The sequence below is a fragment of the Sphingopyxis sp. genome (genome assembly GCF_035944815.1).
Taxonomy (GTDB): Bacteria; Pseudomonadota; Alphaproteobacteria; order Sphingomonadales; family Sphingomonadaceae; genus Sphingopyxis.
This window is the reverse complement of record NZ_DASZAU010000002.1, coordinates 55,921-166,307: the sequence shown is the minus strand read 5'-3', so window position 1 is coordinate 166,307 and position 110,387 is coordinate 55,921. Positions and strand designations below refer to the sequence as shown.

The window sequence follows — 110,387 nt, the reverse complement described above, 5'->3', positions numbered from 1 at the left end:
CGCAGTTCCTTCATAGGGACCGGAAGCGAAACATTTTCGGCGCACCGCGCCACCGGAGACATGAAATGAGCGATCCCGCCACCCACGACCGCATTGCCAAGCTGGTCGCCGACAACCCCGTCCTCCTGTTCATGAAGGGCACGCCGCTGTTCCCGCAGTGCGGCTTTTCGTCGCGCGCGATCGCGATGCTCGACCGCCTCGGCATCGAATATGAGACGGTCGACGTGCTGCAGGACATGGAAGTCCGCCAGGGCATCAAGGAATTTTCGGACTGGCCGACGATCCCCCAACTCTATGTAAAGGGCGAGTTCATCGGCGGCAGCGACATCATGATGGAAATGTGGGAAGCGGGCGAGCTTCACACGCTGATGACCGGGATTCCCGCACGCGCCGAATAAGCCCGCGCATCGTCCGAGCAACAAGAACCCGCCGGCGCGTTGGCTCCGGCGGGTTTTTTGTTTGTCGGCTTTGGGGTGGTGAGCGGACTAAGGAAATCAGGCTACGACGATACCCTCGCCGACAAAACCGCCTTCCCATAGATAGAATTTGCCGGCTTCTCGGGCGGCGGTTGCACCGGCTTCGCCAAACACGAAATGGATGCCTATGCGACGACATTCACCGGGTGAAATGGGCTGATCGCGTAACAACAGAAAAGCATCCCAGCCCTCCAACGGTTGATCTTTCGAGATCATTACGGGGCAAACCCATCCGGGAAGCGCCGGCCCCTTGCGACCGCCCGCATCAGTTTCATACATTCGCACGTCCGCGATTAGGTGCGGATCAGCAGTGCGCTGAAATTCTATCCGAGCCGACATTCCCGCCTCTTCGCGCAATATTGAAACATCCGCAATCGGACGCTTTAGGCCGCTTCGGCATCCTCATATGCCTGTGCCTCGGCCGCGATCAGGATGTCGGCGAGCATCCAATAGGCCTCGCCCCATGCGGCGAGCACTTCGTCGGTCGCGACCTCGGCGCCCAGCACGTCGCGGATCGCGGGGAGCAGGGCATTGGCGACATAGGGATAATGTTCGGGCTTCACGCCCGTTTCGATATGCCGCGCGACCATGCGCGACACCGCGGTGCCGAGGTTCTGCAGCTTGTCGATATTTTTCGCATAAGCCAGGATCGCTGCGGCCAGCCGCTTCGGCTGTTCGCCGCTCGCCTGCGCAGCGCGGTCGAACATCGCCTCGATATCCTTGTTCTCGAAGAGGCGCGCATACATCGCCGTGGTGATCGCAAGGCCGTGCTTTTCGAGCGCGGGGGCGGTGGCTTTGACGATCGTCATCGCGTGGGCGGAAGCGGTGCGCATAAGATATCCTTTGGTGCGGAGGGGAAAGGGAAGCGTCAGGCCGCCCGGGGGCGAGGGTCGTCGAGACGGAAAAACAGCGCGAGTTGCAGGCTCTCGGCGATGCGCGCGGCCTTGGCCTGCAGCGCGTGCGCGGCGGCGGGCGCCAGCAGCTCGTTCGTGGTGTCGGCCCAGATCGCGAGCCAGCGGTCGAACATCGCGGGGGTGATCGCCTCGCGGTGCTTCAGATGCTCGGCGACAGGGCTGCCCTTGTAGCGCCCGCTCGTCAGCATCACCGACGACCAGAAGGCGACGAGCTTTTCGAGATGCTCCGGCCAGTCGTCCACCGCCGCGTTGAACAACGGGCCGATGTCGGCATCGGCGCGCACACGGGCATAAAAGGCCGGGATCAGGCGCTCGAGCGCGGCTTCATCGATCTGGTCGTCCCGTGTCACGACTCGCTCCAATCATGTATTTGATGCGCATGTATGCGTGAAGTTTGAAACATGCAACAAAAATGCATATTATGGCGTGACCGACATTTTCGAAGGACCAGGATGCGCCTGACGCGCTACACCGACTATGCGATGCGCGTGCTCCTTTATGTGGGGGCGCAGGATGTGGCGCGGCTGAGTCCGATCTCCGAAATCGCGCGCGCCTATGGCATTTCACAGAACCATCTGATGAAGGTCGTCAACGACCTTGTGAACGCCGGCTATCTCGAAAGCGTGCGCGGGCGCTTCGGCGGGATCCGGCTGGCGAAGCCCGCCGCCGTGATCAATGTCGGTGCGGTGGTGCGACACACCGAGGAAGGGTTCGACCTCGTCGACTGCGGCAGCTGCATCATCGCGCCCGCGTGCGGGCTGACCGGCGCGCTCGCCGAGGCGCTCGCGGCGTTCATGAAAGTGCTCGACGGTTATACGCTCGCCGACCTGCTCGCCAAACGTGCGAATTTCGCCGCGCTGTTCGGGATCGACGAACCCGCGCGCAGCTGAAGGCTCAGCGGCGCGCCCAACCCTCGTCGCGTGCCTGCTGTTCGGCGGCGGCGTCGAGCGGATCGCCCGTCATCATCGCGGCCGCAGCGGCCGCGAGTTCGCCCGACGAGGCTTGCCGATAATCGGTGCCCGCCTGTCCCTGCATCGTTCGCTCGAGATTCCAGCGTCCGTTATCGCGGCACCCGATGCCGTCCAGCGATGCGCTTTCGAAACTGCGGCAATAACGCCCGTCCTTGTCCTGAAAGCTGAGCCCGATCCGCACCGCTGCGTCGGGCGGCTGGTTCGAGGCAAGTTGCGTATCGAGCGCCGCGGCCAGCGGACCTGCCGCGACCACCGTGCCATCCGCTTCGGCGACGCTCGCGGCGGGCATCCACGGCCGCAGCCCCAGCGTGAGCCCGAGGATGAGCGACGCCGCTATCGCGCCCCAATGCACCGGGGCGAAGCGCGCCCGTTTCGCTTCGCGCCGTGCTGCAAGACTGGCGTCGGCCGCTACGTCGGGGGTCAGCAGCGCGCGCAGCCGTTCGGGCACCGGTTCGTCGACCACGGGCGCATAATGCGCTGCGAGCCGCGCCTTGAGCGCGCGGTGGCGGGCAATCTCGGCGGCCAGCGCGGGATCGCTCTCCGCCTCGCGTTCGATGCGCCGCGCGGTCAGGTCGTCGAGTTCTTCGTCGACAAAGGCCGCGACGGTGGCGGGATCGAACCTCATGCGGCTTCTCCGAGCAAATGCACCAGCGTCTCGCGCCCTCGGGCAAGGCGCGAGGTCACGGTGCCGATCGGCACCTCCAACATGTCGGCGGCCTCGCGATACGCATAGCCTTCGACGAGGACGAGCATCACCACCTCGCGCTGTTCGTCGGGCAGGCGCGCCATCGCGCCGTCGACATCGCCGCGCAGCGTCCCGGCCTCGACCTCCGCCGCGCCGTCGCCTGCGATCTGCGTGACCGCGTCGTCGATCGGCGTATGGACGCCGCGCCGGCCCGCGGCGCGGCGCTCGTCGATCCAGAGATTGCGGGTGATGCGGTACATCCAGCTATCCAGTCTTGTTCCCTGTTGCCACTGATCCTGCGACTTCAACGCGCGCTCGATCGCCGCCTGGCACAAATCGTCGGCGTCGCTTGCGTGACGCGCCAGCCCGCGCGCAAAGCGGCGCAGACGGGGCAGCAATTCGACCAGTTCCTCTTCGAAGCGCATTGTCGCCTTTTCGGTAGTTCGAGGAAGAAACGTCGGCCTTCTATCGTTTCTTCCGCGACCTGCTAAATTTTTTCGGGAACCGGTTCCGACGCCGGCCCTTGTGAGACTGCGATGCGATACTGGGTGACCTCTCTGGCCTTGTTCGGCCTCCTGCTCGGCGGAGCGAGCGCGCATGTCGCCGCGCAGATCGCCCTGCCGTCGGTGCACCTGCCCGAGGTGGGGCGCGTCCTGCCGCCGCTGCCCGAGCTCGATGCCGGCCGGCTGGCAGACGTCGGCGACCGGCTCGTACGGGTACGGCTCGACCGGATCATCGGATTGGTCAGGACGAATCGCGACGCCATCGAACTCGACGAACGCGGCGAACCCGCGGTGCGCGGCGTGCTCGTCGCGAGCGGGGTCGATGCGGCAATGATCGCGCGGGCGGGCAAGGCGGGGTTCGCGCTGGTCGATCAAGAGCGCATCGACGGACTCGACCTCGACATCGCACGGTTTCGGGTTCCCGAGGGACGCGGCCTTGCGCGTGCCCGCAAACAGCTTGCGAAGCTGCTGCCGGAGGCGGAGGTCGATGCCGACAATCTCTATTTCGCCAGCGGACCGGGCGGCGCCCTGCCGCACGCCGCGCTGGCGTCTGCCGCGACGGGCGGGTTCGCCCGGATCGGCCTGATCGACGGCGGCGTTGCGGCGCATCCGTCGGTCGCGGGGCGGGTCGAGCAGCGCGGCTTCGCCAAAGGCGCCCCGTCGGCAAGCCGTCACGGAACGGCAGTGGCGTCGCTGCTGGTCGGGACCGGAACGGTACAGGGCGCCGCGCCCGGCCAGCGCCTGCTCGCCGCCGATGTCTATGGCAGCGATGCGGCGGGCGGCAATGCGAGTGCCATCGCCCGCGCGCTCGGCTGGCTGGCGCAAAGCGGAGTCGCGGTGACGACGATCAGCCTTGTCGGACCCGACAATAAATTGCTGTCGGCTGCGGTCAGCCGCGCGCAGCAACGCGGGATGCTTATCGTCGCGGCGGTCGGCAACGACGGACCTGCTGCGCCGCCGGTCTATCCGGCGTCCTATAAGGGGGTCTTCGCCGTGACCGGGGTCGATGCAAAGGACCGCGCCCTGCCGGAAGCGGGGCGCGCCCTGCATATCGACTTTGCGGCGCCGGGCGATGCGGTGCTTGCGGCGACCGGCGCGGCCAGCAGCGACCGGCTGCGCGGGACCTCTTTCGCCGCGCCGCTCGTCGCCGGACGGCTCGCGCTCCGCTATCCGGCGCCATCGATCGACAGGATCGCGCCGGCGGTCAGCGGGCTGGTGTTCGAGGCGCGCGATCTCGGCAGGAAAGGCCGCGACAAAATCTATGGTCATGGCCTGATTTGCGGCACTTGCGGCGGCCGCTAAGCCCGGCTTCGAACTTTTTCGGGAAGAAAACCGAAATCCCCGTCGTTCTCCCTGCAAGGCCCAACCCCTCCGGGCCGGATTCAGGAGCAGGACAATGGCAAAACATCTCTTCATCGCGGCGATCGCGGCATCCGCCATCGCGCTTTCGGCGCCGGCCTCGGCGCAGCTGCTTGGCGGCAGCGGCGGGCTTGGTGGAAATTTGGGTGGCAATCTCGGCGGCACGCTGGGCGGAACGCTCGGCAACCCGACCGGACCGATCGGCGGCACGCTCGGCAGCGCCGGCGAACTGAGCGGATCGGGACGCGGCGAGGCGCAGGTCGATCGCCGTTCGGGCCGCGTGCGCGGCAAGGGCAATGCCGATGCGAACGGCCGGGGTTCGGCGAATGGCGGCGGCGACCTGCTCGGCAACAGTCTCGGTGGCAACGCGAGTGGCGCCGGCAGCGCGTCGGGAAGCGGCAGCGTCGATGCGCAGGCGGTCGGCACCGATTTCGTCGGCAGCACGGCGCAGGGCGCGGTCGGCGCGGCAAGGGGCGCGGCTTCGACCGCAACGGGCACCGCGCGCGGAGCGGTCGGGACTGTCCGCGACCGGACGGGCCCAGCGCTGTCAGGCGTCTCGGGCAGCGCGAGTGGCGCCGGATCGGTCGCGGGCAGCTTCCAGGGCGGTCTCGGCCAGCTCGCCGCCGCGGGCAGCGGTGCTGCGAGCAGCGCCGGCATGTTTGCCGTCGAACCCGGCATGGCGGTCACCGACGCCCGCGGCAAGGTGATCGGCTATGTGCAGGATGTGCGCCAGACCGGCCGCGGCGTCGTACAGGCGGTGACGGTCGAGGTCGGCGACCGCGTCGCGACGCTTCCGGCGGCGAGCTTTGCCGGGTCGGGCGACGTCCTCGTCACCGGCATGACCAAAGGTCAGCTCAAGAAAGAGGCTGAGCAGCAAGACGCCGAATGATCGAAATGGGGTGGCCGCCGTCCGCGGCGGCCATATTGCTGGACGGGCCGCCGCCGCGGTCCGTCCTTTTTTTGTTCGGGTGAAAAGCGTCCGGGGGGCGGGGCCTTTCGGCCGCTCCGCCCCCCGTCTGCATCGGGGGCAAGTGGGGTTTTCCCGGGTGGGGGCAGGGGACATCAGGGACCAGACTGATGTCCCCCACCGCTCCATTGAGCGGAACACTCGGGAACATATGATATCATACAAGGGCCGTGCCAAATCTGCGCTCGTACGCTTTTCGGTGCGGGACGCTGGTTAGCAATTTCTTACCGTGCCGACCGAGTGTCAAAAATCCCGACAGTCTGGCGTTCAGCTTCGTTCAGCAAGCGTTCAGCCCTTTGACTACATTTGTAGTCGTGTCGTAGTCGACGACGCCAATGGGAGGGGTCCGCATGGCAGAACGAGCAAGCGAGTCGGAGATGCAGGTGCTGTCGGCGCTGTGGGAGGAAGCCCCGCAGACCGCCGCCGACCTGACCTCGCGCATCGGCAAGATCAACGGCTGGACGCAGGCGACGGTGAAGACCCTGCTCGCCCGGCTGGTCCAGAAGGGCGCGGTGACGGCCGAAGCCGATGGCCGGCGCTATCTTTATAGCCCCGCGGTCGAACGCGCCGATGCCGTCGGCGAGGAATCGCAGCGCTTCGTCGACCGCCTGTTCGGCGGGCGGGTCAGCCCGCTGATCGCGCATCTCGCCGATCGCGAGGCGCTCACCGATACCGATATCGCCGAGATCGAGGCGCTGTTGAGGAAGCTCAAGTCATGAACGCCGCAACGCTCATGCAGCTGTGGGGCGACACGATGCTCACCACCACGCTCCTCGTCCTTGCGGTGCTTCTCGTCCGCAAACCCTTTGCGCGGCATTTCGGCCCGCGACTTACCTATATGCTGTGGCTGATCCCCGCGCTGCGGCTGGTGCTGCCGCCGCTGCCCTTTGCCGAGCCGGTTCCGGTGGCAACAGGCGTTGTCGACGCCGGCGCGGTCGTGATGTTACCGGTCGATACCGCCGCCGCGGTGCAGCCTGCGGCATGGTCGCTGGTCGACGTGATGCCCTATGTCGTCCTGCTCTGGGCGGCGGGCATGGTCGTCGTACTCGCGATGGCGATGCTTTCGCACCACCGGTTTCGCGCCGCCGTGCTGGCCGAGGCGGTCGAGCTCGAACCGATCGGTTCGATCCGGCTGGTGATGACCGACGCGGTCGATGGGCCGGTGGCCTTTGGCTTGTGGCGCCGCTTCGTTGCCGTCCCGCATGACTTTTTTGCCCGCTATGTCGCCGAAGAACGCGCGCTCGCGATCGATCATGAACTGGCGCACCACCGCCATGGCGATCTGTGGGCGAATGCGGCCGCGCTCGTCCTGCTCGCGTCGCAATGGTTCAACCCCTTCGCCTGGCGGGCGATCCGCGCCTTTCGCTTCGATCAGGAAGCCGCGTGCGACGCGCGCGTGCTGACGATGGCCGACCAGGATGCGCGGGGCGCACGCACCGCCAGCTATGCGACCGCGATCGCCAAGGCGGCGGTGGGCTCGCGGCTGTCGCTCGCAGCGCCGATGGCGGTCCATGACAATCTGCAGGAGAGGCTGACGATGTTGTTGCAACAGGATATTTCGAAGAAGCGCAGCCTGACCGGCCGGCTGCTGATCGGTGGCGCGGCGCTTGCGGTGCTCGCGACGACCGCGACGCTCGTCCCCGCCGGCACGGCGCGGGCCAGCGCACAGGTCGCCGAGATTCCCGAACCGCCGGCTCCCCCGCCGCCCGTCGACGTGCCGCCGCCGCCCGAAGCGCCGCCGGCGCCCGACGCGATGGTCTTCACCTCGACCGGTGAGGATGTGACCGAAAGCGTCACGACGTCCGGCGATAGCAAAAGGCGCGAAATGCACCGGATCGTCATCCGCCGCGACGGCGAAGGCGACAAGGCGAAGACCGTGACGATCGCCCCGACCAACGGCAAGGCGCCCAAGGCCCGGCAGATCGAATTTCGGACCTTTGGCAGCCTGTCGCGCGACGATGTGCTCGCGACGCTGAAGGAACAGGGTATCGACGGCAAACAGGCCGAAGCCATCGCCGACAAGCTGGAGGCGAAGCGCAAGGAGCGCCTGCGCACCGCGCTCGCGCCCATGCCGCCGCTGCCGCCCCGGCCGCCGCTGCCGCCCAGGGCTCCCCGCCCGCCGGTTGCCTGGGCACCGGCCCAGGGACATGCGATGGCGGTAGCCCGCTGCGGGTCGGGTCAGGCCGCGCCGACCGTCGACCGCGAGGAAGTCGCCGGCAACAAGCGCAGCCGCTATGTGATGATCGCCTGCGCCGATGGTCCCGAGGCAAGGGCGCAGCGCCTCTCGGCGCTCAAGAAAGCGCGCGAACGCTTCCTCGAGAGCGACAGCAACCTGTCGGACAATATGCGTGCGAAGGTCGCGGCCGACCTCGACAAGGCGATCGCCGAAATGGAGAAATCGGACCATTAGGACCGAATAGCTTCGACGCCGGTCTTTGCTCCCCGGTGGGGCCGGCGGCTGGGGCGGGAGAGGGGGCGGCCCATGTCGCCCCCTTTTTCGCGTCATCCCTTTTTCGCGCCCGCTCCCTTTTCCTTTCGGGGATGCAGTGCCACATGGAGGCCATGAGCGAAGAAAAGCCCTGGCCCGATACGATCCGCGCCGGCGAGTGCGAACAGCATGAACCGCTGGTGCGCCGCGTCCTCGCGCCCAATCCGTCGCCCTATACCTTTACCGGCACCCAGACGTGGATCGTCGGCGCGGGCAGCGACGTCGCGGTGATCGATCCCGGACCGGTGGGGTCGGGGCTCAGCATCGGCGACCCCGCCGACATCAATGGCGCGGGGCACGTCGATGCCATCCTGCGCGCGGTGGAGGGGCAGCGCGTTGCCGCGATCCTGTGCACCCACACGCACCGCGACCACAGCCCTGCCGCTGCACCGCTGAAGGAGGCGACGGGCGCGCCGATCATCGGCTGTGCGCCGCTGGCGCTCCGCGACGACGGGCCGCGTGCGGACTCGGCGTTCGATACCGATTATGCGCCCGATCGCATCCTCACCGACGGCGACCGGATTTCGGGTGACGGCTGGACGATCGAGGCGGTCGCGACGCCCGGCCACACCTCGAACCACCTCTGCTTCGGCCTGGTGGAAACGCGCGCTCTCTTTACCGGTGATCATGTCATGGCCTGGTCGACCAGCGTCGTCAGCCCGCCCGACGGCGACATGGCGGCCTATATGGCGAGCCTGTCCAGACTCTATGACCGCGACGACCGCGTCTATTATCCCGCACACGGTCCCGCGGTGACGAAACCGCGGCAACTTGTGCGCGGTATGCTCGGTCACCGTAAGCAGCGCGAGCGGCAGATATTGCGCGAACTCGAGAAGGGGACCGCTGTGATCCCGGTCATGGTGCAGCATATGTACAAGGGCCTAGATCCCCGGCTGACCGGCGCCGCCGGCCGCTCGGTGCTCGCGCATCTCCTCGATCTCGAGGCGCGCGGCGTCGTGCGTGTGCACAATGACGAATGGGAACTCGCCTGAATGCTCCTGCCGCTCCTGATCGCCGCGGCGCAGCCCGTCGCTGCGCCCGCCAATGTCGTCGTCGAACTTGTCGTGGACGAGGACGGGCGGCGCTGCCTTCCCGACAAGAGCCTGTGTCTCGAACTGCCGGGAGAAGGGACGGACGAAGGCGGCCGCGAACTCCGGCTCTCGTCGCTTGCGGCGGGCGATGGCGGCGTAATTTCGCTGCCGCTGCCTTATGGTGCCGACGGCAAGGGCATCAGCCTGTGGCCGAACATCGTCCCCGTCCCCGCGGCGAATGAGGAGGGCGCAAAGCCCGCCGCCGAGTTTCTCGTCGGTGTTATCGAGGAGGAGCGCGCGATGTATTCGGGCGGCGGCGGTTCGGGCGGGCGGCTCCACCTGCTGCGTGTCGGCATGGCGCCGCATGCCGCCGGTCTGGTGGAGGTGCTCGACACCGTCTGGGACAGCTCGCTGATGATCCGTGCCTGTTTTTCGGAACAGGATATGAAGGACCGGCTCGGCGCGTGCCATGACGAATATAGCTTCACCGGCGCGCTCGGCGCCGCGGCCTCCGATGGCGGTGAATTGCCCGCGCTCACCCTTCGCACGACCGCGACCGCCTATCCGCAGACGTCGCGGCGCACCGAGGACAATAGCGGTACGAAGCTCAAGAAGAGCGATCTGGCGCATTGGAAGGATCTTGAGTGCAGCTACGCGCGTATATTGCATTATAACCCCGCGACGGGGCGATACGAAATGGATCGCCCGGCGCCCGACTGTTCGGTCTATACAACGCCATGACGATGCCCGCTTCCTCACCCGCACCGCGCCTGTTGCCGCGCCTGATCCTGCTTGCGGCGGCGGCGCTGATGCTCGTCGCCGTCTGGTGGGCGGTCACGGCCTGGCGCGACTGGCAAAAGGGCTATGATCCCGAGACCGTCGTCGCGGCAAGCCTGCAAGGCTTGCAGGAGCAGAATGTGCTTGTGCCCTTCACCGCGCGTTATGTCGCGGTCGTGACCTCGACGCAAAGCCGCCTTGGGCTCAGCGCGAAAAAGACTCTGATCATGCCCGGCACCGTCCGTTACGAGCTCGATCTCGGCAGGCTGAAACAGTCCGACCTCGCCTGGGACGGCGCGACCAATGCGCTGACGGTCACGCTGCCGCCGCTACGGATCGCGGGGCCCGAGATCGATATCGACGCGATTAGCGAATATCGCGACGGCGAAATCCTGCTCACGCTCACCGACGCCGAACGCACGCTCGACGCGGCGAACCGCAAGGGAGCGCAGGAGGAATTGATCAAGCAGGCGAAGGGGACGACCCCGATGCGTCTCGCGCAGGGCGCCGCGCGTACTGCGGTCGAACAGAGCTTTGCGATGCCGCTGAAGGCCGCGGGGATCGACGCGAAGGTCACGGCGCGCTTCGCCGACGGCCCGGCGCGCTAATTCCCGTCTTTCCGCGTTCGCGCGGCTTTGTTATCCTCCGTCCGGGTCGGGCAGGGGGATTGGCATGGCTACGGCTGCGGAGCGCGCCGCGCGCGCCGAACTATTCTGGCATCGCCTGGCGATCGGCCTTGCGGTCTTCATCGTCTTCGGTTTCGTCCAGTTCGCGCTCAGGGGTTTCGTCGATCCTGTCGCGGCGCCTTTCTGGGTGCATGTTCATGGCGTCGCGATGCTTGCCTGGCTCGCGCTGCTGATCGCGCAGCCGACACTCGTTTCGCGCGATAATCTCGCGTTGCATCGGCAACTCGGACGGATCGGCGGGCTGCTCGCGATTTTCATCACCCTGCTTGGCATCTTCACGGGCATCGCCTCGCTGATGCTGGGCCGCTTCCCGCCCTTTTTCACGCCGCCCTATTTCCTTGCGCTCACTGTCACCGAATCGCTGGTCTTCGGTGCGATGGTTGGCTGGGCGATCCGGCGGCGGCGCGCTTCCGACTGGCACCGGCGCCTGATGATCGGGGCGACGATCGTCATCCTCGAACCCGCGCTCGGCCGGCTGCTGCCCATTCCGCTGATGGGGCCGTGGGCCGAACCCGCGGTCGCGCTCTGCCAACTCGCGGTGGTCGCGATCGTCGCCGGCTATGACCGGCGCAGCCGCGGCGCGGTGCATCCTGCGACCTGGGCGGTCGCGGCGGTTGTCATTGCGACGCGGGTTGCCATATCGCTGCTGGCGATGACGCCTCCCGTCATCGCGCTTGCGGAGCGGCTGGCCGGCTGACGCGGTCAATTGCCCTGTCGCGGGTCGCGGTGTAGGGGGTGCGCCAAGGCTAAGCCATATAAGGAAATGCCATGACTGCTCCCATCCGCGAGAATCTCTCGGGCCTCGACCTGCGCGCCGAAATCGAACGCCTCCGCAAGGAACGCAACGCCGTCATCCTCGCGCATTATTATCAGAAGCCGGAAATTCAGGATTTGGCCGATTTCGTCGGCGACAGCCTCGAACTGTCGCGCAAGGCGGCGGACACCGACGCCGACGTCATCGCCTTCTGCGGGGTCAAGTTCATGGCCGAGACCGCGAAAATCCTCAGCCCCGAAAAGACGGTGATCCTGCCCGACATGGACGCAGGCTGCAGTCTCGAAGACAGCTGCCCGCCCGAACAGTTCAAACGCTTCCGCGAAGCGCACCCCGATCATATCGCGCTGACCTACATCAACTGCTCGGCAGCGGTGAAGGCGCTCAGCGACATCATCGTCACCTCGTCGAGTGCCGAGACGATCATCAGCCAGATCCCGCCCGAGCAGAAGATCATCTTCGGCCCCGACCGGCATCTTGGCGGCTATCTCAACCGCAAGTTCGGGCGCGACATGCTGCTGTGGCCGGGCGTGTGCATCGTGCACGAAGCGTTCAGCGAGACCGAGCTTCTGAAGCTCAAGGCGCAGCATCCGGATGCCCCCGTCGCGGCGCACCCCGAATGCCCGCCGCACATCGTCGATCATGCCGATTATGTCGGGTCGACCAGCGGCATCCTGCAATTCGCCAAGAACTTCCCCGGCGACACGCTGATCGTCGCGACCGAGCCGCACATCATCCACCAGATGGAACTCGCGTTGCCCGAAAAGAATTTCATCGGTGCGCCCGGCGCCGACGGCAACTGCAACTGCAATATCTGCCCCTATATGGCGCTCAACACGATGGAGAAGCTCTATCTCGCGCTGCGCGACCTGAAGCCGCAGATCGAGATGGAAGAGGGGCTTCGCCTCGCCGCGCGCAAGAGCCTCGACCGGATGCTCGAAATGGCGTCGGGGACGGTGGGCAAGGGCGACCTCGGCAAGCGCTAGCCGAAGCCGCGGCGCCTTTTTTTGCTTTTGCGGAAAATAATGTAAGTTCCGCCTCCTAAGGCGCGAGTCTCGCCCCCCGTGCGAGCGTCTGACGGCGAACCCTTGCGTCTGGCAGGAGGAAAATCGCATGGCAGAAGATTGGCTGGCGGATGTCAGGAAATATGTCGCGGACGCCGACGAGGCGGTGGTGTCGAAAATCGTCGCATATCTCGGCATCGCGCTTCGAAATCGCGATTCTTCACTCGTTTCCTTCAGCGACAAGAAGGAAACCGACCGCGTCCGCGAGAATTTCCTCAAGAAAAAGCTGGGGCTGACCGACGACGACACGACGCTCGACGCAGCGATCGCGGGTGTCGGCGAGCGGATGAAGGAAGACCGGACCAAGAACCGCGTCACCGTCTATTATCTCCTTGCGCAGCATTTCGGCCTGCTCACGCTCTTTGGTGGCACGGCAGGTGCCGCGGGCGCTGCCGGGGCGGCGGCCGCGCTGGCATCGGCTGGCGGTCCGGACGAGGATGCCGGAAAAGATGACGCCACGGCATCGGCCGCGCCACTGGCGGCTGCCGGCCTCGCGGGGGCCTCGGCCGCCGCGGCGGCGGAGCCGGCTGCTGCGCCAGCCGCGGCGGTGCCGCCAGTCGCCGCGCCCGAGGCTCCGGCACCCGCGGCCGCCAGTCCGCAGCGCGCCTATGGAAACGGCAATGTGGATTCGGGCGGGGGCGGCGATGTTGGTTCGAGCGAGGGCGGCGGCATGGGCTGGCTTGGCTGGCTCCTGCTCGCGCTCGTGCTCGCTGCGCTGATCTTCTTCGGGCTGCGTTATTGTTCGAAGCAGGAAGCGGCGGTTGCGCCGCCGGCCGATCAGGCAGCGGTCAGCGAAACGGTGCCGCCCGTCGATACCGCGACGCCGACCGCAGCGGCCATCCCCGAGGGGGCGGGCGTCGTGGCGGCCGATCGCGAGGGCAAGCCGATGCTGACGGTCTATTTCGACACCGGCAAATCGGAGGTGTCGAACGACCTGACCACGGCGGCGTCGGCAGTGAAGGCCTATCTCGACAGCAATCCCGCCGCGACACTTGCGGTATCGGGCTATAACGACCCGACGGGCAATGCCGCGGCCAATGCCGAACTGTCGAAGAATCGTGCGCAAAGCGTCAAGGCCGCGCTCGAGAAGCTCGGTTTCGCGGCCGACCGTGTCGTGCTCGAAAAACCGGCGGAGGCGACGACGACCGGAACCGACAATTCGGCGGCGCGCCGGGTCGAGGTGACCGTCAAGGGATGAGCCTTCCGATTCGGGCAAGGGCGGGATCTTCGTGTCCCGCCCTTTTTTATCGGGCGGCCGAGTCGCGACTCGCAACGTTTCGATTCGCGACCCCGGGCGATATGATTCGCGGCGCAGGATCGGCATCAAAATGCTGCAATGCTGTTACAAAAATGCTGCGGTGAATCCGCTTGTTGCTAATGCCGGACTTATCCACAAGCAGGAGTGATCCCGGGCCGCATTTCAATGATTTTCTGTTGGCGCCCCGAACGCTTCATGTCAGCTTCAAATCATCGGACGACAGAGACGACAGACCGCCGGGACATCAAGGGTAGTTGCAAGATTAGCCTGAAGAGAACGGACTGGATTGACGAGGAAATCGACCGGTAGCCTGGTCACGGAACGCAGCGATTCCCACGAGTTGATGCGAACCCGATCGGGTACAGGAAACGCAGTCCATCGCTTGGAGAGCGACCGCTTCGGCGGACGCAGGAAGAGATGATGAAGGGCTTTCCAGGTGCGGCCGGCCCCCGAAAGGGGGCCGACCAAACCGTCGCCGGATTGTTCCGGCGTGCGCCGCAACGCATCGTTTTGCGGGCCGCTGATCGAAAGAAAAGCGGACCGGGATGAAGTGAGGCGGAGTGCGTGGGGCAAAACCGGATAGTGGGGGTTGGCAGCGATGCCGGCCCCCATTTCGTTTGCGCAGCGGGGTTTTGGCGCCCCCCGGCGCAGCGGAGCGCCTCCCGCCGCGCCCGGCCAGCCTCGCATCTTTATTTTGCGGCCTGTGACATTCGTCACATTCCCGTCAAGCGCGCCTGCTTATCCCGATCCCGCGACCCGGAGACGTTCCCGAACCGGAACCGATCCCACTTTCCCGGCCGCGCTCGGCAGCGAGCCGGCCGGGAACCTTTCGCGCCCCATCCGCATTCTTTGACCATCGTTGAAACGATGTCCGGGCGCGACCGGACGTTCACAGCTTCGCCGGGCGTCGGCGTCTGCCCGGCCGGTTCAGGAAGGGACATATCATGGGTCTGATCATCACATTGATCGTCGGCGGGATCATCGGCTGGCTGGCGAGTATCGTCATGCGCACCGATGCGCAGCAGGGGATCATACTGAATGTCGTCGTCGGTATTGTCGGGGCTTTCCTCGGCAATTTCCTCGGCAGCTTCTTCGGCATGGGGGCGAGCCTCGACACGTTCAGCCCGGTCGGTCTGCTCTGGGCCTTCATCGGCGCGGTGGTCTTGCTGGGGCTCATCAACCTCGTGCGGCGCGGCAGCGTCCGCTGAGCGGCGTGGCGGCGGGGCTGATCGCGCCGTCGCCATTCTGCTAGGCGATTTCAGATATTTGCGTTACCACATAAGCGTCTGCGAAAGCAGGCGGCAGAAACGATCGTAGGGGGTCATCATATGACTTGGATTATCGCAATCATCATGGGCGGCGTTATCGGCTGGCTGGCCAGCATCGTGATGCGCACCGATGCCCAGCAGGGCATCTTCCTGAATATCATTGTCGGCTGTCTGGGGTCGATCCTCGGCCGCTTCCTGTTCGGCAGCTTCCTTGGCGGCGGACATTTGCGCGGCAATGCGTTCGATCCGATGACCCTGCTCACCGCCTTCATCGGCGCGGTGGTTCTGCTCGGGATCGTCAATCTCGTCCGGCGCGGCCGTCTGCGCTGATCGTCGGTCCAGCGGTTCGCCGGCTCCTCGGAACCGGCGCCGAAATCGGGGCGGCCGCCACCTGGCGAGCCGCCCTTTTTCATGTCCGTAACGACTGGAAATCGGGGCAGAACCTCTCTATGACCGCGCGGCCGGGGGGCAGAGGTTCGGGCAAAGTTTCGCCTCTTGCCAGTGGTGATTTAATTAGGTAATACACCTCGTTGAGGAAGGATCCTGTCGTGCGGGGTCGGGGGACGGGCGCGTTTGCGCCTGTCGCGGTTTGATGCCGTGCGAAGCAGGGAGGGTTTTCGGCGTGAACTACGAGCGGAAAGTGGATGTGATGGACAGCCTGGCGGGCACGCAAAGCTATTATGAAGAAGCCGGCAACCGGCGCAAGCGGACGCTGATGATCGTTGCGCTGGTGCTCATCGCGCTCGCGCTCGCGGCGGCCTATTATGCCTTCACCCACGGCAAGGGTGCGGCCGATGCCGCGGGGCAGGGCAATGCCACGATCCCGAACGTCACCGTCGTCATTCCCGGCCGCGTGTCGGTCGAGGCGGCGATCTCCGCCAACGGCACGATCGCGGCACGCCGCGAAATGCCCGTCGGTGTCGCGGGCGAAGGCGGGCAGGTCGTCCGCGTCCTTGTCGAGCCCGGCCAGTGGGTCGGCGCGGGACAGACGCTCGCCGTGATCGACCGGTCGGTGCAGACGCAGCAGGCCGCAAGCCTTGCCGCGTCGATCCGCGTCGCGCAGGCCGACGCCGATCTCGCGCAGGCCGAACTCGAACGCGCGCAGGCGCTCGTCGGGCGCGGCTTCATCTCGAAGGCGGACATGGACCGCAAGCGTGCGACCCGCGATGCGGCCAACGCGCGCGTCCGCGTCGCGCAGGCGCAATATTCCGAAGCGACCGCGCGCAACGCGCGGCTGAACATCGTCGCGCCCGCGGCAGGGCTGGTGCTGACGCGCCAGGTCGAACCCGGCCAGATCGTCGGCGCGGGCAGCGGCATCCTGTTCCGCATGGCGCGCGGCGGCGAGATGGAAATGCTGGCGCAGATGGCCGAAGCCGACCTCGCGCGCGTCAAGGTCGGCACGCGTGCGACCGTCACGCCGGTCGGCAGCGACGCGAGCATCGCCGGACAGGTGTGGCAGAAGTCGCCGGTCATCAACATGGACACGCGCCAGGGCACGGTGCGCATCGCGGTTCCCTACAGCGACGCGCTGCGCCCTGGCGGCTTTGCCGACGCGCGGCTGATCGCGGGCACCGCCGAAGCCCCGCTGCTCCCCGAAAGCGCGGTGCAGAGCGGTGTCGACGGCAATTTCGTGCTGGTCGTCGATGGCAATAATGTGATCAAGCGCGTGCCGGTGAAGGTCGGCACGGTGACCGACAGCGGCGTGTCGATCGCGTCGGGCCTGACGGGCACCGAAAAGGTCGTCGCGCTGGCGGGCGCTTTCCTCAATCCCGGCGACAAGGTGAAGCCGGTGGTCCAGAAATCGTCGCAATAACCGGGCCGGACGGCGGATAGATATTTCGTGCACAAGGGCGTTTGATCATGAGCTTTCGCAACATTTCCGCCTGGTGCATCCGCAATCCGGTGCCGCCGATCGTGCTGTTCATCCTGCTGCTGCTGGCGGGGGTGGTCAGTTTCAACCGGATGGACGTCAACGACAATCCCGACGTCGAATTCCCGATGGTGCAGGTCGTCGTCGTCCAGCCCGGCGCGGCGCCGTCCGAACTCGAAACGCAGGTCACCCAGCGCGTCGAAGCCGCGGTGCGCGCGGTCAGCGGGGTCGACGAACTTTCCTCCTATGTCGGTGAGGGCAACAGCCGCACGATGGTGCAGTTCGCGATCGGCACCCCGATCGACCGCGCCTATAACGACGTCAACCAGGCGGTGCAGCAGATCCGCAGCGACCTGCCCGACGGCATTCTCGAGCCGCAGGTCGTGCGCGTCGATGCCGCCGGCGGGCCGATCACCTATTTCGCGGTCGAAACGTCGGACATGACGCTCGAACAATTGAGCTGGTTCGTCGACAATACGGTGGCGAAGGACCTGCTTTCGATCCCCGGCATGGCAAAGGTCAGCCGCTCGGGCGGCGTCAATCGCGAAATCCGCGTCATCCTCGATCCCGCGCGCATGCAAAGCTATGGCCTGACCGCGAGCCAGGTGAACCAGCAGCTGCGGCAGGTGAACGTCAACGCCGCGGGCGGGCGCACCGAAATCGCCGGTTCCGAACAGGCGGTGCGCGTGCTCGGCAACGCCGAAAACGCCTTCCAGCTCGGCGAGACACGCATTTCGATCGGCAATGGCCGCACGATCCGCCTTGCCGACGTCGCGTCGGTGACCGACGGCTATGCCGAACAGCGGAACCTTGCAAAGATCGAGGGCAAGCAGGTGCTCTCCTTCTCGATCGAAAAGGCGAAGGGCGCATCGGACGTCACGATCCACGACGAGACGATGAAGAAGCTCGCCGAGATCAAGAAATCGAACCCGCAGGTCGAATTCAAAATCCTCTTCACGCGCACCGAATATACGAAGGAACAATATCGCAGCTCGATGCTCGCGATGATCGAGGGCGCGGTGCTCGCCGTCGTCGTCGTGTTCCTCTTCCTTCGCGACTGGCGCGCGACGTTGATCAGCGCGCTCGCGATCCCGCTGTCGGCGATCCCGACCTTCTGGTTCATGGACATGATGGGCTTTTCGCTGAACGGCCTGTCGCTGCTCGCCTTGAGCCTTGTTGCGGGCGTGCTCGTCGACGATGCGATCGTCGAGATCGAGAATATCGTCCGACACATGCGCATGGGCAAGACCGCCTATCAGGCGTCGATCGACGCGGCCGACGAAATCGGCCTTGCCGTCGTCGCGACGACGATGTCGATCGTCGCGGTCTTCCTGCCCGTTGCGTTGATGCCGGGCGTGTCGGGCCAGTTCTTCATCCAGTTCGGCCTGACCGTCGTGTTCGCGGTGCTCGTCAGCCTTGCGGTCGCACGCATGATCACGCCGATGATCGCTGCCTATTTCCTGTCGGCGCAGGGCGAACAGGATCACGCGTCGGGCCCGTGGGTCGATCGCTACGAACGCCTGCTGGCGTGGACGCTCGACAGTTCGAAGCAGAAGGCGATCAAGGCGCGTTATGAAGAGGTGCCGACGCGATGGAGCTTTGTGGCGGTTCCTTTGGTCGTCTGCGGTTTGTGGCTCGTCGGTCGTATATTGATGTTCTTTCAGCCGGTGACATCCGGCGACGCCCCAAATCCCGCGATGTATTTTTTGCTTTTGACGCCCGTTCAGCTTTTCGTGACGTACGTCGTCGCCACAGCCGCGGTCGCTTTTGTTGGAGGGCTGGCGTGGTTGGTCGGGCTACGGCAATATGCATTCACGAAATGGTCAAAATATGTTGCCCAACGCGCCTACGCGCGTCTGTTCGACCATCGCGTCTGGATCGTCGGCATCGGCTTCCTGTCGCTCGTCATGAGCGTCGTCCTGCTGATGGTCCTGCCGCAGCAGTTCCAGCCGACGATCAATAGCGACTACAGCCAGATCCGCTACGAGCTGCCGCCGGGATCGACGCTTGCGCAGAGCGAGCATATCTCGAACCAGATCAGCGCAATCCTGTCGAAGGACAAGAATGTCGAAAACGCCTTCTACGAGGTGAATGTCGGCGATGGCGGGGTCTATATCACGCTGAAGAAAAAGCGTGAGATCAGCAGCGTCGAATGGGAACGCAGCCTGCAGCCGAAAATGGCGGCGATCCCCGATGCGCGGGTTCATTTCCAGAGCCAGTCGGGCGGTTTCTCGGGCCGCGATATCACCTTCGTCGTCGGCGGCGACGATCCGGTCGCGCTCGAAAAGCACGCACGGTTGATCGTGTCGCAGATGGAGAAGCTGAAGGAACTGCGCGGCGCGCGGATCGAAGGCGATATTCCGCGTCCCGAGATCATCGTGACCCCGCGGCTCGACCTTGCCGCCGAACTCGGCGTGACGACCTCGGCACTCAGCCAGACGATCCGCATCGCGACGATCGGTGACATCGACCAGAACGCAGCGAAATTTTCGCTGTCCGATCGCCAGATCCCGATCCGCGTGCTCTTGTCCGAAGATTCGCGGCGTACGCTGGCAACGATCGAGAATCTGCCCGTCCCGACGGCGGGCGGGACGACGGTGCCGCTGAAGTCGGTGGCGACGATCGGCTTCGGCGCCGGGCCGACCGAATTGCGCCGCTATAACCAGACGCGGCGTATCGTGATCGGCGCCGACCTCGCGCCGGGTTTGGTGACGGGCGACGCGCAGAAAAAGATCGATGCGCTGCCCGCGGTCAAGACGATGCCGCAGGGAATCCGCAAGGTCATCCAGGGCGACGCCAAATGGCAGGCCGAACTGATCATGAATTTCTTGATCGCGGTTGTGTCGGGCTTGCTGCTCGTCTTTTCGACATTGGTGTTGCTCTATCGCCGCTTCGTATCGCCGCTGGTCAACATGTCGTCGTTGTTGCTCGCACCGCTGGGGGGCCTGCTCGGGCTATGGATTGCTGGCATGGAAATCTCGATGCCCGTCTATATCGGCTTGCTCATGCTGCTCGGCATCGTCGCGAAAAACTCGATCCTGCTCGTCGATTTCGCGATCGAGGAGATGGATCATGGCGTCGAAAAGCGCGCGGCGCTGCTCGACGCCGGACGCAAGCGCGCACAGCCGATCGTCATGACGACGGTCGCGATGGTCGCGGGCATGGTACCGACCGCGCTCTCGCTTTCGGGTGACGGGGCTTGGCGCGCGCCGATGGGCGTTGTCGTGATCGGCGGCCTCATCCTGTCGACCTTGCTGACGCTGGTCATCGTGCCCGCGGGCTTCAGCCTTGCCGACAGCATCGAAAAGCGTCTCGGCCGCTTCTTCTCGAGCAATTTGCTCACCTACCGGAAGGGCGACGATACCAAACCGCACGGCGCGCCGACGCCCGAACCGGCGGAGTAAGGGTGATCGGCCGGCGCGGTAAGCCACTGCGCCGGTTGCAACCTTTGCGGCAATTCGCCATTTGGTTTTTATGACCGACCGCATACTTCCCCGCCCGATTGGCGTCGCCATTCCGGCGAAAGGGTCGAATATCCGCGTCGTCGCGACGGGCCTGCTCGTCGTCATGGCGTTCGTCTTCATCGGCGCCAAATATTTTCAGGACGTCCATCCGGCGATTGGTTTCGTCCGCGCCTTTGCCGAAGCGGCGATGGTCGGCGGGCTTGCCGACTGGTTCGCGGTCACCGCGCTGTTCCGCCATCCGATGGGGCTGCCGATCCCGCACACCGCCATCGTCCCGCGCAACAAGAACCGCATCGGCGACACACTCGCGCGCTTCCTGCTCACCAATTTCCTGCTGCCGCGCCTGATTGCGCGCAAGATGCAGACGGTCGATGTCGCGGGCGCGGTCGGCAAATTCCTGTCCGAACCCGGCGAGGGCGGCGGGCGGTTGCGGCTCGGCGCGTCGCGCATCATCGCCGATGGTCTGGGTGCGCTCGATCAGCAGCGGCTCGGCGGCATGGTCAAATCGGCGATCGCCGACCGCTTGCGCGAACTCGACGTCGCGCCGCTGCTCGGACAGGCGCTACAGGCCGCGCTGGCCGAAGGACGCCATCAACCGCTCCTCGACGCGATGGTCAAATGGGGATCGAAGACGCTCGAACTCAACGAGCATCTGATCCACCAGATGGTCCACGACAATTCGAATGCGATCGTGCGCTTTACCGGGCTCGACGAAAGCATCTCGAACCGCATCGTCGCCGGTCTGTCGAAGCTGCTGAGCGAAATGGCGGTCGACGAGACGCACCCGCTGCGCATCCGCGTCGAGGAAGGGCTCGCGAAGATGGCGCTCGACCTGCAGCACGATCCCGAAGTGAAGGCGAAGGTCGCGAAGGTCCGCGACGAGCTGCTCGAGAACAAGGCGGTCAAGCGCTGGCTCGACGGCCTCTGGGAACAGGGGCGTAGCGCGCTGCTCAAGGCCGCGCGCAATCCCGACACGATGCTGGCGGGCCGCATCGGAGAGCTCGTTACGCAGTTCGGCGCGATGCTGGGCGAGGATGCGGGCATCAAGCGCACGCTCAATCGCTACGCGCGCCGCGCCGTCGTCGGCATGGTCGACAGCTATGGCGAGACCGCGCTCAAACTGGTGTCGGACACGATCCGCGGCTGGGATGCCAAGACGATCACCGACCGGCTCGAAAATGCCGTCGGCGACGACCTGCAATATATCCGCATCAACGGGACTTTGGTTGGCGGCCTCGTCGGCGTGCTGATCCACACGGTCGATGTTTTGATCTAGGCGCTCGCCGCCAGCCCTTCGCGAAAGCTCGGATAGCGCGGGCTCCAGCCGAGCAAGCGTTTCGCCTTGCCGTTCGCGACACGGCGGTTCTCCGAATAAAAGGCGCGCGCGGCGGATGAGAGGCCGGCTTCGTCGAGCGACTGGAGCGGCGGCAGCGGCGCGCCGAGCATCGCGCTGCCCCATTCGACCAGTCGGTTCTGGTGGCAGGGCTCGTCGTCGGCGAGATTGTAGACGCCCGCCGGCCCCCGCAGCGAGGCGATGACGCCGCCTGCGATATCGTCGATATGGATACGGCTGAAGACCTGACCCGGCAGGTTGATGCGGTGCGCGCGGCCTTCCACAATGCGCTCGAGGATCGAGCGGCCCGGACCATAGATGCCGGGCAGGCGAAAGACCCGGACATCGCTACGTAGCACTTGCCATGCTGCATCGGCAGCATTTCGGTCGAGGCGGCGGCCCTTGATCGACGCACTTTCGTCGACCCAGGCTCCGCCCGTGTCGCCATATACGCCGGTCGAGGACAGATACCCGACCCATGTCGCGGGGGTGAGCGCGACGGCCTCGCCATAACGCGCAAGCACGGGGTCTTCGCCATCGACCGGCGGAACCGAGGAGAGGATATGCGTCGCCGACCGCAGCGCCGTCAGCACCGCGCCGTGGTTGCCGAAAGCAAGGCTCCCATCGCGTCCGTCGCGCGTTGTTCCCGTCACCTCCCATCCGCGTGCGCGCAGGCGCCCGGCGAGATGGCTCGCCGCATAGCCCATTCCGAAAATCAGCATCTGTCCCATGGCGCGCCTTATTGCGCGTGCGCGCCGCGATGCCTAGATCGAACAGATGACCGACGCCTCCTCCACGCCCGCCATCCCCGTCACCATCCATCGCAGCGACTATCGCGCGCCGGACTGGTCGATCCCCGACATCGCGCTCGACTTTGCTCTGGGGATCGATGCGACGAAGGTCGGCGCCGCGCTGTCGGTGGTACGCGATGCCGCTGCGCCGGTGCCGCTGGTGCTGCGCGGCGATGGGCTGACCCCGGCGGCGGTGCGCGTCGACGGCGACGTGTGGAACGACTGGCGGATGGACGGCGGCGACCTGATCGTCGACCTCGGCGACCGGACGCGTGCGACGGTCCAGATCGATACGCTGATCGACCCGGCATCGAACACCCAGCTGTCGGGCCTCTATGCGTCGAACGGCATGCTCTGCACCCAGTGCGAGGCCGAAGGCTTCCGTCGCATCACCTTCCACCCCGACCGGCCCGATGTGCTCAGCCGCTACAAGGTGCGGATGACGGGCGACAAGGCGCAATTCCCGATCCTGCTGTCGAACGGCAATTGCGTCGAACAGGGCGAAGCGGGGAGCGATCATTGGGCGCTGTGGGAAGATCCCTGGCCGAAGCCCTCCTATCTCTTCGCGCTCGTCGCGGGCGACCTTGTCGTCAACAGCGACCGCTTCACGACGATGTCGGGGCGCGAGGTCGAACTCGGCATCTGGGTCCGCGGCGGCGATCAGGACCGGACCGGCCATGCGATGCAGGCGCTCAAGGACAGCATGAAATGGGACGAAGAGGTCTACGGCCGCGAATATGACCTCGACCTCTTCAACATCGTCGCGGTCAGCGATTTCAACATGGGGGCGATGGAGAACAAGGGGCTCAACATCTTCAACACCCGCTATATCCTCGCGGACCCCGACACCGCGACCGACCTCGACTATGACGGGATCGAAGGCGTCGTCGCGCACGAATATTTTCACAATTGGTCGGGCAACCGTGTCACCTGCCGCGACTGGTTCCAGCTGAGCCTTAAAGAGGGCTTCACCGTCTTTCGCGACCAGAATTTCTCCGCCGATATGGGGTCGCCGCCGGTCAAGCGGATCGAGGATGTCCGCCTGCTCCGCGCTGCGCAATTCCCCGAGGATGCGGGTCCGCTCGCGCACCCGATCCGCCCCGACAGCTTTCAGGAAATCTCGAACTTCTACACCGCGACCATTTACAACAAGGGCGCCGAGATCATCCGCATGATGGCGACGATGGTCGGCCCCGAACGCTTCCGCAAAGGCACTGACCTCTATTTCGACCGCCACGACGGCGAGGCGGCGACGTGCGAGGATTTCGTGCGCGCGATCGAAGAGGGTGCGGGGATCGACCTGACGCTGTTCCGCCGCTGGTACGAACAGGCGGGGACGCCGCGCATCGCCGCGCGGATCGATACCGATGCCGCCACGGGCGAGCGCACGCTGCACCTGTCGCAGACGGTTCCGCCGACGCCGGGGCAGCCCGACAAGGCGCCGATGCTGATCCCGCTGCGCATCAAGGCGTTCGACCTCGACGGCGGGCACGGCGACGAGACCGAACAGCTAGTGCTCCTCGATCGCGCCGAACTCGCGGTGCCGCTCGGCCAATATCGCAGCCGGCCGATGCTTTCGATCAACCGGGGCTTTTCGGCGCCGGTGATCGTCGATTTCGCACGCGAGGACGGCGAGCTGGCCTGGCTCGCGGCGCATGACGACGATCCGTTCGCGCGCTACGAGGCGTTGCAGCAGCTCATTCTCGACACGCTCGTCGCAGCGGTGTCGGGCGAGCGCGCCGACAATCGCGCGGTGGTCGAGGCGGTCGCGCAGACGCTGGCGGGCCGCGCCGGCGATCCGGCTTTTGTCGCCGAGGCGGTGCTGCTGCCGAGCGAAGCCTTCATCGGCGATCAGATGGTGACGGTCGATCCCGATGCCATCCGCCGCGAGCGGCTGGCCCTGCAGGCTGCGATCGGCAAGGCGCTCGAAAGCGAATGGCGCGATATCCTTGCAGGTGCCGCGCCGTCCGCCACCGACCTGTCGCGGGCGGCCAAGGGTGGCCGCCGCCTGCGCGGCGTTGCGCTGGCCTATCTGGCGGCGACCGACATGGCCGACATTCCGGCGCTGGCGTTCAGTATCTTCTCGAATACCGACGGCATGACCGAACGCCAGGCCGCGCTCGCGACGCTCGCGCATGGCGACAGCGACGAGCGCGTGGCGGCGCTCGATATCTTCTATCAGCGCTATCGCGACAATCCGCTCGTCCTCGACAAATGGTTCCAGGTGCAGGCCTGGTCGCTGCGCCCCGACACCGTCGATGCGGTGAAGGAGCTTGCGCAGCACGCCGACTTCACGCTCGCCAACCCCAATCGCGTGCGCTCGCTCTACGGCGCGCTGACGGGCAATCAGGCCGCCTTCCATCGCGCCGATGGCGCGGGGTACCGGCTGATTGCCGACCTCGTGATCGCGCTCGATCCCAAAAATCCGCAGACCGCGGCGAAGATGATCCCGCCGCTCGGCCGCTGGAAGCGTTTCGACGAGGGACGGCAGGCGCTGATGAAGGCCGAACTCGAACGCATTCTCGCGCAGCCCGGCCTGTCGCGCGACGTCACCGAGCAGGCGTCGAAGAGCCTGCTTGGATAAACTCAGGTCGACGAGAAGAGCTTGGTTCCGACGACGCCGATGACGATCAACGTCATGAAACCGATCTGGACGCCGTTCACCTTCTCGCCGAACCAGAATATGCCGCCGATGATCACGCCGACGGCGCCGAGTCCGGTCCAGATGGCATAGGCGGTTCCGGCAGAAATGCCGCGCATCGCAAAGGCGAGCAGCGCCATGTTGAGGAAGCTCAGCGACACGGGGACGATCGACGCCTGCCACGATCCGATCGTCGCGGCCCATTTCAGGCTGAGCGCCCAGATAATTTCAGTAAAAACGGCGATCGCGAGGATGATCCACGCCATAGGACGGTCCTTTCAAGTCTGCGGGCTCGAAAGGAAAGGGCGCAGCCGGAAACCCGGAAGAGGCTGTGCAGGCGGGTGCCATTAGGGCCGAGGATGCGGAATGGCAACCCGCGAGGGCGCTCAGGCTTTCGCGAGGAAGGCGAGGATATCCGCGTTGAGGCGTTCGACATGCGTCAGCGGCAGGCCGTGCGGGGCGCCTTCGTAGATGCTGAGCGTCGCACCGGGAAGCAGCGCCGCGGTGGCCCTCGCGGTGATCGCGAGCGGCGCGGAGGCATCGCGGTTGCCGTGCACGATCAGCGTCGGTACGCCGATCTTTCGCACGTCGGCGCGGAAATCGGTAACGAAATTGGCCTGGGCGAGCTGCGCTGCACCGAGCAGCGACGTCGACATCATCATATCCTGGCCCCATGCCACCATGGCGGCCGAGGTGTCGGGGGTGAAAAAGGGCTTCGTATTCGCCGCGATCCACGCCGGGAAATCGCGCGCGAGCAGGTCTGTGCCGGCGGCGAGCGTCACGGGGTCGATGCCGCCCGGATTGTCGGGGCGCTTGACCAGGCAGGGCGTGATCGTGCCGACGAGTATCACACGCGCGACGCCGCGCCCGCCGTGCCGGGCGAAATAGCGCGCCACTTCGGTGCCGCCCATCGAATGCGCGACGATGGTGACGCCATCCAGCGCCAGCCCGTCGATGATCGACGCCAGATCGTCGGCCAACGTGTCATGGTCGTAACCCTGACCCGGGTCGGCCGAACGGCCGTGCCCGCGGCGGTCATAGGCGATCGCGCGATAACCTTTCCGTGCCAGCCCAAGCATCTGATATCCCCAGAAATCGGATGGCAGCGCCCATCCGGCGAGGAAGAGCACGGGTTTGCCCGCGCCCCAGTCGCGGACGAATAGCGACGTCCCGTCCTTCGCAGCGACGAAGCTTTCGGCGGACCGCTTTGCTGCGGGCGCGGCGGCATGACTACGCAGCGGCGCGGCGAGCGCCCCCGCCGCGACGAGGCCTGCGAACGACATGATCTGGCGTCTGTTCATCTGTCTCTCCTGTCAAAACGATGGAGAGACGATAGGGAGGGCATCGACCCGAAGCGATTACCCGTCAGGTAATCGAAAACGCTACGGGCGAAGAAATGTTTTTACGTGCCCAGCCAGCCGGTCACCTCGCCCGCGACCTTGTTTGCGGCGCGCGTCAGCGCTTCGCCAACGGGTTTGGCCTCGACCTTGCCGCCGATCGCCTCGCGCGCCTCGAAGCGGCGCTGGGTGACAGTCTTGCCGCCCGCCGATACGAGCATCGCCTGGTAGACGACGACGACCTCGTTGGTCGCCGCATCGACACCGAATTCCATCAACTGGCCCGCGAGCTGTTCGCCGGGGGCGGTCAGATATTGGCCTTCGTCGAGCACGACGCGCGACGTCCGCGCGGACACGGTTTCGGACACGAGCCGCTGGAACAGGCGCGATGGCGCCTCGACCCATTGCGCGTCCTTGACATAGGTAACGCTCGCGCCGTCCTGCTGCACCGGGATGCGCGTGGTGCGCAGTTTTTGCGGCGCGGTGGGGATCAGGATCGTCAGCGTCGCGGCTTCGGACGCGGTGCGTGCGCCGCCCGCGGTCGGTGCCGCATCGGCATCGAGCGTCAGCAGGAAGGGTGGGGTCTTGCCGCCTAGGCCGATGCACGCCGAGAGCGAGACGGCGGCGACAGCGACGAGCAGCGGAGCGCGGAGGCGGCGGATCATGGTTTCGGTCCTCATTGCTTGTAATCGGGCAGCTTGCTGCCGCTGATGATCGCGCCGGCACCCTGCTGGTCGAGCTTGTCGGTCAAACTGGATAGCGACGCGGAAGTCCGGCGCAGGTCGCGGATCAGGGCATTGGCCTCGGGAATCGTCGTTTCACTGAAGGTCTTGAGCCCCGGCCGTGCGTCGGAGATTGCGGCCTCGAGCGTCGCCATAGACGCGTTGGCCGATTTCAGCGTGTCGCGCAGGTTCGCCATCGCCGGGTCGACGTTGCGATCGATCGTGCCCTGCGCCGATGCGGCGAGATTGCCGATCTGTTCGGCGGCGTTACCCGTCTGCTGGATCGCGATGCGCGTGTCGGCGAGCGCGCGTTCGATCGCCGGGCCGTTGCGCGCGAGGATCGCGGTCGAGGCTTCTACATTGTTCAGGATGCCGCGAAGGCTCGCCTGATTTTCATCGTCGGCGAGTTCGGCGAGCCGTTCGGTCAGCGTCGACAGGCGCTGGAGCAATTGCGGCGCGGTGTTGAGCAGTTCGCCGAGACCGCCGACGCGTGCGGGGATCACCGGTTTGCCCGCGGGCCCCTTGTCGGCGATCGGCGGCGCGCCCTTGACCGCGCCCGACAGCGAAATCTGCGACACGCCGGTGAAGCCCACGCCTTCCAGTGCCGCGGTCGTGCCTTGCAGGACGGGCACGCCCTCATTGACCTCGATGCGCACGCGGACGAACTGCGGATCGTCGGGCCACAGCGCGATTTCGCGCACCTGTCCCGACGGCACGCCGGAAAACTGGACCTGCGCGCCCTTGTTCAGTCCGTCGACCGACTGTTTGAAGAAGATATCATATTCGCGCTTTGCGCCGCCGCTGTCGTTGGCGAGCCAGACGACGAAAAAGGCGAGCGCCGCGGTGAAGAAGAGGACGAAAGCGCCGACGAGCACATTGTTCGACCGTGTTTCCATCAGCTTTTCCTATCCTGCCGCTCGGTGGCGATGTTGCAGCCTGCGGCTGCGCGCCCGCGGGGGCCATTGAAATAATCCTGTATCCACGGATGCTCGGTGGCAAGCAGTTCGGGGATCGTTCCGACCGCGATCACTTTCTTCTCTGCCAATACCGCAACCCGGTCGCAGGTTGCATAGAGCGAGTCGAGATCGTGGGTGATCAGAAAGACGGTAAGACCCATCGTGTCGGCGAGTTCGCGGATGAGTTCGTCGAACTTGGCGGCGCCGATCGGGTCGAGCCCCGCGGTCGGTTCGTCGAGGAACAGGAGCGCGGGGTCGAGCGCGAGCGCGCGCGCAAGGCCGGCGCGCTTGACCATGCCGCCCGACAGTTCGGCGGGATATTTCGGCCCCGCGTCGGGGGGCAGGCCGACCATCGCGACCTTGTAGGCGGCGATTTCGTCGAGCAATCGCTGGTCGAGCCGCGGATAATATTCGCGCAGGGGCACCTGGATGTTTTCGGCGACGCTGAGCGTCGAAAACAGCGCGCCGCCTTGGAACATCACCCCCCAGCGCCGCCGCAGGTCGCGCGATTCCTCTTCGTTGGCGATCGTGTCGAGGGTCTTGCCATAGACCTCGATCTCGCCCGCGGCCGGCGTCTGGAGTCCGATGATCGAACGCATCAGCACCGATTTGCCGGTGCCCGATCCGCCGACGACACCCAGAATCTCTCCTGAACGGACGTCGAGGTCCAGATTTTCGTGGATCACGGCGTCGCCGAACTGGTTCTTGAGCCCGCGGATGCAGATGGCCGTCTCGAATTTTTCGGGCCGCACCGCGTCGGCGGCGGCAAGCTCCTCCTTGATCTCCTGTTCGACCTCGCCGTTCATCAATTCCACCCCAGCGAAGAGAAGAAGACGGCAAACATCGCGTCGAGGACGATGACGAGGAAGATGGCGGCGACCACGGCCGAGGTTGTCCGCTGCCCGACCTCCTCGGCGTTCTGGCGAACCTGCATGCCTTCGTAGCAGCCGGTGACGCCGATCAATATGCCGAACACCGGGGCCTTGATCAGCATGATCCAGAAATCGGTCATCGGAATGATTTCGCGCAGCCGCTGGATGTAGGTGAGCGGCGGGATGTCGAGCCCGATCCAGACAAAGGCACCGCCGCCGGCAATCGCGCACAGGCTGGCATAGAAGCCGAGCAGCGGCATGGTGATCGTCGACGCCGCGACGCGCGGCAGTACGATCGCTTCCATCGGCGATACGCCGATCGTGCGCATCGCATCGACCTCTTCGGTCAGTTTCATCGTGCCGATCTGTGCGGCGAAGGCCGATCCCGAACGTCCCGCGACCATGATCGCGGTCATCAGCAAGCCAAGCTCGCGGATCGACGCGCGGCCGACGAGGTTGATCGTGAACACCTCGAGCCCGAATTGTTCGAGTTGCACCGCCCCCTGCTGGGCGATGACGATACCGATCAGGAAGCTCATCAGCCCGATGATCGGCAGCGCGTCGACGCCGACGGTCTGGAAACGCGTGACGACGGCGTTCCAGCGCAGGCGACGGCGCGCGCGGATCTGGGTGCCGAGTGCGATGATCATCGCGCCGAAAAAGCCGACGATGCCGACCAGTTCGTGCCAGATCGCGACGCTGGCGGTACCGACCTGTTCGAGCATCCGGACCCACGCCGGGCGGCGGTCGCGGTGGACGCGATATTCGCTCTTGTCGCTCGCAAGCGCGTCGAGCAGCCGTTCGGCCTCCGGGCTCGCGCCGACGATCTTCGAGCCATGTTCGTTGACCGTTCGCGTCACGATCCACGCGCCGACGGTATCGATGCGTTCGAGCGCCGACAGGTCGAGCGTCGCGATCGGTCCGAGCGCTTCGAGCCGTGCGGGGACGTCCCCGAGACGGGCCAGCGTCAACCGGCCGGTGAAGCGAACCTCGGCACCATCGACACCGTCGCTATGTTCGAAATCCGCCCGGGCCACCATCGTGCGGGGGACACTGGCTTATTTGCCCCCGCACGGCAAGTGAATCCATGGTCCAGCTTGTCAGGCCTTGGCCGCGATATGGGGTCATACTATGGGTTGGGGATGGAAGATCCGCTCGCCACGCCGCCCCCCGACTATGCGCACCGTGTCGCGATGTACGACATGGACAGGACGATAACGCGTTCAGGGACTTACAGCGGGTTCCTCATCCATGTTGCGCGGCAGCGCCAGCAATGGCGACTGCTGCTCCTGCCGCTCGTCGGGCTCGCCGGCGCCGCCTGGTCGCTGCGGCTGATCGATCGGTCGCGGCTCAAGGCGATCAATCTTCGCCTGCTTGTCGGCAAGCGTTTTCGCCGCACCGAAATCGCCCCGCTGGCCGAAAGCTATGCCGACAAGGTCGTCGCGCGCGGACTGCATCCGGCTGCGCTCGAGCAGATCGCCGCCGACCGCGAGGCGGGGTATCGGCTGCTTCTCGCGACGGCGTCCTTCCATCTTTATGTCGATGCGATCGCGCGGCGGCTGGGGATGGACGATGTCCTCGCGACGCGGCTCGACGAACCCGACGGCGCCGATCATATCCACGCGCGCATCGCCGGCGACAATTGCTATGGCGAGGCGAAGTTCGCGCGCATCTCGGACTGGCTCGCGGCCAATGAGATCACGCGCGAGGCGGCGCATGTCCGCGCCTATTCGGACCATGTCTCCGACCATCCGATGCTGCATTTTGCCGACGAAGCGGTCGCGACGACGCCGTCGCGCAAGCTGAAGCAGCTCGCGCCGCAAATGGGCTGGCAGGTCGTCGACTGGCGGACGCGACGCTAAACCATGTTCATGTTCCCTCGCGAAGGCGGGGGCCCATCACCGGTCGGCGCTATTCTGAAGCGGCGGGAGATGGGGCCCCGCCTTCGCGGGGACACGCGCTTTTCCTGCGGTCCGTGGTTAGACCGCGTCCAGCGCCTGCGCGAAGTCGGCGATCAGGTCGTCGGCATCCTCGATCCCGACCGACACGCGCACCAGATTGTCGGTGATGCCGAGCGCCTTCTTGCGCTCGTCCGGAACCGACAGGTGCGTCATCGCCGCCGGATGGCTGGCGAGCGTTTCGGTACCGCCAAGGCTGACTGCGAGCTTTGCGATCTTGAGCGCGTCGAGGAAGCGGAAACTCTCTTCCTCGCCGCCCTTGATGAACAGCGAGAAGGTCGATCCCGCGCCGGTGCAGTGGCGATCGTAGATATCCTTCTGCCGTGCGTCGCTGATGAAGCCGAGATAGCCGAGGCCTTCGACCTTCGGATGATCGCGAAGGAAGGTGCAGACCTTCAGCGCATTTTCGCCCGCGCGGCTCATTCTGAGTTCGAGCGTTTCGAGGCTGCGCAGCAGCATCCACGCGGTGTTGGGGTCGCAGATCGTGCCGATCGTGTTGCGCATCGGGCGGATCGCGTTGATCAGCGCCTGACCCCCCGACACCCCGCCCGCGACGAGGTCCGAATGGCCGCCGGCATATTTGGTGAGGCTGTAGACGACGAGTTCGGCGCCCTGATTGAGCGGCTTTTGCCACAGGGGGCCGAGGAAGGTGTTGTCGATCGCGATCGCGGGCTTCTGCTCGCCGGTGAAGGCGGCATCGCGTGCGGCGCGCACCGCCTCGACGTCGACGAGCGCGTTGGTCGGGTTCGCCGGGCTTTCGAGATATACGAGCGCTACCTTGCCGCCCTTTTCGTCGGCAAGCGTCTTGGCGCGCGCGAGGATCGCGTCGATTTCCTCACGCGTCGCGCCGGCGGGGAAGTCGACGAAGCTGACCCCGAAGCGCGACAGGATGCGGGCAATCAGCGTTTCGGTCGCGGCATAGAGCGGGCCCGAATGGACGATCACGTCATTCTGGCCGACGAGCGCGAGGAGCAAAGTCGCGATCGCCGACATGCCGCTGGAGAAGACGAGGCTGTCGTCGGCGCCGTCCCAGACCGCAAGCCGGTCCTCGAGGATTTCCTGGTTCGGACCGTTGAAGCGCGAATAGACGAGGCCGTCGGCGGGGCCTTCGCGCTTGCCCGTGATATGTTCGAAGAAGCGCTTGCCCGCTGCCGCGCTTTCGAACGCAAAGGTCGAGGTAAGGAAGATCGGCGGCTTCAGCGAGCCTTCGGAGAGGGTCGGGTCATAGCCGAGTCCCATCATCAGCGTCGCGGGGCTGAGGTCCTTGTCGCCGATTTTCTTGCTGTTCGTCTTGGGTTTGCCGCGCATGGCCATGGGGATGCTCCTTGAATGTTGCCGTCCTTATAGCGTCCGAAGTTTCGTTTGAAACTATATTGCGCGGCTCAACCCAGCATGGCGATGGCCCAGATCACCCCGATCAAGAGCGGGACGCCGATGATGTCGAGTGCGAGCCCGGCCTTCAATATACGCGGCAGCGCGATGTGGCCGGTAGCCCAGGCTAGCGCGTTGGGGCCGGTCCCCGACGGCAGCATGAAGCCCCAGCTCGCCGCCATCGCGACGGGTAGCGCGAGCAGCACCGGATCGGCGCCCGTCGCCGCGATCAATGCCGCGAGCACGGGCATGATCCCGCTCGCGGTTGCGACATTGCTGGCAAATTCGGTGATCAGGATTGTGAGTGCGACGATCGTCGCCGCGAGCAGGATCGTCGGCACGCTGCCGAGCGGGGCGAGGACGGCACCCAGCCAGGCCGCGAGCCCGCTCGCGGTGATCGCCGCGGCAAGCGCGAGACCGCCGCCGAACATCATGATGACGCCCCATGGCGCGCGGTCGGCTTCCTTCCAGAGCAGGAGCGGGCGGCCGGTCCCGTCGGGCAGGATGAAGAGCAGCAGGCTGCCAGCGACCGCGATCGTGCCGTCGGTGAGCGCACCCTTCGGCAGCATCGGCTCGAGCCAGGGCTGCGCGATCCACGCGACGAGCACGAGCAGGAAGATCGGGACGACGCGCCGTTCGGCGGTCGACCAGATCGCCTGATTGCCGAGCGCCGCCGCCGCCGCGGTGCCGTCGAAGGGATGGTCGGCAAGCCGCTGGACGCGTGCGAGAATCCACATCGCGATCGGCGTCGACAAGAGGACGATGGGGACGCCGTAGATCGCCCAGTCGAGGAAGGCGATGCGCAGGCCCAGCGCTTTTTCGATGAGCCCTGCTGCGATGGCGTTGGTCGGGCTGCCGACGAGTGTGCCGAGCCCGCCGATCGATGCGGCAAAGGCGATTCCCATCATCACCGCACCGGCGAAGCCCTCGGTCTCGCCCTCGTGCACCCCGCCGGCGCGGACGACCGCGAGCGCGATGGGGATCATGATCAGCGCGGTCGAGGTGTTCGAGATGAACATGCTGAGCAGTGCGGTTGCCGCCATGAAGGCAAAGAGCAGGCCCGATGCGGTCGGCGACGCGCGCTTGAGCAAGGCGAGCGCCAGCCGCCGGTGCAGCCCGACGCGCTCGATCGCCAGCGCGAGGAAGGCGCCGCCGAGGATCAGGAACAGGATCGGTGAATAATATTCCTTCGCGATCGCATTGGCGTCCATGACGCCAAAGGCGGGCACGGTGAGGAAGGGAATGAGTGCGGTGACGGTCAGCGGCAGCGCCTCGGTCATCCACCAGATTGCCATCAGGACGGTCAGCGCCGCGACGCGCCAAGCGGTAAGCTCCATGCCCGCCGGAGCGGGAGCCAGGAGCATGATGCCGAAAACGACGAGCCCGCCGATCAATCCCAACCAGCGCGTGCGCGTCATCTTGCCTCTTATCCTCCCGCCAGTCCGATCACCGATAGCTGGCGGCCATAGGTGTTTTCCCCATTGTGGCACGCGCGGCGATAGCTGAAATACTCCTGCCCCTGGGCATAGGTGTCCTGCCCGCCGATGGCAATTCGCGTTAGGCCGGCGGCGGCGAGCCGCGCCGCGACATAAGCGGCGATGTCGAACATCGCATGGCCGGGCTTGCCCGCAGCAAAGAAGCGCTCGTTCGCGGGATCGTCGGTCAGGAAGCGCTGCACAAAGCCGTCGTCGACCTCGTACGAGGCGCGCCCGATGCAGGGGCCGATCGCGGCGGCGATATTCGCGCGGCGCGCGCCGAGGCTTTCCATGATGTCGAGCGTCGCATCGGTAACCCCCGCGACCGCGCCCTTCCAGCCGGCATGCGCCGCGCCGACGACGCCGGCGTCGCGGTCGGCGAACAGCACGGGGACGCAGTCGGCGGTCAATATGCCGAGCAGGACGCCGGGCGTGCGCGTGGCGAGGGCATCGGCTTCGGGACGCGCGGCAAGGTCGCTGTTTTCGTCAATGATGACGCAGCGATTGCCGTGAACCTGATAAAGGCCGGTCAGCGTCGCGCCCGGCAGTGCGGTATCCGTCACGCGCCGGCGGTTCTCCGCAATCAGCGCCGGATCGTCGCTCGACCCGAGCCCGCAGTTGAGCGACGCAAGGTCGCCCGCCGACACGCCGCCGCGGCGTCCGAAGAAGCCGTGCGCGATACCGTCCAGCGTCGGTGCGGTGACGAAAGCGGCGCTCACAGGTCGAGCCTGAAGAAGCGGTCTTCGTCGATATGATTGCCGACGCGAAACGCGTTGCGGCCGACGTCGTAAAATCCATAGCGACGGTAAAAGGCCTGCGCGCGATCGTTTTCGGTAAAGACGGTGAGGTAGAGCGTCGAGGCGCGTTCGCGCGCCCAGCCGATACCCCATTCCATCAGCGCCACCGCGACGCCGGTGCCCTTGGCGGCTTCGGCGACATAGAGCTGGTGTAGCTCGACGGCATTGTCGGTCGGTTGCTCTGCGGGCAGTTCGAAATCGACCGGGCCCATCTTGATATAGCCGAGGATCGCGCCGGCTTCGCTGCGGACCACCGCGATATCATGATCGTCGCTGGCGATCTGCGCGCGCACCCGGTCGGGCGGGTTCCAGCCGGCAAGGAAGGTCGCGAGGTCGGCAGGATCGTAGATATGCCCGAACGTGTGCGTGAAGGAGCCGTTGGCGAAGGCGGCGATCGCCTCGGCATCGGCGGGCTGTGCCAATTGGATGGCGGTCATGCGGCGTCTCCTGCAAATCCTGCGGGCGCGGGCCAGCCCGGTGCGGTGAAGGCCATCACCTTGAACAAGTCGCCCATCTCGCGCGGCTCGACGAGACGGTCGCGTTGGGCCTTCAACTCTTCGGCGCGGGCGGGCGCGGCGTTGGTGAGCGATTGCAGGCGGGCGTCGATGCCGAGCCGCCCGAGCCACGCACCTTGTGTCACGAGATCGGTAACGCTTGCACCGGCGCTCCGTGCCGCGTCGGCGAGCGTCGTGAAATCGACATGCGCGGTCAGGTCGACCTCGCCCGGATCGGCGAAGGGATCGACGAAGCGGTGCGCCTTGACAGCCTGCAACGTGTCGCCCGCGGCGGGACCGCTGTAACCATAGTCGATCGCGAGCATCGCGCCGCCCTGTCGCGCGAGGCGAAAGGCGCAGCGCTGCATGATCGCTGCCGACGCGGGCGTCGTTTCGACGATCGTTCCCACAGGTTCGCTGCGCAGCGCCGGTGGAATGGCTTCGTCGGCCGGAACGTCGCCTGCAACGGGTGTCACCGTTCCATCTTGGCGCTCGACCATGCGCTCGCGCCATCTGTCGATGGTGCGGATATATTGATGGATTGGCAGGGCGTCGAAAAATTCGTTCGCGACGATGATCAGCGGCGCGTCGTCGGGCAGCGCGTCGATTTCGTCATGATGCTGCGCCGCGGGCAGGCGCGCGAGCTGCGCAGCGCGCAATGTCGGGCTTGTTTCGACCAGTTGGGCGCCCAGCGGCGTGCAGCCGAAGCGCGCCATCGTACGCAGCGCGTCGACCGCGAGCGTGCCGCGGCCGGGCCCGAGTTCGACATAATGGAAGTGCGGGCTGCCCGCGCGCGACCAGAGGTCGGCGATCCAGATGCCGACCATCTCGCCGAACATCTGGCTGATTTCGGGCGCCGTGGTGAAATCTCCCGCGACGCCGAGCGGATCGCGCGTCGCATAATAATGAGCATTCGCCGCCGCCATATAGTCGGCGACGCTCATCGGCCGGGCGGCCGCGATTTCGCTTATCAACTCGTCCGGGGTCGGCGGGCCGTCACGCAATGCTGTCGGTTCCGGCGACCGGCTCGATCCGCTGGCGGCGGCCCTTGGCGGTCGCCACGAGCCAGAAGCCGCCCAGCAGCATCGGGACCGTGAGCGTCTGTCCCATCGTCAGCCCCCACGACAGCGTGCCGAGCTGGACGTCGGGTTCGCGCACGAACTCGACCGCAAAGCGGCTGAGGCCATAGATGATCGCCGCCATGCCGAACAGGAAGCCGGGCTTGTAACGCGCGTCGGTGCGCCAGAAGAAGAAGGCGAGGATCGCCATCATCACGATCCCTTCGAGCCCGGCTTCATAGAGCTGGCTCGGGTGGCGCGGGTCCATAGTGCCGCTGTCCGGAAAGATGATCGCCCAAGGCACGGTCGTCGCGCGGCCCCACAGCTCGCCATTCACGAAATTGGCGAGGCGGCCGAAGAAGAGCCCGAAGGGCACGACGCAGGCGACATAGTCGCAGAACCGCAGGAAGCTCAGCTTCTCCTTGCGCGTCACATACCAGATCGCGATCAGCACGCCGATGACGCCGCCGTGGAGCGACATGCCGCCATCCCATAGTTTGAAGATTTCGAGCGGCTTTTCGATATAGTTCCCAAGGTTGTAGAACAGCACATAGCCCAGCCGCCCGCCGAGGATGATCCCGAGCATCGCATAGAAGATCATGTCGTCGGCGTGACGCCGCGCCATCGGGGCGCCGGGCTGCGCGATCAGCTTCAAGAGATACCAGTAGCCGATAAAAATCCCGGCTAGATAGGCAAGCGCATACCAGCGGATCGGCAAGCCGAAGACGCTGAACGCGATCTCGGAGTTCTCCCCCATGAGATCGTGAAAGTTCACATATTGCGTTGCTTCGGCTAAGGTTGCAAAAAGAAACATATAGTCGCGCTGTCCTTCCCCAGGAGAGGCCTCCCCATAAGGGGTATGGCGAGCGAGACCAAGAGGAGAGATGAAAGATGCCATCTGCGCTCGATTTGCGCCTGGAAGCCGCCTATAATCTGATCACCGGTCCGGGCGGACCGATCCAGGTCGGGTCCGTCGAACGCTTCGGCCACCAGCTTCCGATTATCAGCAATGCGCCGACCAATCTGGCGGACTATGTTGCCTTTTTCGCTGCGCAGCATGGCGATGCGACCTTCCTCGTCGAAGGCGAGGAACGGCTGTCGTTCAAGCAGGTCTATATGGCGGCGCGGCAGGTCGCGGCGGGGCTGGTCGAGGGGCATGGCGTCCAGCGCGGCGACCGTGTCGGGCTCGCGATGCGCAACGCCAACGCCTGGTGCGTTTCCTATATCGGCATATTGATGGCGGGCGGCTGCGCGACATTGCTCAACGGCTGGTGGCAGGGCGGCGAGCTCGCTGCCGGTATCATCGACAGCGAAGCCCGGCTGGTGATCGCCGACCCGCAGCGCGCGGCGCGGCTCGAAGGCGTCGAGCATGGCGCGAAGATCGTCACGCTCGACGTGACGCAGCCGATCGAGCAGGCGATCGCGCCGATCACGGGTGCCGGCGGTAGCGCGGCGACGGCGCTGCCGACGCTGACCGGGCAGGATCTCGCCACCATCCTCTTTACCTCGGGTTCCACGGGCCAGTCGAAGGGCGCCTATTCGCGGCACGAAGCGGTGGTGCAGGCGATCTTCAACTATGTGACGCAGACCGCGAGCATCGTCCACCTGCTGACCGAAGACGGCCAGATGTCGGATATCCAGCCCGCGACTTTGATCTGCACGCCCTTGTTCCACGTCACCGCCGAAATCCCGGTTTTCCTGCAGAGCTTCGCGCTCGGCCGCAAACTGGTGCTGATGCCCAAATGGAATGCCGACGAGGCGATGCGGCTGATCCAGGACGAGCAGGTCAATTATTTCGTCGGCGTGCCGCTGATGAGCTATGAAATCCTCACAAGCCCGAACCGCAAGAATTACGACCTGTCGACGTGTAAGAGCTACGCCGGCGGCGGCGCGCCGCGCCCGCCCGAGCATGTGCGGCGCCTTGCGACGGAAATGGGCGAGGCGAAGCCGCTTCTCGGCTATGGCCTTACCGAAACCAACGCGGTCGGGTGCGGCATCATCAACGAAAACTACGTCGAAAAGCCGATGTCGACCGGCCCGGCGTCGAAGCCGCTTGTCGATCTTGCGATCCTCGACGACAATGGCAACGACGTTGCACAAGGCGGGGTCGGTGAAGTCTGCATCCGGTCGGTGTGCAATTTCGAGGGCTATTGGAACAATGAAGCCGCGACCAGGGCGGCCTTCTTCGACAATGGCTATTTCCGTTCGGGCGACCTCGGCTATCTCGACGCCGACGGCTATCTGTTCATCGTCGACCGCAAGAAGGACATCATCATCCGCGGCGGCGAGAATATCAGTTGCCAGGAAGTCGAGGCGGCGATCTACGAGCATGCCGAGGTCAACGAATGCGCGGTGTTCGGTCTTCCCGATGAGCGCCTCGGCGAATGCGTCGGTGCGGTCGTCTGGACGAAGCCGGGCAGCAGCGTGGCCGCCGACGACCTCGTTTCTTTCCTCGGCGCGCGGCTCGCGCCCTACAAGGTGCCGTGCCAGATCTGGATGTCGAACGACGCGCTGCCCAAGCTCGGCAGCGAAAAGATCGACAAGGTCAGCTTGCGGAACCACTATCGCGAGGAATATGCAGCGAAGGCCGTCGCGTAACCGGACGGCGTGATGGAGCGAACCGGGACCATGGCCGAGGCTGAAACTCCCGTCGCTCCCGAAAAGCCGGGGCCGGTGCGCGTCTATCGCCACCGGTTGCCGGCGCGCATCTGGCATTGGCTGAATGCCGTGACCTTGCTCATCCTGTTGATGAGCGGGCTGATGATCTTCAACGCGCACCCGCGCCTCTATTGGGGCCAATATGGTGCCAACCCCGACTATGCCTGGCTGGCGGTCGGTTCGACGCCGAAGACCGGCTTCGTGCGTATCGGCGACACGCGGATCGAGACCACCGGGGTGCTCGGACGTTGGACCGATGCCGAGGGCGCCCAGCAGACCTGGGCTTTTCCGGGCTGGGCGACGATCCCTACCACCTATAGCCTGGCCGACGGGCGCCGCTGGCATTTGCTGTTCGCGTGGGTGCTCGCGATCAGCCTGACGCTCTACATGCTGTGGAGCCTCGTCGGCGGGCATCTGAAAAGGGACCTGCACGTCCGCCGCGCCGAATGGGCGCCGCGCCATATCTGGCAGGATGTGAAGGATCATGCACGGCTGCGCTTCCCGAGGGGTGAAGCCGCGGCCCGCTATCATATCCTCCAGAAGCTCAGCTACATCGGCGTCATCTTTGTCCTGCTGCCGCTGATGATCGCCACCGGCCTCACCATGTCGCCCGGCATGAACGCGTCGGCGCCCTGGCTGCTCGACCTGTTCGGCGGGCGCCAGTCGGCGCGGTCGATCCATTTTCTTGCCGCATGGGCGCTGGGCGCCTTCTTTCTTGTCCATATCGCGATGGTGCTGCTCGCCGGGCCGGTGAACGAAATCCGCTCGATGCTGACCGGCTGGTTCCGGCTGCCGCCCGAGAAGGACGAGGCAGCATGAGCGGGATCGTCCTGCCGCGCCGTCAGCTGATCGCACGCGCCGGCGGGCTTGTCGCCGCAACCGGCGCCTTGCCATTGCTGTCGGGCTGCGACGCGATCAACGAGGCGCCGGCGGTGCGCAAGATATTGTCGATGGGCGAAGAGATGAACCGCGCCAGCCAGCGCGCGCTGACGGACCGCGACGCGCTCGCGCGCGAGTTCACCCGCGCCGACCTGTCGCCGACCTTCCGGCCGAACGGAACAAAGCTGCCGCCGGGCGACGCCTATGCCGCCCATGCCGCGGCGGGCTTCGCCGACTGGCGCGTGCAGGTCACGGGCCTTGTCGCGCGCCCGTTGTCAATCTCGATGGCCGATATTCGCGCGATGCCGCAGCGCACGCAGATCACCCGGCACGACTGTGTCGAAGGGTGGAGCGCGATCGGCCAGTGGACCGGGCCGCAGCTCAGCCGCATCCTTGCCGCCGCACGGGTGAAGGACAGCGCGCGCTATATCGTTTTTCGCTGCGCCGATCGGCTTGGCGATGCGCTCTACTATGAAAGTTGCGACATGGTCGATGCGCTGCATCCGCAGACGATCATGGCGTGGGCGCTTAACGGTGTTGTGTTGCCGATCGCCAATGGTGCGCCGCTGCGCCTGCGCATCGAGCGCCAGCTTGGCTACAAGCACGCCAAATATGTGAATGCGATCGAGGCGGTCGCAAGCCTCGACCGAATCGGCGCGGGTAAGGGCGGCTATTGGGAAGATCGCATCGATTATGAATGGTATGCGGGAATCTGACCGGAACCATTTTTTGCATTGGCTGTTCAGTCGTTAAAATATGTCGATCTTGCGTCCGTTTCTCTCCCGGATCATTCGTCAGGGGCGGCTGACCGTCGTCGCGCCCGATGGCGCGCGCGAAGAATATGGTCGGCCGGCGCCCGGTTTTCCCGATGTCGCCATCCGCTTTACCAGCCGCCGCGGGATGCGCCGCATCATCCTCGATCCGCGGCTCGGCGCCGCCGAAGCGTTCATGGACGGCGAGATGGAGCTGGTTCAGGGCGACATCATGGACCTGATCGGTCTGATCCGCATAAACACACCATGGGATCGCGGCGCGAGACTGCACGACAAGACCTGGCTCGGCCGGCGCGCCGAATGGGTGAAGACACGGATCGGCTCGATCAACCGCCAGCGCCGGTCGCGCGCCAACGTCAAGCATCATTACGACATCGGCAACGACCTCTACCGCCTCTTCCTCGACGAAGACATGCAATATAGCTGCGCCTACTGGCCACGGCCGGATATGACGCTCGAGGAAGCACAGGTCGCGAAAAAGGCACATATCGCGGCAAAGCTCGCGCTGGCGCCCGGACAGCGCATCCTCGATATCGGTTGCGGCTGGGGCGGCATGGCGATCACGCTCGCGAAACTCGAGCAGGTCGAGGTTCTGGGCATCACGCTGTCCGACGAACAGCTCGCGCTAGCGCAGCAACGCGCCGAAGCGGCGGGGGTTACCGACCGGGTCAAATTCGAACTGATCGACTATCGCGACCTTGCCGCGCGCGAGCCGGGTCGGTTCGACCGCATCGTGTCGGTCGGCATGTTCGAGCATGTCGGTGCTGCCAATTTCGAAACCTTCTTTCGCGCCGCCGCGAACCTGATGACCGCCGACGGGGTGATGCTGCTCCACACGATCGGCCGTTTCGGCAAGCCCGGCGCCACCGATGCCTTCACCCGCAAATATATCTTTCCGGGCGGTTACATCCCGGCGCTCAGCGAAACATTGGCCGCCAGCGAGAAGAGCCGCCTGATCGCCACCGATATCGAGACGCTACGCCTCCATTATGCGCTGACGCTGCGCCAATGGTATGCGCGGACGCTGGCGCACGAGGCCGAGATCGTCGCGATGATGGGCGCGCGCTTCTTCCGCATGTGGTGCTTCTACCTCGCGGGGGCCACGGCGGCGTTCGAGAGCGGCGGGATGGGCAATTACCAGATCCAGTTCGCGCGCAGCCGCCACGCGCTGTCATTGACGCGCGACTATATTGGTGAAGCCGAACGGGATTATATCGGCAGGGGCGTAAACTGAGGTCACAACGCGCCGGGAATTGGAGCGGGGAGGGGCATCGATGACCGAAGAGGAGGAACTCACCCGGATCGACCGGTTCGAGTTGCGCAATGGTTGGACGATGCGCCGCGCCGGGCTGAAGGGCTTGCGGATCGAAGCCGAAATCCTTGGCGGGGAAACGCCGGCGCTGCGTCTCACCGGCTCGCGGCGTGGGCGTATCGAAATTCCGCTGGTCGACATCGACTGTATCCGCGCGAGCGTCGACCAGGGGAAGTTTCGCTGGGCCGATTCCTATCGCTGCCTGATCTGGCGCGCCGGCGAACGCAAGCTGGTGCTGGCACCGACCTCGTTCGGCAAGATCATCTACGGCGAACTCATCCTCGAACTCGCCCGCGCGATGAAGCAGGTTGGCCGTTTCGACCGCGTCGAGCGCGGATTGCAACGCTGGGAAACCATCTTCTATTCGATCTTCATGGTCCTTGCTGCGGCGTTTATCGCCTATGCTGCCTGGGACACGCTGCAAATAATGCGCGGCCCGATCGAGGGGAAAGATTTTATCTTTCTCGGCGTCACCGGCGGCTTCAGCCTGTTCCTGCTCGTCGCCAGCGTCAGGATATGGGGCAATATCGGCCCGCCGCGACCCGTGCGCAGCCTGAAGGATCTGCGCGAGGTGCTGCCCTGACGGAGGTCAGTTCGGGTAACGCTCGTTCATCACGTCCCAACTGAGCAGGATGAGCTTTTCGAGAATGTCGAGGTCTATGTCGGCGAGCTTGTTGATATAGAGGCACGACTTGCCATTCTTATATTTGCCCAGCCGTTCGAGCAGCGCATCCGCCTCGGGCTGGCGTTTCTCGTAGTGGCCCATCAGATAGAGTGTCATTGCGGCCTTGCGCGGCGAAAATCCGGCGCGACACATCGTGCCCGAACGGCCGCTGTCATAGACATAGTCGTAGCTGCCATAGCCGATGATCGAGGGACCCCACATTTTGGGCTCCTCGCCGGTGACGCGGCGGTGCATCGCGTCGATCACCGCGGCCTCCTCGCGGCGGCGTTCCTCGGGCACGGCGGCGATGAAATCGGCGACGCTGACCTCCGTCGCCTTGGTCTTGATCTCATCCTTGCTCATGGCGTCCTCCCGGTTTCGCAGGATAGCGAAGCAGGGCGGCAAATCCAGTCAGGCGTGGCGCGCGGCGATCTCGCTCGCGAGCGCGCCGATGCGGCGGCGAAAGCCGTCGGGTGCGATCACCTCGATCTCGGCGCCGAGTGCGATCATCTCGCGCGCGCCATGGTCATTATCCTCGACCATCAGCGCCATCCGGCGCCAGCCATGCGCGTCGGGCGGTTCCGCCGCAGCAACCGCGTCGGCACCGCGCGGCGACTGCCGCGCCAGCCGCTTGCACCCCTCGGGCGACGCGCGGAGGGTCGCGGCGGTCGCGAAGAGCTCCGCCTCGAAACGCGCCTGTTCGGCCTGCCACCATGTCGGCAGGTGAAAATCCTTCGGCCGGTCGAAGGTCGCGCCGCCTGCCTCGGGCGCGTGGATGTTCGACACGCGAAAGATGCGTATCTTTCCCACGCCGCGCGCGGCGAGATACCAGCTACCCGCCTTGAGTATGAGCCCGAGCGGTTCGACCGTCCAGTTGCGCAGCCCCTGCCAGCTTTCATAGCGCATTGTGAGCACGCGCTGGTCGAAAACCGCACGCGCAATCGCCGGCAGCGCGGGCAGGCTTTCGCGGCTCCGATACCAATTGACCGGATCGAGGTGAAAGCGTGCCGCCATGCGGTCGGCGAGTGCGCCGCCGCCGCCCGGGATCGCCGCGAGCAGCTTGCCGCGCGCCGCGCTCGTCGCGGCACCAAACCCCAGCTCGGCGGCCGGGCCGGGCAGGCCGATCATCGTCGCGACCTCGGCCTCGTCCGCTGACAGGCCGGTCAACCGCGTCCGATAGCCGTCGAGCAGCTGGAAACCGCCGCCCGGGCCGCGGTCGCCATACACCGGCACCCCTGCCGCCGACAGCGCATCGATGTCGCGATAGATGGTGCGCTCGGACACTTCGAATTCGGCGGCGAGGTCGGCGGCGGTCAGCCGCTGGCGCAGCTGCAACAATATCAGGATCGAGAGGAGGCGGCTCGCGCGCATTTTTTCACTGTAGCAGAAAATAACTGACAGAGAATGTCAGGATCACGAGCGTAGGCATCGGGTTGAAAGGAACGTCACGATGCCCGATCTTCCCGTCTGTCGGCGGGCCCTGATCACCCTTGCAACAGGAGCCTTTATGTCCAGCCTGATCCCCGCCGCGGCCGCGGCCGCCATCAACCCCGCCCCTGTCGGCAAGCCCGGCGACTTCGATTTCCTGACCGGCGAGTGGCGCATCCACAACAAGTTCCGCGAGGGTGAAAAGTGGATCGAATTCCCCGCCGAGGCGACCGTCGTCGGCATCCTCGGCGGCATCGCCAGCGTTGAGGAACTGCGTATCCCGGCGCGCGGCTTTTCGGGCATGGGGCTCCGCCTGCTCGACGTCGAAAAGAAAATCTGGTCCGATCATTGGGTGAATGCTAGGTCGGGTGTCGTCGCGGTGCCCGGCCAGCTCGGCGTGTTCGAGAATGGGGCCGGAACCTTCTTGTCCGAAGGCGAGGGCGCTGAGGGCCCCGAACTCTATCGCGGCGTATGGGACCGGATCACTGCCAAAAGCTGCCGCTGGTTCCAGGGCACGTCGCGCGACGGTGGCAAGACCTGGGACGACAGCTGGTTCATGGACTGGACGCGTGTGGCCTGAGGAGCCCAAGCCGGTTGCACCTTTGGCGGCGGACTGCTAGCCGCGCCCGCGTCTTTCCCTCGCCAAAGGTGTGCCCATGTCCGAGTCCTTCAAGCGCGTCGTCCTCGCCTATTCGGGCGGCCTCGATACCAGCGTCATTCTGAAGTGGCTGCAGGTCACCTATGGCTGCGAGGTCGTCACCTTCACCGCCGATCTGGGGCAGGGCGAGGAACTGGAGCCCGCGCGTGCCAAGGCCGAGCTGATGGGGATCAAGCCCGAGCATATCTATATCGACGACCTGCGCGAAGAATTCGTCCGCGATTTCGTCTTTCCGATGATGCGCGCCAATGCGCGTTACGAGGGCGATTATCTGCTCGGCACCTCGATCGCGCGCCCGCTGATTTCGAAGCGGCTCGTCGAGATTGCGAAGGAAGTCGGCGCCGACGCCGTCGCGCATGGTGCGACGGGCAAGGGCAACGACCAGGTGCGTTTCGAGCTCAGCGCCTATGCGCTGAACCCCGACATCAAAGTGATCGCACCCTGGCGCGAATGGGACCTCACCAGCCGCACCGCGCTGATCGATTTCGCCGAAAAGAACCAGATTCCGGTACCCAAGGATAAGCGCGGTGAGAGCCCCTTCTCGACCGACGCGAACCTGCTCCACACTTCGTCGGAGGGCAAGGTGCTCGAAAATCCGTGGGACGAGACCCCCGACTATGTCTATTCGCGCACCGTCAATCCCGAGGACGCGCCCGACGCGCCCGAATATATCGAAATGGATTTCGAAAAGGGCGACGGCGTCGCGCTCAATGGCCAAGCGATGTCGCCGGCGACCTTGCTCGCGGTATTGAACGACCTCGGCCGCAAGCATGGCATCGGCCGCCTCGACCTCGTCGAGAACCGCTTCGTCGGTATGAAGTCGCGCGGCATGTACGAGACGCCGGGCGGCGAAATCTATGCGCGCGCACACCGCGGCATCGAAAGCATCACGCTCGACCGCGGCGCGGCGCACCTCAAGGACGAGCTGATGCCGAAATATGCCGAGCTCATCTACAACGGCTTCTGGTTCGCGCCCGAGCGCGAGATGCTGCAGGCGGCGATCGACCTCAGTCAGGAAAGGGTCAGCGGCACCGTTCGTCTCAAGCTCTACAAGGGCAACGCCAGCGTCGTCGGTCGCAAGTCGCCGAACAGCCTCTACAGCGAACGCCATGTGACCTTCGAGGACGATGCCGGCGCTTATGACCAGAAGGATGCGGCGGGCTTCATCAAGCTCAATGCGCTGCGTCTCAAGCTGCTCGCGAAGCGCGACCGTTGATCTTCTGCTGGGAACCGAAATCAAGGGTTAGCATGGCGTCACGACTGCGCTAAGGCGCGAGTCGTGACTGCGACCCGTTTTTTCTCCGACAATGCTGCAACCGTGCATCCCGTGGTGATGGATGCGCTGGCGGCTGCCAATCATGTCGACACCGCTTATGATGGCGATGCGCTCAGCCAGTCGCTCGACGCGGCCTTTTCGGATCTGTTCGAGACGACATGCGAAGTCGTGTGGATCCCCACCGGCACCGCGGCGAACAGCATCATTCTCGCCCATTTCGTGCGGCCCTGGCAGGGCATCCTCTGCTATGAGGAAGCCCATATCGAGGTTGATGAGTGCGGGGCGCCGACCTTTTATTCGGGCGGCGCAAAGCTGATGACCCTGCCGGGGCAGGGGGCCAAGATCGACGCCGAGGCGCTGAAGGCGCGCATCGCCGGCATCCGGAAGGATGTGCATCAGGTTCAGCCCGCCGCGATCAGCATCACCAACGCGACCGAATACGGCCTTGCGTGGCGCGCGGCCGAGGTTGGCGAGATCAGCGAAATCGCCAAGAGCAACGGCATGAAGCTCCATATGGACGGTGCGCGCTTTGCCAATGCGGTGGCCCATCTCGGCTGCGCGCCCGCCGACGTCACATGGCGCGCCGGGGTCGATGCACTGTCGTTCGGTTTCACCAAGAATGGCGCTATGATGGCCGAGGCGATCGTCTTCTTCGGCGGCAGCGGCGGCGCCGGAGTGCGCGAACTCAAGAAGCGCGGCGGTCATCTGCTCAGCAAGGGGCGCTTCGTTGCGGCGCAGATTCGTGCGATGCTGAAGGACGATCTCTGGCTGGTGAATGCGCGCGCCGCCAATGCCGGCGCGGCGAAACTCGCGGCCGCCTGCGGCAGCCGGCTGATGTATCCGGTCGAGGCGAACGAATTGTTCGTCCGACTGACCGCTGAGGAAGCCGCGAAGCTGCGCGCCGCCGGGTTCGATTTTTATGACTGGGGCGACGGTGCGGCGCGCCTTGTCGTCAGCTGGGACCAGGATGCGCAGGCGGTTGCCCCGCTTGCAGCCGCGATCGGCTCGCTATGACCGGCGAGCAGCCGACGCTGCTCAGCCCGCGTATCCTGCTGCCCTTCGCACTGGTGACGCTGATCTGGGGCTCGACGTGGATCGTCATCAAGGGGCAGCTGGGAATCGTCCCGCCGAGCTGGTCGGTGACCTATCGCTTCGCGGTTGCGGCGCTCGCCATGTTCGCTTTCGCGATCGTCCGGCGCGAGCGGTTGGGGCTTGAGCCCCGGGCCATGGCCTTTGCTGTGGCGCTGGGGGTCGCGCAGTTCACCTTCAACTTCAATTTCGTCTACCGCGCCGAACAGCATATTACGTCGGGGCTCGTCGCGGTGCTGTTCGCGCTGCTGATCGTGCCCAATACGCTGCTCGGCCGCGCTTTCCTCAAGACCCCGCTCGAGGGGCGGTTCCTTGCGGGCGCCGGGATTGCGATCGTTGGCGTCGGGTTGATGATCCTGCACGAATATCGCGTGGCGGAGATCGGCGCGGGCGAAGTGCTGCTCGGTACCGCGCTGACCCTTGCGGGGGTGATGAGCGCATCGACCGCAAATGTGATGCAGGGAACGCGGATCGCCCGCGAACAATCGATGGTGGTGATGATCGCCTGGGCGATGCTGTTCGGCGCAGTCGCCGACGGCAGCTATGCGTGGATCACGACCGGCCCGCCGGTGATCGAGCCGACCGCCACCTATATCGGCGGCGTGCTCTATCTCGGTATCATCGCCAGCGCGGTAACCTTTCCGCTCTATTTCAACGTCATCCGCGCGGTCGGGCCGGGGCAGGCGGCCTGGTCGAGCGTGCTGATCCCGATCATCGCGATGGGTTTTTCGACCGCGTTCGAGGGATATCGCTGGGCGACGCTGTCGATCGCGGGCGGCGTCGTCGCGCTGATCGGGCTGGTGATCGCGGTCGCCAAACGCCCCGAACGGCCATCGGTCAGCGGGAATATGGTGTCGGTGGCGGTCGAGCGCGAGACCGGTTGATTTCAGTGTATTGGTATAATAATACGGTGAAATGAAACAACTCGCTGCCTCGCTGCTTCTCGCTTCCGCAACGCTTTCCGCCGCACCGGCTTTCGCCCAGACGGCCTGCCAGCCGGGCACCTATGCGGCGCCCGACGGCGATTTCGTCGTCCTGGTAAAGTCGCCTGCCGTGCCTGCCCCGGGGCTGCGCTACCTGTTCCGCGACGGACAGCGCGGCGCGACGTCGGATAGCGGCGCGCCGCTGGCCTGCGGCGCCGGGGACGTCTCGGTAAACGGCAAGCCTTGGGCGCCGATCGCCTTTCGCGAAACGCCGGCGACCTTCGACAGCGTCGGTACCAAGATGACCGGCGTGCTGATCGAGCCGCCGGGCGCCGATGCCAAACGCCCGCTCGTCGTGATGGTCCATGGTTCCGAACGCAGCTCGCCGATCGGCGGCGTCTATGGCTATGCGATGGCGGCGCAGGGGATTTCGGTCTTCGTCTACGACAAGCGCGGGACGGGCGGGTCCGACGGCGAATATACCCAGAATTTCGAGCTGCTCGCCGCCGATGCCGCAAAGGCGCTCGACACCGCGCGCAGCATGGCGGCGGGCCGCCATGGCCGCGCCGGTTTCTTCGGCGGCAGCCAGGGCGGCTGGGTCGCGCCGCTCGCCGCGACGCGCACGAAAGCCGATTTTGTCGCGATCGGTTTCGGCCTCGTCGCCTCGCCGATCGAGGAGGATCGCGAGCAGATGGTGTCGGAGGTACGCGCGGCGGGGCTGGGCAAGGATGCCGAGGCGCTGGTTACCCGCCTGTCGCAGGCGACGGCGGGCCTGCTACTGTCCGATTTCCGCAGCGGCTACGACGCGCTCGACGCGGCGCGACGCGAAATGGCAGACAAGCCCTGGGCGGCAAAGATCGATGGCGAATATAGCGGCGCGATCGCGCGCATGCCGAACGACGAGCTCAAGCGGGTCGGCGCCGCGCGTTTCGACAATCTCGAACTGATCTGGGATTATGACGCGGTCGCGGCGCTGAAAAAGCTCGATACGCCGCTGCTGTGGGTGCTCGCGGGCGAGGATCGCGAGGCGCCGATCGAAACGACACGCGGCGCGCTGCTCGGCCTCGCGAAGGGCGGCAAGCCGTTCGACGTCTATCTGTTCCCCGACACCGATCACGGCATGTTCGAATATACGACCGCCGCCGACGGTTCGCGGAGCGTGACGCGCATCACCGACGGCTATCTCAAGCTGCTCGGCGACTGGATCAAGGGCAAGGCACGCGGTAGCTATGGCCGCGCCGAACGCCTGACGGCGGCGCGTTGAGGGCGCGAGCGTTCATTCCTGAATCGTCATCCCGGCGAAGGCCGGGATGACGAAAAGAAAGGGGTGCGCCTTATCCCGCGCTGATCCGTTCGATATCGGCGCCGACGGCCTGCAGCTTTTCCTCGAGCCGTTCGTACCCGCGGTCGAGGTGATAGACGCGGTTGACCTCGGTCGTGCCCTGCGCGGCAAGGCCGGCGATGATCAGGCTCATCGACGCGCGGAGGTCGGTTGCCATCACGGGCGCGCCGACCAGATGGTCGACGCCGCGCACGACCGCGCTGCGGCCGCGGACATCGATATCGCAGCCCATGCGCGCGAGTTCGGGGACGTGCATGTAGCGGTTCTCGAAGATCGTTTCGGTGAATAGCGATGCGCCCTTGCCGAGCGTCGCCATCGCCATGAACTGCGCCTGCATGTCGGTCGCGAAACCCGGATAGGGGGCGGTCGACAGGGTGACGGGCTCGGCGCGGCCCGACATGGCGACGCGGATGCCGCCCTTGGTTTCTTCGACCGTCGCGCCCGCCTGGCGCAGCGCGGCGAGCGTTGCGTCCATCTCGTCCGCCTTGGCGCCGACAAGTTCGACATCGCCCTCGGTAATGACGGCGGCGCAGGCGTAGCTGCCCGCCTCGATCCGGTCGGCCATCACGCGGTAGGTCGCGCCATGCAGGCGGTCGACGCCCTCGATCGTCAGCGTTTCGGTGCCGATCCCGTCGATATGCGCCCCCATCGCGACGAGGCAGTTGCACAGGTCGACGATCTCGGGTTCGCGCGCGGCGTTCTCGAGGACGCAGGTCCCCTTGGCGAGCACCGCCGCCATGACGGCATTTTCGGTCGCGCCGACCGACACGACGGGGAAGGTGAATTTGCCGCCGGTCAGACGACCGCCGGGCGCGACGGCCTTCACATAGCCCGACGCGAGCTCGATTTCGGCGCCAAAGGCCTCGAGCGCTTTCAGGTGCAGGTCGATCGGGCGGTTGCCGATTGCGCAGCCGCCGGGCAGCGACACGGTTGCTTCGCCGGCGCGTGCGAGCAGCGGGCCGAGGACGAGGATCGACGCGCGCATCTTGCGCACGATGTCATAGGGCGCGACGGTCGAGGTGAGCGTCGTCGCGCGCGCGGTCATCACGCGGCCGAAGTCCTCGGGCCGCGATCCTTCGATCGTCGTCGAGCAGCCAAGCTGGTTGAGCAGGTGGCCGAAGCCGTCGACGTCGGCAAGGCGCGGCAGGTTGCGCAGCGTCAACGGCTCGTCGGTGAGCAGCGCGCAGGGCAACAGGGTGAGCGCCGCATTCTTGGCGCCGGAGATGGGGATACGGCCCTTGAGTCGCTGGCCGCCGCGAATGACGATTTGATCCATCGGCTGTCTTTAGCGCATGCGTGGGGCCGCGCAAGCGGACTAGCTATGTGGAACGATAGCCCGCGTCGCCCTCGAACTGTGCCTGTGCCTCGCGCCGCCCCTTGCCCATGAAGATATAGCCGACGACCGCGAGGATCAGCAGCGCGACGCCGAGCATCGGAACCGCGTCGCGCGTCGTGACGATGAGCGCGATCCACAGGATATTCACGATGGCCAGGATCAGGAATATGTTCTGGTTGTTGCCGGGAAAGCCATAGATGTCCCGCCCGTCGGCGGTGCGGACGCCGTGGACGCCCTTCAAATCGAACGCGTTGTAGATGTAGAAGCGGCCGCGTGTGCCGGGCGCGAGTTCGGCCGCGATGCTGTCGGTCACGACCGCATTGCGGATCGTCCGCGGTCCGACGCCGTCCTGCTGGAAGACGATGCTGCGAAAGATGCTGAGCCCGCCGCGGGCGCGCCTGAGGTCGACAGATTCAACGCTGCCGTCGATGATCGAAACGCTCATAATCGGATCCCCTGTTGTGGTGCGACCCAGGGGCGGAACCAAATTAGTCGAACCCGCAGAAGAAGGAAAGCATGGTTAAGCCTTCCTCGCCGGCCGTGCTTTGCGCATGGCGTTCGACGGGAAATTATGAAACTATCGCGCAAAGATCACAGGATAAGGGCTCGCGGCGAAACAGGTTCAACAGGGGAGACAAGGGCATGCGCAATCCAGTCGTCACAGCCGTTACTGCGGCTTCGCTTATCGCATCGCAAATGACGGTCCCGGTCTTCGCGCAGGCGACCACCTATCCCTATCCGCCCCCGCCGACGCAGCCCGGATATGATCCGGGCTATGCCGGGACGATCCGCTGCGAATCCTACGGTAACCGCCAGCAACGCTGCACCGTGCGGACCGACAATCGCGTCGATTTGACGCGCGTGATCGGCGGGCGCTGTTCGAAGGGGCGCGACTGGGGTTTCGACGCCAACCAGATATGGGTTTCGGGCGGTTGCCGCGCCGAATTCGGTTACGGCTATGCCGGCGGCGGTGGCTATCCGGGCAATGATTTTGCGGGGACGCTGAACTGCGAATCCTGGCAATATCGTTACGAGCAATGCAGCGTGCGGACCGACAATCGCGTCGAGCTCACGCGCAAGATTGCAGGCAAGTGCAATGCCGGGCGCCAGTGGGGCTATACGAACGATTATATCTGGGTCGACAAGGGTTGCCGCGCCCAGTTCGGCTATGGCTATCGCAACACGCGGCCGCCCGAAAAAGACAAGGACAAGGGGCCGAGCACCGGGCTGATCATCGGCGGCATCGTCGTCGCCGGCGGGTTGCTCGCGCTGCTCGCGAGCAAGAACAAGAAGAAGGCGGACGGCACGGCCGACGAAAGCCAGATGACGCACCCCGCCCGCGGCCCGGCGACGCTGAGCGCGAACCTCAGCGGCCTGCCGAGCGCTGCGCGGCCCTCGGTCCAGAATTGCATGAACGACGCGGCGCGGCAGATCGGCGCGACGGGCGGGACGAAGCTGTCATACGACAAGCTGGTTTCGCTCGAACAGGGCAATGGCGGCTGGCGTATCCGCGCGACGATGACCGCGACCTATCCCGACGGTGCGAAGCAGGTCGAAATGTATTGCCGCGCGACGCCCAGCGACATCATCCAGCTCGACTTCACCTAAGGGCTGGCGAGCGGCCCCGTTCGGGCCGGGCAAAGGCTGTTATGGGGTGGGGAACTGCCGTTCCGCTATCCGTCATCCCGGCGAAGGCCGGGATCTCACCCTCTCGAAATGACGCGCCGGCGAGATCCCGGCCTTCGCCGGGATGACGAGGATAGGGATGGCCGCAACCAGTCGAAAACCGTCATCCGCACCGATTGCATCTTTCGTTCGAACCGTGAAAGACGGGAGCGCGTTGGGGTAAGAGGGATCGGTACAGCATGGCGAACAACGGCGGCCTTGCGGCGACAATCTGGTCGCGCGCCTATCCGTTGCTCACGGTCACCGCGCTGTTCTGGGCGGGCAATTCGATCGTCGGCCGCGCGGCGCGCGATCTGGTGCCGCCCGCGGCGCTGTCGTTCTGGCGCTGGGCCATCGCGCTGGTGCTGCTCCTGCCGCTTGCCTGGCCGCATCTGAAGCGCGACTGGCCCGCGATCCGCGCGAACTGGGCAATCGTCGCGCTGCTCGGCGCGCTGGCGATCGGGTCGTTCAACATCCTGCTCTATACCGGGCTGCAAAGCACGACCGCGCTCAATTCGATGCTGATCCAGTCGGCGCTGCCCGCGCTCGTGCTGATCGTCGGTGCGCTGGTGATGGGCGACCGCACGAGTCTGCGCCAGATCGCCGGTGTGCTGATCTCGCTCGTCGGCGTGCTCGCGATCATCGCGCGCGGCGATCCGGCGATGCTGTGGGGGCTGCAGCTCAACATCGGCGATGCGATCATCGGCGGGGCGGTGCTGCTCTGGGCGCTCTATTCGGTGCTGCTCCGGCGCCGGCCGTCGGTGCATCCGTTGAGCTTTCTGGCGGCGTCGATGGTCGTCGGCATCGCGGTGATCGTGCCATTTTACGCGCATGAACTCTGGTCGGGCGTGCGGATCGTGCCGCAAATGGGGAGCGCGCTTGCGATCGCCTATGTGTCGATATTCCCGTCCTTCCTCGCCTATCTCTTCTTCAATCGCGGGGTCGAACTGATCGGTTCGGCGGCGACGGGCCAATATATGAATGTGATGCCGTTGATGGGCGCGGGACTCGCGATGCTGTTCCTCGGTGAGCGGCTGCACCCGTTCCATGTCGCCGGGCTCGCGCTGATCGTCGCCGGCATCTGGGTTGCCGGACGGCCGCCGCAGGATGCGCAGGCCTAGGCGAGCGCTTCCTCGACCTGCGTCAACCGGTCCTTGCCGAAGAACATCTCGCTGCCGACGAAGAAGGTCGGGATGCCGAACACGCCGCGCGCGACCGCGGCTTCGGTATTCGCCACCAGCTTCGCCTTGATGTCGGGCTCCTGCGTCCGCGCGAGGAGCGCGGGGCCGTCGAAGCCGTTGGCTGAGAGGAAGCTTGCGACGATTTCGGGATCGTCCATCTTCAGGCCGTCCTCCCACATCGCGCGGTTCACCGCGTCGACATAGTCGTCGAGCGTGTCTTCGTCGTCGGCGACGATCGCGCCGCGCATGATCGTCAGCGTGTTGACCGGGAAATGCGGGTTGAGGCGAAATCTGGAGAGCCCGTGCCGTTCGATGAAGCGGCGCATTTCGAGATTTTCATAAGCTAGCTTGGCGGGTGCATCGGCATATTGGATCATCGGCGCCTTGTTGCCCGTCGCCTTGAAGATGCCGCCGAGCAGGCACGGCGTAATGACAAGGTCGGCGCCGGTGCGGTCGAGCAGTTCGGGCAGCGCCTTCATGCACAGATAGGCGTTGGGGCTACCGAAATCGAAGATCAGTTCGAGTGTCTTGCTCACCATTTTTCTCCCCAGGGGCGGAGGTCGAGTTCGTGCGTCCAGGCGCTTTTGGGCTGCCTGTGGAGCATCACATAATTGGCGGCGATGGCGTCGGGGTTGAGGATGAGGTCCTGCGCCTTTGCCTTGTCGAAATCGGGGTGGCGGCCCTTGATGAATTCGGTGTCGATCGCGCCGTCGATGATCGTGTGCGCGACATGGATGCCCTGCGGCCCGAGTTCGCGTGCCATCGACTGGGCGAGCATGCGGAGCGCGCCCTTGGCACCCGAAAAGGCGGAGAAACCCGATCCGCCGCGCAAGCTTGCGGTTGCACCGGTGAAGAGGACCGTGCCGCGGCCGCGCGGGGTCATATGCCTCGCGGCCTCGCGGCCCATCAGAAAGCCGCCGAGGCAGGCCATTTCCCAGACCTTGGTGTAGACGCGCACGGTCGTGTCGACGATCGGAAAATTGACGTTGGCGCCGATGTTGAACACCGCGACCTCGACCGGGCCGACCTCGGCCTCGACCCGTTCGAACAGCGCGATCATCGCCTCTTCGTCGCGGGCATCGGCGGGGAAGGCGCGCGCCTCGTGGCCGGCATCGCGGATCGATTGCGCCAGCGCTTCCAACTGGTCGGCGTTGCGCTCGCGCCGGTTGACGCAGGCGGTGAGGCCTTCGGCGGCAAAGGCGCGGGCGATGGCGCCGCCCGTGGCGTCGCCGGCGCCGATGATGACGGCTGCTGGGTTGGTCATGCGACTCTCCTCTTGTGCTGCATAGTAACTATGATAATCATAGTGACAAGAGGAAAGGTGACACGTGCCCAAACGCGCCGATCTGTCGGATACATTTTGCCCCGTCGGGCGGTCGGCCGAACTGCTCGGCGACCGCGCGGTGCTGCTGATCCTGCGCGAGCTGTTATTCGGGAGGCGGCGGTTCGAGGTCATCGCCGCGAACACGGGGCTTGGACCGCAACTGGTTTCGGCGCGGCTCAAGATGCTCGTGGCGGAAGGCGTCGCCGAGCGCCGCCCATACAGTGATCGGCCGCTACGCCACGACTATTGGCTGACCGACAAGGGCAAGGATTTGTTCGATGTGCTGTACGCGATGCGGAACTGGTCGGAACGCTGGGCCTACGCCCCCGGCGAAACGGGCGACGGGCCCGCGATCCGTTATGTGCACCGGACGTGCGGCACCGATGTCGGGACCGCGAAAATCTGCCCGGGGTGCGGCGCGGAGCTGGGTTGTGGCGATTTGAAGGGCGAAGCGTCTCCGGCGCTCAAAGCCGAGCAGGTCGCGCGAACGGCTTAGCTCAGGCTTTTTCCAGCGTGCATTGCAGCGGGTGCTGGTTCTGCCGCGCGGCGTCCATCACCTGGTTTACCTTGGTCTCGGCGACTTCGTAGCTGAACACGCCGCACACGCCGACGCCCTGCTGGTGGACGTGCAGCATCACCTGCGTCGCCTGTTCGATGTCCATGTTGAAGAAACGCTGGAGCACCATGACGACGAACTCCATCGGAGTATAATCGTCGTTGAGCAGCAGCACCTTGTACATCGACGGCTTTTTGGCCTTCGCGCGTGTGCGCGTGGCGATGCCGACCCCGGGGGTGCCCGGCGTACCTTCGTCCTTGTCCGCCATCGCGCGGACGTTCTTTGACTCCGCCATGGCGCGGACGGGGGGGATGGTCGAAACTGGAAACATCATGCGCAGGAATATCGCAAGCCGCGGGCGAAGCGCAAGGGGCGCGCGCGCCGATTTTAACCTCTTGTTCGCCAGCGGGGTGCCTCGCCCCAAAACAAGAACCGCCCGCTTCCGAAGAAGCGGGCGGCCTTGGGGGTGTCGGCGCAGGCGGGAGGGGAGGGGGGAGTGCCCGCGCCAACTTTGGAAGCTGAAAGCGCCTTAGGCGGCCTTCATCTTCGAAGTGATGACCGAAACGCGGTTCGAGATCGGCGCGAAGCTGTCGTTCGTCAGCTTGACGACGAGTTCGCTGGTCTTCGAGGTCTGCGCAACGGCGGCGTCGAACGCCTTCTTGCTGTTTTCGGCATAGAGCTTGAAGAAGTCGGCCGGGGTCTTGACGGCGGTGTAGCCCTTCAGCGCGGCGGTCGTGTCTTCGAAGCTCTTGCGAGCATAGGTCACGCCTTCCTGGCCGAGCGTTTCGATGCCCTTGGCAGCGATCTTGCCGGCTTCGACGAGCGCTTCGACGTTCGCCTTGTTGAACTCAACGGCTTCTTCGGCGAACTTGCTCGACTTCGCGAACGCTTCCTTCGCCTTCTCGTTGAAGTCGGCGGTCAGGGTTTCGGCGCGGGTCTTGGCGTCTTCGGCGAACTTCTTGACGGTGTCGTTCATGGTCTTGAATCCTTTGGTGGCGAGGGCGGCCGGCTTCGGCGCGACCTTGGTCTTGGGGGCAATGGTCTTCGCAGCCGCCTTCTTGGGAGCGGCCTTCTTTGCTGCCGGCTTTGCGGCTTTCTTTTGGACCGGCTTGGCCTTCGCCGCGACGGTCTTGGTCTTTGCGGGCGCCGGAGCCTTCACCGCAGGAGCGGCTTCGACAACCGGAGCGACAGGAGCGGCCACCGGCTTGGCGGCGGTTTCCAGCGTCGCGGCTTCGAAAGCCTTTTCGGCACTATCCATCTTGGTAGCCATCGGGACAACTCCTTTATGTTGCAGTGCACAATATAGGAGTGGTTCGGCGATTTCAAGAGATTTTTGTGCAGTGCACAAAAAAATTCCGATCGCAACCTTATTGGCCTTGTAATGTCCCGATATTACCGCTGTTTGACATAGCGGCCGGGGGCATCCTCGATCGCCTTTTTAGCACCTTTTCCGGGGAAGCGCGCGCCTTTTGTGGCGGTCTTTGCGCTGTCCTGTGCCGAAATCCAGTCGATCCAGTGCGGCCACCAGCTGCCCTTCGTCTCGCGGGCGCCCGCAACAAAATCGTCGAGCGTGGCGGCGTCGCTGTCGCCGGTCCAATATTGATATTTGCCCGCAGCGGGCGGATTGACGACCCCGGCGATATGCCCCGATCCGGCGAGCAGGAAGGTCGTTGGTCCCGACAAATGATCCATCAGTCGCCAGACGCTGGCAAGCGGCGCGATATGATCTTCACGGCCCGCCTGGATATAGGCGGGGGTCTCGATCTTCCGGAGGTCGATCGGCGTGCCCATCACCGACAGGCTGTTCGGGATCACCATCCGGTTGTCGCGATACAGGTCGACCAGATATTGCCGATGCCACTTCGCGGGCAGGTTGGTGACGTCGCCATTCCAGTAGAGGAGGTCGAAGGGTGGATAGTCGTTGCCGAGCAGGTAATTGCTCACGACGTAATTCCAGATCAGGTCGCGCCCGCGTAAGGAATTGAAGGTCGCGGCCATATAGCGGCCGTCGAGGAAGCCCGGCGCCGACAGTTGCTGGAGCAAGGCCAGATAGCTGTCGTCGACGAACAGCTTGAGGTCGCCGGCATGTTCGAAATCGACCTGCGCGGTGAAAAAGGTCACCGACCTGACCTTGTCGGCTTCACCGCGCGCCGCGAGCATCGCGAGCGTGGCGGCGAGCGTCGTGCCCGCAACGCAATAGCCGATCGTGTGGACGGCGGGGACGGCGAGCAATTCGCGCACCGTGTCGATGGCGTCGACCTGCGCCGCGATATAATCGTCCCAGACGATTTCGGTCATCGACGCGTCGGCCGATTTCCACGAGACCATGAACACGCTGAGCCCCTGTTCGACGGCCCAGGCGACAAAGCTTTTCGCGGGATTGAGATCGAGGATATAGAAGCGGTTGATCCATGGCGGGAAGATGATGAGCGGGACGGTGAAGACCTCCTTCGTCGTCGGCGCATAGTGGATGAGCTGGTAGAGGTCGGTCTCGTGGATCACCTTGCCCGGCGTCGTCGCGATATTGACCCCGACCTCGAACGCGTCGGGATCGACATGGCTCAATTGCCCGCGCGACAGGTCGGAGAGCATGTGCTTGAGGCCCTTGAGAAGGCTTTCGCCGCGCGTTTCGACCGCGCGCCGGATAACCTCGGGATTGGTGAGCGCAAGGTTGGTCGGCGCCATCGCGTCGGCCATCGCCTTCGCCGCAAATTCCATCTTCGCGCGCGCCGCAGGGTCGGGACCGTCGAGCTGGCGCGTCGTCGCGAGCATCTGTTCGGCGAGCAGGCCATAGGTCTGGCGGATCATCGCGAAGACGGGGTTGGCGGTCCAGTCGGGATCCGCGAAACGGCGGTCCTTGCTTTCGGGCGCGGGGGCATCGGGCGCGATCGGCTGGCCGATGCTGGCGAGCGAGGTCCAGAAGGCCACGCCCTGATCCCACATCTTCGACGATTGTTCGGTCCAGAGCTTCGTCGCCGGATTGTCGATCCATCGGGCGGGGTCGAAAAGCGCGGCGGCACCGGCGTTGCCGTCGTTCACCTGACCCAGCGCATATTCGAGCATCATCTGCTGCGCGCGGCCGATCACGCTCGCCCAATGCTGCATGTCTTCGGGCGACGGCATGAAGGGATTCGGCGTTTCGATCGTGTCGTTCTTACCCGTATCGCTCATGCTCGTTCCTGCTGGTCAGTGCGGATATTATGCCTATAACAAGCCGCGATGCGGCTGGCGAGATTGCCGCTCGCGTCAATTCACAAGTAACGCAAAGGAGTTGTTCTAGTTTCCCATGTCCGAAGATGAATTCTATCGCATCAAGCGCCTGCCGCCCTACGTCATCGCCGAAGTGAATGCGATGCGTGCGGCCGCCCGCGCCGCGGGAGAGGACATCATCGACCTGGGGATGGGCAACCCCGACCTGCCGCCGCCCGCGCATGTGATCGAAAAGCTGTGCGAAGTGGCGATGAAGCCCGACGCGCACGGCTATTCGCAGTCGAAGGGCATTCCGGGCCTCCGCCGCGCGCAGGCCAATTATTACGGCCGCCGTTTCAACGTCGACCTTGATCCCGAGACCGAGGTCGTCGTGACGATGGGGTCGAAGGAAGGGCTCGCGAGCCTTGCGACCGCGATCACCGGTCCCGGCGACGTCGTGCTCGCGCCGAACCCCAGCTATCCGATCCATACGTTCGGTTTCATCATCGCCGGCGCGACGATACGCAGCGTGCCGACGACGCCCGACGAGAATTACTGGCGCGCGCTCGACCGCGCGATGGCCTTCACCGTGCCGCGCCCGTCGATCCTCGTCGTCAACTATCCGTCGAACCCGACCGCCGAAGCCGTCGACCTCGCCTTCTACGAACGCCTCGTCGCCTGGGCGAAGGAGAATAAGGTCTGGGTCCTCAGCGACCTTGCCTATTCGGAACTTTATTACGACGGCAACCCGACGCCCTCGATCCTGCAGGTGCCGGGCGCTAAGGATGTCGCGATCGAGTTTACCTCGATGTCGAAAACCTATTCGATGGCGGGCTGGCGCATGGGTTTCGCGGTCGGCAACAAGCGGCTGATCGCGGCGATGACGCGCGTCAAATCCTATCTCGACTATGGCGCCTTCACGCCGATCCAGGCGGCGGCGTGCGCGGCGCTCAACGGGCCGCAGGATATCGTCCAGAAGAACCGCGACCTGTACCAGAAACGCCGCGACGTGATGGTCGAAAGCTTCGGCCGTGCGGGCTGGGACATCCCCAGCCCCAAGGCGTCGATGTTCGCCTGGGCGCCGCTGCCGCCCGCGCTCAAGGAGATGGGAAGCCTCGAGTTTTCGAAGCAGCTCCTGACCCATGCCAAGGTCGCGGTCGCGCCGGGCGTCGGTTATGGCGAGGACGGCGAAGGCTATGTCCGCATCGCGATGGTCGAAAATGAACAGCGCATCCGGCAGGCCGCGCGCAACGTCCGCAAATTCCTTGCGATGCACGGCGTCAACACGCCGTCGGTCGCAGCCGGGGGATGATGGACGCCGGCGCGATTGCGCAGACGATCCAGCTGTCGGTCACGCCGGTGTTCCTGCTGGTGGCGACCGGCAGCCTGCTCAACGTGATTGCGGGGCGATTGGCGCGCGTTGTCGATCGCTCGCGCAACCTGATGGAGCGCTGGGCCGAGACCGAAGGCGTCGAGCATGACCGCATCGTCGCCGAACTGCGCATCGCCGACCGAAGGATGGGGATCATCAACAATTCGATCCTCTCGGCAGTCGCTTGCGGGATCGTCGTCTGCCTGCTCGTCGCGCTGCTTTTCACACAGGCGTTTACCGGCATCAACCTTGGCGTCGCCGCGTCATGGGCCTTTGCCGTTGCGATGCTGCTGCTGTTGATCTCGCTAATCCTGTTCCTCGTCGAGGTCCGGCTGGCGGTGCGTGCGATCCATGTGCCGATGGAATTGCTCGAGCTCGAAGAAATGGGCTGGAAGAAGCGGCGCGACCGGCGCTGATAGACAATGGGCGGCGGCTCGTCGAAGCGCGCTCGCCTTTGCCCCGGACGGCCGCCACAGCGGGGAGATAAAGGGGAGAGATATCATGCGCAAATATCGACTTTTGATGCCCTTCGTCGGCGCCGCGATGCTCTTCGCGGCGCCCGCCGTCGCTGCCATGCCCGACAAGGCCGTCGCTGCAGCGGTCGCGGACAAGGCCCGGCTTGCCGACAATCGCGAGCTCGACGAGGGACGCCATCCCGCCGATGTGCTGGCCTTTGCGCAGGTGAAGCGCGGGGCGACCGTCGCCGACCTGCTCGCGGGCAATGGCTATTACAGCGAGATGCTCGCCGATCTCGTCGGGCCGAAGGGCACCGTCATTCCGATGAACTCGCCGCGTTTCCACAAGGCGGAAACCTGGGCGACCATCGTCAAGGCCTATCCGAACATGGCGCCGATGGTGCGGCCGGTGAACACGATCGTGCTGGCGCCGAAGAGCGTCGATATGATCTTCACGCACCTCGTCTACCACGACCTCTACTGGCAGAGCGAAAAGTTCGATTTTCCGCGCGTCGACGTCGATGCGATGCTCGCCAACTGGTTCAGCGCGGTGCGGCCCGGCGGATCGGTTATCGTCGTCGACCATGTCGGTCCGGCGGGCGATACGCGCGAGGTGGTCGAGAAGCTGCACCGCATCGACCCCGCGAAAGTGCGCGCCGACATGGAGCGCGCGGGTTTCGTCTTCGACGGCGAGAGCGAGGCGCTGCGCCTCACGGCCGACGACCACAGCAAGAATGTGTTCGATCCGGCGATCCGCGGCAAGACCGATCGCTTCATGATGCGCTTCAAAAAGCCGGCGTAAGGTTCAGGGTCCGACGCTGGCCCGAAAGGTCGGCGTTACGCGCTTGCGGCTTGCCTGTTCATAAGCATAGCCCGCGGCCAATATCTCCGCGTCGCTCCATTTCGGGCCGATGAGAGAGAGGCCGATCGGCAGGCCGTCGACCGTTCCCATCGGCACAGTGAGGTGCGGATAGCCGGCAACCGCGGGAAGCTGGCTGGTGCCCGGACCGTTATAGCTGTCCCCCTTGGCAAGGTCGCTGACCCATGCGGGGCCGTTGGTGACGCCGACGAGCAGGTCGGCGCGGTGCGTCTTCAGCAGGCGGTCGATGCCTTCGGGGCCTGCCAGCCGGGCGGCCTTTTCGCGCGCGGCGAGATAGGCGGGATTATCGAGGCCGCCCTTGCCCTCGGCCATTTCGAAGATCGACTGGTCGAACCATTTGAGTTCTTCGGGGTTCGCCTTGTTGAAGGCGATGACGTCGGCGAGCGTCCGCGGGGCGTGCGCGCCCGGCAATGTCGTAAGATAGGTCGCAAGATCGGCCTTGAATTCGGTGAGCAGGATTTCGAACTCGGCGGCGCCGAGCCCTTCGCTCCCCGACCGGCTGTCGGCGATGTCGACGAGCGTCGCGCCGAGGCCCTCCATCTGTTTCAGCGCCGCGTCGAACAGCGCCGCGACATCGGCGCGCTCGCCCACGCGGTCGCGCATCACGCCGATACGCTTGCCCTTCAGCGCGCCGGGCGAGAGCGCGGCGACATAGTCGGTCTTGCGCGCATCGGCCTCGGCGGTCGCGGGATCGGCGGGATCGCTGCCCGCGATCGCGTTCATCACTGCGGCGGCATCGCGGACGGTCAGCGTCATCGGGCCCGCGGTGTCCTGCGTATGACTGATGGGCACGATATGCGTGCGACTGACCAGCCCGACGCTTGGCTTGAAGCCGACGATGCCGTTGACCCCGGCGGGGCAGGTGATCGAGCCGTCGGTCTCGGTTCCGATCGCGATCGGGGCGAGGCTCGCGGCGACCGCGGCCGCGCTGCCCGACGACGATCCGCAGGCATTGCGATCGAGCGCGTGGGGGTTCTTCGTCAGCCCTCCGATCGCGCTCCAGCCGCTCGTCGAATTGTCCGAACGGATGTTCGCCCATTCGCTGAGGTTGGTCTTGCCGAGAATGATCGCGCCGGCGTTGCGCAGCTGTCCGACGATGGGTGCATCGCGACCCGTGACATTGTCCTTGAGCGCGAGCGAGCCCGCGGTCGTGGCCCACGGGCCCGCAGTCTCGATATTGTCCTTGAGCAGGATCGGGATGCCGTGCAGCGGCCCGCGCACCTTGCCCGCCTTGCGCTCGTCGTAAAGCCTTTGCCCCTCGGCATAGGCTTCGGTCTGCGAAAGGTTGACGATCACGGCCTCAAGTTTGGGCCCATAGTCGTCGAGCCGGCCGATCCGGTCCTGATAGACCGACAGCATCAGCCCTTCGTAGAGCTGGCCGCTCTCCATTTCGGCGCGCAGCGTCGCGGCATCCTTGCCTTCGACGTCGGGAAGCGGCGGCGGCATCGCCGCGGCGGGGGCGATGGCGAGCAGGGCGACGACGCCGAACAGCGAAATTTTTTGCATGGGCCGCAGGCTGGCAGCCGTAGCGGCAATTGCAAGTGGCGATTTTCGCTTTGCCCCAACGGCGTTGACAGGGAGGGGCGCGGTCTGCACCCATGGCGCCACGGGAGAAAAAAATGAGCCAGAATGACGCGATGGCCGCCGCCGCGACGGTACCGGCCGGTGAAGCGGCGACGCCGGTACGGCGCATGCTGTGGGTGCTGCTCGCCGTCTATATCCTGAACTTCCTCGACCGCCAGATCGTCAACATCCTCGCCGAACCGATCGCGCGCGACCTGTCGCTTTCGGACGCCGACATCGGACTGCTCACCGGCCTGGCCTTCGCGCTCTTCTACACGTTCCTCGGCATTCCGATCGCGCGTTATGCGGACAAGCCGTCGACCAACCGTATCGGGCTGATCTCGGTTTCGCTCGCCATCTGGTCGGGCATGACCGTGCTGTGCGGCATGGCGCAGAATTTTACGCAATTGCTCCTTGCGCGCATCGGCGTCGGCGTGGGGGAGGCAGGGTGCACGCCGGCCGCGCATTCGCTGATCACCGATCGCGTCGAGCCGGCAAAACGCGCCTCGGCGATCGCTTTCTATGGTCTCGGTATCCCGATCGGCAGCCTGCTGGGCCTGATCGTCGGCGGCCTCATCGCCGACGCATGGGGGTGGCGCATCGCCTTCATGGTGGTTGGGGTGCCCGGTATCCTGCTCGCTCTCGTCCTGCCCATGATGATCAAGGAAGTCCGCCACAAGGCTCCGGCCGGTACGGCCGCCGCGCCGGCCGAATTCTCGGTCGGGGGCGCGCTCAAGGAAGTCTTCGGCACCCGGGCCTTCCTCTACATCGCGATCGCTTCGTCGTTCACCGCCTTTCTCGGCTATGGCAAGGGCGTGTGGGCGCTCATCCTGTTCCAGCGCTCGCATGGTCTGAGCCCCGGCGAGACGGGGCTGCTGCTCGGCGTCGCGCTCGGCATCGCGGGCATTTTCGGGACCTGGCTTGGCGGCTATCTCGCCGACCGCTTCGGCAAGGTCGACAAGCGGCACATGCTCACGACGCCCGCGGTCGGGATGGCGATCGCGGCGCCGATCCTGTTCCTCGGTTACTGGGTCGACGAATGGCATGTCGCGATCGCGCTGCTGTTCGTGCCCACCGTGCTCAACGCGGCCTATTATGGTCCGACCTTCGCTTGCGTCCACGGCCTCGTTCGGCCGCAGGCGCGCGCGATGGCGAGCGCGGTCATGCTGTTCCTGCAGAACCTGATCGGCCTCGGCCTTGGCCCGCTGCTGTTCGGCATCGCGTCGGAAATGCTGAAGCCGGCAGTCGGCGTCGAGAGCGTGCGCTATGTGCTGTACGGCGCCGCCTGGCTCGGCCTCATCCCCGCCTTCTTCTTCTGGCGCGCTAGCTTGCGGCTTAACAGCGAGCTCAAGCCCGTTCAGTAAGGCGGATCGACCTTCGCCCTTTGGGCCTTCGCGGCGTCGATCCACCAGTTCAGGTCGTCGGCGAAGCGCGGGAACAGCCGCTCGAGCTGCTTGCCCTCGTCGCCCATCGGTGCGCCGTCGGCGTCGAAGGTCTTGCCGATGCGTGCGACGGGCAGGATCGACGAAATCACGGCCATCCCCATTTCGCCCAAAATGTCGCGCCACCCCATCATCGCGCGCACCCCGGCGAAGGAGCCGGCCGAGTAACAGGCGATCGCGGCGGGCCGCCAGAACCATTCCTCGAGATAATGGTCGGTCAGGTTCTTGAGCCCCGGTTGCGGCCCCCAATTATATTCGCCGGTGACGAACAGGAAGCCGTCGGCGGCGCGGATCTTGCTCGCGAGCTCCTCCATTGCGGCCGGCGCCTCGCCCTTCGGATATTCCTTGTACATGCGGTCGAGCATCGGGAGGTCGACGGCTTTCGCGTCGATCAGTTCGGCGCTGTCGCCGCGCGCCTTGATCGCATCGACAAGCCAGTTGGCGAGCCTGATCCCGTGTCGGTCGCGGCGATAGCTGCCATAGAAAACAAGAATGTGGCGGGGCATGATGGTTCCTAGGGTCGGATGGTGATCGGGATGCCGTCGGGCACGATATCCCACAGCTGCTTTATCCCGGCATTCGACAGCGCGATACAACCGTCGGTCCAGTCGCGCGCGATCGGCGGCCCCGGCCATGCGTTCGGCTGGCCGTGGATGAAGATGTCGCCGCCGGGCGAGCGGCCGCGCGCCTTGGCATAGGCGCGGTCGGCGGCGTTGGGATAAGATATGCGCAGCGACAGATGATAGGCGCTCTTCGGATTGCGCCCGTTGATCGTGTAGCGTCCCTCGGGCGTTCGCTCGTCGCCTTCGAACCGCTTGTGACCGGTCGGCGCGTCGCCGAAGCGGATGCCCGAATAGCGGACGATCTCGCGGTTGCCGGCATAAGCGATCAGCACGCGCTCGCTCTTGTCGACCAGCAGACGGTCGGCCTTGGTCCCGACCGGCGGCGCGGGCTGCGAGTTCGCGGGGCTGCAGGCGGCGAGCAGCAGCAGGAGCGGGATGGCGAGGCGGCGCATGGCGCGATCCTACGCCTTCGCCGCTGTGGGGCAAGTGGTCAGGCGGCGGCGTGACGGGCTCGCCGTGCGGCCCGGAGGCGGAGCGCCAGTGCGGCGAAGAGGATCGCGACCGGGATCGCATAAGCGGCGCTCGCGGGGATGCGCTTGCCGTTGGTGAAGATAAAGCTGATCCAGATCACCCAGATGCCGATGGTGTGGACGCGCTTCCAGTTCCGGGGGCCGAGCGCGGCGACGGCGCGGTCGAACGACGTCGCGGCGAGCAGCGCGATGAAGAGATAGGCGATCCCGCCGGTGACGAAGGTCTTCGGCTGGACGAGCAGCGCGAAGGTGTCGGGATGCCAGCGGTGGAGCAGGAAGATCGCGCCGGCGTGGACGAGGTGCGAGAAGGCAAAGCCGAGCCCGAACCAGCGTCGGTTGGCGAGCAGCCAGCGCGTCGCGCTGCCCGGCCACAGCCTGAAGATCGCCGATGCGGTGAAGGCCAGCAGGAAGAGCGCGAGCGAGGTGCGCGCGGTGGCGCGGATCGCGAGGCGGACGCCGTCGACCCCGCCGCCGTCGGCGAGGATCATACCGCCCGCCATCGCGGCGAGCGCGGCGGCGATGACGAGGAAGAGGGCGGGGCCGGCCGGAATTGCTCGATCGTTGCGCATATCGACGATGTCCTTGCTTCATACCTAGTGACGCTAGGGTATAGATTGACCCCTAGCGTTACAAGGGGTAAAAGCGCGGCATGAATGCCGAAATGCTCAAGGGCCATCTCGACAATGTCATCCTCGCGACGCTCGAGCGCGGCGCGGCGCACGGCTATGCGGTGATCGAGGCGATCCGGCGGCGGAGCGGCGGCCATTTCGACCTGCCCGAGGGGACGGTCTATCCCGCGCTCCACCGGCTCGAACTCGCCGGGCTGCTGGCGAGCGACTGGGTCGATCCGCCGGCGGGGCGGCGCAAGCGCGTCTATTCGCTGACGCGGGCGGGGCACGATGCGTTGGGCGAGCGCCGGGCGGGCTGGGCCGAATTTTCGCGGGCGGTCGGCGCCTTCCTCGACGTGAGCCCCGCGTGAGCGGCGACTATGCAACCGCGTTGCAGCGCGAACTGGGCTTCGACCGGAAGCTCGCCGAACGCGCGCACGAGGATCTCGCCGAATATCTCGACGAGATGGCCGCGGCGGGGATGGCCCGCGACGAGGCCGAACGCCGCTTCGGCGCGGTCGAGGATATCGCGCGCTCCTATGCGAGTGCGGCGCTGCCCGGGCGGCTCAGACAGACGCTGAAGGCGGCGGGCTGGCTGGCGCTCGCAACCTTCCTGTTCATGCGCTGGCGCTCGATCGCGCTGGGGTTCGACCCGTTCGCGCAGCCGACCTTGCTGAGCCTGATCGACGGGATCGGTTTCCTGATCGGCGCCGCGGCGCTGATCGCCGCCTGGCGACGGCGCGCGGACGGCGCGGCGATGCGCGCGCCCTTGCTCTTGGCGGGCGCGGCAATCGCGGTGTCGACGGGCGCGAGCCTGCTACGCGCGCTGCCCGCACTCGGCGGGCCCGATGGCATGCTGATCCTCGCGACCGGCGCGGTGCAGCTCGGACTGCTCGTCTGGCTTGCCGCGCGGTTGCGGTTGATCGGGCGCTATCGGCGGATGGCCTAGGCCTCCCCTCCCGCTTGCGCGAGAGGAGCACGGGATCAATCGCTGAACGGATCGCGGATCAGGATCGTGTCTTCGCGTTCGGGGCTGGTCGACACGAGCGCGATCGGGGTTTCGATCAGTTCCTGCACGCGCTGGATATATTTGATCGCCTGCGCGGGCAGGTCGGCATAGCTGCGCGCGCCCGCGGTCGATTCGTGCCAGCCGTCCATTTCCTCGTAGATCGGCTCGACTTCGGCCTGATCGGCGGCGTGCGCCGGGAAATAGTCGAGGATCTTGCCGCGCAGACGATAGCCGGTGCAGATGCGGATCGTGTCGAACCCGTCGAGCACGTCGAGCTTGGTCAGCGCGATACCGGTGACGCCCGACACGGCGCAGCTCTGGCGCACGAGCACCGCGTCGAACCAGCCGCAGCGGCGCTTGCGCCCGGTAACGGTGCCGAATTCATGCCCGCGCTCGCCGAGCCGCTGGCCGATCTCGTCCTCGAGCTCGGTCGGGAAGGGACCGCTTCCGACGCGCGTCGTATAGGCCTTGGCGATGCCGAGCACGAAGCCGACGGCGCCGGGGCCGAGACCCGAGCCCGAAGCGGCGGTGCCGCTCACGGTGTTCGAACTGGTGACGAAGGGATAGGTGCCGTGGTCGACGTCGAGCAGCACGCCCTGCGCACCCTCGAACAATATGCGCGCGCCAGCCTTGCGGACCTTTTTCAGGCGCTTCCACACAGGCTGCGCATATTCGAGCACATAGTCGGCGATCTCAGCCAGATCGGCTTTCAGGCGCTCGCGGTCGATCGGCGGTTCGCCGAAACCGGCGCGCAGCGCGTCGTGATGTGCGGTCAGACGGTCGATCTGCGGATCAAGCTTGTCGAGGTGCGCGAGGTCGCAGACGCGGATCGCGCGGCGGCCGACCTTGTCTTCATAGGCGGGGCCGATGCCGCGGCCGGTGGTGCCGATCTTTCCGGCGCCCGCGGCGGTTTCGCGCAGCGCGTCGAGGTCGCGGTGGAAGGGCAGGATCAGCGCGCAATTATCGGCGATCGCAAAATTCTCGGGATTGATGGCGACGCCCTGACCGCGCAGCTTGGCGATTTCGTCGCGGAGCGCCCACGGATCGAGCACGACGCCATTGCCGATGATCGACAGCGTGCCGGTGACGATGCCCGAGGGAAGCAGCGACAGCTTGTAGACCTGTTCGCCGACGACGAGCGTATGGCCGGCATTGTGACCGCCCTGGAACCGGACGACGGCGTCGGCGCGGCTGGCGAGCCAGTCGACGATCTTGCCCTTGCCCTCGTCGCCCCATTGCGACCCGATGACGGTAACATTTGCCATGATGCTGTCCTGCTGAACCAGGCCTCAAGGCGACCAGCGCCGGCCCGGCGCGGCCTTAGCGGATTTGACCGGGGAGGCAAGGCATGGTGGCAAGTTTTTGCGACAAATCCGGGCCAGAAGGTCGCGCGGAGGGGCAAGGGAGCCGGACGATGACGACAGGAAAGCGGGCGGGATACGCCCTGATTACGGCCTTTGCCGCCGCCAGCATCATGATACCCGGCCCCTTTGCCGGCGCGCGCGAGACGCTGCGCGAGCGCATGAGGGAACGGATCGCCGAGCGCATGGGGGCTGACGACGGACCGAAAGCACCGGGGAGCGAGACGATCGCTTATGGCGGCGACGCGCTGCAACGGCTCGATTTCTGGCGCGCGAAGGGCGCGGCCGGGCCCGCGCCGCTGATCGTCTTCGTCCATGGCGGCGGCTGGAAGCGCGGCAGCAAGGACAATGCGACCGGACGGTTCAAGGCGGACCATTATCCGGGCAGGGGCTATGCCTTTGCCTCCATCGACTATCGGCTGGTGCCGGACGCCACCGTCGAGCAACAGGCGGCCGACGTTGCCGCCGCGGTGAAGGCGCTGGCCGACCGGGCGGATGCGCTCGGGATCGACCGGCGGCGTATCGCGCTGATGGGGCATAGCGCGGGCGCGCATCTCGTCGCGCTCGTCGGGACCGACGAACGGTATCTGCGCGGCGCGGGGCTCGGCTTTGCCGCCATCGCCGGCGTGATCCCGATCGACGGCGCGGCCTATGACGTGCCCGCGCAGATGAAGGACGGGCCGCCGATCATGCAGGCGACCTACAAACAAGCGTTCGGGACCGATCCCGCGCGGCAGCGGGCGCTGTCGCCGACGCTGCAGGCCGGGGGCTCCAATGCGCCGCAATTCCTGTTGCTTCACGTCCAGCGCCCCGACGGGGTGCAACAGGCCGAGGCGCTCGGCAAGGCGTTGACGGCGGGCGGGAGCAAGGTCGAGCGCGCAAGCTTCCCCGGCGAGGGGTTGCAGGGTCATGCCGAGATCAACCGGCGGCTCGGCGACCCGGGCTATGCGCCGACGGTGACGGTCGACGCCTGGTTGGCGCGGCTGTTCGGGCGATAGTGTCTGCTTTGGGGTGGTGAGCGGACGTTCGCGGTTCCTATGTGCACCCCGGCGAAAGCCGGGGCCCATCTCTCCACGGCGCAACCGGGCCCCGACTTTCGCCGGGGTACACAACTCTATCGGCTGCTTCTTTCTCTCCGTCATCCCGGGCTTGACCCGGGATCCCGCTTTTTGACGCGCTGATTGCCTTCGATCTCAAGCGGGACCCCGGATCAAGTCCGGGGTGACGATGATGGATCGGGCTGCTTCCGGTCGTTTCCCGCCAAGTCCGGCGCCGGTCGCTCAACCGGCCCGGCGAAACGCGATCAGGTCCCATTTGTTGCCATAGAGGTCGAGGAAGACCGCGACCGTGCCGTAATCGGCCTCCATCGGCGTGCGCTCGATCCTTACGCCCCGGTCGAGCAGTCGCTGATAATCGCGCCAAAAATCGTCGGTTTGAAGGAACAGGAAAACGCGCCCGCCCGACTGGTTGCCGATGAACGTCGCCTGTTCGTCGTTCGCGGCGCGCGCGAGCAGGATCGTCGCGCCGCCTTCGGGATTGCCCGGTGGGGCAACGAGCACCCAGCGCTTGTCCTGCGCCGGCTGATAATCGTCGGCGATGAGCGTGAAGCCGAGGGTTTCGACATAGAAGGCAATCGCCTCGTCATAGTCGCGCACGACGAGCGCGATATGCGCGAGCGACTGGCGCGTCATTCGCGCAGGCCCCGGAGTGCGGCGCCCGCGGCGAACGGCCCGATCACCGTCAGCAGCAGGCTAGTCGCGGCGAGCAGCTTCACCGCACCGCGCCCCGACGGGTCGAGCATCCCGGCGCCGAAGATCAGCATCGGCACCGCGAGCGGCAGGATGAGCAGCCCGCCGATCGCGCTGCCGCCCTTGTGGTTCGCGGTCAGAGCGGCGCTCAGCACCGCGAGCGAGGCGAGCGCGGGGATGGCGATGGCGATACCCGTCGCGAGCAGTTCGACGCGGGCTGCGTCCTGCGCCAGCAGCGCTGCTGCCGGGAAGAGTGAAATCAACAAAGGAAGTCCGAAACCAATAGCATGCGCGCCAATCTTGATCGCCGCGACGACCTCGTCGGCGAAACCGCGCACCGCGAGCTGGTCGAGCACGCCGGCGTCCTTGTCGGGCTTCACCAGCCGGTCGATCGGCAGCAGCGCCGCGAACAGCGCCGCGACCCAGACCATCCCGCCGCCCGCGCGGCGCAGCAGCGGCGCGTCGGGACCGACCGCAAAGGGAAAGGCGGTCGCGACGAGCAGGAAGAACAGCACCGGCAACCACAAGGCACCGCTGGCCCACGCGCGGCGGAGGTCGCGCCAGAAAAGGGCGATCAGCGCGGTCATGCCAGCGCCCCCATGTCGCGTTCGGCGAGATCGGGAACGCCGAGTGCGAAATGCGACGCCAGCAGCACCGCGCCGCCGTTCGCGCGATGTCTGGCGATGGCCGCGACAAGCCGTGCCTGCGCGGCATCGTCCATGCCGTTCGCGGGTTCGTCGAGCAGCCAGATCGGCGCGCCGCTGGCGATCACGCGGACCATCGCGGCGCGCTTGCGCTGGCCGGTCGACAGCATCGATACCGGCACTTCGGCGAGGCTGCCGAGCGCCATTTCGTCCATCGCGCGGTCGACGCTATGCCCGTCGACCGTATCCACCCGCGCCCAGAAATCGAGCGCGTGGCGCAGCGGCAGTTCGGCGTCGAGCGCCGATGCCTCGTCGATCAGCGCGATGCGCTCGCGGCGTTCGACCGTTCCCGCGGCGGGGCGCAGCAGCCCGGCGGCGAGGCGGATCAGGCTCGACTTGCCTGCGCCATTGGGACCGCGCAGCCACAGAGCGTCGCCGCGTTTCAGCACCAGCGACAGATTTTCGAAAAGCAGCCGGTCGCCGCGGATACACGCGACATTGTCCAGCCGCAGAAGCTCGGTCACTGCCCCCGCGCGCGGAGGCGCGCTCACGTCATCGCCTCCAGCGCGTGCATATCGTCGTCCGAAAAGCCGAAATGATGGCCGATCTCGTGGATCAGGACATGGCGCACCAGCCATTCGAGCTTTTCGCCCGTTTCGATCCATTCGACGAGGATCGGGATGCGATAGAGGGTGACGCGGTCGGGCATGCCGCCGCTTTCGCCGATGCTGCGCTCGGTCAGCGGGCGCCCTTCGTACAGACCGGTGAGATCATAGGGATGCTCGATATCGAGCGAGGCGAGCGTCTCGTCGTCGGCAAATTCCTCGACCGAAACGACCACGCCTTCGATATGCGGCAGAAATACCGCGGGCATGGTGTCGAGCGCGGCTTCGGCCATCGCGAACAGCGCATCGGCATCGGGCGCGCCGCCGGTCCATCCGGCAGGCAAATCGGGCAGGGCAGGCTTGTCGCTCATCGCGCCCTTCCTTATGGCGAGCGCGACACATTGACCAGTCGGAGATAATCATGGTTCAGAAGCTCGACGACGACGCCCGCACCGCGCTGCTCGCCCGTTTTCCCGAATGGACCCACGAACCGACGCGCGACGCGATGACCCGCCGGTTCAAATTCGACGATTTCGCGCAGGCGTTCGGTTTCATGGCGAGCGTCGCGATCATCGCCGAGAAGATGGACCATCATCCCGAATGGTCGAACGTTTACAATCGCGTCGATATCTTGCTGACGACGCACGACGCTGATGGATTGTCGGAACGCGACGCGAAGCTGGCCGCGGCGATCGAGGCTTTACTTTAATCCGGTCCGCTAACGACCGATTGCGGACGCTCATTCTCCCCTCCCGCTTGCGGGAGGGGTCGGGGGTGGGCAGCAACGCCGCGATCAGCCCACCCCGCTGCGGCTAGCGAGCAAGCTGGCAAGCCTCGCTGCCCCTCCCGCAAGCGGGAGGGGAAATCAGTTCATCACTGCAACGCCCGCGCACCACCCCAAAACCGGCATCGCACCCAGTTGTTGTTATCTTGCGCTGAAGCCTCATTCCCTTACAAGCGGCGCCAAGCATAAAATGACGTTCGAGGGAGCCCACCGCATGACCGACAGCCTGTTTCGCCGCAAACCGATTTTGCCGGAACGGGAGGAAGGCGGACAGGCGCTGGCGCGGACGCTCGGCTGGCCGCACCTGATCGCATTGGGGGTCGGTGCGATCGTCGGTACGGGCATTCTCACGCTGATCGGGGTGGGCGCCGACAAGGCGGGTCCGGCGGTTATCCTGTCCTTCGGCATCGCGGGCCTGATCTGCGCCTGCGCCGCGCTCGCCTATGCCGAAATGGCGACGATGATCCCGGCTTCGGGCAGCGCCTATACCTACAGCTATGTCGTGATCGGCGAACTGCTCGCATGGGTCGTCGGGTGGAGCCTGATTCTCGAATATTCGCTGGTGGTCAGCGCCGTTGCGGTCGGCTGGTCGGGCTATGCTGCGCCCCTGCTGGAGGCATGGGCCGGGGTACCGATGGCGTTGATGCAGGGCCCCGAACTCGACGGCATCGTCAACCTGCCCGCGATCGCGATCATCGCGGTGGTCGCCGGGCTGCTGCTCGTCGGAACGCGCGAAAGCGCGACGCTCAACGCCATTCTCGTGCTGGTGAAAGTCGTTGCGCTGATCGTGTTCGTCGCGGTGGCGCTCCCCGCGTTCAACGCCGCCAATCTCGAACCCTTCAGCCCCTATGGCTTTGCCAAGCATATCGGCCCCGACGGGGTCGAGCGGGGGGTGATGGCCGCGGCGGCGATCATCTTCTTTGCCTTTTACGGCTTCGATGCGATCGCGACGGCGGCCGAGGAGGCGAAGAACCCCGACCGCGACCTCAAGATCGGGATCGTCGGGTCGATGTTCGCCTGTGTCGTCATCTATATCGGGGTGGCGGTCGCTGCGGTCGGTGCGATCGCCTATACGCGCTTTGCCAACAGTCCCGAACCGCTGGCGCTGATCCTGCGCGAACTCGGCAGCCCGCTCGCGGCGCAATATCTCGCCATCTCGGCGATCATCGCGCTGCCGACGGTGATCCTCGCCTTCTTTTATGGACAGAGCCGCATCTTCTTCACGATGGCGCGCGACGGGCTGCTTCCCGCGAGCCTGGCGAAGCTGTCGTCGCGCGGCACGCCGGTACGGATCACGATCTTCACCGCGATCGTCGTCGCGGTGCTGGCGGGCTTCATTCCGCTCGGCGAACTCGCCGCGCTCGCCAATGCGGGGACGCTGGCTGCCTTCACCGCGGTGTCGATCTGTATGCTGATCATGCGCCGCCGGGCTCCCGACGCACCGCGCACCTTCCGCACGCCGCTGCCCTGGGTGGTCGGCGGGATTGCGGTGCTCGGCTGTATCTATCTGTTCTTCAGCCTGCCGATGCAGACCCAGCTATGGTTCCTCGTGTGGAATGTCGGCGGGCTGGCCGTCTATTTCCTCTATGCCCGCCGCCATGCGGTGGTCGGGTGATCAGTCGAACAGGTCGCTGAGGAAGCTCTTGGTATAGCTCTTCTTCTTGTACGGCTTGCCATAGTGGCGGTCGTCGTCATAGCCGCGCTCGCGATATTGGGGCTGCGGCGGGGGAGGCGGCGCCGATGCGCGCGGTGCCGGTGCGCCCGCGCCTTCGCTCCGCTCGATGATTTTGTCGAGTTCGCCGCGGTCGAGCCAGACGCCGCGGCACTGCGGGCAATAGTCGATCTCGATCCCCTGGCGTTCCGACATCGTCAGATTTACGCGGCAGGTCGGGCAAAGCAGGCCTTGGGGCTCGGTCACGGATAATCCTTTCCTTGGGTTCGGTGTCGCAACGCTAACGCGGCCCATGCGGGCCGCGTTCCGTCAGGATGATACCGCTTGCCAGTCGAACGGCAAGGGTGCCTCGCGAAAGGCGAAGCGGTCGAGATGGCGGGCGACGGCACCTTCCAGCCCCTCGCGCTGCCCGGCGATGCTGGCGTCGATGCGGACCGACAGCGCGTCGGGTCCGGCGTCGAAGGTCACCAGCGCGTCGCCGGGCCAGTCGGCCCCGCGGGCATCGCGGGGGAAGGTCACCGTGCCATGATCGGCGGTGAACTCGACCGCCAGATTATGCTGCCAGTGCTTGCACAATTGCTGCAGATATTTGCTCGCATGCGCCGTCGGTACACGCGCGGTCGACGATGTCGTCATGCCTTGCTCCTTCACAGGCGTTCGATCTTTTGCGCGGCTTCGTCGATCAGCGCGACGATATCGTGCATCGTCGCATTGTCGAGGTCGCGATCGCCGAGCCGGTTCATCAGCACCGCCTTCAGATTGCCCATCGCGCGGCGGACGGATGCGGGGTCGGTGCGCTGCGTTTCCTCGCCGACCGCGCTCAGGCGCGCGAGGGCGGCTTCGACGATCTCGCTATTGGCGTCGAGTTCGGCGCGACCGGCGTCGGTGATCGCGAACAGCTTCTTGGCGCCGTCGCTCTGCTGCGCCTCGATCTGGCCCATGTCGTCGAGCATCGTCAGCGTCGGGTAGATCACGCCGGGGCTGGGCGCATAGCTGCCGCCGGTCAGTTCCTCGATGTGGCGGATCAAATCATAGCCGTGGCGCGGTTCGTCGGCGATCAGCTTGAGCAGCACCAGCCGCAGTTCGCCGCCGTCGAACATCCGCCGCCGCTCGCCGCGTTCGCCGCGCCCACCGCCGCCGCGGCGTCCACCGCCAAAGCCGTGACCAAAGCCATGGCCGAACCCGCGGCCCCCGCGGTGCATCGCATGGCGCCCGCCGCAGCCGCGGCGATCCATTTTTGCATAGAATATCATTTTCATTCCTTAGACTGATTCTAGATGCGTCTAAGATATATCTTAAATCGAAGTTTGCAAGGGGCGCTTGTCGCGCTGCGCGGCACCTTCGACAACTTCCGCCGCGCGCCGCGCTTTTCTGGTCAGGCTTGCGTACCGAAGCGCAGGTGGATCAGCGGATAGGCCCGGCCCTGGCTGTCGCGCTCCGACCGGCCGACGGCGACGAAGCCCAATCGCTCATAGAAGCCGACGGCCTGTCCATTTTGCTCGTTCACTTCGGTCGTGAGCGCTGCGTGGCGTTCGAGCGCATGTTCGACAAGCGCGCGCCCGATCCCGGTGCCGCGGTGTGCGGGATCGATGAAAAGCGCCTCCATGCTCGCGCCGTCGAGCAACATGAAGCCGACGGGCCGGTCCGCGGCATCGACCGCAAGCCAGAGCGGCGCGGCAGGCAGGAAGGCCTGGACCTCGGTTTCGATCGCCGCGCGGTCGGCCGCAGTCAGGAAGTCATGCGTCGCATCGACGGCGTCGCGCCAGATCTGGACGACGCGTTCGCCGTCGGCGGGCGTGGATTGCCGGATGCTTGTCATGGCGGTGCGCCTTAACCGTCGCACCGGGGCCCGCCAAGCGGGGATGTGAGGTCGTTCAGCGGGATCGGCCTTGACTCTGCGCCCGTCGCTGCTATTGGCCGCGACCGTGTTGCCGCGGGTCCGCCTACGGCAATTCCGTCCGAGACAGTTGGTGAAGGGAATATGCCCTTCTTAATTTCCAGCCGAGACGGGGAACAGTCTTATTCGGTCGCCCACCTGTTCGATCAGGTGACGCGTCTTGACCGACCCCATCGGACATCGTTGCGTGAAGGACAGGCGAGCCTTGGCTTGCATGGCTTTTGCGTGTGTTAGCCGCCCGGCGGCGTGTGCGTTTCGGCGCCCGCGCATCCGGGCAGATGAGTGGAGTATAGGCATGGATCGTACGGAAAAGGCCGAAGCCGTATCCTCGCTGAACGCTACGCTGTCGTCAGCTGCTTCGGTTGTGGTCGTCCGCAACCTTGGCATGACCGTCGCCCAGTCGACGGTGCTGCGTCAGCAGATGCGCGATGCAGGGGCCGACTTTCGCGTCACGAAGAACCGTCTTGCCAAAATCGCGCTCGATGGCACGTCCTATACCGGTATCGGCGAACTGCTGACCGGTCCCACGGCCCTCGCAACCTCGACCGATCCGGTCTCGGCTGCGAAGATCGCCGTGGAGTTTGCCAAGACCAACGACAAGCTTGAAATCGTTGGCGGCGGCATGGGCGACGTGGTCCTCGACGTGGATGGCGTGAAGGCGCTGGCTTCGCTTCCCTCGCTCGACGAGCTCCGCGCCAAGATCATCGGTCTGGTGCAGGCTCCGGCCACCAAGGTTGCGCAGATTGCCGCAGCCCCGGCGGGCCAGCTGGCGCGGGTTTTTGGCGCATATGCCGCCAAAGAAGCAGCGTGATTTCGAACTAACCTTGAAACTGACTACCGGGATATCCCGGTTCTGATGGAGAATGAAAATGGCTGATCTCGCAAAGATCGTTGAAGACCTGTCGGCGCTGACCGTTCTGGAAGCTGCTGAACTTTCGAAGCTGCTCGAAGAAAAGTGGGGCGTTTCGGCTGCCGCTGCTGTCGCCGTCGCCGCTGGCCCGGCCGCTGCCGCTGGCCCGGCTGCTGAAGAGCAGACCGAATTCGACGTCATCCTGACGGGTGACGGCGGCAACAAGATCAACGTGATCAAGGAAGTCCGTGCGATCACCGGTCTGGGCCTCGGCGAAGCCAAGGCGCTGGTCGAAAGCGCACCGAAGGCCGTCAAGGAAGGCGCCAGCAAGGCAGAAGCTGAAGAGCTGAAGGCCAAGCTGGTTGCTGCCGGCGCGACCGTCGAACTGAAGTAATTCGGTTCGGGAACCGGCCGGTTCATCCGGCCGGGTTCCAGCGACAAGAAAAGGGCGGTGCCGCGAGGCACCGCCCTTTTTCATTTGGCGAAAGCTCGCCGGTCAGTTGCGGGCGAAGCCGGGACGCAGATCCGGGCGACCGCGCGCGGGTTCGGGACGGCGGACTTCCTGTTCCGGAACCGCAGGTGCGGCCGGCCGCTGCGAGATTTCCCATGCGCTGACCGGCTTGCGGGTCATATCCTTCTGCTGACCCAGCGTCGCTTCATAAGCGAGGCGTTCCTGACGGTCGAGGAAACGCGCACGCTTGAGCCGTTTGTTCAGCGTCGCAAAGGGGTTGTCGGGCGTCGGGCCGGCCATGGCCATCGCCTCGTGGCGGCCCATGCTGCCGCTCGGCGCCGCGGCGAAAGCCGGAACCGTGCGCGGGGCCATGTCTTCGCGCGGCGCGTAGGCCGGCGTCACCCAGGGACGGGCTTCGCCCGTCGCCGCCGGCGCAGCCGCGGGCTCAGTGGCCGCAGGTTCGTCGGCATAAACGGGTGCGTCTTCGGCGATCATATCGTCGGCGCGGCGGCGGCGTGCGAATGCCAGACCGGCACCCGCGGCGAGGAGCAGGGCGGCGGCTCCGCCGACCAGTTCCCAAGGCATTTCGCTACCGGTCGAAGCCGATTTTTCGGCCGGGAGCGGCACCGCTTCCGCGGTCGGTTCGACGGGCGCTGCGACGGGCGCGGCGATCGGGGCCAGACCATCGGTCGACGGCGCTTCGGTCGCCGCCGCCGGTGCCGCGGTGGTCGCCGTTGCGGCGGCAGGGGCGGCTGCAACGGGTGCGGCCTTCGCGCGCGGTGCCGCACGTTCGGCGCGTTTGGGGGCGGGTGCAGCGCGCTCGGTGGCCTCGGCAACCGGCGCGGTTTCGGCCGGGGTGATATCCAGCGGCACGCGGATCACCGGCTTGGGCGCGGCCGGTTGCGCGGCCTGCGGAGCGGCGGCGGGCGCCGTGGTGCTCGGTTCGGCAACCGTCGGCGGGGTCTGCGGCGTCGGCGCGGTGGGCGCGGCCACCGGCGGCGTCATCGTGATCGTCGGGGCTTCCTGCGCAAAGGCGGCAGGGGTGGAAAGGACCAGGAACGCGGCAATCGCGCTCATGGCGGGGCGGGAGAGGGCGATATTTCTTGTCATAGTGAAGGACGAACGAACAGGCCGCGAAAAATGCTGCCAGCCGGACGCCGTTTCCACGATGAATCGTGCGCGCCGAACGGTGCGGTGATGATTTGGGCACCTTTGGTCGCGCCGTGTGACCGGTTTTGCGGTCAGGCGAACGGCGCGGGTCGCCATTGTCGATGCGGTGAAAAGTCGCCGTTTTCCGAGCGAAAAGGCTGGCAGATGACAGCGATTTTGCGCTTTTGCGTCGGCCGCGTCACCAATTCGTCATTCGCGCGCAACCTTCGCATGGTCAACGCCGCGCATGAAAACGACCGATCTTGCGCCCACCCGGCTGCCCGAAGACCTGCGCGGCACGCAGCGCCTTTTGTTCATCGCCAAACATGCGCGCTGGACCGGCGGATTGCATGCCGACGACGGCAATCATGCGCCCTATCATCGCGAGATGCGCGAGACGCTCGAAGGGCTCGGCATCGCGTTGCTGATCGCCGACAGCTATGCCGCGCTCTTCGATCGGCCGGCTGCCGATTTCGTCTTTCCGCTGCTCAATCGCGGCGGTTTCTTCAATTCGGAGATGCTGCTGCCACTGCTGTGCAACCGGCATGGCCTGCCCTATCTGGGCGCGTCGCCGATCGTGCGAGGCCTGTCCGACGACAAGCATCTGACCAAGCTGGAAGCCGCCGCGCGCGGCGTGCCCACGGCGCCATGGGCGCTTTTTCGCCGCGGAGCGCCGGTCGACGTGTCGCGCTGTCCGCCCGCACGGCGCTGGGTGATCAAACCCAACAACAGTTCCGCCTCATGGGGCGTTCGCGACGCGCACGACCGGGGGCAACTGGCGCAGGCGGTCGCCGAAATCCATGCGCTCGACCATGACGCGCTTGTCGAGCCCTTTATCGACGGCAGCGATGTCGAGGTGCCGGTGATCACGCTGGATGGCGAACCCGCGATGCTGCCGATGATGATCTTCGAACAGGACGACCCGACCCAATTGCGCACCTATCAGGAAAAGCGCGATCTGGTGGACAATGTCGGATATTGCATCAAGCGGTTCGACGACCGCGCCATCGCCGACCGGATAATCGATTATACCGCACGGATGGCGGACGTTTTTCGTCCGTTCGACTATGGCCGGTTCGAGTTCCGCGTCGATCACAAGAGCGGCGACGTCCGGCTGCTCGAGGTCAATCTCAACTGCAATTTGTGGTCGGAAAAGCTGTTCTCGCGGTCGGCTGTCGCGGCCGGCTTCACGCACGCGGCGCTGATCGAGACGATCGTCGCCGAGAGCATGATCCGCCAGATTGCGCCGGCCGCGACGCGGCGCGACGCGGCATGAGCGGGTCGGTCCTGATCCTCGCAGGGCGGCGTTCCGGCGCGGCCGATCCGCTGGCCGAGGCTTATGGCGTCGCCGACAAATGCCTTGTCCCCGTCGCGGGGCGGCCGATGATCGCGCATGTGCTGGAAAGTGCGGCCGACAGCCCGGCCGGGCAGGTGTTCGTGTCGACCCACCATGGCGCGCTGCTCGACGATCTGGACGATCCGGTTATCGACCTGCTCGGTCGCCGCCTGATCATTGTCCCCGCTGCCGACAATCTGGCGGATTCGGTTCTTGCGGTTGCGGGCGTAGCGGACTTTCCGCTGCTGGTGACGACCGCCGACAATTGCATGCTCACGCCCGCGACGATCGCCGAGATTGGCCTGGAGGCAGGGCGGCTGGGCGTCGATGCCGGCGTGGCGCTCGCGCGGCGCGAAGATGTGCTTGCGGTCCATCCCGAAGGCCAGCGGCGGTTTTACGAGTTTTCGGACGTCGCGGTATCGAACTGCAATGCCTATTGGATCGCCCATCCGGGGGCATTACGCGCGGTCGAAGCCTTTCGCGGCGGCGGGCAGTTCGTCAAGAAACCGCTGCGCATATTGCGCGCTTTCGGACTGCTCAACCTGCTCCGCTTCCGTTTCGGCCTCGGCCCGATCCATCATGTCTTCGCGCGCCTGTCGCGCCGGCTGAAAGTCGACATCGCCCCGCTGCTGGTCCGCAACGGGGCGACGGCGATCGACGTCGACAATGAACGGTCGCTTCGCATCACCGAGGCGCTGATGACGCGCCCCGATGTCGTCAGTCCGCGACCCAGTTCCCGTGGAAACCCGGCGGAACGCGATGCGGCAGGTGAACGACGGCTTGCGGTGACCCGCTGAAATCATCGGCGTTGAGGATGACGAGCGCGGTCGTCTCGTCCTTCATGTCGACCACGAGGCCGATCAGCCAGCCATCGTCCTCGGCGCCGTTTTCGCTGCGCGGAACGAAGACGAACTCGCCGGGATGGCGGCCGGGACCGAAATCGTGGATGGCGGTCGTCCCCTTGTCGAGGTCGTGCTTGAACAGCCGCGTCTCGGCGAGCGCCCATTCGGACGAAGCGCCGTCGGGGATCGCGACCGAATAGGCGTAACGATAGGGCTTCGTCGTCAGCCGCTCGTCGTAGCGTGGGAATTCCTGCGCATGGTCGTGGATTACGGTGCGCGTCGTCGTGCCGGCCACCGGATCGATAGTCCAGCGTTCCATGCGCGATTTTTCGCTGTCGGGGCCGCGCTTCGACTGCGCAAACATCGTCTCGTGTGCCACGACGTCGACGATCACCTTGCCGTCGGCGGTTTCATAGGCGTTGGCGGGGTGGAAGACATAGCAGGGCTCGACCGGCACCCAGACGATGCTGTCGCCGCTGCCTTTCCTGGGGAGGAGGCCGACGCGCGCCTGATGCGCGTCGTTCCACGCATAGGGGAAACGATAGCCGGCGAGCAGCATCTTCATCGAGAAGGTCACCGGCAGGTCGAAGACCAGCACATGGTTTTCGGTGATCGCGCAATCGTGGATCGACGGGCCGTCGCTGACCGCAATCGCTTCCTCGCGCACGACATGCGCGTCTTTGTCGAGGACGACGTGCCACACCTTGTTCGGTTCGTCGCCGCGGTAGGTGATCGCGTGCATCTCGTCGGTGAAGGGGTCGTGATGCGGGTGCGCGGTATAGCCGTTTACCAGTGTGCCGTCGAAGGGGTTGTGCGCGATCGTATTAAGCTCGTAGCCGAGTTCGACCGGCTTGCCGCCCGCCTCGACGATCGCGAAGGTGCGGCCGGCCATCCCGACGACATTGGTGTTCGGCGCGTCGTTGGTGGCGTGACGCGGGCCGGGGGGGATGGCTTCGCCAAGCATCTCGCACGCCTCGGCGCCGCGGACCCAGCGGTTGCGGTACCAGTCGGCCTTGCCGCCCTCGATCCGGATGCCGTGCACCATGCCGGCGCCGGTGAACCAGTGATAGCTGGCGGGGTCGGGCGCGGCGGCGGGGTTGGGGCCGTTGCGCAGGTAGCGGCCGGTCAGTGCGAGCGGGATTTCACCATCGACGCGCAATTGTTCGAGCGTGAATTCCTCGGTCATCGGCTTGTGGATGCCGGTGAGGAAGGGGTGCGCGTCGGTGGGGCGGGGGAGCCGTTTGCGGTTGAAGTCGGCGAGCTTGACGATGCCTTTGGTGACGGCGCCGCGGATGAGGGTTTCGACGTTGCTTGCCATGGCGATGCTCCTTACGGAAGTTGGCGAAGGTGCCGCGTAGCGTGGGGTTGCGCCGGCGACTCGATATGTTTACAGTGACAACATATGGCAAGCAAAGATAACAGTGTCAACATAAAAGGCGAGCGCGCGAAGGCGTCGGGCGCCTATCATCATGGCGACCTGCGCGCGGCGGTGATCGCGGCGGGGCTCAAGCGGCTCGAGGCGGGCGACGGCGGCGAACTCGGCCTGCGCGCGCTGGCGCGCGACGTCGGGGTCAGCGCGACCGCGCTGTACCGGCATTTTCCCGACAAGGAGGCGTTGCTCGACGCGCTCGCCGACGAGGGGCTGCGGCGATTGGGCGCGCTGCAGGCGCAGGCCTGGCTGAAGGCGGGCGGCGGGGTCGCGGGGTTCAAGGCGACGGGCATCGCCTATGTCCGCTTCGCGCACGACGAGCCGGCGGTGTTCCGGCTGAGCTTCACGCGCCAGATGTCCGAACGTTGCCCCGACGGCAGCAACGACGGCGGCGAGGTCGCCTATAACCTGCTTCGCGCGGGCGTCGGCGAAGCGCTTCCGGGGGTCAAGGATCCCGATACAGCGGCGCTGCACGCCTGGGCGCTGGTCCACGGCCTCGCGATGCTGGTTCTCGACCGGCGGATCGAATGGGACGAAGCGAAGGTCGCCGAAGTTGTCGGCCTGACCTTCGGCGGCGTCGGCTGATCCCGCGGAGTCGCCGGCGCCAACAATATTAGCGGTTTATTTTCCCGTTTTCGGTTAGCTGGTGTCATGACCCGGTCGCTGTCCCCCAGAGTCGAGGCGGTCTTTTGGTTGCTGCTGACCGCGGTGGGATATTTCCTGCTGGCGAGCCTGTCGCTGCACGCGACCAAGGGCGCCGACAATATTGCGGCGGTGTGGCCGCCGAGCGGATATTTCCTTGCCCTGTTGCTGCTTATGCCCGTGCGCGGGCGGATTCCCGGCTTTGCCGGCATGGTGTCGGCGAGCATGGCGGCGAACCTGCTGGGCGGTACCCCGCCATGGATATGTATCGCGTTCACGCTGTCGAACGCCTGCGAAGCCGCGCTCGCGCTGTGGTTGCTGCGCCGCCGCGAAACGGGCGAACTGTCGTTCATGGTCCCGCGGTCGGTCGCCAATTTCTGTTTCGCCGCCTTCATATCGAGCGTCGCGAGCGCCAGCCTCGCTTGGGCGCTGACGGGGAACGGCGCCGATTTCTTCCTGTCATGGCTGACGACGGTGCTGCTCGGCATGCTGATCGTCACCCCGCCGATCGTCATGCTGGCGCGGATGGTCGGCACCAAGGTGTTCGGCAATGCGCCGGGCGGCATGAAGCTGGAAGCGACCGCGATCCTGACGATCGCCGGGCTCGTCACGATCCTCGCCTTTTCGCAATCGCAATTTCCCGCGACCTTCCTGCCGTGTATCGCGGTCGTCGCCGCGGCGTACCGGCTGGGGCCGTTCGGCGCAGCGGCGGGGATGCTGCTCGTGACGATCATCGCGTCGCTGCTCACCGGGCAGGGCTATGGACCGATCGCCGCGATCGAGGGCGAGCAGAAGGTCCGTGTCTTTTTCCTGCAATTCTACCTGCTGTCGCTGTTGTTCACGACGCTGCCGCTCGCCGCGATGCTGATCGTGCGCCAGCGGCTGGCGAAGCGGCTGGAGCAGAGCAACCGCTGGCTGTTGCAGGCCGAGGCGGCGGCGCTGGTCGGGCACTGGCGCGTCGACCTGCTTCACTGGACGATCCAATGGTCGGATCAGGCCTATCGCATCCACGGGCTGGAACCCGGCAGCCCGGTCGACGTCAATTACAGCGTCAAACAATATGTCGCCGAGGACGCCGCCGAGGTTCGAAAAATATTGGAGCGGGCAGTCGCGTCGGGCGAGCCCTTTGAATTTCAGGGACGCATACGGCGCGCCGACGGCGAGATCCGCCACGTCAAATCGCACGGATCGATCGAAATGGATCGGGGAGGTCGCGCGATCGGGATTTTCGGCACGGTGCAGGATGTCACCGAGACGGTCGAAAATGCCCGTATATTGGAGGCGGCGCGCAGTGCGGCCGAGCGGGTCGCCAACACCGACATGCTGACCGGTCTGCCCAACCGCCGCCATACGCTGGCCTTCCTCGAAAAGGCGTTGGTCGGCGCGCGCGAAAATGGTGCGCCGCTGGCGGTCGCGATCTTCGACATCGACCATTTCAAGCGGATCAACGATACGCACGGCCATGCCACGGGCGACAAGGTGATCCACCGCGTCGCGCAGCGCGCCAAGGCGGCGCTGCGCGACGAGGATATGGTCGGCCGGATCGGCGGCGAGGAATTCGTCTGTATCCTGCAGCGATCGAGCGCGCAGGCCGCCGAGATCATCGCCGAGCGCGTGCGCAAGGCGGTCGAAACGGGCACGGCGGCCGAAGACGGCATTCCCGACGCGACGATCAGCGTCGGGCTGGCGGTTTTCGACGGCGAACTCGATATCGAGGAATTGCTGCACCGTGCCGATCAGGCGCTCTATGTCGCCAAGCGCGAGGGACGGAACCGGCTGCGCAAGGCGGCTTAGGGGTGGTGAGCTGCCACTCCTAATATCCGTCATCCCGGCGAAGGCCGGGATCTCACCCTCTCGAAATGACGCGTCGGCGAGATCCCGGCCTTCGCCGGGATGACGAGGATAGAGGCGGCAGCAACCGGTCGAAACCGGCCATCCCATATTTGCGATCGATGCGCCGGACGGTCTGGCGAGAGCGCATGAAAAAGGGGCGCGGAACTGTCGTCCGCGCCCCTCTTCCTATATTTGACCGATTAGTTGGCCGGTTTCTGGGCCGAAGCGGGCGCCGCGTCGGCGGTCGCGTCGGCCGGCGGCGCGGCTTCGCCCGTTGCCTGCGCGACCGCAGCGGCGAATTGCTCGGCCGTGTAGGCGGCGGCAAGACCCGAGGGCGACATCAGGAAGGCGCTGCGCGGCAGGCTGACGTCGTCGCCGGACGCGGTGGTGACCACAACGGCGTCGGCGCTTGCCGACTTCACCTTGCCGAGGACGGCCGCGCCCTTGAGGCTGCGGACTTCGGCGCCGGGCGTGAGCGCGGCGGCGACCGCGGCATCGTCGGCGGCGGCGGCGGTGTTCACCTCTTTCATCGCAGCCGCAAACTGTTCGGCGGTAAAGCTGGTGGCGAGGCCGGTCTGTCCGACGAAAAAGGCGTTACGCGGCAGTTTCACGTCGCCGGTCGGGGTGGTCATGACGACGCCGTCCTGCGCAACGAGCTTGACCTTGCCGAGGATCGTCGCGCCGCCGACGCCGCGCACGTCGGCGCCCGGCTGCAACGCTTCGGTCAGCTTTGCCTCGCTGCCGGCATTCGCCTGATCGACCGCGGCGACGACCTGTGCCTTGGTCGCGCCGATCGTCGGGCCCTTTTCGAGCTGACCGAATGCATTGGAGGGGAGGGTCACCTGTTTGCCTTCGCCGAGGTCGACGACGACATTGGCGCCGGCGACGCTGGTGACGGTGCCGAGTTCGGCGCCTTCGGAATCAAAAACCCTGGTACCCGCCGCCAGATTGACGGTCGCGGCGGCGGCATCCTGCGCCAGAACGGGCGTGGCGGCGATCGCCGAGATGCCAAGAGAAATGGTTGCAACAAAGCCTGCGAATTTCCGCATCGCTTTCGGTCTCCTTTGATGTTGATGGAACGTCTGCCCATTCAACGCGCGGAGGGGCGCAAGGGCCACGCCAAGGGGGACGCGCCGTGCGTCGGACACGACGAAGCGAGCGTGGCGGGCCGAAAAACGGCGTTTTCGTGCCGTTTCGGGAACGAAAGACGCCGCGAGCGATCGGCGAGTGCCCTTTTTAGCGGGCGGTCCCGTTCGCGAGATCGACCCCTTTCCTCGCCGCCGCATGGCGCGCGGCGACGGCGTTGCTGCCCGCCATCGTCAGGGCGAGCAAGCCGACGACGAGCGCGTCGAGCAGCAGTAACGGCCAGTCGAGGATGGCGGGCGCAAAGATGGCGGCGAAGCTGAGCGCATAATGCGCGATCATCAGCGGCACCACGCCGGCGAGGATCAGCAGCACCGTCCGCCAGAAGCTGCCCGCCACGATCCGGACCGAGCGGATCGGACCGATGGCGGTGTTGCCGAGCGTCCACGCGACGGTCCACGCCATGAAATAGATGCCGGCGATGCCGCCGAGCAAGGCCAGCGCATAACCCGTCCATTGCGCGGCGGTGCCGGTGAGGCCGAGCAGGCCGGTGAGCGACGGGCCGAACAAGGTCCACCATTGTTGCAGGCCGTTGAGCGCGAACAGGATGAGCCACAGGCCGATTGCGGGCCATTCGATGCGGCGCGCGCGCGCCGCGTCGCGGTCGAACAGCATATAGCGGGTGAACCATTAGCCGGGGAGCAGGATCGCGAGCGTCTTGGCGAAGCCGAATTGCAGTCGCAGCGGGTCGGCCTCGGCCGCCTTGGCGCCGGCGATGCCGTCGTACATGCCCGCCCGCCATTCGACGACATGCTGCGCGAATTCGACGAGCACGGGGATGAGGAAGAGGAGCGGGCAGGCGAAGGCAAAGGCCCAGGCGCCGCGATAGATGGATGCGATATCAGTCCTCATCGGGCGCGCCTTCGGGATCGAAAAGGATGAGTTCGCCGGGCTGGCATTCGAGGACGCGGCAGATCGCGTCGAGCGTCGAAAAGCGGATCGCCTTGGCCTTGCCGGTCTTGAGCACCGACAGGTTGGCGACGGTGATGTCGACGCGTTCGCTGAGTTCGGTCAGCGTCATGCGCCGCCGCCACAGCATGTCGTCGAGCTGGATGCGGATGGTCATCAGATGGTCTGCTCCAGCTCTTCGCGCATCGCCGCGCCGCGTTCGAAGATGCGCGCGAGGATGAAGAGCATGAGCACCGCGAGCCAGCCGGTGAGCCCGAAGCTCCAGCCGAAATATTCGCCGGTCCGCTCGCTCGCCGCGATGCTGACGAAGCCATAGGCCAGGTCGAGCAGCTGGATGCCGAGCAGCGCCCAGGCGACATGGCGGAGGCGCACGGCGTTCGCGGCGGCGAAGGGATTACCCGCGCGCACGTCGTCGATCATCGCGATCAATCGCGTCAGGATGATATGCGCGAGCAGGATGACGGGGGCGGTGATGATCATGACCCATCGCAGCCACCCCACCACAGCTTCGGGATGCGTCATCTTGCCGTCGAGCGCCGCGGTCATCATGTCGGGCACCGCAAAGGCGACGAAGCCGAGGCCCGCCACGATCAGAAGCCCCACCACCCAATTGAGGATATTCAGCCCGGCAAGCAGGCGCCGGCTCCACTGCAACATCGCGAATCTCCCGATATTCGATATATGACATATCGATAATCGATAAATTACATATTGCAATACGGTAATTTCGGTTGGTTTTGCCCTATTGCATCACGCGCTGCGCCAGCTCTTCGCGCGATCCGACCCCGATGCGGCGATAGATGCGGCGGCGATAGTCGTGCAGCGTGTGCGAGCCGATCCCCATCGCCTGCATGATGCGCTGCGGCGGCTCGGCCGCGATCATGTGGCGCGCGACCTCGCGTTCGCGCGGCGACAGATCGAACGCGGCGAGGCGGTTCATCGCCGCGAGCGCCAGCGGCACCTGCCGTTCGATCAGCGCGTAGAATTGGTCGCTATCCGGCTGCCGCGCGGCGGCGCCGGCAGGGCGCGTGACGGGATAGAAGCGGATGACGATGCGGCCGTAGGGCGTCATGCGGACGACCGTCGGCTGGCGCGCGGCCTGGGCGATCAGGGGCGCAAAAAAGTCGGGGGCGGCCGACGCGAAGGCGGTGCGGCTGAAGCGCTGGTCGAAACGCAGGTCGAGCAGCGCGCGCAGCAATTGTTCGTGCCGCCCGCTTGCCTCGACGATATGGCCGTCGCAGTCGAGCGTCAGCACCGCGCGTTCGGCGTCGTCGGCGAAAGCGGTCGACGCCGGAAGGTCGAGATTGTCGGCAGCCAGCGCATGCGCAAAGGCGGGGGCGGCGCCCATCAGCGCCTCGACATCGCGGCGCGAATAATAGGATTTGCCGGGTTCGCGCGTGGCGAGCACGACGCCGCGCACCGCGCGGCCGTCGCGCACGAAGACGTCGAAACCATGACCGACGCCATAGGGACGGCAGACTTCGTTGTAGAAAAAGGAGCTAGCGAAATCGGGTTTGCGGCACGCTTCGGCGGCGAAGCCATAGGGCCGGCCGCCGCGCACGAGGCTGGTAAAGCTCGGCACCTCCATGTCGTAGCAGGTCAGCAGCGAGCTGTTCGCCTCGATCGCCTGCGCATTGATCCACGGAAGGTGGAAATCGACCGGCCGTCCGCGGCTGTCGATCCACACGAACATGCAGAAATGGCTCGGGACGAGGCGCGCCAATGTGGCGAGCATTTCAGGAATGATGGTGCGGCTGGGCAAGCCGAGCCGCGCCAATTGCGACAGGTGGGAGAGGGCGCCGCTCGGGCGCATCGCGGTCCGTTCCATGGTCAAGCTTATGCTCCCTTGGTCGAAGAGGATCGATCGCGACGCCGGTGATGCAGGGATTTCGGTGGTCGGGCAGTGCCTTGGGTCACTCGCCATTTCCCCCCTGTCAGGGGGAAGAAAAGCACCGGCCCGGTCCGGTAGGCAAGCCATGTCGGAACCAATCGCAGGGCTCGCAGCGCAAATAAGGACGCACGGCTCCGGTATCCGTCCGACCTGTTTCCGGGTGGGACAAAATCGTCGTTTTTCAATCTATCGAGAGGAGTTCGATATGGACCGCTTAAGTCTGGAGGCCTTTCAGGGGCCGGCGAATGAGGCCGCCGAGCGATCGCGCGCGCTGATCGGCATCATGGAAAAGAATATCGTGATCGACCCGGCCAGCGGCCGCGCCGATATCGGCAATCCCGACGCGATCGTTTCCGCCTATGCCAAATTTCTGGGCGACGATGCGAAGGTCGTCGGCGAAGAGGTCGTCACGATGGTGCAGGACGGCTTCGTCCAGCTCGCCGGCGGGGACGAAAAGCAGAAGATCGCGATGCCCTGGCGCGCGCTCGAACGGCGCGACGTCGCCGGCATGCTCGGTTCGTCCGACTGGCAGGCGCTCGGCTTCCGGCCGCTCGCATCTACCGATACGGTGCGCAAGCTGCTCGGCAGCGGCAAGTTCGGCGACCCGCCGCCCTATCTGTTCGAAGATGCGGTGATCGAGCGGCTCGGCGAATGGGCCGGGCGGCGCCATATCCTCGACTTCGACCCGATCGCGCTGCCGCCCGCGGGCGGGGGCAGCGGCGGGGGCGGCGGGGCCGGCGGCGGCCGGGTTCCGCCGCCGCCGCCGGCGCGCGGCGGGAACCAGGGCGGCAACCAGGGCGCGCCGCCGATCCCGCAACAGACGCAGGACGACATCATGGCGATCATCAAGGGCACCGCCGAATGCCTGATGAACGCGAGTTGGTCGATCGAGGGCATCTGGGGTGTGCGCATCTGTCTCGACCGCAAATGCGCCGACAGGATCGAAGAGATATTGCTCGGCACCGGCGGCACGACGGCGACGGCGATGATCGGATATTTCCTGTCGAACTTCGGCAAGCTGACGTGGAAGGGCGTCCTGCAGTCGGCGGGCGGCTGGGTCGCGCTCGCGCTGCTCCACTTCAGCCTCTATTGGGGGCTGCTGATCCGCCAGAACAAGACCGCGAACGGCGTGTGCCTGGTCCATGTCTGGCCGTGGTGGTCGGGGCTGACCGGCGGGATATTCCACGGCTGGGCGCAGGGCCGGTAAACACCCGGATTTTGGACAACCAAGCGGACGGGCGGTGCGATGGCGCCGCCCGTTTCGATTCCGCAGGACCTCGTGCGCCTTTGTCTTTGGCGATCAAGGCTTTGCTGATAGGCTTCGCGTGCGAATATCGACGGACGGGAGATGGGCGATGGAATGGGACGACGCAATGACGACGCGGCGGATGCTGCTGGCGGGGGCGGCGGGAATGCTGGCGCTGGCGCATGCCCCCTGGGCGATGGCGAAGCTGCCGAAGAGCGGGGTGAAGGGGCTGATCGCGGGCGCGTCCGACGGCGCGCTCGACAAATTGGCCGAGCCCGGCGCCTTTTACCGCGATACGGCGGTGCGCATCCTGTTGCCGGGGGCGGGTGGCAAGCTGGCGTCCAAACTCTTTGGCATGGGCGACAAGCTCGGCCTCACGACCAATTTGACCAAGAGCCTGAACGATGCCGGCGGCAAGGCGGCGGGCGAGGCGAAGCCGGTGTTTCGTGCCGCGATCGACAATCTGCGCTGGACCGATGCGCCGGGGCTGGTGTCGAAGAATGACGGCGCGACGCGTTACCTCGAACGGAGCGCGGGCGACGTGCTGTTCGGCAAGGTGTCACCGCTCGTCGGCTCGGCGCTCGAAAGCGTCGGCGCTTATCGCCAGCTCGACCAGCTGTCGCAGGGCAACCAGCTGATGGCCTCGGCCGGGCTGTCGCGCGACGGGTTGACGCGGTCGGTGACGCAGCAGGCGCTGAAGGGCATTTTCCATTATATGGCGAGCGAGGAGGCGGCGTTGCGGCGGAACCCGGCGGCGTTGCTGAAAGGCGTGTTTTAGGGAGCGCGGCTAAGGGCCGGTTGCGGAAAACCCCATCTACGAGGAGCCGCTCGCGGCTTTGCGCTTAGCTGCGGCAGCGGACATCAAGATGCGTTCGACGATGGCGTCAAACTCCTCCCTGCCAACGGGATCGAGAGAATCGTAGTCAGAAACGCTATCCGGCCACCAGCCATGCTCGTCTCCGGACATATATAGTTGCCGTGCGGCTGCCTCCACCTCTTCGTGGGTTGGCCGGTCGCCGTCTATAAACCGAGTTGAAGACATGGCCGAGGTCTACCCAAGGCCATGTCCGCTTTCCACCCCCAAGCCGATTTTCGCACCCTCGCTTCGTCCCGCTCCCGTTGACACTCCGCACCCCTGATCCTATATGGCCGGCATACCCGATCGTCCGAGATAGAGCCTGACTTTGCGCGGCAGGCTGTACGGATAGGGCGTTCGGGATTTCGAGATGCGTTGGAAAGCTGCGGTAAACCGGCAACGGTTGGTCGCGGCCTTTTTGCGTCTCTCCTGCGCTCGCGAGCTATTTTATCAAGGCGAGACAATCACTTATGGCGACCAAGGCGAAGTCGGTGGGCAAGGCCCTCGAAGCAACCGCAAGCAAGCGAATCCGTAAGCTGTTCGGCAACATCCACGAAGCGGTGGAGATGCCCAACCTCATCGAGGTGCAGCGCGAATCCTATGAGCAGTTCCTGCGCTCGGATCCCTCGATCGGTTATGTTTCGGGCCTCGAAAAGACGCTGCGCAGCGTTTTCCCGATCCGCGATTTCGCCGGCACCGCCGAACTCGACTTCGTCCACTACGAGCTCGAAGAGCCGAAGTATGACGTCGAGGAATGTCGCCAGCGCGGCATCACCTATGCGGCGCCGATGAAGGTCACGCTGCGCCTGATCGTCTTCGAGGTCGACAGCGAAACCGACACCCGTTCGGTGCTCGATATCAAGGAGCAGGACGTTTACATGGGCGACATGCCGCTCATGACCGAGAACGGCACCTTCTTCGTCAACGGCACCGAGCGCGTCATCGTGTCGCAGATGCACCGTTCGCCGGGTGTGCTCTTCGACCATGACCGCGGCAAGACCCACTCGTCGGGCAAATTCCTGTTCGCCGCGCGCGTGATCCCGTATCGCGGTTCGTGGCTCGACTTCGAATTCGACGCCAAGGACATCGTCAACGTCCGTATCGACCGCAAGCGCAAGCTGCCGGTCACCAGCCTGCTGTACGCGCTGGGCATGTCGGGCGAGGAAATCCTCAACCATTTCTATGATCGCCTCGTCTTCGAGCGCGCCGAAAACGGCTGGAAGGTTCCCTTCGTCGTCGAAAACTGGCGCGGTTCGAAGCCCGCGTTCGACGTCGTCGACGCCAAGACCGGCGAAGTCGTCTTCGCCGCCGGCCACAAGATCAGCCCGCGCCTTGCCAACAAGGCCGCGAAGGACGGTCTCGACACGCTGCTGATCCCGACCGAGGAAATCTTCGGCCGTTACAGCGCCTATGACCTGATCAACGAGTCGACCGGCGAGATCTACATCGAAGCCGGCGACGAAGTGAGCGCCGACAATCTCGAAAAGCTCGACGCCGCGGGCATCGACAAGCTCGTCCTGCTCGACATCGACCACAACAACACGGGCCCCTGGATCCGCAACACGCTGAAGGCCGACAAGGCCGAGGACCGCGACCAGGCGCTGTCGGACATCTACCGCGTCATGCGCCCCGGCGAACCGCCGACGCGCGAAACCGCGGAAGCCTTGTTCGGCGGCCTGTTCTTCGACCCCGAGCGTTACGACCTGTCGGCTGTGGGTCGTGTGAAATTGAACATGCGCCTCAGCCTCGATGCCGAGGACACGGTCACCACGCTGCGCAGCGAGGACATTCTCGCCGTCGTCAAGGAACTGGTGAACCTGAAGGACGGCAAGGGCGAAATCGACGATATCGACAACCTCGGTAACCGTCGTGTCCGCTCGGTCGGCGAGCTGCTCGAAAATCAGTATCGCGTCGGCCTGCTCCGCATGGAGCGCGCCGTGAAGGAGCGCATGAGCTCGGTCGACGTGTCGACCGTGATGCCGAACGACCTGATCAACGCGAAGCCGGCGGTTGCCGCGGTTCGCGAATTCTTCGGCTCGTCGCAGCTCTCGCAGTTCATGGATCAGACCAACCCGCTGTCGGAAGTGACGCACAAGCGCCGCGTGTCGGCGCTTGGGCCGGGCGGTCTGACCCGCGAACGCGCAGGCTTCGAAGTCCGCGACGTTCACCCGACCCACTATGGCCGTATCTGCCCGATCGAAACGCCCGAAGGCCCGAACATCGGTCTGATCAACTCGCTCGCGACCTTTGCGCGCGTCAACAAATATGGCTTCATCGAGACCCCGTACCGCCGCATCGTCGACGGCAAGGTCACGAACGAAGTCGTCTATCTGTCGGCGATGGAAGAGCAGAAGCACACGGTTGCGCAGGCGAACGCCGACCTCAACCCCGACGGCAGCTTCATCGACGAGCTGATCTCGGCGCGTGAAGCGGGCGAATTCCTGATGGCGCCGCGCGACCAGATCACGCTGATGGACGTGTCGCCGAAGCAGCTCGTTTCGGTCGCGGCATCGCTGATCCCGTTCCTCGAAAACGATGACGCCAACCGCGCACTCATGGGTTCGAACATGCAGCGCCAGGCTGTGCCGCTGATCCGGGCCGAAGCGCCCGTCGTCGGCACCGGCATGGAAGAAACCGTTGCGCGCGATTCGGGCGCGGCGATCGCGGCACGCCGCGGCGGCGTGATCGACCAGGTCGATGCGACGCGTATCGTTATCCGTGCGACCGATATGGTCGAACCCGGCAAGTCGGGCGTCGACATCTATCGCCTGCAGAAGTTCCAGCGGTCGAACCAGAACACCTGCATCAACCAGCGTCCGCTGGTGAAGGTGGGCGAAGTCGTTCGCGCGGGCGACATCATCGCCGACGGTCCGTCGACCGAACTCGGCGAACTGGCGCTCGGCAAGAATGTGCTCGTCGCGTTCATGCCGTGGAACGGCTATAACTATGAGGACTCGATCCTCATCAGCGAACGCATCGTGAAGGACGACGTCTTCACCTCGATCCACATCGAGGAATTCGAAGTCACCGCGCGCGACACGCGCCTTGGCCCCGAAGACATCACGCGCGACATCCCGAACGTCGGTGAGGAAGCGCTCCGCAACCTCGACGAAGCGGGCATCGTCTACATCGGCGCCGAAGTCGGCCCGGGCGACATTCTGGCCGGTAAGATCACCCCCAAGGGTGAATCGCCGATGACGCCGGAAGAAAAGCTGCTGCGCGCGATCTTCGGCGAAAAGGCCAGCGACGTGCGCGACACCTCGCTCCGCCTGCCGCCGGGCGTGTCGGGCACGGTCGTCGAAGTCCGCGTCTTCAACCGCCACGGTATCGACAAGGACGAACGCGCGATCGCGATCGAACGCGAAGAGATCGAGCGCCTGAAGCAGGATGCCGACGACGAACGCGCGATCCTCAACCGCGCGACCTTCTCGAGCCTCAAGGAACTGCTCATCGGTCAGGCGACCAGCGCAGTGCCGAAGGGCCTGAAGAAGGGCGATGTGGTCACCGAGGAAATGCTCGTCGATCTCGACCGTGCCGACTGGTGGAAACTGGCGGTTGTCGAAGACAATGCGCAGGCCGCGCTCGAAGCGATCAAGGCGCAGTATGACGACGCGATCAAGCGGATCAGCGCGAAGTATGAAGATCGCGTCGAAAAGCTGCAGCGCGGCGACGAACTCGCCCCGGGCGTGCTCAAGATGGTCAAGGTCTTCGTTGCCGTGAAGCGCAAGCTGCAGTCGGGCGACAAGATGGCCGGCCGTCACGGCAACAAGGGCATCATCAGCCGCATCCTGCCGATCGAGGACATGCCGTTCCTCGAAGACGGGACGCACGTCGACTTCGTGCTCAACCCGCTGGGCGTGCCGTCGCGCATGAACGTCGGGCAGATCCTCGAGACGCACCTTGGCTGGGCATCGCGCGGCTTCGGTCGCCAGATCACCGCGGCGCTCGAAGACTGGCGCGTGGCGAACCCCGAGCCCGAAGCGGGCGCCCCGCCCGAAGCGGTGCGCGAAGCGCTGCTGCAGGCCTATGGCGACGAATATGCCGACGAGATCAAGGCGCGGTCGACCGAAGAGGTCGTCGAACTCGCCGGGAACCTGTCGGTGGGCGTGCCTTTCGCGACCCCGGTGTTTGACGGTGCGCGCGAAGGCGACGTGTCGGCGATGCTGGAGCGCGCGGGTCTCGACCGGTCGGGTCAGGTCGATCTGTACGATGGCCGCACCGGCGATCGTTTCGACCGCAAGGTGACGGTGGGATATATGTATATCCTGAAGCTGCATCACCTTGTCGACGACAAGATCCACGCGCGTTCGATCGGGCCGTACTCGCTTGTTACCCAGCAGCCGCTGGGCGGTAAGGCGCAGTTCGGTGGCCAGCGCTTCGGTGAAATGGAGGTCTGGGCGCTCCAGGCCTATGGCGCGGCGTACACGCTGCAGGAAATGCTGACGGTGAAGTCGGACGACGTGATCGGCCGCACCAAGGTTTACGAAGCGATCGTCAAGGGCGACGACACCTTCGAGGCCGGCATTCCCGAAAGCTTCAACGTGCTCGTCAAGGAAATGCGCTCGCTGGGCCTCAACGTCGAGCTTTCGTCCTATGCGGACGAAGACGATGACGAAGGTCCGGAAGCCCTTCCCGAAGCCGCCGAATAAGATTTTTCCTCACCCCTCTCGCGTCAAGCGAGAGGGGAAGATGGAGCAGACATATGAACCAGCTTACCAACTTCATGAACCCGGTCGCGAAGCCCGAAACCTTCGACATGATCAAGATCGGCATCGCGAGCCCCGAGCGCATCCGCTCGTGGTCTTTCGGCGAGATCAAGAAGCCCGAAACGATCAACTACCGCACGTTCAAGCCCGAGCGTGACGGCCTGTTCTGCGCGCGCATCTTTGGTCCGATCAAGGATTATGAATGCCTGTGCGGCAAGTACAAGCGTATGAAATACAAAGGCATCGTCTGCGAAAAATGCGGTGTCGAAGTCACGGTGACCAAGGTTCGCCGCGAGCGCATGGGCCATATCGAGCTCGCCGCGCCCGTCGCGCACATCTGGTTCCTGAAGTCGCTGCCGTCGCGCATCGGCCTGCTGCTCGACATGCAGCTGAAGCAGCTCGAGCGCGTGCTGTATTTCGAAGCCTATATCGTTCTTGAGCCCGGCCTGACCCCGCTCGAAAAGTTCCAGCTTCTGACCGAAGACGAACTGCTCGACGCGCAGGACGAATATGGCGAAGACGCTTTCTCGGCCGGCATCGGCGCCGAGGCGATCCGCGTGCTCCTCGAAAATCTCGATCTGGAGCAGGAACGCGTCGACCTGATGGAAGAGCTTGCGACGACCAAGTCGGAGCTGAAGCCCAAGAAGATCATCAAGCGCCTGAAGGTCGTCGAGAGCTTCATCGAGTCGGGCAACCGTCCCGAGTGGATGATCCTCGAAGTCGTGCCGGTCATTCCGCCCGAACTGCGCCCGCTGGTGCCGCTCGACGGCGGCCGCTTCGCGACGTCGGACCTCAACGACCTCTATCGCCGCGTGATCAACCGCAACAATCGTCTCAAAAGGCTGATGGAACTGCGCGCGCCGGACATCATCGTCCGCAACGAAAAGCGCATGCTGCAGGAAGCCGTCGACGCGCTGTTCGACAACGGCCGCCGCGGTCGCACGATCACGGGTGCCAACAAGCGTCCGCTGAAGTCGCTGTCCGACATGCTCAAGGGTAAGCAGGGCCGCTTCCGTCAGAACCTGCTCGGCAAGCGCGTCGACTATTCGGGCCGCTCGGTCATCGTGACCGGTCCCGAACTCAAGCTGCACCAGTGCGGCCTGCCGAAGAAGATGGCGCTCGAGCTGTTCAAGCCGTTCATCTACGCGCGCCTCGACGCCAAGGGTCTGTCGATGACCCTGAAGCAGGCGAAGAAGTGGGTCGAAAAGGAACGCAAGGAAGTCTGGGACATCCTCGACGAAGTCATTCGCGAGCACCCGGTTCTTCTGAACCGCGCCCCGACGCTTCACCGCCTCGGCATCCAGGCGTTCGAGCCCGTGCTGATCGAAGGCAAGGCGATCCAGCTTCACCCGCTGGTCTGCGCCGCGTTCAACGCCGACTTCGACGGTGACCAGATGGCGGTCCACGTGCCGCTCTCGCTGGAAGCGCAGCTCGAAGCGCGCGTGCTGATGATGTCGACGAACAACATCCTCAGCCCCGCGAACGGCAAGCCGATCATCGTGCCGTCGCAGGACATGGTTCTCGGTCTCTACTATCTCTCGATGGAACGCGAAGGCGAGCCGGGCGAGGGGATGCTTCTGGCCGACATGGCCGAAGTGCATCAGGCGCTGTTCACCGGCGCGGTCACGCTGCACACCAAGGTGGTGAGCCGCGTCCCCCAGACCGACGAACAGGGCAACGAGTATCTCAAGCGCTTCGAGACCACGCCGGGCCGCATGCTTATCGGCGAATGCCTGCCGAAGTCGCACACTGTGCCCTTCGACGTCGTCAACCGCCTTCTGACCAAGAAGGAAATCGGCGACGTGATCGATCAGGTCTATCGTCACACCGGCCAGAAAGAGACCGTGTTGTTCGCCGACGCCATCATGGCGCTGGGCTTCCGCAACGCGTTCAAGGCCGGCATTTCCTTCGGCAAGGATGACATGATCATCCCCGAGTCCAAGGAAGGCATGGTCAACGAAACCCGCGCCCTCGTGAAGGATTTCGAGCAGCAGTATCAGGACGGCCTGATCACGCAGCAGGAAAAGTACAACAAGGCGATCGACGCCTGGTCGCAGTGCGGCGACAAGGTCGCGAACGCGATGATGGACGAAATCCGCGCCGAGCCGAAGGATCCGAAGACGGGTCGTCTGGCCCCGATCAACTCCATCTATATGATGGCGCACTCGGGTGCTCGTGGTTCGCAGGCCCAGATGAAGCAGCTTGCCGGCATGCGCGGCCTGATGGCCAAACCGTCGGGCGAGATCATCGAAACGCCGATCATCTCGAACTTCAAGGAAGGCCTCACCGTTCTCGAGTATTTCAACTCGACCCACGGTGCGCGTAAGGGTCTGGCCGATACGGCGCTCAAGACGGCGAACTCGGGTTACCTGACCCGCCGTCTGGTCGACGTGTCGCAGGACTGCGTCGTGATCGAGGAAGATTGCGGTACCGAACGCGGCATGGAAATGCGCGCGATCGTGCAGGGCGGTTCGACGATCGCCTCGCTCGGCGAGCGTATCCTCGGCCGTACCACGCTCGAAGACGTCGCCGACAAGGACGGCAACATCATCGCGCCGATCGGCACCTTGCTCGACGAAGCGACGACGCAGCGGATCGAGGACGCCGAAGTCCAGTCGGTCAAGATCCGTTCGCCGCTGGTCTGCGAAGCGACGCTGGGCGTTTGCGGCAAATGCTATGGCCGCGACCTTGCGCGCGGTACGCCGGTCAACATCGGTGAAGCTGTCGGCGTTATCGCCGCGCAGTCGATCGGTGAGCCCGGCACGCAGCTGACCATGCGTACCTTCCACATCGGTGGAGCGGCGCAGGTCAACGAACAGTCGAACGCCGAAGCGATTTCGGACGGTACGATCGAATATCGTGACATGGCGACGATCGTCGACCAGCGTGGCCGCCGCCTCGCGCTGTCGCGTTCGGGCGAGCTCGCGATCATCGACGCCGAAGGCCGCGAACGCGCGACGCACAAGCTGCCCTATGGTGCGCAGATCATGCACAAGGACGGCGAGAAGGTGAAGAAGGGCGACCGGATTGCCGAATGGGATCCGTTCACCATGCCGCTCATCACCGAAAAGCAGGGCGTCGTGAAGTATCAGGACTTGCTGGACAGCAAGACGCTGGTCGAACAGGTCGACGAAGCGACGGGCATCGCCCAGCGCGTCGTGATCGAATATCGTTCGGCGGGCCGCGCCAAGAAGGAAGACCTGCAGCCGCGCCTGACCTTGCTCGACGATCAGTCGGGCGAAGCAGCGCGCTACCTGCTCGCGGTCGGCACGATGCTGTCGGTCGAGGACGGTCAGGAAGTGCAGGCAGGCGACGTTCTGGCGCGTGTCAGCCGCGAAGCGTCGAAGACGCGCGACATCACCGGCGGTCTGCCGCGTGTTGCCGAGCTGTTCGAAGCGCGCATTCCGAAGGACAACAGCGTTATCGCGAAGATCAGCGGCCGCATTGAATTCGTCAAGGATTACAAGGCGAAGCGCAAGATCGCGATCGTTCCGGAAGAAGGCGATCCGATCGAGTATCTGATCCCCAAGTCGAAGGTCTTGGAAGTGCAGGAAGGCGACATGGTCAAGCGCGGGGACGCGCTGATCAGCGGTTCGCCGAACCCGCACGACATCCTCGACGTCATGGGCGTCGAGGCGCTGGCCGAATATCTGGTCGCGGAAATCCAGGAAGTCTATCGACTGCAGGGCGTGAAGATCAACGACAAGCACATCGAGGTGATCGTTCGCCAGATGCTGCAGAAGGTCGAGATCACGTCGGGCGGCGACACTACGCTGCTGCCGGGCGAACAGCTCGATTATCTGGAGATGATGGAATATAACGCCAAGCTGCCGAAGAACGGCGTTCCCGCGGAGGGCCGCCCGGTCCTGCTCGGGATCACCAAGGCGTCGCTGCAGACCCGCAGCTTCGTTTCGGCCGCATCCTTCCAGGAGACGACCCGCGTTCTCACCGAAGCGTCGGTGCAGGGCAAGATCGACTCGCTGCAGGGCCTCAAGGAAAATGTCATCGTCGGCCGCCTCATCCCGGCGGGTACCGGCGCTGCCATGAACCGCGTCCGCGTCACCGCCTCGTCGAAGGATGCCGCGCTTCGCGCCGCCATGCGCGCCGCGAACCAGGAGCATCTGATCGCGCCGGCGACCGCCGCCGAGGAACATGCCGCCGAACTGGCGCAGGGTCCCGAAGCCGCGATCGGCGACGATCCGCTCGGCAAGGTGCAGGGCGACGATTTCACCACCGACGATGTCGCGGTGCTGGATCGCCCCGAAGGCGAAGGCGAGGAATAAGCCCCTCGGCCTTTCGGCCTGGCCATGAAAACAGCCCCGCCGGAGCGATCCGGTGGGGCTTTTTCTTTGGGGTGCAGGGGATGCCGATTTCAGCTTTGGCGTGGAAACGAGCCGATCCTCCCAACGCGTGGGGAGGTGGCAGCGCGAAGCGCTGACGAAGGGCCCCTCGGCCTGAAGCCGCGTCTTGGGCCGAGAGCCCCCTCGAACCACCGGTTTCGGCGGCGGTCCCCCTCCCAGCGAGCGGGGAGGAAATTTATGCCCGTTCCCGCCGATCTCGCCGTTCATCTCCCGGCAGGGTGGGTGCTGATATCCCGCCTCCGGGTCGCAACTTCTTTGTTGCGAGGTGGATATATGAAAATCGGAAAGACTTGGGCGATGTCCGCGGCCTTGCTGCTCGCGGTGGCCGCCGGCGGCGCCGTGGCGCAGGACAGCAGCAATATCCGCGGCGAGGTGCGCGTGTCGTCGACGCGCGGGTCGGGCGACGGCTATTTCAAGGAAAGCGTGCCCGTGATCGGGCTGCGGCGGCTCGCCGACGGCGCGATCCAGGACATTCTCGTCACCTCGGATTCGCGCGACGCTGCTGTGCGGCGGCAGGAAATCCACGCGATGCTGGAGGCGGCGATCCGCCGTGCCGACGCCGCAGGGGTCGAGCTGGTCACCGGCAGTTTCGAGCTGACCCCGGTGACGCTCGCCAATTATCGCGAGCTGCCGCTGCGCATGGGGCGCCGCTCGGACACCAGCGAGGTCGCGGTGGTGGTCAAGACGAAGCTCGCGGGACCGGCGGACAGCGCGCTCCAGCGGATCGACGGCTTTATCAAGGCGGTTCCCGCTACGGGGCGCTCGCTCGTCGAAAAGAATGGCGCGATGCAGCTGACCATCATCAACCCCGACCAGTATCGCGGGCCGGTCGTACAGCTGATCGCCGAGGAATCGCGCCGCACGAGCAGTGCCTTCGGTGCCGATTATGGCGTGACGGTCACCGGGCTCGATCGCCATCTGGTGTGGAACCAGGCGAGCGAGAATGAGGTGTTCCTGTATATTCCCTACAGCTTCACGGTATTGCCCAAGGGGTGACCCGAGGATGCCCCCCGGCCGTTTGGCGGCGTGTCGCCTTTGCGCTTTCCCCAGCCGTTATTCTGTGCTCCCAATGTCATCATCGGGGGACACAGAATGACGATTATGTTGGGATTGATAGCCGCGGCATCCGGCGCGGTGGCGCCTGCGGATGAGAATATGCTGCCCGTGGCCTATGCGGCGGTACAGCCGGCGGATATCCGCGTGCCGATCAGCGACTCGGTCCGCGCCGCAACATGGGACGAGTTGGAGGTCGCGCTGGACAGGCCGGTTCCCGTTCGCTTGGCCTGCATCATATTTGTCCCATCGGGAGGGCCGGGCAATTGTGTACCGGCCTCGCTCGTACCGCTCGGCCAAGAGCGTGTCGACTGGGGCAGGATATTGGAGGCGAGCGACAAGGCGGTGCGTTCGGCCGACCGGGTCGATGCCGCGCTGTTCAGGGCGGCGGCGCGGCGCGTGAAAACGCTCCGCCTGTTCCCCGGCGACCGAAGCACGATGTTTTCCATTCGCTTCTTCGAGGAGGTCGTCGCGTCCGCCGACGCACGCCCGCCCTTTGCAGCTGCACCGGAACCGGCGTTGACCATGGGCAATGTCGCCTTCGCCGAGCCGCTCGACGGCCGGCTGCTTCAGATGCTCTATCCTGCGATTGCCATGCGCTATTCGGTCAATGCTCAGGTTCGCGTGACGTGCGACATCGGGGCTGACCTCAAATTGCTGTGTCGCGATCGCGGCATGGTGATTTCCAATCCCGCCGAGGTGCCGGGCTATACCGCGCAATTGATGGAAGATCTGCGCTTTTCGACCTACCAGCTGGCATCGACGATCAAGTTGCAGCCGAAAACCGCCGACGGCCTGGAGGTGGCGGGGCGGCAGTTTGCCTTTGCCGTGCGCTGGGCGCTGCCGAAATAGCAAAAGGCCCGCCGGTCAGACCGGCGGGCCCCTGATCGTGGAAATATGCGGGCCGGTGCGACTGCGCCTGTAAGGCGGCCGGCCCGGGCTGTCCTAGGGCGCGAGGATCGCGACGGCGAGGTACAGCAGCAAAGGCAGGCCGAAGCCCAGAAGCGTCAGGGCGACAAAGCCGACGCGCGTCCACAAGACGTCGATACCGAACTGGTCCGACATTCCGGCGCACACGCCGAAGATCATCCCGTCGCGACGATTCTTGCGAAAACCCTGTTTCATTTCTTTCCTTTCCATCCCGGCCCGGGGGCCGGCGTTTTCGAAGAGTGGTGGGGTTCGCCGATCAAACGACCAGCGAACCGACCTGCGCACCATTCTGGCCGACGATCGCGAGCAGCATCACCGAGGCATAGACCGAAGCGAAAGCGGCAAGTGCGTAGCTCTTGACGGCGTGAACGTTGAAATGAGCCATGATAAAATCCTTCCTTGAACCTTCCATCCGGGCCATCCGGTGGATGCCAGCAGCAATGCACGGCCCGTGCCAATTTCATTCATTGGCGGTTAAGTGGGATTTTTCGGCATCCGACATAATATTTCAGCGCGAAAATTCCGCTAAAATGGCGAAAATTTCCGATAAGCGAAAAATATTCTTTCTATGGCCACGCGAGGCGGGCTGGCGTCGCCGCGGGCGCTGCGGTAGGCGCGGGAAAGGATGACGCTGACCCGCCTTTCGCTGACCGATTTTCGCAATCACGCCGGCGCGGACATGGCGGCCGCGGCGGGGCTCGTCGCACTCCACGGCGACAATGGCGCGGGCAAGACCAATATATTGGAAGCGATCTCGCTGCTCGCGCCGGGCCGCGGGCTGCGCCGCGCCGCGCTCCCCGACATGGTGCGCGACGGGGCGAGCGGGGGCTTCGCCGTCTTCGCCGAAGTGCAGGCGGGCGCGGACCTGCCGCCGGTCGCGCTCGGCACCGGGATCGAGCCCGCGCATCCGGGACGCCGCATCGTGCGCATCAACGGCGCCGCGGGCGCCGCGACCGCGCTCGGCGAATGGCTTGCGATATTATGGCTGACGCCCGCGATGGACCGGCTGTTCGTCGAGACTGCGGGCAACCGCCGCCGCTTCCTCGACCGGCTCGTGCTCGCGCTCGACCCGCGTCATGCGCAGCACAGCAACCGCTATGAAGCGGCGCTGCGTGCCCGCGGCAAATTGCTCGCCGACCTGTCGGCGGCCGACGCGGGGTGGCTCGCCAGCCTCGAGGCGCAGCTCGCCGAACATGGCGCCGCGATGGACGCGGCGCGCCAGCATATGCTCGCTGCCCTGTCGGCCGAACTCGCCGCGCTGCCCGATGCGCCCTTTGCCCGCCCGCTACTGACGCTCGTCGACAGCGAGGGCGAGTTACGCAGCGCGCCGCACGAGGTCGAGGCGTTGAAAGCGCTGTTCGCGGGCCGCCGCCGGATCGACGCCGCCGCCGGGCGCGCGACCGCGGGACCGCACCGCGACGACCTGTCGGCGGTTCATGCCGCGACGGGCCGCGCCGCGGCGCGCTGCTCGACCGGCGAGCAAAAGGCGATGCTGCTATCGCTCGTCCTCGCGCACAGCGATTGCGTCGCGCGGCTGCGCGGACAGCGACCGGTGCTGCTGCTCGACGAGGTCGCGGCGCATCTCGACCCGCTGCGCCGCGGTGCGCTCTACGAGCGGCTGGCGGGACAACGTGGTCAGGCCTGGCTGACGGGGACCGAGGCGGCGCTGTTCGACGACATGCCCGGACAAGTTACCCGCTTCCATATCGCGGGCGGGCGGATCGGGGCGGGATAAGGGCCTGCGCGGCCGAAAAGGGTGGCAGCGATCGGGGTACCATGCTTAACCGCCGGGATGCAGTCGCTCGCGCATCTGTTCGAAAGCTATGCCAGCCGAAGCGATGCGCGTTGGTGGATCGGCGCGCGGCCTGAGGGGCACGCCGGCGATATTCCCGCGATGATCGCGAACAAGATCGGATATCCCACAGCTCGCGACAATCCCTTCGTCTACAACGGCCTCCCGGAGCTGAACCGGGTACAAGCCGCGCATGTTCTGGCGGTGGCAGGCACGGTGAGCCTTGCTTACGGTCAGGCCGACCCCGATGCGAATGAGATCGATAGCGCAAAAACGGCGCTTCGCGAAATGGCGCATGATGGCGTTTTCCTGAGCAACGGGTTGTGGGGTAGCGGCGAGTCCATGGGCTGGAATCCCCTGACATCGGCGACATTCGACTGCGGGCTGATCGGTTTCGATGCCAAGAACGCATTCATTTTCTGGGTCGAGGAAGAAGACTAGTCATTTCCATCCGGGGAGCAGGTGCCGCGCGCTCGCGCAGCTTGCTCCTCGGCGGACCTTATGCAATAGGCGCCGGCCCCGCGCCGATCCCCGGCTCATCCCACAGGTATCGTCATGGACAGCAACCAGGTCGCGAGCGCGCTCGGGCTCGATTTCGGCACCACCAACACCGTCGTCGCGCTGGCCGACGGTAGCGGCGACACGCAGCTCGTCGAGTTTGCGGGCGACGCGGCGACCGGCGCGGTGTTCCGGTCGGCGCTCTGCTTCTGGGAGGAAGAGCGCGCCTGGCAGGGCGTTGCGCACGAAGCGGGGCCGTGGGCGATCGAAGAATATCTCCAGTCGCCGCTCGACAGCCGTTTCGTCCAGTCGTTCAAGAGCGTCGCGGCGAGCCCGTCGTTCGAACGCGCGATGATCTTCAACAAGCCGTACCGCTTCGAGGATATGGGGCGGCTGTTCCTGCAGCGGCTGGTCGCGCACGCCGGCGGGCGGCTCGATACGCGGCCGCGGCGGGTGATCGTCGGCCGCCCGGTCGAATATGCCGGCGCACGGCCCGACGCGGCGCTGGCACGCCAGCGTTACGACCTGATGCTCGCGGCGTTCGGCACCGAGATCCATTATGTGCACGAACCGCTCGGCGCGGCGCACAGCTATGCCTCGCGGCTGACCGAGCCCGCGACGATCCTCGTCGCCGACTTCGGCGGCGGCACGACCGATTTTTCGATCGTCCGCGTCGCGGAACCGGGCAGCGCGCGCCGCTGCGTCCCGCTCGCTTCGTCGGGGATCGGGATCGCGGGCGACCGTTTCGATTACCGCATCGTCGACAGGCTGGTACTGCCGCTGCTCGGCAAGGGTGGCAATTACCGCTCGTTCGACAAGCTTCTCGAAATACCGGGCGGCTATTTCGCCGATTTCGCCGACTGGTCGCGCCTCGCGCTGATGCGCAATCGCCGGACGCTGGACGAACTGCGGCGGCTGCAGCGCGATGCGGTCGATCCCGAACCGATCGGGCGCATGATCGCGCTGATCGAGCATGAGCAGGGCTTCCCGCTCTATGACGCGGTCGGCCGGCTCAAACGCGCCCTGTCGGGTGCCGGCCATGCTGAATTCGCCTTTGCCGGCGACGGCGTCGACATCCGGGCCGAGGTGCGCCGCGCCGATTTCGAAAGCTGGATCGCCGACGACCTTCGCCGCATCGAAGCCGCGATGGACGCCGCGCTGGCGCGGGCGGGCGTTGCTCCGGATGCCATCGACCGCATCTTCCTGACCGGCGGTTCGTCTCTGATCCCCGCGATCCGTGCGCTGTTCGATCGCCGCTTCGGCGCGGAGCGGATCGCGACGGGCGGCGAGCTCACCTCGATCGCGCACGGCCTTGCGTTGATCGGCGAAGAGTCCGATCCAGCCGAATGGGCCGCATGATGGCAGTGGGGAATGATGCAATGACGGGCGAGGGCAAGTGAAGGCGCGCGAACTGATCGATACGGCGGCGGTGCCCGGCGGCGGCGAGCTTCGCCTGTTCCGGCGCGGCGGCGATTTCATCATCGCGATCGGCGGCAACGAGCTGATGAGCAGCCGGATGAGTGGATCCGAAGAGGCGCTGGCGGCGATGAGCTGTGCGCGGCTGGCGGGGCGCAAGGCGGTTCGCCTGCTGATCGGCGGTTATGGCATGGGCTTTACCCTGCGCGCGGCGCTGGCGGCGCTCGGGCCTGACGCAAGGGTTACCGTCGCCGAACTGGTCCCCGGCATCATCGACTGGGCGCGCGGGCCGATGGCCGAGCTGGCGGCGGGCGCTCTCGACGACCCGCGGGTCGAACTGGTCATCGGCGACGTCGCGGCGGCGATCGCGAGCGGCCGCGGGCGATATGACGCGATCCTGCTCGACGTCGACAACGGCCCCGATGCGCTGACACATGAAGCCAATGACCGGATCTACTCGGCCGCGGGCCTTGCGGCGGCAAAGGCGGCGCTGACGCGCGGCGGCATATTGGCGATCTGGTCGGCGGCGCCCGACGCGCGCTTTGCACGGCGGCTGGCGGCGGCGGGATTCCGGGTCGACGAGGTCGGGGTGCGCGCGCGGAGCAACGGCAAGGGCGCGCGGCATGTCATCTGGTTCGCGACGGCGGGGTAGAGGCAGTTTTGCCGTGGCGATCCAAGGCCTGTCACGGTCGGGGGCGACGTCTTAACAGCAACACAAGGTTTCCGTCATAGGCTGCCGAAATTCGCGGGGGGGCAGCGCGCTTGGACTACGACGGCAAAATCATATGGTACAGCTTCCAGCGGCTTTCGCAGGGGGACCGGTCGTGCCTTGTCCAGATGCTGGCCGAGCCCGGCGGTCAGCAGCTGACGGCGTCCAAATCGGCGCATAGCGAATTTTATCATGTGCTGCACTCGTTCGGCATGGCCGAGCCCGGCACGATCGATGAAGGCTTGGGCAAGCTTGGCATGGAGGCGTGGGTGCTCACCGAGCACGGCCATCAGGCCATTCGCGTGTATCTGGCGCAGGGGTTTGCCAAGGCGGACATCGTGGCCGGAGAAGGTAAATCGGTGCGCGGAATCGCCCTTCGCTTCCTGTCGGCCTACGCTCCCGTGCAGTTGGCAGGTGGATTGCTGGCCTATTTTCTGGCCCGCTCGGGCGTGGATATCTCCAGCACCGCAGCATTCAACCTAGCGTTGCTGACGATCATTTCCTGCCACGCGGGTGTGTGGTGTGCCCTGCGGGCGAAGCGCCCCATAGGCGGATTGGCACTCATCCGGCGTCTCGAACAGCTGAGGTGTATCGATCAACGCCGCGGCCTCTATGCCTATGGCATGGTGATCGCGGCATTCGCTTTTCACCTGCCGGTCGAAATCATCCATGACGTGATGCGAGGCGGGTTGACCCAGATGGCTTTGGTCAGGGCCCTCTTTTCTGCGGCAATTGCGGGGCTGTGGGCCTATTTTGCCCTGCCGCACGAACTGGAAAGCGTGTTCCGCAAAACACGCGCTGATGCCGGTCTGGCCGATCATGCCGACGAGGAGGAAGAGGCAGAACCTCTGCCGCTGTAACGGCCCCGAAGCGGTCAGAGGATTTCGTGCACCCGGTCCTGCGGGCGGCAGAGGCGCGCGCCCTTGTCGGTTTCGACGAACGGGCGTTCGACATAGGCGGGGTTGGCCGCCATCGCGGCGACGATGTCATCCTCGCCGGCCTCATTGAGGCCGCGTTCCTCGGCATCGGTGCCGCGCAGGCGCAGCGCGTCGCGCGCGGTGAGGCCGGCGTCGGCGAACAGCTGGCGCAGCTTGCCGGCGCTGTACGGATTTTTGAGATATTCGACGACGGTCAGCGTGACGCCGGGCGTTTCCTGGAGAATCGCCAGCGTCTTGCGCGAGGTGCCGCAAGCGGGGTTGTGCCAGATGGTCGCGTTCATAGCGCGAACCCCTAACGCAGCCTTGCAGCAGCGTAAACTCGCTATTCATGGCATATATGGCACATCTTCCCGCATGAAGGGGAACCACCTGCTTGCCTTTCGCGGCCCGAACACGACTTATGCAAAGTCGAGGGACCGCCAAAGGGCGGCCATTGCGGGGTTGCTACTCAAGTGAATGAATTGATCGATCGCAGGGCGTTGCTGGCGGGACTTGCAGGAGCGGGGGCACTGGCCGCCGCACCGGCGCGCGCGCAGCTGCCCAACTGGATTCAACAGCCGGCGGCGCCCTTGCCGCCGCCGGTTGATTATGTCGCCGTCGCGAAAAAGCAGCTCGCGCTGCAGGGACGCAATATCCCGCAGAGCGACCGCGTCGGCGTCGTCGATTTCGGCCTGCCGTCGTCGCGCCCGCGCTTTGCGCTGGTCGATATGGTCGCGGGCAAGGTCGACATGTTCCCGGTGACGCACGGGCGCGGGTCGGACCCGCAGCACGACGGCTGGCTCAAGAGCTTTTCGAACCGCGTCGGCAGCCTCGCGACGTCGCGCGGTGCTTATCGCACCAGCGACTATTATTGGGGCGCGAACGGATCGTCGATGCGGCTCGCCGGGCTGGAGCCCGACAATTATTCGGCCGATGCGCGTGCGATCGTCGTGCACGGCGCCTGGTACGCCGATCCGGCGCTGATTGCGACGCAGGGCAAGCTGGGCCGCAGCGAAGGCTGCTTCGTGTTCGGCGAGGAATTGCTGCCGATGATCCTCTACAAGCTCGGGCCGGGGCGCTTGCTGTTCGCCGACCGGCTGAGCGAACCGCCGCCGATGCCCAAGCCGTTCGAACTGCCGCCTGCCGATCCGCTGCCGGGCACGGAAAACCTGCGCCGCGCGAGCACGTTTAACGGGGTGTTGCCGAAGACTGCGGATTAAGCGGTCAACGTCGGCTTTGGGGTGGGAAGCTGTCGTTGCTTCCTGTCCCTCGTCATCCCGGACTTGATCCGGGATCCATCGCAGCGCCGAAGTCGTGGACTCCGGATCAAGTCCGGGGTGACGAGGCTCGATGGGTCCGCTCCCGCCCGAAACCGGATGCCGCTCAATAAATCCCTGAAGTCCCCGGCGTCGTTGCGCGCGCGGTCGTTTGCACGGTCGGCACGACGGCGGGCGGGGTCGGGGCGATGATCGTCGCGGTGGGACGGCCGGGCTTGGCGAAGCTCGCGACCACGGGCGCGTCGCGGCCATAGATGTCGGCGAGCTTCTTCACGCCGCCCTTGCCGTCGGGAATGACCGTCCAATAGGCGACATAGACGGGGAAGGGGTTGTCGAAGCCGAAGCGCGTCGTCTTGCCGCTCGCGATCGCTTCGCCGAATTCCTCGGGGCTTTTCCCTGCGAACATCACGGCCATCAGGCCCGAGAAGTGCAGCGCACGCTCGGTGCGGATGCAGCCGTGGCTGAACGCGCGCGCGGCGGCGCCGAACGCGCCCTTCGACGGCGTGTCGTGGAGGTAGATGGCGTGCGGGTTCAGCATCTCCATCTTCATCACGCCCAGCGCATTGTTGGCGCCGGGCTGCTGCACGACCGACAGCGTCTTGCCGCTGCCCGTCCAGGTATAGCCCTGCGCGCGCGCCGCCGACGGGTTGCGCGCGATCGTTCCGCCGATGCCCTCGTTGATGATGCTGCGCGGCAGCGTCCACGTCGGGTTGACGATGACGCCCGTCGCCATCGGGTTGAGCTGCGGCGTCGGGGTCGAATTCTTGCCGACGACGGCCTTGTGCGTCGCGATGATCGTGCCGCCATGGACGACGCGCGTCAGATATTCGGGCACGTTGCTGACGACATAGCGTTCGCCGAGCGCGCGCGGCATCCAGCGCCACCGTTCCATGTTGACGCGGATCGCATTGGCATCGGCCGGGGTCTTCGCCTTTTTAAGCGACGCCTTGAGTACCGCGAAATCGGGGTGGACGGGATCGAGCGTCGCGAGCGTTTCGCTGACCGTTCCGGCGCCCAGCGCGCCGGCAAGCAGCGAGAGCAAGGGTTCGCTGTCGCCGTCGCTGTCGACCATGAACCATTGTTTGCGCGCGGCATTGGGCGTGCGGCCGTCGCGCAGGTGCGTCGCGAGCAGCAGGAAGGTGTCGGTCGCGACCTTGTCGAGCCGCGCCTGATCGTCGCTCATGATCGCCGCGGCGAGCGCGTCGGGATTATAATCCTTGGCGAACAGGCCTTCGGCGCCGATGCCCTCGACCGAGACGAGCAGCGCCTCGGCATTCTGCTTCGACCAGCTCGGCAAATTGGCTTCGGCCGCGGTTTCGACGACGGGCGCGTCGTCCTTCACCTTGTCGGGCTGGAGCACGACCGAATCCTCCTTGACCCCCTGCTGCGCAAGGGCAGGGACAGCGAGGAGGCTCAGCGGGAGGAGAAAGGCGGCAGCGGGACGCGCCGAAAAAGGAGAGTTTTTGACCATGGTTAGAGCCCATAGCCAAAAACCATCCACAGTTAAAGTGAGCTGCCGCACAGCCCGTCTCATCCGCAATCTCGTCACCCCGGACTTGATCCGGGGTCCATCGCGGCGGTGCGGAATGGATGCCGGATCAAGTCCGGCATGACGAAAAACGGAAGAGGAACGTCAGGCCTTGGCCTCTTCATCCTGCCGAGCGAGCCATTCTTCGAGCCATTTGATCGTGTAATCGCCGTGGATGACATCGGGGTCGGCGAGCAGCGCCTGATGGAGCGGGATGTTCGTCTTGACGCCGCCGATCACCATTTCCTCGAGCGCGCGGCGCATCCGCATCATGCAGCTTTCGCGGCTGCGGCCATAGACGATCAGCTTGCCGATCATGCTGTCGTAATAGGGCGGGATCGAATAGCCGGCGTAAAGCCCGCTATCGACGCGGACGTGCATGCCGCCCGCCGCGTGATAGCTCGTCACCTTGCCCGGCGAGGGCAGGAAGGTGCGCGGATCCTCGGCATTGATGCGGCATTCCATCGAATGGCCCCGGAATTCGAGGTCTTCCTGTTTGACCGACAGGCCCGCGCCGCCTGCGATACGGATCTGTTCGCGGACGAGGTCGAAGCCGGTGATCATCTCGGTCACGGGATGTTCGACCTGGATGCGCGTGTTCATCTCGATGAAGAAGAATTCGCCATTCTCCCACAGGAACTCGATCGTGCCGGCGCCGCGATAGCCCATCTCGGCCATCGCGTCGGCGCAGACCTTGCCCATGCGTGCGCGTTCCTCGGCCGAGATGATCGGCGAGGGGGCTTCTTCGAGGACTTTTTGATGTCGCCGCTGGAGCGAACAGTCGCGTTCGCCGAGGTGGATCGCATTGCCCTTGCCGTCGCCGAACACCTGGAATTCGATGTGGCGCGGGTTGCCGAGATATTTTTCCATATAAACGGT

Annotated in this window: 113 protein-coding genes (2 of these 113 only partly in view); 60 read left to right on the top strand and 53 right to left on the bottom strand. The window is 65.5% G+C overall.

The genetic code is table 11. From position 1 onward, the window contains the following. Both VGU00_RS01805 and grxD read left to right on the top strand, forming a co-directional pair. A protein-coding gene (locus VGU00_RS01805; protein WP_324072343.1) for a BolA family transcriptional regulator crosses the window boundary here: on the top strand, positions 1-16 show its 3' end. The gene continues 218 nt to the left of window position 1, outside the view; 16 of the gene's 234 nt are visible here — the last part of the coding sequence; its start codon lies off the left edge, out of view; its stop codon occupies positions 14-16. 49 nt (positions 17-65) lie between these two features. Then, on the top strand, positions 66-398 hold the full coding sequence (gene grxD / locus VGU00_RS01800) for a Grx4 family monothiol glutaredoxin (protein ID WP_058805277.1): 333 nt from the start codon (positions 66-68) through the stop codon (positions 396-398). Positions 399-494: 96 nt separating this feature from the next. On the opposite strand, the gene VGU00_RS01795 is transcribed toward grxD, so the two are convergent. The 3 genes from VGU00_RS01795 to VGU00_RS01785 form a co-directional block, all read right to left on the bottom strand. After that, the gene (locus tag VGU00_RS01795; RefSeq protein ID WP_327464887.1) at positions 495-755 is read right to left on the bottom strand and encodes a hypothetical protein; all 261 of its coding nucleotides are present in this window, start codon (positions 753-755) and stop codon (positions 495-497) included. 104 nt (positions 756-859) lie between these two features. Next, complete coding sequence (locus VGU00_RS01790) at positions 860-1,309, bottom strand: globin domain-containing protein (protein ID WP_327464885.1); 450 nt, start codon at positions 1,307-1,309, stop codon at positions 860-862. A gap of 35 nt (positions 1,310-1,344) precedes the next feature. Further along, complete coding sequence (locus VGU00_RS01785) at positions 1,345-1,740, bottom strand: group III truncated hemoglobin (protein WP_327464883.1); 396 nt, start codon at positions 1,738-1,740, stop codon at positions 1,345-1,347. A 102-nt stretch (positions 1,741-1,842) separates the two neighbouring features. On the opposite strand from VGU00_RS01785, the gene VGU00_RS01780 reads away from it, so the two are divergent. Beyond that, positions 1,843-2,280 (top strand): Rrf2 family transcriptional regulator, encoded by a 438-nt coding sequence (locus VGU00_RS01780; RefSeq protein ID WP_327464880.1) that lies wholly within the window; start codon positions 1,843-1,845, stop codon positions 2,278-2,280. 4 nt (positions 2,281-2,284) lie between these two features. On the opposite strand, the gene VGU00_RS01775 is transcribed toward VGU00_RS01780, so the two are convergent. Beyond that, positions 2,285-2,986, bottom strand: coding sequence for an anti-sigma factor (locus VGU00_RS01775; RefSeq protein ID WP_327464879.1), 702 nt, complete (start codon positions 2,984-2,986; stop codon positions 2,285-2,287). Continuing rightward, a complete protein-coding gene (locus tag VGU00_RS01770) occupies positions 2,983-3,471 on the bottom strand; it encodes an RNA polymerase sigma factor (RefSeq protein ID WP_327464877.1) in 489 nt (162 codons plus the stop codon). Before VGU00_RS01770 ends, VGU00_RS01775 begins: the two co-directional genes overlap by 4 nt. A gap of 111 nt (positions 3,472-3,582) precedes the next feature. Between VGU00_RS01770 and VGU00_RS01765 the strand changes: the two genes are divergently transcribed. From VGU00_RS01765 to VGU00_RS01695, 15 genes are all read left to right on the top strand, one after another. Continuing rightward, complete coding sequence (locus VGU00_RS01765) at positions 3,583-4,851, top strand: S8 family serine peptidase (protein WP_327464875.1); 1,269 nt, start codon at positions 3,583-3,585, stop codon at positions 4,849-4,851. 94 nt (positions 4,852-4,945) lie between these two features. Continuing rightward, positions 4,946-5,797: a hypothetical protein gene (locus VGU00_RS01760; RefSeq protein WP_327464873.1), complete on the top strand. Its 852-nt coding sequence runs from the start codon at positions 4,946-4,948 to the stop codon at positions 5,795-5,797. Positions 5,798-6,225: 428 nt separating this feature from the next. Further along, positions 6,226-6,594 (top strand): BlaI/MecI/CopY family transcriptional regulator, encoded by a 369-nt coding sequence (locus tag VGU00_RS01755; RefSeq protein ID WP_327464871.1) that lies wholly within the window; start codon positions 6,226-6,228, stop codon positions 6,592-6,594. Next, positions 6,591-8,285, top strand: a complete 1,695-nt coding sequence (locus VGU00_RS01750) for a M56 family metallopeptidase (RefSeq protein ID WP_327464869.1) — start codon at positions 6,591-6,593, stop codon at positions 8,283-8,285. Before VGU00_RS01755 ends, VGU00_RS01750 begins: the two co-directional genes overlap by 4 nt. 152 nt (positions 8,286-8,437) lie before the next feature. Further along, positions 8,438-9,355, top strand: coding sequence for an MBL fold metallo-hydrolase (locus VGU00_RS01745; protein WP_327464867.1), 918 nt, complete (start codon positions 8,438-8,440; stop codon positions 9,353-9,355). Continuing rightward, entirely contained in the window at positions 9,356-10,135 is a 780-nt protein-coding gene (locus VGU00_RS01740; protein ID WP_327464865.1) for a hypothetical protein, read from the top strand. Continuing rightward, positions 10,132-10,779: a DUF4230 domain-containing protein gene (locus tag VGU00_RS01735; RefSeq protein ID WP_327464863.1), complete on the top strand. Its 648-nt coding sequence runs from the start codon at positions 10,132-10,134 to the stop codon at positions 10,777-10,779. Before VGU00_RS01740 ends, VGU00_RS01735 begins: the two co-directional genes overlap by 4 nt. Positions 10,780-10,843: 64 nt before the next feature. Beyond that, complete coding sequence (locus VGU00_RS01730) at positions 10,844-11,554, top strand: adenylate cyclase (RefSeq protein WP_327464861.1); 711 nt, start codon at positions 10,844-10,846, stop codon at positions 11,552-11,554. Between the two features lie 71 nt (positions 11,555-11,625). Beyond that, positions 11,626-12,615 (top strand): quinolinate synthase NadA, encoded by a 990-nt coding sequence (gene nadA, locus VGU00_RS01725; RefSeq protein WP_327464859.1) that lies wholly within the window; start codon positions 11,626-11,628, stop codon positions 12,613-12,615. Positions 12,616-12,742: 127 nt separating this feature from the next. Then, positions 12,743-13,891, top strand: coding sequence for a DUF2853 family protein (locus tag VGU00_RS01720; RefSeq protein WP_327464857.1), 1,149 nt, complete (start codon positions 12,743-12,745; stop codon positions 13,889-13,891). Positions 13,892-14,895: 1,004 nt separating this feature from the next. After that, positions 14,896-15,159 carry a GlsB/YeaQ/YmgE family stress response membrane protein gene (locus VGU00_RS01715; protein ID WP_327464855.1) on the top strand — a complete coding sequence of 88 codons (264 nt, stop codon included), beginning with the start codon at positions 14,896-14,898 and terminating at the stop codon, positions 15,157-15,159. Positions 15,160-15,279: 120 nt separating this feature from the next. After that, a complete protein-coding gene (locus VGU00_RS01710) occupies positions 15,280-15,549 on the top strand; it encodes a GlsB/YeaQ/YmgE family stress response membrane protein (RefSeq protein ID WP_327464853.1) in 270 nt (89 codons plus the stop codon). Between the two features lie 319 nt (positions 15,550-15,868). Further along, entirely contained in the window at positions 15,869-17,032 is a 1,164-nt protein-coding gene (locus VGU00_RS01705; protein WP_327465759.1) for an efflux RND transporter periplasmic adaptor subunit, read from the top strand. A gap of 47 nt (positions 17,033-17,079) precedes the next feature. Continuing rightward, positions 17,080-20,493 carry an efflux RND transporter permease subunit gene (locus VGU00_RS01700; protein ID WP_327464851.1) on the top strand — a complete coding sequence of 1,138 codons (3,414 nt, stop codon included), beginning with the start codon at positions 17,080-17,082 and terminating at the stop codon, positions 20,491-20,493. Between the two features lie 70 nt (positions 20,494-20,563). Beyond that, complete coding sequence (locus VGU00_RS01695; RefSeq protein ID WP_327464849.1) at positions 20,564-21,829, top strand: DUF445 domain-containing protein; 1,266 nt, start codon at positions 20,564-20,566, stop codon at positions 21,827-21,829. Here the strand turns inward: VGU00_RS01695 and VGU00_RS01690 are convergent. After that, positions 21,826-22,617, bottom strand: a complete 792-nt coding sequence (locus VGU00_RS01690) for an SDR family NAD(P)-dependent oxidoreductase (protein WP_327464847.1) — start codon at positions 22,615-22,617, stop codon at positions 21,826-21,828. The genes VGU00_RS01695 and VGU00_RS01690 overlap by 4 nt on opposite strands. 46 nt (positions 22,618-22,663) lie before the next feature. Between VGU00_RS01690 and pepN the strand changes: the two genes are divergently transcribed. Further along, positions 22,664-25,261, top strand: a complete 2,598-nt coding sequence (pepN, locus tag VGU00_RS01685; protein ID WP_327464844.1) for an aminopeptidase N — start codon at positions 22,664-22,666, stop codon at positions 25,259-25,261. A 2-nt stretch (positions 25,262-25,263) separates the two neighbouring features. On the opposite strand, the gene VGU00_RS01680 is transcribed toward pepN, so the two are convergent. The 6 genes from VGU00_RS01680 to VGU00_RS01655 all read right to left on the bottom strand — a co-directional run bounded on the left by VGU00_RS01680 (position 25,264) and on the right by VGU00_RS01655 (position 30,245). Continuing rightward, positions 25,264-25,584, bottom strand: coding sequence for a multidrug efflux SMR transporter (locus VGU00_RS01680; RefSeq protein ID WP_327464842.1), 321 nt, complete (start codon positions 25,582-25,584; stop codon positions 25,264-25,266). A gap of 120 nt (positions 25,585-25,704) precedes the next feature. After that, positions 25,705-26,619 (bottom strand): alpha/beta hydrolase, encoded by a 915-nt coding sequence (locus VGU00_RS01675; protein ID WP_327464840.1) that lies wholly within the window; start codon positions 26,617-26,619, stop codon positions 25,705-25,707. A 101-nt stretch (positions 26,620-26,720) separates the two neighbouring features. Then, a complete protein-coding gene (locus VGU00_RS01670; protein ID WP_327464838.1) occupies positions 26,721-27,320 on the bottom strand; it encodes an ABC-type transport auxiliary lipoprotein family protein in 600 nt (199 codons plus the stop codon). Positions 27,321-27,331: 11 nt separating this feature from the next. Then, on the bottom strand, positions 27,332-28,273 hold the full coding sequence (locus VGU00_RS01665) for an MlaD family protein (protein ID WP_327464836.1): 942 nt from the start codon (positions 28,271-28,273) through the stop codon (positions 27,332-27,334). Next, positions 28,273-29,139 carry an ABC transporter ATP-binding protein gene (locus VGU00_RS01660; protein WP_327464834.1) on the bottom strand — a complete coding sequence of 289 codons (867 nt, stop codon included), beginning with the start codon at positions 29,137-29,139 and terminating at the stop codon, positions 28,273-28,275. Before VGU00_RS01660 ends, VGU00_RS01665 begins: the two co-directional genes overlap by 1 nt. Then, positions 29,139-30,245, bottom strand: coding sequence for an ABC transporter permease (locus tag VGU00_RS01655; RefSeq protein ID WP_327464832.1), 1,107 nt, complete (start codon positions 30,243-30,245; stop codon positions 29,139-29,141). Before VGU00_RS01655 ends, VGU00_RS01660 begins: the two co-directional genes overlap by 1 nt. A 102-nt stretch (positions 30,246-30,347) precedes the next feature. On the opposite strand from VGU00_RS01655, the gene VGU00_RS01650 reads away from it, so the two are divergent. Next, on the top strand, positions 30,348-31,067 hold the full coding sequence (locus VGU00_RS01650; protein WP_327464830.1) for an HAD-IB family hydrolase: 720 nt from the start codon (positions 30,348-30,350) through the stop codon (positions 31,065-31,067). 117 nt (positions 31,068-31,184) lie between these two features. On the opposite strand, the gene VGU00_RS01645 is transcribed toward VGU00_RS01650, so the two are convergent. From VGU00_RS01645 to lgt, 6 genes are all read right to left on the bottom strand, one after another. After that, the gene (locus VGU00_RS01645; protein WP_327464828.1) at positions 31,185-32,477 is read right to left on the bottom strand and encodes a cystathionine gamma-synthase family protein; all 1,293 of its coding nucleotides are present in this window, start codon (positions 32,475-32,477) and stop codon (positions 31,185-31,187) included. Positions 32,478-32,545: 68 nt separating this feature from the next. Further along, positions 32,546-33,952, bottom strand: a complete 1,407-nt coding sequence (locus VGU00_RS01640) for a DASS family sodium-coupled anion symporter (RefSeq protein WP_327464826.1) — start codon at positions 33,950-33,952, stop codon at positions 32,546-32,548. Positions 33,953-33,960: 8 nt separating this feature from the next. After that, positions 33,961-34,728 (bottom strand): peptidoglycan editing factor PgeF, encoded by a 768-nt coding sequence (gene pgeF, locus VGU00_RS01635; protein WP_327464824.1) that lies wholly within the window; start codon positions 34,726-34,728, stop codon positions 33,961-33,963. After that, a complete protein-coding gene (locus tag VGU00_RS01630) occupies positions 34,725-35,243 on the bottom strand; it encodes a GNAT family N-acetyltransferase (protein ID WP_327464822.1) in 519 nt (172 codons plus the stop codon). Before VGU00_RS01630 ends, pgeF begins: the two co-directional genes overlap by 4 nt. Further along, positions 35,240-36,271, bottom strand: a complete 1,032-nt coding sequence (locus tag VGU00_RS01625) for a class I SAM-dependent methyltransferase (protein ID WP_414713490.1) — start codon at positions 36,269-36,271, stop codon at positions 35,240-35,242. The genes VGU00_RS01630 and VGU00_RS01625 overlap by 4 nt, the downstream gene beginning before the upstream one ends. A gap of 25 nt (positions 36,272-36,296) precedes the next feature. Next, positions 36,297-37,172 carry a prolipoprotein diacylglyceryl transferase gene (gene lgt / locus VGU00_RS01620; protein WP_414713477.1) on the bottom strand — a complete coding sequence of 292 codons (876 nt, stop codon included), beginning with the start codon at positions 37,170-37,172 and terminating at the stop codon, positions 36,297-36,299. Positions 37,173-37,249: 77 nt separating this feature from the next. Between lgt and VGU00_RS01615 the strand changes: the two genes are divergently transcribed. From VGU00_RS01615 to VGU00_RS01595, 5 genes are read left to right on the top strand one after another with little or no spacing between them, the layout of a single operon-like run. After that, the gene (locus VGU00_RS01615) at positions 37,250-38,956 is read left to right on the top strand and encodes a class I adenylate-forming enzyme family protein (protein WP_327464818.1); all 1,707 of its coding nucleotides are present in this window, start codon (positions 37,250-37,252) and stop codon (positions 38,954-38,956) included. A 30-nt stretch (positions 38,957-38,986) separates the two neighbouring features. Next, positions 38,987-39,835, top strand: a complete 849-nt coding sequence (locus VGU00_RS01610) for a cytochrome b/b6 domain-containing protein (RefSeq protein ID WP_327464816.1) — start codon at positions 38,987-38,989, stop codon at positions 39,833-39,835. Continuing rightward, positions 39,832-40,611 (top strand): molybdopterin-dependent oxidoreductase, encoded by a 780-nt coding sequence (locus VGU00_RS01605; RefSeq protein ID WP_327464814.1) that lies wholly within the window; start codon positions 39,832-39,834, stop codon positions 40,609-40,611. The genes VGU00_RS01610 and VGU00_RS01605 overlap by 4 nt, the downstream gene beginning before the upstream one ends. A gap of 40 nt (positions 40,612-40,651) precedes the next feature. Beyond that, positions 40,652-41,902: a cyclopropane-fatty-acyl-phospholipid synthase family protein gene (locus VGU00_RS01600; RefSeq protein WP_327464812.1), complete on the top strand. Its 1,251-nt coding sequence runs from the start codon at positions 40,652-40,654 to the stop codon at positions 41,900-41,902. Positions 41,903-41,942: 40 nt separating this feature from the next. Beyond that, complete coding sequence (locus VGU00_RS01595; RefSeq protein ID WP_327464810.1) at positions 41,943-42,563, top strand: hypothetical protein; 621 nt, start codon at positions 41,943-41,945, stop codon at positions 42,561-42,563. A 6-nt stretch (positions 42,564-42,569) separates the two neighbouring features. Here the strand turns inward: VGU00_RS01595 and VGU00_RS01590 are convergent, their stop codons facing one another. Together VGU00_RS01590 and VGU00_RS01585 are read right to left on the bottom strand one after the other, a co-directional pair. After that, positions 42,570-43,007, bottom strand: a complete 438-nt coding sequence (locus tag VGU00_RS01590) for a DUF1801 domain-containing protein (protein WP_327464808.1) — start codon at positions 43,005-43,007, stop codon at positions 42,570-42,572. Positions 43,008-43,055: 48 nt separating this feature from the next. After that, positions 43,056-44,015: a helix-turn-helix transcriptional regulator gene (locus VGU00_RS01585; protein ID WP_327464806.1), complete on the bottom strand. Its 960-nt coding sequence runs from the start codon at positions 44,013-44,015 to the stop codon at positions 43,056-43,058. 136 nt (positions 44,016-44,151) lie between these two features. On the opposite strand from VGU00_RS01585, the gene VGU00_RS01580 reads away from it, so the two are divergent. The 5 genes from VGU00_RS01580 (at position 44,152) to VGU00_RS01560 (ending at position 49,282) form a co-directional block, all read left to right on the top strand. Further along, positions 44,152-44,652, top strand: a complete 501-nt coding sequence (locus tag VGU00_RS01580) for a hypothetical protein (RefSeq protein ID WP_327464804.1) — start codon at positions 44,152-44,154, stop codon at positions 44,650-44,652. A gap of 76 nt (positions 44,653-44,728) precedes the next feature. Next, positions 44,729-45,946 carry an argininosuccinate synthase gene (locus VGU00_RS01575; protein ID WP_327464802.1) on the top strand — a complete coding sequence of 406 codons (1,218 nt, stop codon included), beginning with the start codon at positions 44,729-44,731 and terminating at the stop codon, positions 45,944-45,946. Between the two features lie 63 nt (positions 45,947-46,009). Next, positions 46,010-47,020, top strand: coding sequence for a threonine aldolase family protein (locus VGU00_RS01570; RefSeq protein ID WP_327464801.1), 1,011 nt, complete (start codon positions 46,010-46,012; stop codon positions 47,018-47,020). Next, complete coding sequence (locus VGU00_RS01565; protein WP_327464800.1) at positions 47,017-47,979, top strand: DMT family transporter; 963 nt, start codon at positions 47,017-47,019, stop codon at positions 47,977-47,979. The genes VGU00_RS01570 and VGU00_RS01565 overlap by 4 nt, the downstream gene beginning before the upstream one ends. A 31-nt stretch (positions 47,980-48,010) precedes the next feature. After that, positions 48,011-49,282, top strand: a complete 1,272-nt coding sequence (locus tag VGU00_RS01560; protein ID WP_327464798.1) for an alpha/beta hydrolase — start codon at positions 48,011-48,013, stop codon at positions 49,280-49,282. Positions 49,283-49,352: 70 nt separating this feature from the next. Here VGU00_RS01560 and murA read toward each other — a convergent pair whose 3' ends face one another. Together murA and VGU00_RS01550 are read right to left on the bottom strand one after the other, a co-directional pair. Further along, positions 49,353-50,636 (bottom strand): UDP-N-acetylglucosamine 1-carboxyvinyltransferase, encoded by a 1,284-nt coding sequence (gene murA / locus VGU00_RS01555; protein ID WP_327464797.1) that lies wholly within the window; start codon positions 50,634-50,636, stop codon positions 49,353-49,355. Between the two features lie 43 nt (positions 50,637-50,679). Next, on the bottom strand, positions 50,680-51,141 hold the full coding sequence (locus VGU00_RS01550) for a hypothetical protein (RefSeq protein ID WP_327464795.1): 462 nt from the start codon (positions 51,139-51,141) through the stop codon (positions 50,680-50,682). A 197-nt stretch (positions 51,142-51,338) separates the two neighbouring features. Between VGU00_RS01550 and VGU00_RS01545 the strand changes: the two genes are divergently transcribed. Continuing rightward, on the top strand, positions 51,339-52,304 hold the full coding sequence (locus VGU00_RS01545) for a DUF3011 domain-containing protein (protein ID WP_327464793.1): 966 nt from the start codon (positions 51,339-51,341) through the stop codon (positions 52,302-52,304). A gap of 257 nt (positions 52,305-52,561) precedes the next feature. Next, the gene (locus VGU00_RS01540; RefSeq protein ID WP_327464791.1) at positions 52,562-53,482 is read left to right on the top strand and encodes a DMT family transporter; all 921 of its coding nucleotides are present in this window, start codon (positions 52,562-52,564) and stop codon (positions 53,480-53,482) included. On the opposite strand, the gene VGU00_RS01535 is transcribed toward VGU00_RS01540, so the two are convergent. Further along, positions 53,479-54,081, bottom strand: a complete 603-nt coding sequence (locus VGU00_RS01535) for a 2-hydroxychromene-2-carboxylate isomerase (RefSeq protein ID WP_327464789.1) — start codon at positions 54,079-54,081, stop codon at positions 53,479-53,481. The two genes, VGU00_RS01540 and VGU00_RS01535, sit on opposite strands and share 4 nt — an antisense overlap. Further along, entirely contained in the window at positions 54,075-54,806 is a 732-nt protein-coding gene (locus VGU00_RS01530) for an SDR family oxidoreductase (RefSeq protein ID WP_327464788.1), read from the bottom strand. The genes VGU00_RS01535 and VGU00_RS01530 overlap by 7 nt, the downstream gene beginning before the upstream one ends. Positions 54,807-54,870: 64 nt before the next feature. Between VGU00_RS01530 and VGU00_RS01525 the strand changes: the two genes are divergently transcribed. Beyond that, on the top strand, positions 54,871-55,362 hold the full coding sequence (locus tag VGU00_RS01525; protein WP_327464786.1) for a helix-turn-helix domain-containing protein: 492 nt from the start codon (positions 54,871-54,873) through the stop codon (positions 55,360-55,362). 1 nt (position 55,363) lies between these two features. Here VGU00_RS01525 and clpS read toward each other — a convergent pair whose 3' ends face one another. The 3 genes from clpS to VGU00_RS01510 form a co-directional block, all read right to left on the bottom strand. Beyond that, on the bottom strand, positions 55,364-55,690 hold the full coding sequence (gene clpS, locus VGU00_RS01520; RefSeq protein ID WP_327465755.1) for an ATP-dependent Clp protease adapter ClpS: 327 nt from the start codon (positions 55,688-55,690) through the stop codon (positions 55,364-55,366). A 261-nt stretch (positions 55,691-55,951) separates the two neighbouring features. Then, positions 55,952-56,692, bottom strand: coding sequence for a phasin family protein (locus VGU00_RS01515; RefSeq protein ID WP_327464784.1), 741 nt, complete (start codon positions 56,690-56,692; stop codon positions 55,952-55,954). Positions 56,693-56,814: 122 nt separating this feature from the next. Next, positions 56,815-58,593 carry a class I poly(R)-hydroxyalkanoic acid synthase gene (locus tag VGU00_RS01510; protein ID WP_327464782.1) on the bottom strand — a complete coding sequence of 593 codons (1,779 nt, stop codon included), beginning with the start codon at positions 58,591-58,593 and terminating at the stop codon, positions 56,815-56,817. A gap of 115 nt (positions 58,594-58,708) precedes the next feature. Between VGU00_RS01510 and VGU00_RS01505 the strand changes: the two genes are divergently transcribed. The 3 genes from VGU00_RS01505 to VGU00_RS01495 all read left to right on the top strand — a co-directional run bounded on the left by VGU00_RS01505 (position 58,709) and on the right by VGU00_RS01495 (position 61,240). Further along, on the top strand, positions 58,709-59,923 hold the full coding sequence (locus VGU00_RS01505; RefSeq protein WP_058536696.1) for an LL-diaminopimelate aminotransferase: 1,215 nt from the start codon (positions 58,709-58,711) through the stop codon (positions 59,921-59,923). Next, the gene (locus tag VGU00_RS01500; protein ID WP_327464779.1) at positions 59,920-60,399 is read left to right on the top strand and encodes a DUF2721 domain-containing protein; all 480 of its coding nucleotides are present in this window, start codon (positions 59,920-59,922) and stop codon (positions 60,397-60,399) included. Before VGU00_RS01505 ends, VGU00_RS01500 begins: the two co-directional genes overlap by 4 nt. A gap of 85 nt (positions 60,400-60,484) precedes the next feature. Beyond that, positions 60,485-61,240, top strand: coding sequence for a methyltransferase (locus tag VGU00_RS01495; RefSeq protein WP_327464777.1), 756 nt, complete (start codon positions 60,485-60,487; stop codon positions 61,238-61,240). A 3-nt stretch (positions 61,241-61,243) separates the two neighbouring features. Here the strand turns inward: VGU00_RS01495 and VGU00_RS01490 are convergent, their stop codons facing one another. After that, positions 61,244-62,824, bottom strand: coding sequence for an amidase (locus tag VGU00_RS01490; RefSeq protein WP_327464775.1), 1,581 nt, complete (start codon positions 62,822-62,824; stop codon positions 61,244-61,246). Between the two features lie 131 nt (positions 62,825-62,955). On the opposite strand from VGU00_RS01490, the gene VGU00_RS01485 reads away from it, so the two are divergent. Further along, entirely contained in the window at positions 62,956-64,245 is a 1,290-nt protein-coding gene (locus VGU00_RS01485) for a spinster family MFS transporter (protein ID WP_414713489.1), read from the top strand. On the opposite strand, the gene VGU00_RS01480 is transcribed toward VGU00_RS01485, so the two are convergent. Genes VGU00_RS01480 through VGU00_RS01470 form a run of 3 tightly spaced genes read right to left on the bottom strand, consistent with a single transcriptional unit; the run spans position 64,239 to position 65,985 of the window. Then, positions 64,239-64,829, bottom strand: a complete 591-nt coding sequence (locus tag VGU00_RS01480) for an NADPH-dependent FMN reductase (protein WP_327464771.1) — start codon at positions 64,827-64,829, stop codon at positions 64,239-64,241. The genes VGU00_RS01485 and VGU00_RS01480 overlap by 7 nt on opposite strands. Positions 64,830-64,837: 8 nt before the next feature. Then, positions 64,838-65,338 (bottom strand): L,D-transpeptidase family protein, encoded by a 501-nt coding sequence (locus tag VGU00_RS01475; protein WP_327464769.1) that lies wholly within the window; start codon positions 65,336-65,338, stop codon positions 64,838-64,840. Positions 65,339-65,376: 38 nt separating this feature from the next. Continuing rightward, on the bottom strand, positions 65,377-65,985 hold the full coding sequence (locus VGU00_RS01470) for a ferric reductase-like transmembrane domain-containing protein (protein ID WP_327464767.1): 609 nt from the start codon (positions 65,983-65,985) through the stop codon (positions 65,377-65,379). An 80-nt stretch (positions 65,986-66,065) separates the two neighbouring features. Between VGU00_RS01470 and VGU00_RS01465 the strand changes: the two genes are divergently transcribed. Together VGU00_RS01465 and VGU00_RS01460 are read left to right on the top strand one after the other, a co-directional pair. Further along, on the top strand, positions 66,066-66,395 hold the full coding sequence (locus VGU00_RS01465) for a PadR family transcriptional regulator (protein WP_327464765.1): 330 nt from the start codon (positions 66,066-66,068) through the stop codon (positions 66,393-66,395). Further along, entirely contained in the window at positions 66,392-66,973 is a 582-nt protein-coding gene (locus VGU00_RS01460) for a hypothetical protein (protein WP_327464763.1), read from the top strand. Before VGU00_RS01465 ends, VGU00_RS01460 begins: the two co-directional genes overlap by 4 nt. 35 nt (positions 66,974-67,008) lie before the next feature. On the opposite strand, the gene VGU00_RS01455 is transcribed toward VGU00_RS01460, so the two are convergent. Next, positions 67,009-68,298, bottom strand: a complete 1,290-nt coding sequence (locus VGU00_RS01455; RefSeq protein ID WP_327464761.1) for an adenylosuccinate synthase — start codon at positions 68,296-68,298, stop codon at positions 67,009-67,011. A gap of 257 nt (positions 68,299-68,555) precedes the next feature. Here VGU00_RS01455 and VGU00_RS01450 point away from each other — a divergent pair, with 257 nt between their 5' ends. Continuing rightward, a complete protein-coding gene (locus VGU00_RS01450; protein WP_327465753.1) occupies positions 68,556-69,392 on the top strand; it encodes an alpha/beta hydrolase in 837 nt (278 codons plus the stop codon). Positions 69,393-69,674: 282 nt separating this feature from the next. Here VGU00_RS01450 and VGU00_RS01445 read toward each other — a convergent pair whose 3' ends face one another. The 4 genes from VGU00_RS01445 to VGU00_RS01430 are packed head-to-tail and all read right to left on the bottom strand — an operon-like array spanning position 69,675 to position 71,762. Continuing rightward, complete coding sequence (locus tag VGU00_RS01445) at positions 69,675-70,085, bottom strand: VOC family protein (protein WP_327464759.1); 411 nt, start codon at positions 70,083-70,085, stop codon at positions 69,675-69,677. Next, positions 70,082-70,729, bottom strand: a complete 648-nt coding sequence (locus VGU00_RS01440) for a heme exporter protein CcmB (RefSeq protein ID WP_327464757.1) — start codon at positions 70,727-70,729, stop codon at positions 70,082-70,084. Before VGU00_RS01440 ends, VGU00_RS01445 begins: the two co-directional genes overlap by 4 nt. Beyond that, positions 70,726-71,310, bottom strand: coding sequence for a heme ABC exporter ATP-binding protein CcmA (gene ccmA / locus VGU00_RS01435; RefSeq protein ID WP_327465751.1), 585 nt, complete (start codon positions 71,308-71,310; stop codon positions 70,726-70,728). Before ccmA ends, VGU00_RS01440 begins: the two co-directional genes overlap by 4 nt. A 23-nt stretch (positions 71,311-71,333) precedes the next feature. Then, positions 71,334-71,762 carry a metallopeptidase family protein gene (locus VGU00_RS01430; protein WP_327464755.1) on the bottom strand — a complete coding sequence of 143 codons (429 nt, stop codon included), beginning with the start codon at positions 71,760-71,762 and terminating at the stop codon, positions 71,334-71,336. Positions 71,763-71,812: 50 nt separating this feature from the next. Here VGU00_RS01430 and VGU00_RS01425 point away from each other — a divergent pair, with 50 nt between their 5' ends. Both VGU00_RS01425 and VGU00_RS01420 read left to right on the top strand, forming a co-directional pair. Then, the gene (locus VGU00_RS01425) at positions 71,813-72,100 is read left to right on the top strand and encodes a 4a-hydroxytetrahydrobiopterin dehydratase (RefSeq protein ID WP_327464753.1); all 288 of its coding nucleotides are present in this window, start codon (positions 71,813-71,815) and stop codon (positions 72,098-72,100) included. A 289-nt stretch (positions 72,101-72,389) separates the two neighbouring features. After that, positions 72,390-73,790, top strand: a complete 1,401-nt coding sequence (locus VGU00_RS01420) for an amino acid permease (protein WP_327464751.1) — start codon at positions 72,390-72,392, stop codon at positions 73,788-73,790. On the opposite strand, the gene VGU00_RS01415 is transcribed toward VGU00_RS01420, so the two are convergent. The 4 genes from VGU00_RS01415 to VGU00_RS01400 form a co-directional block, all read right to left on the bottom strand. Then, positions 73,791-74,093, bottom strand: a complete 303-nt coding sequence (locus VGU00_RS01415) for a zf-TFIIB domain-containing protein (protein WP_327464749.1) — start codon at positions 74,091-74,093, stop codon at positions 73,791-73,793. Positions 74,094-74,156: 63 nt separating this feature from the next. Then, positions 74,157-74,483: a DUF2218 domain-containing protein gene (locus VGU00_RS01410; RefSeq protein WP_327464747.1), complete on the bottom strand. Its 327-nt coding sequence runs from the start codon at positions 74,481-74,483 to the stop codon at positions 74,157-74,159. An 11-nt stretch (positions 74,484-74,494) separates the two neighbouring features. Next, positions 74,495-75,100: a PadR family transcriptional regulator gene (locus tag VGU00_RS01405; RefSeq protein WP_414713475.1), complete on the bottom strand. Its 606-nt coding sequence runs from the start codon at positions 75,098-75,100 to the stop codon at positions 74,495-74,497. A 122-nt stretch (positions 75,101-75,222) separates the two neighbouring features. Continuing rightward, positions 75,223-75,666, bottom strand: a complete 444-nt coding sequence (locus VGU00_RS01400; protein ID WP_327464745.1) for an acetyltransferase — start codon at positions 75,664-75,666, stop codon at positions 75,223-75,225. A 373-nt stretch (positions 75,667-76,039) separates the two neighbouring features. Between VGU00_RS01400 and rplJ the strand changes: the two genes are divergently transcribed. Together rplJ and rplL are read left to right on the top strand one after the other, a co-directional pair. Continuing rightward, positions 76,040-76,555, top strand: coding sequence for a 50S ribosomal protein L10 (rplJ, locus tag VGU00_RS01395; RefSeq protein ID WP_327464743.1), 516 nt, complete (start codon positions 76,040-76,042; stop codon positions 76,553-76,555). A gap of 58 nt (positions 76,556-76,613) precedes the next feature. Continuing rightward, a complete protein-coding gene (rplL, locus tag VGU00_RS01390; RefSeq protein WP_058802991.1) occupies positions 76,614-76,988 on the top strand; it encodes a 50S ribosomal protein L7/L12 in 375 nt (124 codons plus the stop codon). A 102-nt stretch (positions 76,989-77,090) separates the two neighbouring features. On the opposite strand, the gene VGU00_RS01385 is transcribed toward rplL, so the two are convergent. After that, entirely contained in the window at positions 77,091-78,122 is a 1,032-nt protein-coding gene (locus tag VGU00_RS01385) for an LPXTG cell wall anchor domain-containing protein (RefSeq protein ID WP_327464737.1), read from the bottom strand. 319 nt (positions 78,123-78,441) lie between these two features. Between VGU00_RS01385 and VGU00_RS01380 the strand changes: the two genes are divergently transcribed. After that, positions 78,442-79,470: a phosphoribosylglycinamide synthetase gene (locus VGU00_RS01380; RefSeq protein WP_327464735.1), complete on the top strand. Its 1,029-nt coding sequence runs from the start codon at positions 78,442-78,444 to the stop codon at positions 79,468-79,470. Next, positions 79,467-80,327, top strand: a complete 861-nt coding sequence (locus VGU00_RS01375; RefSeq protein WP_327464733.1) for an NTP transferase domain-containing protein — start codon at positions 79,467-79,469, stop codon at positions 80,325-80,327. Before VGU00_RS01380 ends, VGU00_RS01375 begins: the two co-directional genes overlap by 4 nt. On the opposite strand, the gene VGU00_RS01370 is transcribed toward VGU00_RS01375, so the two are convergent. Beyond that, positions 80,248-81,690: a carotenoid oxygenase family protein gene (locus VGU00_RS01370; RefSeq protein ID WP_327464731.1), complete on the bottom strand. Its 1,443-nt coding sequence runs from the start codon at positions 81,688-81,690 to the stop codon at positions 80,248-80,250. The two genes, VGU00_RS01375 and VGU00_RS01370, sit on opposite strands and share 80 nt — an antisense overlap. Before the next feature lie 84 nt (positions 81,691-81,774). Between VGU00_RS01370 and VGU00_RS01365 the strand changes: the two genes are divergently transcribed. Beyond that, positions 81,775-82,386 (top strand): TetR/AcrR family transcriptional regulator, encoded by a 612-nt coding sequence (locus VGU00_RS01365; RefSeq protein ID WP_327464729.1) that lies wholly within the window; start codon positions 81,775-81,777, stop codon positions 82,384-82,386. Between the two features lie 66 nt (positions 82,387-82,452). Further along, positions 82,453-84,237 (top strand): diguanylate cyclase, encoded by a 1,785-nt coding sequence (locus VGU00_RS01360; protein ID WP_327464727.1) that lies wholly within the window; start codon positions 82,453-82,455, stop codon positions 84,235-84,237. Between the two features lie 239 nt (positions 84,238-84,476). On the opposite strand, the gene VGU00_RS01355 is transcribed toward VGU00_RS01360, so the two are convergent. From VGU00_RS01355 to VGU00_RS01330, 6 genes are all read right to left on the bottom strand, one after another. Continuing rightward, complete coding sequence (locus tag VGU00_RS01355) at positions 84,477-85,325, bottom strand: hypothetical protein (protein ID WP_327464725.1); 849 nt, start codon at positions 85,323-85,325, stop codon at positions 84,477-84,479. A gap of 187 nt (positions 85,326-85,512) precedes the next feature. Then, the gene (locus VGU00_RS01350) at positions 85,513-86,034 is read right to left on the bottom strand and encodes a hypothetical protein (RefSeq protein ID WP_327464723.1); all 522 of its coding nucleotides are present in this window, start codon (positions 86,032-86,034) and stop codon (positions 85,513-85,515) included. A 15-nt stretch (positions 86,035-86,049) separates the two neighbouring features. Continuing rightward, positions 86,050-86,271: a hypothetical protein gene (locus VGU00_RS01345; protein ID WP_327464722.1), complete on the bottom strand. Its 222-nt coding sequence runs from the start codon at positions 86,269-86,271 to the stop codon at positions 86,050-86,052. Further along, entirely contained in the window at positions 86,261-86,485 is a 225-nt protein-coding gene (locus VGU00_RS01340; RefSeq protein ID WP_327464720.1) for a helix-turn-helix transcriptional regulator, read from the bottom strand. The genes VGU00_RS01345 and VGU00_RS01340 overlap by 11 nt, the downstream gene beginning before the upstream one ends. Further along, positions 86,485-86,985, bottom strand: coding sequence for a DUF2975 domain-containing protein (locus VGU00_RS01335; protein WP_327464718.1), 501 nt, complete (start codon positions 86,983-86,985; stop codon positions 86,485-86,487). Before VGU00_RS01335 ends, VGU00_RS01340 begins: the two co-directional genes overlap by 1 nt. Before the next feature lie 85 nt (positions 86,986-87,070). Next, entirely contained in the window at positions 87,071-88,156 is a 1,086-nt protein-coding gene (locus VGU00_RS01330; protein WP_327465747.1) for a helix-turn-helix transcriptional regulator, read from the bottom strand. A 268-nt stretch (positions 88,157-88,424) separates the two neighbouring features. On the opposite strand from VGU00_RS01330, the gene VGU00_RS01325 reads away from it, so the two are divergent. The 6 genes from VGU00_RS01325 (at position 88,425) to VGU00_RS01300 (ending at position 101,293) form a co-directional block, all read left to right on the top strand. Continuing rightward, entirely contained in the window at positions 88,425-89,426 is a 1,002-nt protein-coding gene (locus tag VGU00_RS01325; protein ID WP_327464716.1) for a hypothetical protein, read from the top strand. Positions 89,427-89,574: 148 nt separating this feature from the next. Beyond that, complete coding sequence (locus tag VGU00_RS01320) at positions 89,575-90,243, top strand: DUF4197 domain-containing protein (RefSeq protein WP_327464714.1); 669 nt, start codon at positions 89,575-89,577, stop codon at positions 90,241-90,243. A gap of 548 nt (positions 90,244-90,791) precedes the next feature. Further along, positions 90,792-94,970 carry a DNA-directed RNA polymerase subunit beta gene (rpoB, locus tag VGU00_RS01315; protein ID WP_327464712.1) on the top strand — a complete coding sequence of 1,393 codons (4,179 nt, stop codon included), beginning with the start codon at positions 90,792-90,794 and terminating at the stop codon, positions 94,968-94,970. Between the two features lie 53 nt (positions 94,971-95,023). Then, entirely contained in the window at positions 95,024-99,310 is a 4,287-nt protein-coding gene (rpoC, locus tag VGU00_RS01310) for a DNA-directed RNA polymerase subunit beta' (RefSeq protein WP_327464710.1), read from the top strand. A 351-nt stretch (positions 99,311-99,661) separates the two neighbouring features. After that, positions 99,662-100,384: a TonB-dependent receptor gene (locus VGU00_RS01305; RefSeq protein ID WP_327464708.1), complete on the top strand. Its 723-nt coding sequence runs from the start codon at positions 99,662-99,664 to the stop codon at positions 100,382-100,384. Between the two features lie 96 nt (positions 100,385-100,480). Further along, the gene (locus tag VGU00_RS01300) at positions 100,481-101,293 is read left to right on the top strand and encodes a hypothetical protein (protein WP_327464706.1); all 813 of its coding nucleotides are present in this window, start codon (positions 100,481-100,483) and stop codon (positions 101,291-101,293) included. Between the two features lie 93 nt (positions 101,294-101,386). Here VGU00_RS01300 and VGU00_RS01295 read toward each other — a convergent pair whose 3' ends face one another. Continuing rightward, positions 101,387-101,566 carry a PspC domain-containing protein gene (locus VGU00_RS01295; protein ID WP_039580111.1) on the bottom strand — a complete coding sequence of 60 codons (180 nt, stop codon included), beginning with the start codon at positions 101,564-101,566 and terminating at the stop codon, positions 101,387-101,389. A 61-nt stretch (positions 101,567-101,627) separates the two neighbouring features. Further along, a complete protein-coding gene (locus VGU00_RS01290; protein ID WP_260397812.1) occupies positions 101,628-101,756 on the bottom strand; it encodes a hypothetical protein in 129 nt (42 codons plus the stop codon). Positions 101,757-101,996: 240 nt separating this feature from the next. Here VGU00_RS01290 and recF point away from each other — a divergent pair, with 240 nt between their 5' ends. From recF to VGU00_RS01265, 5 genes are all read left to right on the top strand, one after another. After that, entirely contained in the window at positions 101,997-103,106 is a 1,110-nt protein-coding gene (recF, locus tag VGU00_RS01285) for a DNA replication/repair protein RecF (protein WP_327464701.1), read from the top strand. Positions 103,107-103,163: 57 nt separating this feature from the next. Further along, positions 103,164-103,604: a hypothetical protein gene (locus VGU00_RS01280; protein ID WP_327464700.1), complete on the top strand. Its 441-nt coding sequence runs from the start codon at positions 103,164-103,166 to the stop codon at positions 103,602-103,604. A 114-nt stretch (positions 103,605-103,718) separates the two neighbouring features. Continuing rightward, on the top strand, positions 103,719-105,020 hold the full coding sequence (locus VGU00_RS01275; protein ID WP_327464698.1) for an Hsp70 family protein: 1,302 nt from the start codon (positions 103,719-103,721) through the stop codon (positions 105,018-105,020). 37 nt (positions 105,021-105,057) lie between these two features. Continuing rightward, positions 105,058-105,729 (top strand): spermidine synthase, encoded by a 672-nt coding sequence (locus VGU00_RS01270; protein ID WP_327464696.1) that lies wholly within the window; start codon positions 105,058-105,060, stop codon positions 105,727-105,729. A gap of 110 nt (positions 105,730-105,839) precedes the next feature. After that, positions 105,840-106,646 carry a hypothetical protein gene (locus tag VGU00_RS01265; protein WP_327464694.1) on the top strand — a complete coding sequence of 269 codons (807 nt, stop codon included), beginning with the start codon at positions 105,840-105,842 and terminating at the stop codon, positions 106,644-106,646. Positions 106,647-106,660: 14 nt separating this feature from the next. Here the strand turns inward: VGU00_RS01265 and arsC are convergent, their stop codons facing one another. After that, entirely contained in the window at positions 106,661-107,005 is a 345-nt protein-coding gene (arsC, locus tag VGU00_RS01260) for an arsenate reductase (glutaredoxin) (RefSeq protein WP_327464692.1), read from the bottom strand. Between the two features lie 171 nt (positions 107,006-107,176). Between arsC and VGU00_RS01255 the strand changes: the two genes are divergently transcribed. Further along, a complete protein-coding gene (locus VGU00_RS01255; RefSeq protein WP_327464690.1) occupies positions 107,177-107,923 on the top strand; it encodes a murein L,D-transpeptidase catalytic domain family protein in 747 nt (248 codons plus the stop codon). A 163-nt stretch (positions 107,924-108,086) separates the two neighbouring features. Here VGU00_RS01255 and VGU00_RS01250 read toward each other — a convergent pair whose 3' ends face one another. After that, positions 108,087-109,451, bottom strand: coding sequence for a L,D-transpeptidase family protein (locus VGU00_RS01250; protein WP_327464688.1), 1,365 nt, complete (start codon positions 109,449-109,451; stop codon positions 108,087-108,089). Between the two features lie 162 nt (positions 109,452-109,613). Then, on the bottom strand, positions 109,614-110,387 hold the 3' portion of the coding sequence (gene accC / locus VGU00_RS01245) for an acetyl-CoA carboxylase biotin carboxylase subunit (protein WP_327464686.1). Its footprint extends 588 nt past the window's final position; 774 of the gene's 1,362 nt are visible here — the last part of the coding sequence; its start codon lies off the right edge, out of view — the gene reads right to left on this strand; it ends in the stop codon at positions 109,614-109,616.

Bases quoted from the DNA above. Each gene is read 5' to 3' on its own strand.
- grxD (WP_058805277.1), top strand. From the start codon at position 66: ATGAGCGATCCCGCCACCCACGACCGCATTGCCAAGCTGGTCGCCGAC.
- VGU00_RS01795 (WP_327464887.1), bottom strand. From the start codon at position 755: ATGTATGAAACTGATGCGGGCGGTCGCAAGGGGCCGGCGCTTCCCGGA.
- VGU00_RS01790 (WP_327464885.1), bottom strand. From the start codon at position 1,309: ATGCGCACCGCTTCCGCCCACGCGATGACGATCGTCAAAGCCACCGCC.
- VGU00_RS01780 (WP_327464880.1), top strand. From the start codon at position 1,843: ATGCGCCTGACGCGCTACACCGACTATGCGATGCGCGTGCTCCTTTAT.
- VGU00_RS01775 (WP_327464879.1), bottom strand. From the start codon at position 2,986: ATGAGGTTCGATCCCGCCACCGTCGCGGCCTTTGTCGACGAAGAACTC.
- VGU00_RS01770 (WP_327464877.1), bottom strand. From the start codon at position 3,471: ATGCGCTTCGAAGAGGAACTGGTCGAATTGCTGCCCCGTCTGCGCCGC.
- VGU00_RS01765 (WP_327464875.1), top strand. From the start codon at position 3,583: ATGCGATACTGGGTGACCTCTCTGGCCTTGTTCGGCCTCCTGCTCGGC.
- VGU00_RS01760 (WP_327464873.1), top strand. From the start codon at position 4,946: ATGGCAAAACATCTCTTCATCGCGGCGATCGCGGCATCCGCCATCGCG.
- VGU00_RS01755 (WP_327464871.1), top strand. From the start codon at position 6,226: ATGGCAGAACGAGCAAGCGAGTCGGAGATGCAGGTGCTGTCGGCGCTG.
- VGU00_RS01750 (WP_327464869.1), top strand. From the start codon at position 6,591: ATGAACGCCGCAACGCTCATGCAGCTGTGGGGCGACACGATGCTCACC.
- VGU00_RS01745 (WP_327464867.1), top strand. From the start codon at position 8,438: ATGAGCGAAGAAAAGCCCTGGCCCGATACGATCCGCGCCGGCGAGTGC.
- VGU00_RS01740 (WP_327464865.1), top strand. From the start codon at position 9,356: ATGCTCCTGCCGCTCCTGATCGCCGCGGCGCAGCCCGTCGCTGCGCCC.
- VGU00_RS01735 (WP_327464863.1), top strand. From the start codon at position 10,132: ATGACGATGCCCGCTTCCTCACCCGCACCGCGCCTGTTGCCGCGCCTG.
- VGU00_RS01730 (WP_327464861.1), top strand. From the start codon at position 10,844: ATGGCTACGGCTGCGGAGCGCGCCGCGCGCGCCGAACTATTCTGGCAT.
- nadA (WP_327464859.1), top strand. From the start codon at position 11,626: ATGACTGCTCCCATCCGCGAGAATCTCTCGGGCCTCGACCTGCGCGCC.
- VGU00_RS01720 (WP_327464857.1), top strand. From the start codon at position 12,743: ATGGCAGAAGATTGGCTGGCGGATGTCAGGAAATATGTCGCGGACGCC.
- VGU00_RS01715 (WP_327464855.1), top strand. From the start codon at position 14,896: ATGGGTCTGATCATCACATTGATCGTCGGCGGGATCATCGGCTGGCTG.
- VGU00_RS01710 (WP_327464853.1), top strand. From the start codon at position 15,280: ATGACTTGGATTATCGCAATCATCATGGGCGGCGTTATCGGCTGGCTG.
- VGU00_RS01705 (WP_327465759.1), top strand. From the start codon at position 15,869: ATGGACAGCCTGGCGGGCACGCAAAGCTATTATGAAGAAGCCGGCAAC.
- VGU00_RS01700 (WP_327464851.1), top strand. From the start codon at position 17,080: ATGAGCTTTCGCAACATTTCCGCCTGGTGCATCCGCAATCCGGTGCCG.
- VGU00_RS01695 (WP_327464849.1), top strand. From the start codon at position 20,564: ATGACCGACCGCATACTTCCCCGCCCGATTGGCGTCGCCATTCCGGCG.
- VGU00_RS01690 (WP_327464847.1), bottom strand. From the start codon at position 22,617: ATGGGACAGATGCTGATTTTCGGAATGGGCTATGCGGCGAGCCATCTC.
- pepN (WP_327464844.1), top strand. From the start codon at position 22,664: ATGACCGACGCCTCCTCCACGCCCGCCATCCCCGTCACCATCCATCGC.
- VGU00_RS01680 (WP_327464842.1), bottom strand. From the start codon at position 25,584: ATGGCGTGGATCATCCTCGCGATCGCCGTTTTTACTGAAATTATCTGG.
- VGU00_RS01675 (WP_327464840.1), bottom strand. From the start codon at position 26,619: ATGAACAGACGCCAGATCATGTCGTTCGCAGGCCTCGTCGCGGCGGGG.
- VGU00_RS01670 (WP_327464838.1), bottom strand. From the start codon at position 27,320: ATGATCCGCCGCCTCCGCGCTCCGCTGCTCGTCGCTGTCGCCGCCGTC.
- VGU00_RS01665 (WP_327464836.1), bottom strand. From the start codon at position 28,273: ATGGAAACACGGTCGAACAATGTGCTCGTCGGCGCTTTCGTCCTCTTC.
- VGU00_RS01660 (WP_327464834.1), bottom strand. From the start codon at position 29,139: ATGAACGGCGAGGTCGAACAGGAGATCAAGGAGGAGCTTGCCGCCGCC.
- VGU00_RS01655 (WP_327464832.1), bottom strand. From the start codon at position 30,245: ATGGTGGCCCGGGCGGATTTCGAACATAGCGACGGTGTCGATGGTGCC.
- VGU00_RS01650 (WP_327464830.1), top strand. From the start codon at position 30,348: ATGGAAGATCCGCTCGCCACGCCGCCCCCCGACTATGCGCACCGTGTC.
- VGU00_RS01645 (WP_327464828.1), bottom strand. From the start codon at position 32,477: ATGGCCATGCGCGGCAAACCCAAGACGAACAGCAAGAAAATCGGCGAC.
- VGU00_RS01640 (WP_327464826.1), bottom strand. From the start codon at position 33,952: ATGACGCGCACGCGCTGGTTGGGATTGATCGGCGGGCTCGTCGTTTTC.
- VGU00_RS01630 (WP_327464822.1), bottom strand. From the start codon at position 35,243: ATGACCGCCATCCAATTGGCACAGCCCGCCGATGCCGAGGCGATCGCC.
- lgt (WP_414713477.1), bottom strand. From the start codon at position 37,172: ATGTTTCTTTTTGCAACCTTAGCCGAAGCAACGCAATATGTGAACTTT.
- VGU00_RS01615 (WP_327464818.1), top strand. From the start codon at position 37,250: ATGCCATCTGCGCTCGATTTGCGCCTGGAAGCCGCCTATAATCTGATC.
- VGU00_RS01610 (WP_327464816.1), top strand. From the start codon at position 38,987: ATGGCCGAGGCTGAAACTCCCGTCGCTCCCGAAAAGCCGGGGCCGGTG.
- VGU00_RS01605 (WP_327464814.1), top strand. From the start codon at position 39,832: ATGAGCGGGATCGTCCTGCCGCGCCGTCAGCTGATCGCACGCGCCGGC.
- VGU00_RS01600 (WP_327464812.1), top strand. From the start codon at position 40,652: ATGTCGATCTTGCGTCCGTTTCTCTCCCGGATCATTCGTCAGGGGCGG.
- VGU00_RS01595 (WP_327464810.1), top strand. From the start codon at position 41,943: ATGACCGAAGAGGAGGAACTCACCCGGATCGACCGGTTCGAGTTGCGC.
- VGU00_RS01590 (WP_327464808.1), bottom strand. From the start codon at position 43,007: ATGAGCAAGGATGAGATCAAGACCAAGGCGACGGAGGTCAGCGTCGCC.
- VGU00_RS01585 (WP_327464806.1), bottom strand. From the start codon at position 44,015: ATGCGCGCGAGCCGCCTCCTCTCGATCCTGATATTGTTGCAGCTGCGC.
- VGU00_RS01580 (WP_327464804.1), top strand. From the start codon at position 44,152: ATGTCCAGCCTGATCCCCGCCGCGGCCGCGGCCGCCATCAACCCCGCC.
- VGU00_RS01575 (WP_327464802.1), top strand. From the start codon at position 44,729: ATGTCCGAGTCCTTCAAGCGCGTCGTCCTCGCCTATTCGGGCGGCCTC.
- VGU00_RS01565 (WP_327464800.1), top strand. From the start codon at position 47,017: ATGACCGGCGAGCAGCCGACGCTGCTCAGCCCGCGTATCCTGCTGCCC.
- VGU00_RS01560 (WP_327464798.1), top strand. From the start codon at position 48,011: ATGAAACAACTCGCTGCCTCGCTGCTTCTCGCTTCCGCAACGCTTTCC.
- murA (WP_327464797.1), bottom strand. From the start codon at position 50,636: ATGGATCAAATCGTCATTCGCGGCGGCCAGCGACTCAAGGGCCGTATC.
- VGU00_RS01550 (WP_327464795.1), bottom strand. From the start codon at position 51,141: ATGAGCGTTTCGATCATCGACGGCAGCGTTGAATCTGTCGACCTCAGG.
- VGU00_RS01545 (WP_327464793.1), top strand. From the start codon at position 51,339: ATGCGCAATCCAGTCGTCACAGCCGTTACTGCGGCTTCGCTTATCGCA.
- VGU00_RS01540 (WP_327464791.1), top strand. From the start codon at position 52,562: ATGGCGAACAACGGCGGCCTTGCGGCGACAATCTGGTCGCGCGCCTAT.
- VGU00_RS01535 (WP_327464789.1), bottom strand. From the start codon at position 54,081: ATGGTGAGCAAGACACTCGAACTGATCTTCGATTTCGGTAGCCCCAAC.
- VGU00_RS01530 (WP_327464788.1), bottom strand. From the start codon at position 54,806: ATGACCAACCCAGCAGCCGTCATCATCGGCGCCGGCGACGCCACGGGC.
- clpS (WP_327465755.1), bottom strand. From the start codon at position 55,690: ATGGCGGACAAGGACGAAGGTACGCCGGGCACCCCCGGGGTCGGCATC.
- VGU00_RS01515 (WP_327464784.1), bottom strand. From the start codon at position 56,692: ATGGCTACCAAGATGGATAGTGCCGAAAAGGCTTTCGAAGCCGCGACG.
- VGU00_RS01510 (WP_327464782.1), bottom strand. From the start codon at position 58,593: ATGAGCGATACGGGTAAGAACGACACGATCGAAACGCCGAATCCCTTC.
- VGU00_RS01505 (WP_058536696.1), top strand. From the start codon at position 58,709: ATGTCCGAAGATGAATTCTATCGCATCAAGCGCCTGCCGCCCTACGTC.
- VGU00_RS01500 (WP_327464779.1), top strand. From the start codon at position 59,920: ATGATGGACGCCGGCGCGATTGCGCAGACGATCCAGCTGTCGGTCACG.
- VGU00_RS01495 (WP_327464777.1), top strand. From the start codon at position 60,485: ATGCGCAAATATCGACTTTTGATGCCCTTCGTCGGCGCCGCGATGCTC.
- VGU00_RS01490 (WP_327464775.1), bottom strand. From the start codon at position 62,824: ATGCAAAAAATTTCGCTGTTCGGCGTCGTCGCCCTGCTCGCCATCGCC.
- VGU00_RS01485 (WP_414713489.1), top strand. From the start codon at position 62,956: ATGGCCGCCGCCGCGACGGTACCGGCCGGTGAAGCGGCGACGCCGGTA.
- VGU00_RS01480 (WP_327464771.1), bottom strand. From the start codon at position 64,829: ATGCCCCGCCACATTCTTGTTTTCTATGGCAGCTATCGCCGCGACCGA.
- VGU00_RS01475 (WP_327464769.1), bottom strand. From the start codon at position 65,338: ATGCGCCGCCTCGCCATCCCGCTCCTGCTGCTGCTCGCCGCCTGCAGC.
- VGU00_RS01470 (WP_327464767.1), bottom strand. From the start codon at position 65,985: ATGCGCAACGATCGAGCAATTCCGGCCGGCCCCGCCCTCTTCCTCGTC.
- VGU00_RS01465 (WP_327464765.1), top strand. From the start codon at position 66,066: ATGAATGCCGAAATGCTCAAGGGCCATCTCGACAATGTCATCCTCGCG.
- VGU00_RS01455 (WP_327464761.1), bottom strand. From the start codon at position 68,298: ATGGCAAATGTTACCGTCATCGGGTCGCAATGGGGCGACGAGGGCAAG.
- VGU00_RS01450 (WP_327465753.1), top strand. From the start codon at position 68,556: ATGAGGGAACGGATCGCCGAGCGCATGGGGGCTGACGACGGACCGAAA.
- VGU00_RS01445 (WP_327464759.1), bottom strand. From the start codon at position 70,085: ATGACGCGCCAGTCGCTCGCGCATATCGCGCTCGTCGTGCGCGACTAT.
- VGU00_RS01440 (WP_327464757.1), bottom strand. From the start codon at position 70,729: ATGACCGCGCTGATCGCCCTTTTCTGGCGCGACCTCCGCCGCGCGTGG.
- VGU00_RS01430 (WP_327464755.1), bottom strand. From the start codon at position 71,762: ATGAGCGACAAGCCTGCCCTGCCCGATTTGCCTGCCGGATGGACCGGC.
- VGU00_RS01425 (WP_327464753.1), top strand. From the start codon at position 71,813: ATGGTTCAGAAGCTCGACGACGACGCCCGCACCGCGCTGCTCGCCCGT.
- VGU00_RS01420 (WP_327464751.1), top strand. From the start codon at position 72,390: ATGACCGACAGCCTGTTTCGCCGCAAACCGATTTTGCCGGAACGGGAG.
- VGU00_RS01410 (WP_327464747.1), bottom strand. From the start codon at position 74,483: ATGACGACATCGTCGACCGCGCGTGTACCGACGGCGCATGCGAGCAAA.
- VGU00_RS01405 (WP_414713475.1), bottom strand. From the start codon at position 75,100: ATGATATTCTATGCAAAAATGGATCGCCGCGGCTGCGGCGGGCGCCAT.
- VGU00_RS01400 (WP_327464745.1), bottom strand. From the start codon at position 75,666: ATGACAAGCATCCGGCAATCCACGCCCGCCGACGGCGAACGCGTCGTC.
- rplJ (WP_327464743.1), top strand. From the start codon at position 76,040: ATGGATCGTACGGAAAAGGCCGAAGCCGTATCCTCGCTGAACGCTACG.
- rplL (WP_058802991.1), top strand. From the start codon at position 76,614: ATGGCTGATCTCGCAAAGATCGTTGAAGACCTGTCGGCGCTGACCGTT.
- VGU00_RS01385 (WP_327464737.1), bottom strand. From the start codon at position 78,122: ATGAGCGCGATTGCCGCGTTCCTGGTCCTTTCCACCCCTGCCGCCTTT.
- VGU00_RS01380 (WP_327464735.1), top strand. From the start codon at position 78,442: ATGAAAACGACCGATCTTGCGCCCACCCGGCTGCCCGAAGACCTGCGC.
- VGU00_RS01375 (WP_327464733.1), top strand. From the start codon at position 79,467: ATGAGCGGGTCGGTCCTGATCCTCGCAGGGCGGCGTTCCGGCGCGGCC.
- VGU00_RS01370 (WP_327464731.1), bottom strand. From the start codon at position 81,690: ATGGCAAGCAACGTCGAAACCCTCATCCGCGGCGCCGTCACCAAAGGC.
- VGU00_RS01365 (WP_327464729.1), top strand. From the start codon at position 81,775: ATGGCAAGCAAAGATAACAGTGTCAACATAAAAGGCGAGCGCGCGAAG.
- VGU00_RS01360 (WP_327464727.1), top strand. From the start codon at position 82,453: ATGACCCGGTCGCTGTCCCCCAGAGTCGAGGCGGTCTTTTGGTTGCTG.
- VGU00_RS01355 (WP_327464725.1), bottom strand. From the start codon at position 85,325: ATGCGGAAATTCGCAGGCTTTGTTGCAACCATTTCTCTTGGCATCTCG.
- VGU00_RS01350 (WP_327464723.1), bottom strand. From the start codon at position 86,034: ATGCTGTTCGACCGCGACGCGGCGCGCGCGCGCCGCATCGAATGGCCC.
- VGU00_RS01345 (WP_327464722.1), bottom strand. From the start codon at position 86,271: ATGAGGACTGATATCGCATCCATCTATCGCGGCGCCTGGGCCTTTGCC.
- VGU00_RS01340 (WP_327464720.1), bottom strand. From the start codon at position 86,485: ATGACCATCCGCATCCAGCTCGACGACATGCTGTGGCGGCGGCGCATG.
- VGU00_RS01335 (WP_327464718.1), bottom strand. From the start codon at position 86,985: ATGTTGCAGTGGAGCCGGCGCCTGCTTGCCGGGCTGAATATCCTCAAT.
- VGU00_RS01330 (WP_327465747.1), bottom strand. From the start codon at position 88,156: ATGGAACGGACCGCGATGCGCCCGAGCGGCGCCCTCTCCCACCTGTCG.
- VGU00_RS01325 (WP_327464716.1), top strand. From the start codon at position 88,425: ATGGACCGCTTAAGTCTGGAGGCCTTTCAGGGGCCGGCGAATGAGGCC.
- VGU00_RS01320 (WP_327464714.1), top strand. From the start codon at position 89,575: ATGGAATGGGACGACGCAATGACGACGCGGCGGATGCTGCTGGCGGGG.
- rpoB (WP_327464712.1), top strand. From the start codon at position 90,792: ATGGCGACCAAGGCGAAGTCGGTGGGCAAGGCCCTCGAAGCAACCGCA.
- rpoC (WP_327464710.1), top strand. From the start codon at position 95,024: ATGAACCAGCTTACCAACTTCATGAACCCGGTCGCGAAGCCCGAAACC.
- VGU00_RS01305 (WP_327464708.1), top strand. From the start codon at position 99,662: ATGAAAATCGGAAAGACTTGGGCGATGTCCGCGGCCTTGCTGCTCGCG.
- VGU00_RS01300 (WP_327464706.1), top strand. From the start codon at position 100,481: ATGACGATTATGTTGGGATTGATAGCCGCGGCATCCGGCGCGGTGGCG.
- VGU00_RS01295 (WP_039580111.1), bottom strand. From the start codon at position 101,566: ATGAAACAGGGTTTTCGCAAGAATCGTCGCGACGGGATGATCTTCGGC.
- VGU00_RS01290 (WP_260397812.1), bottom strand. From the start codon at position 101,756: ATGGCTCATTTCAACGTTCACGCCGTCAAGAGCTACGCACTTGCCGCT.
- recF (WP_327464701.1), top strand. From the start codon at position 101,997: ATGACGCTGACCCGCCTTTCGCTGACCGATTTTCGCAATCACGCCGGC.
- VGU00_RS01280 (WP_327464700.1), top strand. From the start codon at position 103,164: ATGCAGTCGCTCGCGCATCTGTTCGAAAGCTATGCCAGCCGAAGCGAT.
- VGU00_RS01275 (WP_327464698.1), top strand. From the start codon at position 103,719: ATGGACAGCAACCAGGTCGCGAGCGCGCTCGGGCTCGATTTCGGCACC.
- arsC (WP_327464692.1), bottom strand. From the start codon at position 107,005: ATGAACGCGACCATCTGGCACAACCCCGCTTGCGGCACCTCGCGCAAG.
- VGU00_RS01250 (WP_327464688.1), bottom strand. From the start codon at position 109,451: ATGGTCAAAAACTCTCCTTTTTCGGCGCGTCCCGCTGCCGCCTTTCTC.